The 115,343-nt window shown below is 68.7% G+C and carries 84 protein-coding genes (2 of these 84 only partly in view); 35 read left to right on the forward strand and 49 right to left on the reverse strand.

Annotated elements, in window-relative coordinates; genetic code table 11:
* The 5 genes from AC5592_RS14555 to AC5592_RS14575 form a co-directional block, all read left to right on the forward strand.
* Nucleotides 1-486, forward strand: the 3' portion of a protein-coding gene (locus tag AC5592_RS14555; protein WP_063064486.1) for a DUF8020 domain-containing protein. Its footprint begins 216 nt before the window's first position; only the last 486 of its 702 coding nucleotides appear in the window; the start codon falls outside the window, past its left edge; it ends in the stop codon at nucleotides 484-486.
* A 15-nt stretch (nucleotides 487-501) separates the two neighbouring features.
* Complete coding sequence (locus AC5592_RS14560) at nucleotides 502-1,236, forward strand: DUF8020 domain-containing protein (protein WP_051025038.1); 735 nt, start codon at nucleotides 502-504, stop codon at nucleotides 1,234-1,236.
* Nucleotides 1,237-1,299: 63 nt separating this feature from the next.
* On the forward strand, nucleotides 1,300-2,064 hold the full coding sequence (locus AC5592_RS14565) for an IclR family transcriptional regulator (protein ID WP_063064487.1): 765 nt from the start codon (nucleotides 1,300-1,302) through the stop codon (nucleotides 2,062-2,064).
* A 274-nt stretch (nucleotides 2,065-2,338) separates the two neighbouring features.
* Nucleotides 2,339-2,782 carry an acyl transferase gene (locus AC5592_RS14570; RefSeq protein WP_157121864.1) on the forward strand — a complete coding sequence of 148 codons (444 nt, stop codon included), beginning with the start codon at nucleotides 2,339-2,341 and terminating at the stop codon, nucleotides 2,780-2,782.
* A 41-nt stretch (nucleotides 2,783-2,823) separates the two neighbouring features.
* On the forward strand, nucleotides 2,824-3,516 hold the full coding sequence (locus AC5592_RS14575; RefSeq protein ID WP_036505339.1) for a response regulator transcription factor: 693 nt from the start codon (nucleotides 2,824-2,826) through the stop codon (nucleotides 3,514-3,516).
* Between the two features lies 1 nt (nucleotide 3,517).
* On the opposite strand, the gene AC5592_RS14580 is transcribed toward AC5592_RS14575, so the two are convergent.
* Nucleotides 3,518-4,846 (reverse strand): sensor histidine kinase, encoded by a 1,329-nt coding sequence (locus AC5592_RS14580; RefSeq protein WP_232329354.1) that lies wholly within the window; start codon nucleotides 4,844-4,846, stop codon nucleotides 3,518-3,520.
* A 213-nt stretch (nucleotides 4,847-5,059) separates the two neighbouring features.
* On the opposite strand from AC5592_RS14580, the gene AC5592_RS14585 reads away from it, so the two are divergent.
* Together AC5592_RS14585 and AC5592_RS14590 are read left to right on the forward strand one after the other, a co-directional pair.
* Complete coding sequence (locus tag AC5592_RS14585; RefSeq protein WP_036505340.1) at nucleotides 5,060-5,881, forward strand: COG4705 family protein; 822 nt, start codon at nucleotides 5,060-5,062, stop codon at nucleotides 5,879-5,881.
* 41 nt (nucleotides 5,882-5,922) lie between these two features.
* On the forward strand, nucleotides 5,923-6,789 hold the full coding sequence (locus AC5592_RS14590; protein ID WP_063064488.1) for an NAD-dependent protein deacetylase: 867 nt from the start codon (nucleotides 5,923-5,925) through the stop codon (nucleotides 6,787-6,789).
* Nucleotides 6,790-6,837: 48 nt separating this feature from the next.
* On the opposite strand, the gene AC5592_RS14595 is transcribed toward AC5592_RS14590, so the two are convergent.
* Genes AC5592_RS14595 through AC5592_RS14615 form a run of 5 tightly spaced genes read right to left on the reverse strand, consistent with a single transcriptional unit; the run spans nucleotide 6,838 to nucleotide 9,368 of the window.
* A complete protein-coding gene (locus tag AC5592_RS14595; RefSeq protein ID WP_051025046.1) occupies nucleotides 6,838-7,413 on the reverse strand; it encodes a F0F1 ATP synthase subunit B family protein in 576 nt (191 codons plus the stop codon).
* Nucleotides 7,413-7,913 carry a F0F1 ATP synthase subunit B gene (locus AC5592_RS14600; protein ID WP_036505341.1) on the reverse strand — a complete coding sequence of 167 codons (501 nt, stop codon included), beginning with the start codon at nucleotides 7,911-7,913 and terminating at the stop codon, nucleotides 7,413-7,415. Before AC5592_RS14600 ends, AC5592_RS14595 begins: the two co-directional genes overlap by 1 nt.
* Nucleotides 7,914-7,921: 8 nt before the next feature.
* The gene (locus AC5592_RS14605; protein ID WP_025352811.1) at nucleotides 7,922-8,173 is read right to left on the reverse strand and encodes a F0F1 ATP synthase subunit C; all 252 of its coding nucleotides are present in this window, start codon (nucleotides 8,171-8,173) and stop codon (nucleotides 7,922-7,924) included.
* Nucleotides 8,174-8,229: 56 nt separating this feature from the next.
* The gene (atpB, locus tag AC5592_RS14610; protein WP_174372335.1) at nucleotides 8,230-8,991 is read right to left on the reverse strand and encodes a F0F1 ATP synthase subunit A; all 762 of its coding nucleotides are present in this window, start codon (nucleotides 8,989-8,991) and stop codon (nucleotides 8,230-8,232) included.
* Complete coding sequence (locus AC5592_RS14615; RefSeq protein WP_030515130.1) at nucleotides 8,988-9,368, reverse strand: ATP synthase subunit I; 381 nt, start codon at nucleotides 9,366-9,368, stop codon at nucleotides 8,988-8,990. The genes atpB and AC5592_RS14615 overlap by 4 nt, the downstream gene beginning before the upstream one ends.
* 879 nt (nucleotides 9,369-10,247) lie before the next feature.
* On the opposite strand from AC5592_RS14615, the gene AC5592_RS14620 reads away from it, so the two are divergent.
* Nucleotides 10,248-11,351 (forward strand): glycosyltransferase family 4 protein, encoded by a 1,104-nt coding sequence (locus AC5592_RS14620; RefSeq protein WP_167331998.1) that lies wholly within the window; start codon nucleotides 10,248-10,250, stop codon nucleotides 11,349-11,351.
* 83 nt (nucleotides 11,352-11,434) lie between these two features.
* On the opposite strand, the gene AC5592_RS14625 is transcribed toward AC5592_RS14620, so the two are convergent.
* The 3 genes from AC5592_RS14625 to AC5592_RS14635 form a co-directional block, all read right to left on the reverse strand.
* Entirely contained in the window at nucleotides 11,435-11,986 is a 552-nt protein-coding gene (locus tag AC5592_RS14625; protein ID WP_051025048.1) for a MarR family winged helix-turn-helix transcriptional regulator, read from the reverse strand.
* Complete coding sequence (locus AC5592_RS14630; protein WP_198163835.1) at nucleotides 11,986-13,746, reverse strand: FUSC family protein; 1,761 nt, start codon at nucleotides 13,744-13,746, stop codon at nucleotides 11,986-11,988. The genes AC5592_RS14625 and AC5592_RS14630 overlap by 1 nt, the downstream gene beginning before the upstream one ends.
* A gap of 254 nt (nucleotides 13,747-14,000) precedes the next feature.
* Complete coding sequence (locus AC5592_RS14635; RefSeq protein WP_157121866.1) at nucleotides 14,001-15,038, reverse strand: AraC family transcriptional regulator; 1,038 nt, start codon at nucleotides 15,036-15,038, stop codon at nucleotides 14,001-14,003.
* A gap of 89 nt (nucleotides 15,039-15,127) precedes the next feature.
* Here AC5592_RS14635 and AC5592_RS14640 point away from each other — a divergent pair, with 89 nt between their 5' ends.
* Nucleotides 15,128-15,346: a hypothetical protein gene (locus AC5592_RS14640; RefSeq protein ID WP_036505435.1), complete on the forward strand. Its 219-nt coding sequence runs from the start codon at nucleotides 15,128-15,130 to the stop codon at nucleotides 15,344-15,346.
* Between the two features lie 20 nt (nucleotides 15,347-15,366).
* Here AC5592_RS14640 and AC5592_RS14645 read toward each other — a convergent pair whose 3' ends face one another.
* The 18 genes from AC5592_RS14645 to AC5592_RS14730 all read right to left on the reverse strand — a co-directional run bounded on the left by AC5592_RS14645 (nucleotide 15,367) and on the right by AC5592_RS14730 (nucleotide 47,775).
* The gene (locus AC5592_RS14645) at nucleotides 15,367-15,966 is read right to left on the reverse strand and encodes a TetR/AcrR family transcriptional regulator (RefSeq protein WP_063064490.1); all 600 of its coding nucleotides are present in this window, start codon (nucleotides 15,964-15,966) and stop codon (nucleotides 15,367-15,369) included.
* The gene (locus AC5592_RS14650) at nucleotides 15,956-16,387 is read right to left on the reverse strand and encodes a hypothetical protein (protein WP_063064491.1); all 432 of its coding nucleotides are present in this window, start codon (nucleotides 16,385-16,387) and stop codon (nucleotides 15,956-15,958) included. The genes AC5592_RS14645 and AC5592_RS14650 overlap by 11 nt, the downstream gene beginning before the upstream one ends.
* Entirely contained in the window at nucleotides 16,384-16,692 is a 309-nt protein-coding gene (locus tag AC5592_RS14655) for a hypothetical protein (RefSeq protein ID WP_063064492.1), read from the reverse strand. The genes AC5592_RS14650 and AC5592_RS14655 overlap by 4 nt, the downstream gene beginning before the upstream one ends.
* An 84-nt stretch (nucleotides 16,693-16,776) precedes the next feature.
* On the reverse strand, nucleotides 16,777-18,108 hold the full coding sequence (gene fabD, locus AC5592_RS14660) for an ACP S-malonyltransferase (protein WP_063920308.1): 1,332 nt from the start codon (nucleotides 18,106-18,108) through the stop codon (nucleotides 16,777-16,779).
* 1 nt (nucleotide 18,109) lies between these two features.
* A complete protein-coding gene (locus tag AC5592_RS14665; protein WP_036505441.1) occupies nucleotides 18,110-19,015 on the reverse strand; it encodes a 3-oxoacyl-[acyl-carrier-protein] synthase III C-terminal domain-containing protein in 906 nt (301 codons plus the stop codon).
* The gene (locus tag AC5592_RS14670; protein WP_063064493.1) at nucleotides 19,012-25,293 is read right to left on the reverse strand and encodes a type I polyketide synthase; all 6,282 of its coding nucleotides are present in this window, start codon (nucleotides 25,291-25,293) and stop codon (nucleotides 19,012-19,014) included. Before AC5592_RS14670 ends, AC5592_RS14665 begins: the two co-directional genes overlap by 4 nt.
* Nucleotides 25,290-28,643: a type I polyketide synthase gene (locus AC5592_RS14675; protein ID WP_063064494.1), complete on the reverse strand. Its 3,354-nt coding sequence runs from the start codon at nucleotides 28,641-28,643 to the stop codon at nucleotides 25,290-25,292. Before AC5592_RS14675 ends, AC5592_RS14670 begins: the two co-directional genes overlap by 4 nt.
* A 5-nt stretch (nucleotides 28,644-28,648) precedes the next feature.
* Entirely contained in the window at nucleotides 28,649-36,166 is a 7,518-nt protein-coding gene (locus tag AC5592_RS14680; RefSeq protein WP_063064495.1) for an amino acid adenylation domain-containing protein, read from the reverse strand.
* A 16-nt stretch (nucleotides 36,167-36,182) separates the two neighbouring features.
* Nucleotides 36,183-37,979 (reverse strand): carbamoyltransferase family protein, encoded by a 1,797-nt coding sequence (locus AC5592_RS14685; RefSeq protein WP_063064496.1) that lies wholly within the window; start codon nucleotides 37,977-37,979, stop codon nucleotides 36,183-36,185.
* Nucleotides 37,980-37,988: 9 nt separating this feature from the next.
* Nucleotides 37,989-38,813 carry a class I SAM-dependent methyltransferase gene (locus AC5592_RS14690; protein WP_083871252.1) on the reverse strand — a complete coding sequence of 275 codons (825 nt, stop codon included), beginning with the start codon at nucleotides 38,811-38,813 and terminating at the stop codon, nucleotides 37,989-37,991.
* A gap of 15 nt (nucleotides 38,814-38,828) precedes the next feature.
* A complete protein-coding gene (locus tag AC5592_RS14695; RefSeq protein WP_063064497.1) occupies nucleotides 38,829-39,974 on the reverse strand; it encodes an acyltransferase in 1,146 nt (381 codons plus the stop codon).
* A 2-nt stretch (nucleotides 39,975-39,976) separates the two neighbouring features.
* Nucleotides 39,977-41,635, reverse strand: coding sequence for an AMP-binding protein (locus AC5592_RS14700; protein ID WP_063920309.1), 1,659 nt, complete (start codon nucleotides 41,633-41,635; stop codon nucleotides 39,977-39,979).
* Nucleotides 41,605-41,862, reverse strand: coding sequence for an acyl carrier protein (locus tag AC5592_RS14705; protein WP_036505447.1), 258 nt, complete (start codon nucleotides 41,860-41,862; stop codon nucleotides 41,605-41,607). The genes AC5592_RS14700 and AC5592_RS14705 overlap by 31 nt, the downstream gene beginning before the upstream one ends.
* Before the next feature lie 24 nt (nucleotides 41,863-41,886).
* A complete protein-coding gene (locus AC5592_RS14710) occupies nucleotides 41,887-42,852 on the reverse strand; it encodes a ribonucleotide-diphosphate reductase subunit beta (RefSeq protein ID WP_063064499.1) in 966 nt (321 codons plus the stop codon).
* 498 nt (nucleotides 42,853-43,350) lie between these two features.
* Complete coding sequence (sepX, locus tag AC5592_RS14715; protein ID WP_063064500.1) at nucleotides 43,351-44,610, reverse strand: divisome protein SepX/GlpR; 1,260 nt, start codon at nucleotides 44,608-44,610, stop codon at nucleotides 43,351-43,353.
* Nucleotides 44,611-44,839: 229 nt separating this feature from the next.
* Nucleotides 44,840-45,490, reverse strand: a complete 651-nt coding sequence (locus AC5592_RS14720; protein WP_036505451.1) for a GNAT family N-acetyltransferase — start codon at nucleotides 45,488-45,490, stop codon at nucleotides 44,840-44,842.
* 9 nt (nucleotides 45,491-45,499) lie between these two features.
* The gene (gene glp, locus AC5592_RS14725; protein WP_036505452.1) at nucleotides 45,500-46,753 is read right to left on the reverse strand and encodes a molybdotransferase-like divisome protein Glp; all 1,254 of its coding nucleotides are present in this window, start codon (nucleotides 46,751-46,753) and stop codon (nucleotides 45,500-45,502) included.
* A 68-nt stretch (nucleotides 46,754-46,821) separates the two neighbouring features.
* A complete protein-coding gene (locus tag AC5592_RS14730; protein WP_063006652.1) occupies nucleotides 46,822-47,775 on the reverse strand; it encodes a UTP--glucose-1-phosphate uridylyltransferase in 954 nt (317 codons plus the stop codon).
* A 224-nt stretch (nucleotides 47,776-47,999) separates the two neighbouring features.
* Here AC5592_RS14730 and AC5592_RS14735 point away from each other — a divergent pair, with 224 nt between their 5' ends.
* The 4 genes from AC5592_RS14735 (at nucleotide 48,000) to mscL (ending at nucleotide 50,642) form a co-directional block, all read left to right on the forward strand.
* The gene (locus AC5592_RS14735; RefSeq protein WP_063064501.1) at nucleotides 48,000-48,695 is read left to right on the forward strand and encodes a 5-formyltetrahydrofolate cyclo-ligase; all 696 of its coding nucleotides are present in this window, start codon (nucleotides 48,000-48,002) and stop codon (nucleotides 48,693-48,695) included.
* A 133-nt stretch (nucleotides 48,696-48,828) separates the two neighbouring features.
* On the forward strand, nucleotides 48,829-49,149 hold the full coding sequence (locus AC5592_RS14740) for an FmdB family zinc ribbon protein (protein ID WP_083871254.1): 321 nt from the start codon (nucleotides 48,829-48,831) through the stop codon (nucleotides 49,147-49,149).
* Nucleotides 49,150-49,307: 158 nt separating this feature from the next.
* Nucleotides 49,308-50,042, forward strand: a complete 735-nt coding sequence (gene cpaB / locus AC5592_RS14745) for a Flp pilus assembly protein CpaB (RefSeq protein WP_083871255.1) — start codon at nucleotides 49,308-49,310, stop codon at nucleotides 50,040-50,042.
* 144 nt (nucleotides 50,043-50,186) lie between these two features.
* Nucleotides 50,187-50,642, forward strand: a complete 456-nt coding sequence (gene mscL / locus AC5592_RS14750; RefSeq protein ID WP_036505457.1) for a large conductance mechanosensitive channel protein MscL — start codon at nucleotides 50,187-50,189, stop codon at nucleotides 50,640-50,642.
* Nucleotides 50,643-50,673: 31 nt separating this feature from the next.
* Here mscL and AC5592_RS14755 read toward each other — a convergent pair whose 3' ends face one another.
* The 6 genes from AC5592_RS14755 to AC5592_RS14780 form a co-directional block, all read right to left on the reverse strand.
* Nucleotides 50,674-51,369 (reverse strand): MspA family porin, encoded by a 696-nt coding sequence (locus AC5592_RS14755; RefSeq protein ID WP_063064536.1) that lies wholly within the window; start codon nucleotides 51,367-51,369, stop codon nucleotides 50,674-50,676.
* 209 nt (nucleotides 51,370-51,578) lie between these two features.
* Nucleotides 51,579-51,800, reverse strand: a complete 222-nt coding sequence (locus tag AC5592_RS14760; protein ID WP_036505459.1) for a hypothetical protein — start codon at nucleotides 51,798-51,800, stop codon at nucleotides 51,579-51,581.
* A 7-nt stretch (nucleotides 51,801-51,807) separates the two neighbouring features.
* A complete protein-coding gene (locus AC5592_RS14765; protein WP_081879443.1) occupies nucleotides 51,808-52,302 on the reverse strand; it encodes a MogA/MoaB family molybdenum cofactor biosynthesis protein in 495 nt (164 codons plus the stop codon).
* A gap of 98 nt (nucleotides 52,303-52,400) precedes the next feature.
* A complete protein-coding gene (locus tag AC5592_RS14770) occupies nucleotides 52,401-53,681 on the reverse strand; it encodes a S1C family serine protease (protein ID WP_157121870.1) in 1,281 nt (426 codons plus the stop codon).
* Between the two features lie 635 nt (nucleotides 53,682-54,316).
* Nucleotides 54,317-55,714: a sensor histidine kinase gene (locus AC5592_RS14775; RefSeq protein ID WP_083871259.1), complete on the reverse strand. Its 1,398-nt coding sequence runs from the start codon at nucleotides 55,712-55,714 to the stop codon at nucleotides 54,317-54,319.
* 89 nt (nucleotides 55,715-55,803) lie between these two features.
* Nucleotides 55,804-56,493, reverse strand: coding sequence for a response regulator transcription factor (locus AC5592_RS14780; protein ID WP_036505531.1), 690 nt, complete (start codon nucleotides 56,491-56,493; stop codon nucleotides 55,804-55,806).
* 320 nt (nucleotides 56,494-56,813) lie between these two features.
* Here AC5592_RS14780 and AC5592_RS14785 point away from each other — a divergent pair, with 320 nt between their 5' ends.
* From AC5592_RS14785 to AC5592_RS14805, 5 genes are all read left to right on the forward strand, one after another.
* Nucleotides 56,814-59,753 carry a HAMP domain-containing sensor histidine kinase gene (locus tag AC5592_RS14785; RefSeq protein WP_084506677.1) on the forward strand — a complete coding sequence of 980 codons (2,940 nt, stop codon included), beginning with the start codon at nucleotides 56,814-56,816 and terminating at the stop codon, nucleotides 59,751-59,753.
* The gene (locus AC5592_RS14790) at nucleotides 59,750-60,160 is read left to right on the forward strand and encodes a roadblock/LC7 domain-containing protein (RefSeq protein WP_030515097.1); all 411 of its coding nucleotides are present in this window, start codon (nucleotides 59,750-59,752) and stop codon (nucleotides 60,158-60,160) included. The genes AC5592_RS14785 and AC5592_RS14790 overlap by 4 nt, the downstream gene beginning before the upstream one ends.
* An 8-nt stretch (nucleotides 60,161-60,168) precedes the next feature.
* Complete coding sequence (locus tag AC5592_RS14795; protein WP_051025076.1) at nucleotides 60,169-60,543, forward strand: DUF742 domain-containing protein; 375 nt, start codon at nucleotides 60,169-60,171, stop codon at nucleotides 60,541-60,543.
* Nucleotides 60,544-60,694: 151 nt separating this feature from the next.
* Entirely contained in the window at nucleotides 60,695-61,318 is a 624-nt protein-coding gene (locus tag AC5592_RS14800) for a GTP-binding protein (protein WP_228533681.1), read from the forward strand.
* 23 nt (nucleotides 61,319-61,341) lie between these two features.
* Nucleotides 61,342-62,169 carry an MHYT domain-containing protein gene (locus AC5592_RS14805; protein ID WP_051025078.1) on the forward strand — a complete coding sequence of 276 codons (828 nt, stop codon included), beginning with the start codon at nucleotides 61,342-61,344 and terminating at the stop codon, nucleotides 62,167-62,169.
* Between the two features lie 85 nt (nucleotides 62,170-62,254).
* Here AC5592_RS14805 and AC5592_RS14810 read toward each other — a convergent pair whose 3' ends face one another.
* Nucleotides 62,255-62,905, reverse strand: a complete 651-nt coding sequence (locus AC5592_RS14810) for a DUF8020 domain-containing protein (RefSeq protein WP_036505461.1) — start codon at nucleotides 62,903-62,905, stop codon at nucleotides 62,255-62,257.
* A gap of 391 nt (nucleotides 62,906-63,296) precedes the next feature.
* Between AC5592_RS14810 and AC5592_RS14815 the strand changes: the two genes are divergently transcribed.
* The gene (locus tag AC5592_RS14815; protein ID WP_167331999.1) at nucleotides 63,297-63,722 is read left to right on the forward strand and encodes a hypothetical protein; all 426 of its coding nucleotides are present in this window, start codon (nucleotides 63,297-63,299) and stop codon (nucleotides 63,720-63,722) included.
* 262 nt (nucleotides 63,723-63,984) lie between these two features.
* Here AC5592_RS14815 and rpmF read toward each other — a convergent pair whose 3' ends face one another.
* From rpmF to mrf, 3 genes are read right to left on the reverse strand one after another with little or no spacing between them, the layout of a single operon-like run.
* Nucleotides 63,985-64,158, reverse strand: a complete 174-nt coding sequence (gene rpmF, locus AC5592_RS14820; protein ID WP_063006645.1) for a 50S ribosomal protein L32 — start codon at nucleotides 64,156-64,158, stop codon at nucleotides 63,985-63,987.
* A 1-nt stretch (nucleotide 64,159) separates the two neighbouring features.
* Nucleotides 64,160-64,438 (reverse strand): type B 50S ribosomal protein L31, encoded by a 279-nt coding sequence (locus AC5592_RS14825; protein WP_063064502.1) that lies wholly within the window; start codon nucleotides 64,436-64,438, stop codon nucleotides 64,160-64,162.
* Between the two features lie 4 nt (nucleotides 64,439-64,442).
* Complete coding sequence (gene mrf, locus AC5592_RS14830; protein ID WP_063064503.1) at nucleotides 64,443-65,747, reverse strand: ribosome hibernation factor-recruiting GTPase MRF; 1,305 nt, start codon at nucleotides 65,745-65,747, stop codon at nucleotides 64,443-64,445.
* A gap of 94 nt (nucleotides 65,748-65,841) precedes the next feature.
* On the opposite strand from mrf, the gene rpmB reads away from it, so the two are divergent.
* The 4 genes from rpmB (at nucleotide 65,842) to rpsR (ending at nucleotide 66,902) form a co-directional block, all read left to right on the forward strand.
* Nucleotides 65,842-66,078, forward strand: coding sequence for a 50S ribosomal protein L28 (gene rpmB / locus AC5592_RS14835; protein ID WP_036505470.1), 237 nt, complete (start codon nucleotides 65,842-65,844; stop codon nucleotides 66,076-66,078).
* Nucleotides 66,078-66,245: a 50S ribosomal protein L33 gene (gene rpmG, locus AC5592_RS14840; RefSeq protein ID WP_063064504.1), complete on the forward strand. Its 168-nt coding sequence runs from the start codon at nucleotides 66,078-66,080 to the stop codon at nucleotides 66,243-66,245. Before rpmB ends, rpmG begins: the two co-directional genes overlap by 1 nt.
* Complete coding sequence (gene rpsN / locus AC5592_RS14845) at nucleotides 66,245-66,550, forward strand: 30S ribosomal protein S14 (RefSeq protein ID WP_036505472.1); 306 nt, start codon at nucleotides 66,245-66,247, stop codon at nucleotides 66,548-66,550. The genes rpmG and rpsN overlap by 1 nt, the downstream gene beginning before the upstream one ends.
* 97 nt (nucleotides 66,551-66,647) lie before the next feature.
* Entirely contained in the window at nucleotides 66,648-66,902 is a 255-nt protein-coding gene (rpsR, locus tag AC5592_RS14850; RefSeq protein ID WP_036505473.1) for a 30S ribosomal protein S18, read from the forward strand.
* A 57-nt stretch (nucleotides 66,903-66,959) separates the two neighbouring features.
* Here the strand turns inward: rpsR and AC5592_RS14855 are convergent, their stop codons facing one another.
* Nucleotides 66,960-67,517 carry a LysM peptidoglycan-binding domain-containing protein gene (locus tag AC5592_RS14855; protein WP_036505475.1) on the reverse strand — a complete coding sequence of 186 codons (558 nt, stop codon included), beginning with the start codon at nucleotides 67,515-67,517 and terminating at the stop codon, nucleotides 66,960-66,962.
* 188 nt (nucleotides 67,518-67,705) lie between these two features.
* Here AC5592_RS14855 and AC5592_RS14860 point away from each other — a divergent pair, with 188 nt between their 5' ends.
* A complete protein-coding gene (locus AC5592_RS14860; RefSeq protein ID WP_063064505.1) occupies nucleotides 67,706-68,167 on the forward strand; it encodes a hypothetical protein in 462 nt (153 codons plus the stop codon).
* An 86-nt stretch (nucleotides 68,168-68,253) separates the two neighbouring features.
* On the opposite strand, the gene purH is transcribed toward AC5592_RS14860, so the two are convergent.
* The 6 genes from purH to sucC form a co-directional block, all read right to left on the reverse strand.
* The gene (gene purH, locus AC5592_RS14865) at nucleotides 68,254-69,843 is read right to left on the reverse strand and encodes a bifunctional phosphoribosylaminoimidazolecarboxamide formyltransferase/IMP cyclohydrolase (protein ID WP_036505478.1); all 1,590 of its coding nucleotides are present in this window, start codon (nucleotides 69,841-69,843) and stop codon (nucleotides 68,254-68,256) included.
* Nucleotides 69,836-70,480: a phosphoribosylglycinamide formyltransferase gene (gene purN / locus AC5592_RS14870; protein WP_174372337.1), complete on the reverse strand. Its 645-nt coding sequence runs from the start codon at nucleotides 70,478-70,480 to the stop codon at nucleotides 69,836-69,838. The genes purH and purN overlap by 8 nt, the downstream gene beginning before the upstream one ends.
* Before the next feature lie 65 nt (nucleotides 70,481-70,545).
* Nucleotides 70,546-72,252 (reverse strand): cell division protein PerM, encoded by a 1,707-nt coding sequence (locus AC5592_RS14875; RefSeq protein ID WP_084506679.1) that lies wholly within the window; start codon nucleotides 72,250-72,252, stop codon nucleotides 70,546-70,548.
* A gap of 154 nt (nucleotides 72,253-72,406) precedes the next feature.
* Nucleotides 72,407-73,528, reverse strand: a complete 1,122-nt coding sequence (locus tag AC5592_RS14880) for a DUF5336 domain-containing protein (RefSeq protein WP_036505480.1) — start codon at nucleotides 73,526-73,528, stop codon at nucleotides 72,407-72,409.
* 392 nt (nucleotides 73,529-73,920) lie between these two features.
* A complete protein-coding gene (gene sucD / locus AC5592_RS14885) occupies nucleotides 73,921-74,835 on the reverse strand; it encodes a succinate--CoA ligase subunit alpha (RefSeq protein ID WP_036505482.1) in 915 nt (304 codons plus the stop codon).
* Nucleotides 74,836-74,850: 15 nt separating this feature from the next.
* Entirely contained in the window at nucleotides 74,851-76,017 is a 1,167-nt protein-coding gene (gene sucC / locus AC5592_RS14890; RefSeq protein WP_036505484.1) for an ADP-forming succinate--CoA ligase subunit beta, read from the reverse strand.
* 1,128 nt (nucleotides 76,018-77,145) lie between these two features.
* Here sucC and AC5592_RS14895 point away from each other — a divergent pair.
* Nucleotides 77,146-77,958, forward strand: a complete 813-nt coding sequence (locus AC5592_RS14895) for a M23 family metallopeptidase (RefSeq protein ID WP_232329359.1) — start codon at nucleotides 77,146-77,148, stop codon at nucleotides 77,956-77,958.
* A 95-nt stretch (nucleotides 77,959-78,053) separates the two neighbouring features.
* Entirely contained in the window at nucleotides 78,054-78,572 is a 519-nt protein-coding gene (locus tag AC5592_RS14900) for a GNAT family N-acetyltransferase (protein ID WP_063064506.1), read from the forward strand.
* A 24-nt stretch (nucleotides 78,573-78,596) separates the two neighbouring features.
* Here the strand turns inward: AC5592_RS14900 and pcrA are convergent, their stop codons facing one another.
* Nucleotides 78,597-81,146, reverse strand: a complete 2,550-nt coding sequence (gene pcrA, locus AC5592_RS14905) for a DNA helicase PcrA (protein ID WP_084506681.1) — start codon at nucleotides 81,144-81,146, stop codon at nucleotides 78,597-78,599.
* A gap of 303 nt (nucleotides 81,147-81,449) precedes the next feature.
* On the opposite strand from pcrA, the gene AC5592_RS14910 reads away from it, so the two are divergent.
* Entirely contained in the window at nucleotides 81,450-81,758 is a 309-nt protein-coding gene (locus tag AC5592_RS14910; RefSeq protein ID WP_036505489.1) for a chorismate mutase, read from the forward strand.
* A gap of 159 nt (nucleotides 81,759-81,917) precedes the next feature.
* Here AC5592_RS14910 and AC5592_RS14915 read toward each other — a convergent pair whose 3' ends face one another.
* The gene (locus AC5592_RS14915) at nucleotides 81,918-83,369 is read right to left on the reverse strand and encodes an NAD-dependent succinate-semialdehyde dehydrogenase (RefSeq protein ID WP_063064537.1); all 1,452 of its coding nucleotides are present in this window, start codon (nucleotides 83,367-83,369) and stop codon (nucleotides 81,918-81,920) included.
* A gap of 119 nt (nucleotides 83,370-83,488) precedes the next feature.
* Here AC5592_RS14915 and pgi point away from each other — a divergent pair, with 119 nt between their 5' ends.
* The gene (gene pgi / locus AC5592_RS14920; RefSeq protein ID WP_063064508.1) at nucleotides 83,489-85,141 is read left to right on the forward strand and encodes a glucose-6-phosphate isomerase; all 1,653 of its coding nucleotides are present in this window, start codon (nucleotides 83,489-83,491) and stop codon (nucleotides 85,139-85,141) included.
* 267 nt (nucleotides 85,142-85,408) lie between these two features.
* Entirely contained in the window at nucleotides 85,409-86,179 is a 771-nt protein-coding gene (locus AC5592_RS14925; RefSeq protein ID WP_198163837.1) for an ArsR/SmtB family transcription factor, read from the forward strand.
* Nucleotides 86,180-86,200: 21 nt separating this feature from the next.
* On the opposite strand, the gene AC5592_RS14930 is transcribed toward AC5592_RS14925, so the two are convergent.
* Both AC5592_RS14930 and AC5592_RS14935 read right to left on the reverse strand, forming a co-directional pair.
* On the reverse strand, nucleotides 86,201-87,820 hold the full coding sequence (locus tag AC5592_RS14930) for an acyl-CoA dehydrogenase family protein (protein ID WP_036505493.1): 1,620 nt from the start codon (nucleotides 87,818-87,820) through the stop codon (nucleotides 86,201-86,203).
* Nucleotides 87,821-87,830: 10 nt separating this feature from the next.
* Complete coding sequence (locus tag AC5592_RS14935; RefSeq protein ID WP_036505495.1) at nucleotides 87,831-88,427, reverse strand: TetR/AcrR family transcriptional regulator; 597 nt, start codon at nucleotides 88,425-88,427, stop codon at nucleotides 87,831-87,833.
* 53 nt (nucleotides 88,428-88,480) lie between these two features.
* Between AC5592_RS14935 and AC5592_RS14940 the strand changes: the two genes are divergently transcribed.
* Both AC5592_RS14940 and AC5592_RS14945 read left to right on the forward strand, forming a co-directional pair.
* Nucleotides 88,481-89,254 carry a crotonase/enoyl-CoA hydratase family protein gene (locus AC5592_RS14940; protein ID WP_063064510.1) on the forward strand — a complete coding sequence of 258 codons (774 nt, stop codon included), beginning with the start codon at nucleotides 88,481-88,483 and terminating at the stop codon, nucleotides 89,252-89,254.
* Nucleotides 89,255-89,260: 6 nt separating this feature from the next.
* On the forward strand, nucleotides 89,261-90,487 hold the full coding sequence (locus AC5592_RS14945; RefSeq protein WP_063064511.1) for a hypothetical protein: 1,227 nt from the start codon (nucleotides 89,261-89,263) through the stop codon (nucleotides 90,485-90,487).
* Here AC5592_RS14945 and AC5592_RS14950 read toward each other — a convergent pair.
* Entirely contained in the window at nucleotides 90,474-91,184 is a 711-nt protein-coding gene (locus AC5592_RS14950) for a pyridoxamine 5'-phosphate oxidase family protein (protein WP_036505501.1), read from the reverse strand. The genes AC5592_RS14945 and AC5592_RS14950 overlap by 14 nt on opposite strands.
* Before the next feature lie 90 nt (nucleotides 91,185-91,274).
* Here AC5592_RS14950 and pdxR point away from each other — a divergent pair, with 90 nt between their 5' ends.
* The 4 genes from pdxR to AC5592_RS14970 form a co-directional block, all read left to right on the forward strand.
* Nucleotides 91,275-92,687: a MocR-like pyridoxine biosynthesis transcription factor PdxR gene (pdxR, locus tag AC5592_RS14955; protein WP_063064512.1), complete on the forward strand. Its 1,413-nt coding sequence runs from the start codon at nucleotides 91,275-91,277 to the stop codon at nucleotides 92,685-92,687.
* A 79-nt stretch (nucleotides 92,688-92,766) separates the two neighbouring features.
* Nucleotides 92,767-94,143: a hypothetical protein gene (locus tag AC5592_RS14960; protein ID WP_232329355.1), complete on the forward strand. Its 1,377-nt coding sequence runs from the start codon at nucleotides 92,767-92,769 to the stop codon at nucleotides 94,141-94,143.
* Between the two features lie 16 nt (nucleotides 94,144-94,159).
* On the forward strand, nucleotides 94,160-95,767 hold the full coding sequence (locus tag AC5592_RS14965) for a hypothetical protein (RefSeq protein ID WP_063064513.1): 1,608 nt from the start codon (nucleotides 94,160-94,162) through the stop codon (nucleotides 95,765-95,767).
* Nucleotides 95,768-95,776: 9 nt separating this feature from the next.
* Nucleotides 95,777-115,343 carry the 5' portion of an MFS transporter gene (locus tag AC5592_RS14970; RefSeq protein WP_157121874.1) on the forward strand. 17,969 nt of this gene lie beyond the right edge of the window, so the window shows 19,567 of its 37,536 coding nt (coding positions 1-19,567); the start codon lies at nucleotides 95,777-95,779; the stop codon falls past the right edge of the window.

Below are 115,343 nucleotides of genomic sequence, written 5' to 3' on the forward strand. Positions count from 1 at the left end.
GCCCTGCCGCTGGCCTACGCGATCGGCGACCAGCGCATGCCGATCCGCGAGCAGATCGGCGCGGATGCGACGACTCTCACGCTGACACCGGACACCGCGGGCCTGCGCCGCGCTGCCCTCACCCCGGTCGCCTCCCCGCTGGAGAACCAGCTCGCGATGAACGACCTGGTCAATGCGGTCAGTATCGGCACGTCCGTCGGCGCGCTGATCGGCACGGCGGTGGGCGCGGTCCTCGGCGTCGGGCTCGGAATCGCGCTCGCGGGCGCCTCGTGTGCGGTGCTGAGCGTCGCCTGTGTGGTCGCCGTGCTGCCGATCGTCAGCCTCGCGGGGGCCGCGGGCGGTGTCGCGGGCCTGGTCCTGGGCGGCGGTCCCGCCACCGCAGTTGGGCTCTACCGCTATGTCACGACGCTGCTGGCACCGCCGGGAACCAGCGAATACGCCCCCGATCTGCGTGGCCGGCCCGGCGTGCCGGACACCGGTCGCTGAGGGCGGGAGGCGAAGATGTCCCACCGTACGATCGCCGCGCTCACCGCGGCCACCGCGGCCCTGACCGCGTCCGTCACCGTCGCCACCTCGTCCGCCGAGCCGCCCGGGCCGAGTATCGAAACCGTTTCGGGTGCGGTCGTTCTCAGCGGTTTCGACTCCGGCGCATTCAGCGCGGGTGCCGACGGTTCCGTTCGCGTGACCGTGGACGGCACTCGCGTCGCGACGCTGCCCGCGAGCTTCACCGTGGACGGCGTCGCCCACCCCATCGACATCCGCATCGGCGACGGCGGGCGAACCCTCACGATGACACCGGATATCGCGAAGCGCCCCGCGGCTTCCGCGATGGAGAACCAGTTGGCGCTCAACGATTTCGCGACCATCATGTCGCGCGGGCCGGTGATCGGGACGGTCGTCGGCACCGTGCTGGGCGCCCTCGTCGGCGCCGCGGTCGGAGCGAGTACCTGCCTGGTGGTGGGTCCCGGCTGTCTGGCGACGATTCCGGCGGCCGTCCTGGCATTCGCCGGCGCGGGCGGTGTCGCGGGCACGGTGCTGGTCGGCGGCGGTGCGCTCGCGGCGGGATTGTGGAACTACCTCACGGTGCTGCAGGCGCCACCGGGACAGAGCTCCTACGCCGGGCAGGGCGGAATGCTCGACCCGAACGGCACCGGCGCACCGGACGCACAGCTGCAACTACCCAGCGGATCCGCGAACGGCCTCGGCGCCGGATCGGCGTCCGGATCCGGCGGGTGAGCTCGGCGTACCGAATGGATAACTTGCCCGTCGCGCACCGCGGGCGGCTCCTACCATCGGTACATGTCCGAGGTAGCCGCAGCTCAGCTGCCTCTGACCATGCTCGAGCGCGCCACCCTGGTGATGGACCTGTTCCAGGCGCCGGATCGGCATCTGACGCTCGGTCAGATCGCCGTCCGCACCCGGCTGCCGCGCGCCACCGTGCATCGGATCGTGCGGCAGCTCATCGCACTGGAGTGGCTCACCCACGGCACGGACGGTTACGCGCTGGGCCGGCGCGTCCGCACGTGGAACGCCGATACCGCGCGACTGTCCCGGTTACGTGCCTGCGCGGCGCCGATACTGCACGAATTGCTGCTGGCCACGGCGGCCGTGGTCCATCTCGGGGCATTGGACGGCGGGGAGGTGCTCTACCTGGACAAACTCGGCGGCCACGCGGCGACGGCGGTGCCCACCCGGGTCGGGACCCGGGTGGCGGCCCACCGCAGCAGCCTCGGCCGGGTCGCGCTGGCGCAACTGCCACCCGAAGATGTCGAAGCGCGGGTGACCGATGTCGAGCCCGGATTCGATCTCGCGGCGCTGCATCGCCGTCTACATCGAATAGGTTGTCGCGCAACCGATTACGACGACGACGAATTCGGATCCGGGTTGGCCGCGGTGGCCGTGGCCGTCGATGCGTCGGCTGCGGTGGGTGTCGTCTGTGATCGTCCGGCAGCGCTGCGGCGGATCGCACCGCGGGTGCGGGCCGCGGCCGCCGAGATCCGCGGGGGGCTGACGCCGCGGTCGCGGCAGGTGAGCGATCACCATCGCCCGCGACCGTCACGGTGACGGAGTGGTCTCGATTTGCGCCGACACGCCTCACCGTCGCTAACACCCACCGACCGGGCGCGGATCACACGATGACGGCACCGATCGCATCAGGAGACCGCCCATGCGCTCCCACACCCGACTCCCTCATATCTCCGGCCACCGGCAGCTCCGGGCCACGGAGATACTCCGCGTCGTCACCGTCGCGACCGGGGTCGCAGTCACCGCCACCCTCGTCGCCTGCTCGACCGACTCACCGGCTTCGGAAGGACCGAACACCGTCGGATATCGGTCGATGACGCAAGCGCCCGCCGGGAACACCTCCGGCGAAACCGACGACAGCTCCGGCGGTTTCGAGCGGACACCGGCCGGACCCGCCGAAATACCCTCCGCACCGACGTCCGACCTTCCCGTCGTCTCTCCGGCCAGCCCGGCCGCCGGCGACCGTCCACCCGCCGGCACCGCCTTCCCCGGCGAAGGCATCAGCGGCGACGCGGCCGAACAGTTGCAGCAGTCGGCCGACGCCGGTCACCAGCCGTGGCGGCTGGACGAGGACGCCGTCGCGCGCGCCTTCGTCTCCGGGCGCTTCGGCTGGTCGCGGCCGACGATCACCCACGACGGCGCCTACCTCGCGGTCGCGACCGGGCCGAACGGACAGCGGGTCTCCCTGCAGTTGTCCCAGCCCGCCCGCAAGAACAACGGCGGCGTGTGGGTCGTCGAATCGGGCATCTGGTTGTAGTGCCCGCGCGGCCCTCGATCCGCGTCGGGCATGCTGGGGAGATGCGTGTGCTGGTGGTGGAGGACGAGCCCCGGCTCGCCGCGACCCTGCGGCGCGGCCTGGAACTGGAGGGTTTCGTCGTCCAGCAGGCTCATACCGGGACCGACGGCCTGTGGTGGGCGACCGAGGACGACTTCGACGTCATCGTGCTCGACATCATGCTGCCCGAATTGAGCGGCTACGAGGTGCTGCGCCGGCTGCGGGAACGCGACATCTCCACCCCGGTGCTGATGCTCACCGCCAAGGACGGCGACTACGACCAGGTCGACGCGCTGGATCTGGGCGCCGACGACTATCTCACCAAGCCGTTCTCCTTCGTCGTGCTCACCGCGCGTCTGCGCGCCCTGCTGCGCCGCCGCGCACCACAGCAGCCCGACATTCTGGCCGCCGGTGACCTGCGGCTGGACCCGCGGCGACGCTCGGCCTCCCGCGCCGGTGCCGAATTGGCCCTGACGCCCAGGGAATTCGGGCTGCTCGAATATCTGTTGCGGCACAAGGGCAGCGCCCTCACCAAAACCGAGATCCTGCGCAACGTCTGGGATGCGCACTACGACGGCCCGGAGAATGTCGTCGAGGTCTATATCGGGTATCTGCGCAAGAAGATCGATACGCCGTTCGGCAGCAACAGCATCGAAACCCTGCGCGGAGTCGGCTATCGGCTGATCGACTCGGAGGTCGCGACCGCACCGGAGTGAGTCACCGGTCCGGTGGTCCCGCCGGCGGCAGTTCGACGACGAATCGCGCACCGCCCCAGGGTGATTCGGCCACGTGCACCGCGCCCCCGTGGGCCGCCACGATCTCCGCGACGATCGCCAGCCCGAGGCCCGAACCTCCGGTCGTCCGGGACCGATCGGCCTCGAGTCGCACGAAACGATCGAATACCCGCATGCGGTCCGCCGCGGGAATGCCCGGTCCGTCGTCGTCCACGACGATGCGGGCGGCGGACGCTCCCGGCTCGGAATTCTCCGCGACCGCGATCACAATCCGCGAACGCGCGTGGGCGAGCGCGTTGTCGACGATATTGCGCAGTGCCCGCGCCAACCGCTCCGGATCACCGACGATGCGGGTCGGGCGGATGTCCGTCTCGACCGTCCTCTCCCCGCGCAGGCGAGCGGCGGCGGCCGCGGACTGGGCGATATCGTCGAGATCGACGTCACCCGTGCGTAATTCGAGTCCCTGCTCATCGGCCGCGGCCAGGGTCAGCAGATCGTCGATCAGCCGCCGCATGCGCTCGGCTTCCGGGAGCAGCGTGCCGTCGATCAGTTCCGCGTCCACGATTTCGGGGCGGTGACGCGCCAATTCCAGTGCGGCCGTGACCGTGGCGAGCGGACTGCGCAATTCGTGGGAGGCGTCACCGACGAAGCGGCGCTGGGCCCGGTGCCCGGCCTCGACGCGCGCGAGCATATCGTTCATCGTCTCGGCCAGCCGGGCGATCTCGTCGCGCGGCGCCGGCACCGGCACCCGCTCGGACAGTTCGGTGGCGCCGATCCGGGCCACGCGCTCGCGGATCGCCTCCACCGACCGCAACGACCGGCCGACCAGCAGATACGTTGCCGCGGCGGCGGCCAGCACCACGATCGGCGCCCCCACCGCCAGCAATGCTCCGACCCGGGCGACCGCGCGCTCGACCGATTCGGTGTCGACCGCGACCAGCACCTGATATCGGCCCGACGGTGTCTCGGCGACACGGCTCGCGACCCGCAAGTCCTCGTCGTATCCCGGTGAGGCCGACAGCCCGGCGGCACGTCGCGCTCCCGCCGGTGGCGTGGCGAGTATTCCGTGCGGATCGTCGAATCCCCAGATCACCGTTCCGTCGGGGGCGACGACCTGGGCCGCCGCGATGCGCCCGTCCTCCGCGCGCGTGAGTTCGCGCACCCGAGCCGGGTCGTGTTCGAGCGTCTCCGCGATCTCGGCGGCCCGGGCCTGTGCGGCACCGTCGAGTTCGTCGATCAGCGAACGGTGCAGCAACCAGACCATCGCGCCCGCTGCGACGAGCAACACGACACCGACCGCCAGGGCCGACACGAGGGCAGACCGGATCCGCACCCCCCACCGCGACGGATGTGTCCAACGCCGGAACCGATGCACCCACTCATCATCGACCACGACGGCCCATCATCGACCACGACGGCGGCGAGCCCGTCACGATCTCAGCGTCGTCTCAGCGACGGGCGGGCAGAATGCCGCCGTCCCTGTGTCGAGACGGTCGCCGGCTCGCGGCCCGGAAAGGACTACCACGTGACCAACCCGGCACCGGCCCGGACCGGATATAAGCTCCCCCAGGTCACGGCATTGTTCTGGGTTCTGAAGATCGCCGCGACCACCCTGGGCGAGACCGGCGGCGATCTGCTGGCGCAGACCCTGAAGCTGGGCTACGCGACGGCATCGCTGCTGTTTCTCGCCATCTTCGTGGTCAGCCTCGTCGCTCAGTTGCGCGCGCGCCGCTTCCATCCCGCCCTGTATTGGACGGTGATCGCCGCGACCAGCACGGCCGGCACCACCATGTCCGATCTGATCAACCGCGGCCCGGGTTCGGACACCTCGACCGACGGCGGACTCGGCTACGGCGCGGGTGCGGCCTTGCTGATCAGCGGCCTGGCGATCGTCTTCGTGATCTGGCGGTTCAGCGGGCAGACCTACGACGTCTCGAATATCCGGACGCTGCGCGGCGAAATGCTGTACTGGGCGGCGATCCTGCTGTCGAACACCCTCGGCACCTCGCTCGGCGACTACCTGTCCGACAGCTCCGGCCTCGGTTACGGCGGTGGAGCGGCACTGATCGGCACGATCATGGTGGTCATCCTGCTGGCGCACTACTTCACGCCGATCTCGGGTGTCGTCCTGTTCTGGATGGCCTTCATCCTCACCCGGCCGCTCGGCGCCACCGCGGGTGATCTGCTGTCCAAATCGCACAGCAGCGGCGGACTGGGGTTCGGCACCTACGGCACCTCGGCGGTCCTGTTGGCCATTCTGGTCGCGGGCATCGCCTACAGCCATGCGAAGGCCGCCCGGACCGCACCGGAGCAGGCCGACGACGATCTGGTCCGGGTCATCGAATAAGCCCTGGGAGAACATCGCGTCCAGGCTCGTAACCTGGATTCATGCCCGAGCTCGCGACCCTGCCGACGACAACCGGCCTCGATCGTGCGGTGGAGGTGCTGGCGGGCCGGCGGATCGTGGTGCTGACCGGGGCCGGCATGTCCACCGACAGCGGTATCCCCGACTATCGCGGACCGGATTCGCCGCCCCGCAATCCGATGACCTATCAGCAGTTCGTCGGAGATCCGGTGTTCCGGCAGCGCTACTGGGCGCGCAATCACGTCGGCTGGCGGCGGATGGACGCCGCGCGGCCCAATCTCGGCCATCGCGCGCTGGCCCGGCTCGAACGTGCGGGCGTGGTCGGCGGGCTGATCACGCAGAACGTGGACATGCTGCACACCAAGGCCGGGCATCGCGCCGTCATCGATCTGCACGGCACCTATGCGCGGGTGCGCTGTCTGTCGTGCCACGGCCTGATCTCGCGTATGACGCTCGCCGACCGGCTGGAGGCGGCCAATCCCGGCTTCGCCGAACTGGCGACGGCGACGGGTATCGAGGTGGCGCCGGACGCCGATGCCGTGGTCCGCGAGACCGACAGCTTCCGCATGGTCGACTGTGGCCACTGTGGCGGGATGTTGAAGCCCGATATCGTCTACTTCGGCGAGAACGTCCCGAAAGACCGTGTGGCCGAAGCATTCTCGATGGTCGACGCGGCCGATGCGATGATGGTCGCGGGTTCCTCGCTGACGGTCATGTCGGGGCTGCGATTCGTCCGCCGCGCGGCGAAATCCGGTAAGCCGGTCGTGATCGTGAACCGCGGCGCCACGCGAGGTGACGAATCGGCCATCGTCCGCATCGATTCCGGCTGCTCGCCCACCCTCGCGGCGCTCGCCGACGCGCTGATCCCGCCCGACGGCGTCTCCGTATGACACGAGTAGCCGGTGGACCGTGGTCCACCGGCTACTCGCACACGATGTTCAGTTCCAGCCCGGTTGGGCCTGCCGTTTGACCGACGACGAGTTCGCCAGGATCTCCAGGTCCTCGAGGAACCGTTCGATACTGTCCGACTTCGCCTCGGGGGTGGCCACCTGGTCGCGCACCTTCTCCTCGGTGATCGCCAGCATCGCGGCCGCCAGATCCGTTTCCAGATCGCGCACCATCTGGCGACGCAGCTGGGCGACCTGATCGCGGCCCTGCCGTCGCACCCGTTCGACCTCCGCCGCGGCCGCTTCTCGCATCTGCGCCACGATGTACTCGGCGTCGGCGCGCGCGTCGGCGCGAATCTGCTCGAGTTCGGTGTGCGCTTCGGTGAGGGCGTTCGCGTAGGAGCGCTTGGCCTCCTCCAACTGCTGTGCCGCGTGATCGCTTTCGGTGAGCTGCTTGGCGATCGCGTCCTGGCTCTTGGCCATCAACCTCTTCACCGGCGGGACGACCCATTTCCAGATGATGTAGATGATGACGGCGAAGCCGAACAGCTGACTGAAGAAGACCGGCCAGTCGAAGGTGATCTGGTATCCGCCTGCGGCAAGCACACCGCCGCTGGTGTCAATCATTACGAATCCCTGCCCCTCCTACGACCGGCGGTGCCGGCGTGGCGACTGTCACCGATCACCTGATCGGCGAGCGATTGGGCCAGCGGCTCGACCTCGAGTCGCAGCTCGGACTTGACGCGGTCGGCCTCGGCGCGCAGATGGGCAGCGGATTCGGCGACGATGCCGTCGACCTCCTGCTGTGCCTGCGTCCGCAGGTCGTCCATGATCGCCCGGCCCTGGGCCCGTGCCTCGTTGCGGATGTCGGCCGCCTCGGTACGGGCCTGTTCCAGCGCCGTCTCATATTTCGCCTGGGCGTCGGCGAAGACCTGTTTCGCCTCTTTGGCGTTGGCGGCGGTCGCCTCCACCCGCTCCTCGCGTTCGGTCAGCACCTTGCGGATCGGCGGAACGACGAAGAACCAGATGACTCCGAGCACGATCAGGAAAATGATCAGCTCGACGAAGAAGGTGCCGTTGGGGATGAGGAAGTTCCCCTCGGCCACCACATCGGTTCGCGCGGACATCTCGCCGATTACTTACCGGGAGTTGCGAATACGAACAGCGCCATGAACGCGAGGTTGATGAAGTACGCGGCCTCGACCAGACCGACGGTCAGGAAGAAGTTACCGCGCAACCGGCCCTCGGCCTCGGGCTGCCGGGTGACGCCGTTGATCAGTGCCGAACCGGCCAGACCGTCACCGATACCCGCGCCGATGGCGCCACCGGCCATGATGAGGCCACCGCCGATGAGGGCACCCTGGACGATTGCTGGATCTGCTGCCATTTTCTCTTCCTGTTCTCCAACGTTGACCGATCGGTGGGGCCGATCGGGACTGCCGTTCAGTGGTTTTCGTGCTCCAGCGTCATGGATTGGCTGAAGTAGAGGACGGTCAAAAGCGCGAAGATGAACGCCTGAATGGCGCCGACGAACAAGTCGAACAACTTCCAAATGGCGTTGGGGCCCCACGCGATCCAGTACGGGAACAGTGCGATCACCGCGACCATGACGCCGCCGGCGAACATATTTCCGAACAATCGCAGCGACAGCGACAACGGCTTGGCGATCTCTTCGATGATGTTGATCAACACCATCGGCCCCCACCCCGTGTGGCCCTTCAGCAACTGTTTCACGTGCGTCACCGGACCGCGGCGTCTGACACCCGCGGCGTGGTAGAAGACGAAGACGAACAATGCCAGGGCGTAGACGAAATTGACATCGGAGGCCGGGGGGAAGATGAATTCGCCGCGGCCGTACTGCATCGGCAGCACCGATATCCAGTTCGACAGCAGGATGAAGGTGAAAAGCGTTACCGCCAACGGCAATACGAAGGGCGCGATACGCATGCCGATCGCGGACTCCACCTGCCCACGCATCTGCACGGTGACGGTTTCGAAGAACAACTGGACGCCGTTCGGTACGCCCGAGGTGATCTTCATGCGAAGGAAGAGAGCCAAGGCGATGACGATCACCGCGGCGACCGCCGTCGAGAGGATGGTGTCGACGTTGAACGTCAATCCCCAGAGTTCGGTGGTGGCGTGGTGACCTACTTCGATCTTCGGCTCTTCATCGGCCAGGATCATCGTCGCGATAGTGCTGCTCATGACTGCTGACGGAGCCCTCTCCACTCGGGCACGACGGTATGCAAGACGAGGATCACCTGGAACAACGCGAGTCCGAAGAAGATGCCCACACCGTTCGGGCGCGTCAGGAACGCCACGATGATCGCCAGCACGGTGACGATGATCAGCCGCGCGGCCGTCGACAAGGCCAGCGCCTGCTTATTCGGCGATTCCGAGCGGGTGATGCCGGTGACCGATCGCAATGTCAATTGCGCGTTCAGCCATCCCAGCCCCAGCCCGATACAGATGAAAACACCCAACATCAACCGATCCAGCGGACCGGTCACCACCAAAGCCAGCACACCGAATGCGGCTACCATGTAGCTCGCACGGCGCAGCCGGAGTTTGTCGATACTCACTGCGACACCACCATCGCCGCCATCCCACCTCGTAGTAGGTCGTGATCGAGGTCAGCTTACACAGACCAACCTTCTTGCGTAGCAACATTTTTGATCTTCATATACTTGATCTTGAATTTTGCGCCGGACGCTCCGGGCGAATAGGCTCAGTCATCGACCGGCTATCGTCTTCTACGCCGTACGACCTGCAAATGAGGGCGTTTTCCGGGACATTCGGACGCCGCTCGCAGCGGTGCGGCAATGGTAAATCAACGGTCAATACTCTGCCGTGAAACGGTAAAATCATCGGCGCGTCGCAATTGCAATTTGTCTATATTGCCCGAATTGTCGAGATTTCGGTTCGTCGATTCATCTATGCCTTATATATGTGCGCCCCGGGCGTCCGAGGGCGGTGCCGCCGAAGCCCGCCGCCGGCCCCGGACACCCCGGCAGGGGCGGCGACACGGTCCGCCGCGATGTCCTACGGCTCGGCAATCCCACCCGTCGGCCCAGGTCAGGTCGCACAAATTTCGTGTTCTACCAGGCATTCCCGGACAATTTACTGTCGAGGGGTTACCGTGACGTCTGCTGGGTACATCACCCACCGGGTCGCTCCGGCCCGCCCGATGAGGGAAACCGAAGTCCCGAGAGACGCCTGGTGGTTTCTGGTCTCTCGCCATGCTTGGTCGCAGCTTCACACGTTGAGGAGGCAGTACCATGAGCAGTAACCCGTCAGGCTCGGATTCCTCGGGTCCGTCCGGCTCCAGTCCCGTCGAGTACGACGACTCCTTGCACTACCCGGAATCGGCGTACTCGGCCTCGTTGGAGGACGCTTCACTGGCGGACTCGGAATCCTTGATCTACCGGCTCCACGAATCCGGCGCGCCCTTGCACATCGTGATGGTCGCACCGCCGTACTTCGAAGTGCCGCCTGCCGGTTACGGCGGCGTCGAAGCCGTGGTGGCTCAACTGGCGGACGCACTGGTAGCACGTGGGCACAAGGTGACCCTGCTGGGCGCCGGCCGCTCCGGGACTACCGCCCGGTTCATCCGGGTATGGGACGACATCCTCGCCGATCGCCTCGGCGATCCGTTCCCGGAGGTTCTCAACGCGCTCAAGGTTCGGCGCATCATCACCGAACTGGCGCAGACCGAACGGATCGATGTCGTCCACGACCACACCTTCGCGGGGCCGCTCAACGCTCCGATGTACACCGCCCTCGGCATTCCGACCGTGGTCACGGTGCACGGTCCGGTCGACGGGGAAGCGCAGGAGTACTACACCTCGCTGACCGATACCGCGCAGTTCGTCGCGATCAGCGATCGGCAGCGCTCACTCGCGGAGAATCTCAACTGGGTCGGCCGCGTCTACAACACGGTCCGCCCGGCCGAATGGCCGTTCCAGACCCGCAAACAGGACTTCGGCCTGTTTCTGGGGCGCTATGCCCCGTACAAGGGTCCCGATCTGGCCCTGCACGCCGCGCACGAGGCGGGGATCCCGCTGGTGCTGGCGGCGAAGATGAACGAGCCCCCGGAGAAGGCCTACTTCGAGAACGCGGTGCGGCCGCTGCTGCGCGACACCGATTTCGTCTTCGGCGAGGCCGATCAGATCGCGAAACGGCTGCTGCTCGCCTCGGCGCGCTGCCTGCTGTTCCCGATCCGCTGGGAGGAGCCGTTCGGCATCGTGATGATCGAGGCGATGGCCTGCGGCACCCCGGTGGTGGCTCTGCGTGGCGGCGCGGTCGAAGAAGTCGTCGACCACGGGGTCACGGGCATCATCTGCGACGATCCCGCCGAACTGCCCGCGGCCATCGCCGCGGCCGACGAGATCGACCCGGCCGCCTGCCGGCGCCGGGTGGTGGAGAAGTTCTCCGTCGACCAATTGGGCGCCGGATACGAATCCGCCTATTACGCGGCGATCGACAAACTCGCCGGTGTCCCGGTACCCGTCGCATCCGACGGCGTTCCCCTGATCCGCCCGCTCTCGGCCGTCGGAAACGGCTGATTCGCAGGCGAATCCACCCGCATCCGGTCCGCGTCTCGCACGACCGGATGCGGGCGTCCTCGCCGATCGAGTCGCCGCGGGCATCAGCGGGGCAAGCCGCCGAAGCGCCCTTCCCACCGCACCAGCACATCGGCCAGGATGCGGGCGAGTTCGCGCTGGTCGTCGTCCGGTAGTCCGGACAGCAATCCCGCCTCGTAGGCCAGCTGGCGCGGCATCAGCCGATCGATCAGCGCACGGCCGTCCGCGCTCAGCGCGATATGGGAGACCCGCCGGTCCCTGGTATCGGCCCGCCGGCCGACGAGCCCGCGCTCTTCCAGTCCCCGCAGCCGTTTGGTGACGGCGGCGGGCGAGGCGAACGTTTCGCGTGCCAGCCGGCCCGGCGTGAGCTCACCGCCGACGCGCCGCAGCGCCAGCAGAATGTCGAATTCCGGTCGCGCCAAGTCCTCGTCGCCGAGCGGTGCGTCGGCGACCTGTTGCAGCAGCGCCGCACAGCGAGTGATGCGGCCGATCACCGCGATCGGACTCAGATCGAGCTCGGGCGCGGCCCGCGCCCACTGCCGCATCACCTCGGCGACGGCATCGTCGGCGGTGTCGGCGACGGCGCCGCGCGTTCCGGCCGGAGTCCGCGCGGTCATCACGACACCGCCGCGAGGGTACGGACCGGCAACCGATCCAGCAGCTGATGTCCGGTGCGTTCCGCGGCGACGATGCGTTCGTCGGGAAGCGGCGCGCTCCACCACTCCCCCGCGGCGGTGTCGGCACAGGTGCGCACCTCGATCAGGGCGGCCGCGAGCCGAGCCCGGTCGGCGGGACCGCCGGTACCGGAGTCCACCACCAGGCGGGCGCGGCCGATCGCGGCATCGAGTTCGCCCAGCGCCGCCGTCACCCGGTCGGTGACCCGGCGATTGGGTACGGCGAAACAGATCAGGACGGCGATCACCGCACCCACGCAGGTGTCGAGCCAGCGATCGAGTCCGAGTTCGGAGGCCGGGCGCGGAGTGGCGAACTCCACCATCGCGAGAGCCATCGGTGTGATGAACACCGAAGCGACCCAATAGTTCCGGGAGATGGTGGCCTCGACGATCACCTGACAGACCAGAGCCATCACCACCAGCGCGACGGCGCTGTGCGCCCACGGCGCCACCGCCGTGAACAGCGCGACACCCACCAGATTGCCCAGCACGCGTTGCACAGTACGCTGCCACGACTGCGCGGTGTTGGCGACGATCAGAACGGCGGCGGTCATCACCGCCCAGTACGGGCGATTCACGCCCAGCGCCAACGAGATCCAGCCCGCGGCCGCGGAACCGAGGGCGACGCGGGTGGCGAGCGGCAGTCCGGCGGCACCGGGCAGGAAGGCACGGCCCACGCGCCGCAACGCCGCACCGCGGACGCCTCCGGTTCGGCCGAGGCCCATCCCGCGAATCTCCGACTCTTCGGCTGCGGCGCAATGGATCCGGGGGATGTCGCGGCCGCGGCGCAGGGTGCGCGCGTACTGCTCGAGGGTGTCGGCGTCGATTCGGGTTCGCTCCCGGATTGCCGTGAAATCCGTTTCCGCCCCGGCACTTCCGGCATCGGAGGGATACCGGGCCAACTCGGAATCGGCGGGCCGGGTGGTGGCGGCGAGGGTTTCGGCGCGGGCCAGCAGACCGGCCAGCGCGGTGCGTTGTGCCGCGGTGCGGGCGGTCGCGGGCACCCGGACCAGCGCGGTCCATCCGGCCTGCACGGCGACCGCGGCGTCGTGCCGGGCACGCGGCACTCCGGCATCGTCGAGCGGCACTCGCAGCAGCCGGGCGGTCGATTCGAGGGCGCGCGCCACGGCGAGCCGCTGCGGTCCGTGCGGGCGGATCAGTGCCGGGGCCATACATACACACCACGCCAGGACGCCGCCCAGCAGGATCAGGGCGAGGTGGCCGGGGAGTTGCTCGGTGCGCTGCGGGATGAAGGCCGCGCTGGAGACCACGAAGGTGAAGATGATGTTGCCGGGCGGGCCCATCCGGGAGGCATCGCAGACCAGCTTGTACAGCCCGGCGAGCACCGCGATCACCAGGACCCGCACCGCCGCGGATTCGATCAGCGCCGACGCGGTCAACGCGACCGCGGTGCCGGCGAACATCCCGAGCACCACCCAGGCCAGCGTGCGGCCGCGGGCGGCATACGGCAGGCCGTGCCCGTACAGGGCGCACAGACCGCCGGCGCTGGTGTAGAAGGCCAGCTGCACCTGTCCGGTGGCCAGCAGCACGACCTCCGGCCCGCCGATGGCGATCACCGCGCACAGCGCCGCCTGATACCAGGTGTCGGCGACCGGTCGCATTCGGAACACGCCTCGCAGCGACAGCATCCGCAGGGTGGTACGGAAACCGGCAGCTGGGGAGGAGGGGGCACGATGCGACACCCGAGAAGATTAACAGGTATTTTACTAGGAAACTATATGACGGGCAGCACTCGCTTCCGACAGGGCGGGCGGCGGAGCGGCCACCCACTCCGCTCGGCGCAATTTTTCGGCATTCGGTCGCCATATTGCGAATGCAGAATGCGGGCTGCGAAATAGGCCGCAGTGAGTTATCCGGGACACCGTGCCACACATTGTTTCGGGCACCGGAAATCACGGATTCGGCGAAATCCGAATACGGGTCAGGACACGATTCGCTATCGATTTCGAGTCAGCGACTGGCGGTATGCCCGCGGCGACATCCCCATCCACCGCGTGAAGGCATGAGTGAAATTAGCCGTTTCCGCATATCCGAGCCGGCGGGCCACATCCTCGACCGTCGACCCGGCGCGCAGCAGTTCTGCCGCGGTGCTCTCCCGCACGGTGTTGAGCAGGCCGCGGAAACTGGCGCCCTCGGCGGCGAGCTGCCGGCGCAGCGTACGGACGTTGATGTGCAGCTCCGCGGCCACTTCGGCCATCGACGGCACCGAACCCGGTTCGCGCAGCAGCCGCTCGCGGACCAGCGTCGACAACTTCCAGCCGCCGTCCAGCAGCACCTGCAGCGCCTCGCGGCACTGCCGTTCGATCAGGTTCGCGGTATGCGAATCGGCATGTGGCATGCGCAGATCCAGGAACGAGCGCGGCAGTACCAGCGCGGTCCGCGGACAGTCGCTGAGGATGTTGTCGATCGAGGCGAACTCGGCCAGTGCGGCAGCCCGATCGGCACCCAGCTCCAGTTCCAGGCGCACGGCGGGGATGGTCACATCGAGCGCCCGCTCGGCGACGAAGATCAGCGCCACCTCGCGTTCGACGAAGTATCCACGCAGGTCCGCGGGTATTCCCGAGCCGTCGGCCACCAGTGCGACCTCGTCGCCGCCGGACTCCTCCAGGTGATAGCGCGCCGAGACCGAGACCAGATCCTGGTAGCGGACCGCGATGTTGAGCACATCGCGCATGGTCGCGCTGGCCAGGGCCGCGAGGCCGACCAGACCGGCCTTGCCGAGGGAGGCCTGCGCGGCGGTCTGCACGCCGAGGCCGGGCCGGTCGCCGAGCGCGCGAATCAGATTGCGCGCGACAGCGAATTCTTGATCCGGCCAAATTCGCAGCTGTTCATCGGCCAGATCCGCGGGCTCGATTCCGGTGCCCGCCAATAACAGCGGTTCGTCCAATCCATGCGCGAGCCCGACACTGACCATCATTCGCACACTGACGCTGCCGTGCGGCAACACATCGGACGGCGTACCGATCCCAACCACAGTCCGAAATTACCAATATTCGGTCCGTTCGGCACATTCCGGCCCCCGAAAGTGGGGGCATAACCTCGACAGACCGACATCGGCACGGGATGGCCGATGGGCAGGCAGGGATCGAGGAGGGCGACTACACCGTGGATATGTTCAGCACCTGTTGGATGGAACCGCTCGACCTCACCCCGCAGAAGGCGCATCAGATCATGCAGATGCACCGGGGCTGCCGGACCGACGAATGCCCGCGCCGGCGCGCCGCGCTGCGAGTGCTGGTCGAGGAAGGCCGGCTGATTCCGGATTCCTCACGGGTGCACTGACAACGCACCAGCGGTCGCCGCTAGCCCGCCCAGCGACCGGTCCAGCTACGCGCGATCCGGCGCGCCCGGGCAGGCGGCATGCGATCGGGTTCGGTGAGGACCGCGAGCGTCAGCCCGTCGAGCAGCGCCACCAGTTCCGCTGCGGCATCACCGGATTCGGCGGTCCGCTCCGGATTCACGGCGACCAGCGCCCGGGCGATCAGATCCTCCGTGCGCTGCCACTGAGCACGATGCAGCGCCGCGATCTCGGGGTCGTGGGCGGCACGCGCGACCAGCGCGAACCACACCCGGGCGAGGCGATCCTCACTGTCGGGAGCGATGAGCAGGTCGACGAGACGGGACAAACGCTGGGCCGGCGGGAGTCGCGCCACCGCCGCCGCATCGAAACGGTGGGCGGCCTCGTCCCGCACATACTCCCAAACCCGATGGAGGAGTTCGTTTTTCGTCGAGAAGTAGTACTGCACCGTACCGATCGACACCTCGGCGCGCGCGGCCAGCGTGCGGATGCTGACGCCCTCGATACCGTCCTCGGCGATGACATCGGCCAGCCGGTCGAGCAGGTGGCCACGACGGTCCGTCGCGGTTGCGTCCGCCGCTACCCCGGTCCGCTCAACGCCCACCGCGTCGACTCCTCTCCCGCTGATCGCGAGCCCGATAGTAGCGCCATGCCTGTGCCCCCACTCGACGCGCCAGTGCCACGGGTTCCCGGCGGCCGTCGCCTCGGGAGGTCCGCTCCACGACGGCCGCGAAGAACAGCAGCAGCACCCCGGCACCGCCCAGACCGAAGTAGACGGTGTCGCCGAGCAGGGTGACGAGCAAGCGAGCCGATTCGTGGTCCGGCCCCGGCAAGGCGGGCAGGACCGCTTCGAGTTGCAGCAGGCGTACGCCCTCGGCAACCAGCCACAGCACCGCCGCCGCGGCCAGCGACCACCCGGCGATGCGATAGCTGCGCGCCAATCGCGTCGCGGCCACCAGCGAGACCCCCGCCAGTACCACCACCGCCAGTTCACCGGCGCCGAACACCACCTGCGCGCCGCTCATCGCACCTGCTCCGGTCGCGCCGGACGGCGCAGGATGGCGACCAGCAGCAGCGCCCAGGCCAGCACCAGCAGGAGATTGCGGACGCCGGCGCCGAACTCCATGCGATGCGTCATGCCCTCGGCGCCACCGGATCCGAGCCACATCGCCCGGCTCGTGACCAGCCCGGCCACCGAACCGATCATTGCCACCACCGCGGCGAGTACCGCACTGCCGAAGGCGCGCCCCAGCCGCCGGCGGTAGTACAGCACGAGCGCCGCTCCCAGCAGCGGCGCGCACAGGCCGAGCAGTTCCACGAGACGAAACATCGGCGCCCACCCCTTTCATACGTTCGTATGAGACCTACCATACGAACGTATGAGGCTTCGGTCAATACGACCGTATGAGAGCGATCAGGGCACAGCGAAGCTCCACTCGTCGCCATCGGGCCAGATGACGCGGGAGCCGTCGCGGCGGCGCATGGTCCCGGACGGGTCGACGATCCAGTCCGCCGGGTCGAAGCCGTCACCGCCGGTGGCCGGGTGCTCGACGGCGGTGTGGTCGCGGCGCACATAGGCCCCGTCCTCGCGCGGCGTCCAGACGGCCGGATCGTAGGTGCGCAGCGCGTTGTCCGCCGTGATCACCGCCATCGGGCCGTAGCGACGCAGCCGCGAGCCGTCCGAACGGGTGGTCCAGGCCGCGTCGGTCATCGGCTCGGCTTCGTCGGTACCGGCCCAGACGATCTCCGAGCTACCGGGCGCGTACAGGTCGCCGCGGTCACCATGCTGCCAGTATCCGGGCTCGTGCCGCAGCCACGGCCGGTCACCGACGAGAGCGACGACGGCGTCGAGATCCTGCGGCTCACCGAAATGCGCTGTGCCGATGCCCTTTTCCGATCGGCGCAGCATGGATGTAAGACGTGCGCCGGGCCCGGCTTCGATCACATATCGAACACCGCGGGCCGCCAGTCCGGCCATCACCACATCCCAGCGCACCGGTGCGCAGATCTGCGCGGACAGCGAGTCGACCGGGTCGGCGTCGGTACGCCACCGCCCGGATGTGCCCTCCACCACCGGAATTCGCGGCGGCATGAATTCGGCGCGGGCGAGTTCGGATCGGAACGCGGCGGCGGCCGGTGCCATGAGTGCGCAGTGGAACGGCGCACTGACGTCGAGCGCACGGGTGATCGCCCCGTGTTCCTCGGCGAGTTGCCGGGCTCTGCCGACGGCGCCGGTGTGCCCGGAGATCACCACCTGACTCGCGCCGTTGTAGTTGGCGACCGCGACGACCTCGGATTGCGCCGCGGCGGTGCAGATCCGGTCGACCTCGTCGGCGCCGAGACCCATAACCGCCACCATCGCGCCCGCCCCCGGCGGCACCGCTTCCTGCATCAGGGCGCCCCGGCGACGCACCAGACGCACCGCGGTCTCGACGTCGAGGGCGCCTGCGCAGACGTGGGCGGTGATCTCACCGAGGCTGTGCCCGGCCACGACCGTCGGATGAATGCCGGTCTCCGACACCAGCACTCGATAGGCCGCCACACTGGTGGCCAGGATCGCGGGCTGGGCGTACTCGGTCCGGGCCAGCTCCGCCGGGTCGCCGGCGAAGCACAGCTCGCTCAGGCCGAAGTCGATCGCCGCGTCGGCACGGTCGAATATCTCGCGCGCGACCGGGTAGGTGCCGGCCAGCGCCTTGCCCATACCGGGGAACTGCGCGCCCTGACCGGGGAATACGAATGCGAGCATGTCAGGCGATCCTCAACAGTGCGACGCCCCAGGTGCCGAACCCGTGGCTGATGGTCATGACGATCTCCCCCGGCGCGACGCCGTCCTCCAGATACGTCTGCAGATTGATCAGGTTGTCGGCCGAATGCACGTGCGCGTAGTCGGCGATGTTGTCCAGGTAGCACAGGTCGTGGTCGAGTCCGGCCGAATCGGCCATGAATCGCACGGCCTCCTCGTTGACGTTGTTGGCGATGATGCGCCGCACGTCGCCGCGGTCCAGGCCGGCGCGGTCGAGCATATCGGCGACGGCGCGGGACAGGCCCCGCTTGGTCAGCCCGGCCAGGGCCGGCATCTTCGCCACCCGGATCAGCTGGTTGGTGCCCTGGTTCGAGCCGAGCACCTCGATCCGCGACGGTTCGGCGGAGGTGATCAGACAGGCGGCGGCGCCGTCGCTCAGTACCGAGAGCGCGTCGCGCAGAATGCGGGCGTGCGGGTCCGGGCACGCGTCGGAGGTGACCACCAGGACGTTGCGGGCCGATCCGGCGGCGACCAGGCTGTGCGCGATGCGCAGGGCACTGCCGAAATTCGCGCATTCGGCCAGCGTGACACCGATCGGAGTGGCGCGGGTGAGGCCGAAACGCTCACAGAAGCGCAGGAAGTCACCACCGGCCAGGGCGCCGGTTTCGGGGCTCGACGACGCGTAGACCAGCAGGTCGATCTCGGCGGCATCGACCGGGATCCGGTCGAGGGTGCTCGCGACCACTTCCGCGGCCAGTTGCAGCGGCGTCTGTTCGGTGCGGCAGTAGTGGTACAGGCCGAGGCCGTGCATATCGCGCAGCATGGCCGGATCGTCCCGCAGCGGTTCGAGGCCGGCGATCGGCTCGCGGGCGCCGACCGCGTAGGAGATCCCGTGCAGATAGACGCTCATCGGGACTCCTCCTCGCGTAAGCGGGCGGACAGATAGCGGTGCATCGCCCGTACGGTCGGATGTTCCCAGTGCACCGCGCCGGGCAGGTCGATGCCCAGGGCGGCCGACAGTCCGTTCTTGAATTCGAGCAGCGCCAACGAACTCATGCCGAGCTCCAGAAACGATGTGGCCGGGTCGATTTCGTCGGTGTCGATGCGCAGAACCGCCGCCGTCCTGCCCAGCAGCAGCTCCCACAGCGCGGCCTCGCGCTCCTCGGCCGGGAGGCGGCGCAACTCCTCCGCCAAGGCCGAGGTGGCGCCGGAACCCATGGCGCGCAACGGTTCGTACAGCGGTACGGTACGCGCGAAGGGGTGCGCGCCGAGCCAGGCGTCGGCATCGAGACCGATGATCGCCGCGCGGGGGCGGCCGTCGTCGAGCAGCGTCTCCAGCAGTGTGTACCCCGCCGCCGGTGTCAGCGAGCGGATTCCGCGGCCCGCCAGAAACTCCTCCGTCGCGGTGCTACGCGCGGCGAGCCCGGTATCGCGGAAGGGACCCCACGCCACCGCGGTGGCCGCCAGCCCCTGGGCGCGCCGGTAGTGGGCCAGGCCGTCGAGAAACGCGTTGGCGGCGGCATAGTTCAATTGACCGCCCGAGGGCAGCACCGTCGCGGTGGAGGAATACATCACGAAGTACTCGACGGGATCACCCGCCACGGCGCGGTGGACATTCCACGCTCCCAACGCCTTCGGGCGCAGCACCGGATCGAACTGGGCCCAGCTCTGATTGGTCAGTACGCCGTCACGCAGAACGGCCGCGAGATGGAACACACCGCGCACGGGACCGACCCGGGAGCGCAGCCGCGCGACGGCGGCGCCGACCTCGGCCGCGTCGGCGACGTCGGCGTGCTCCACCCGGACCCGTTCGCCCCCGGCATTGAGTTCGTCGATGATCGCGCGTTCCTCGGCATTCGGTTCGCGGCGGGCCAGCAGCCCGATCTGCGCGCCGCCGCGTTCGACCAGGGTGCGGGCCAGGTCGAGACCGAGCCCGCCCAGGCCGCCGGTGATCAGGATGCAGCCGGGTTCGGCCAGCCCCTGGGCGGCGCCGCGCACGATGTCGGTGGTGGCCGCGTCGTCGGTCACCAGCACCAGTTTCCCGGTGTGCGCGCCGGTGCTCATGAGACGAAAGACCTCGGGCGCCGCGGCGATCGGATAGGTCCGCACCGGAAGCGGTGTCAGTTCGCCGGAGACGACGCGGTCGAGGGTGTGGTGCAGCAGTTCGGCGAAGACGGCGGGACGTTCGCGATGCAGTCCGGCCATATCGACGGCGGTGTAGGTGATGCGGCGTTTGAAATGTTCCAGTGGGAGCCGCCCCGAGCCGTAGATATCGCGTTTGCCGAGCTCGAGGAAGATTCCGTCGGCGGCGACCGTGCGCAGACTCGCCTCGGCGGCCGCGCCGGTGAGGGAGTTGAGCACGATGTCCACGCCCGCACCGGCGGTGACGTCGAGCACCTGTTGCTCGAATTCCGTAGTGCGCGAATCGAAGACGTGCTCGATGCCCAGCTCGCGCAGGTAGCGGCGCTTGTCCTCGGTACCCGCGGTGGCGATGATCTCCAGTCCGTGTCGCCGTGCCATGGCGATGGCCGCCGAACCCGTTCCCCCCGTGCCCGAGTGGATCAGGATGCGCATGCCCGCGCGCACCCGGGCGAGATGTTCCAGCGCGTAGCACGCGGTCGTGTAGGCGGTGGGCAGCGCCGCGGCGTCGGTGAGCGGGAACGTCTCCGGCAGCCGATGGACCAGCGCCGCGTCGGCGACGGCATGGGTGGCCAGGCTGTTCAGTGCCACCGCCACCACTCGATCGCCCACGCGCACCGTATCGACCTCGGCGCCCACGGCGACGACGGTGCCGGCGCATTCCGATCCGAGTGGCACCTCGTCGAGATCGGAGAAGAAGCCCATGGCCCACATGACGTCGGCGAAGTTGAGACCGGCCGCGGCCACGGCGATGACGACCTCGCGCGGGCCCGGTCGCGGCAGGCCGCGTCCGCGCAGCGTCAGCGTCTGCAATCGGCCCGGCTCGTCGATATCCACCCCGAACCCGCGGGTTCCGGCTGCGACGACGGGCGGATCCGGATTCAGCCGGACCCGGTCGAGGCGCGCGACCCAGCGCATTCCGGCGCGCAGCGCGATATGTCGCTCACTGCCGTCGGCGAGTTCCGCGACCAGGTCGGCCGCGTCGTCGCCGTCCACGCCCGCATCGGCGGCGAGGTCGATGAGCGTGGTTCGCAATTCGGGGTGTTCGGCGGCCAGGGCCGTGCCGAAACCCCACAGACCGGCCTGCCACGGGTCGACGCATTCTCGCGCCACCGCCTGTCCGCCGCGCGTGACCACCCACAGGCGCGGCGCGGAGGGCATCCGCACGAGGGCGCGCGCGAGGCCGAGCAGGGCGGCGAGATCGGCGAATGCCGTTGCGCCGTCCTCGGTTCCGGCGAGGTAGAGGATGTGGTCCGCGGGTTCGTCGAAGGTCGCGGCCTCCGATTCGCTCTCGTCGGCGCTCGGCGCGACGGCTGCGGTGGCGGTCTCGGCGCCCGCTGCGACGAGCGCCCGGATCAGCGTCGCGGATCCCAGCGGTGCGTCGTCGTCCGCGTCCCCGCCGACGACCACCCAGCGCCCCGAGAGCCGGCCGGTGGTGCGCGGGCGCTGCTGCCAATCGACCGCGAGGACGGCGGCCTCGGCGGTATCCGCGCCGTCGACGCGGGTCGCGGTCAACTCGCGCACCGTGGCGACGAGGGCGCCGTCGTCGGCGTAGATGTCGAGATCGGCGGTCTGCAGGCGTCCCGCACGGGAGTAGCGGCGCACATGGGCGTGGACCTGCGGCGGAATGTGATCGGCGACGGACAGGGCGCCGATCGCGGACGGCAGGAACAGTTCGTCCCCGGCCAGGGCGCCGACCACCTGGAAACATCCGTCCAGCACCGCGGCCGCCGTCACCCCCTGCTCGGGATCACGCGCGCCGGTGACCGCGCTCACCCGGCCGAGCGCCTCGCCGTCGCCGACCGACAATTCCGTCACGGTGCGGAACGCGGGCCCGTAGCGGGTGCCGTTGCGGGTGTAGGCCGCGTAGAGATCCTGCGGGTCGACCGCGGTGCGGCAGCGCCGCTGTGCCGCGCTCAGGCCCGGCGCCTCGGGAAGGTGCTCGCCCGCGACGATCCGTCCGCGAGCGTGCTCGGTCCACACCGTGGCCGCGCCGCCCGACTCGGCCGAACGGGCGCTGATCCGAAATTCGTTGTCGCGCAACACCACCTGGACTCGGCGGCCGGGCTCGGACAAGGTCAGCACCCGTTCGAACCGGATATCGGCGAAATGGCATCCCGGTCCGAACCCGTGCTGCAAGCGTGCCGCGGCGGCGAGATTGACCAACCAGGCACCGGCGGCGACGGGGGTGTCGCCCACGGCGTGGTCGAGCAGCCAGGGCGAGCGGGCGGGATCGACCACCCGCTGCAGAAGGCGTTCGCCGCTGACGGACGATTCGACCACCGCCTGGCCGCCGTGCTGTTCGGCGGCCACGTCCCAATCGGAGCGCGCCCAGAACCGCTTGTGCTGCCACGGATACGACGGCAGGTCGACGATCCGGCCGCGCACCCCGGCTGCCGCCCAGTCCACGGGGAGTCCGTGCACGTACAACCGGGCGATCAGCTCCAGGATGTCGCGGCGCGCGTAGCCGTTGCGTTTCAGCGAACCGGCCACCGCGCCCCGGTCGTTCGAGGCGTCGATGCGGGCGCGGATACCGTCGACCAGAACAGGATTCGGCCCGATCTCGACGAAGGTCGCCGGACCCTCCGCGAGCACCCGCTCGACCGTCTCGTCGAGCCGGACCGTGCTGCGCAGATTGCGGGCCCAGTAGTCGGCGGTCAGCGCACCGGTGGGGACGTAATCGGACTCGACGGTGGACAGGAATGCGGCCCGGCCACCCGGGATCGCGGTGATGCCGGCGATCCGCTCGGCGAAGGCGTCCAGGTGCGGATCCAGCTGGCGACTGTGCGCGGCCGACTCGATCTTCACCCGGCGCGGGTCGTAACCCGCTGCGGCGAGAGCCTTTTCGAGCCGGTCGAGATCGGCGACCGAGCCGGAGACGACGACCTGCGCGGGACCGTTCACCGCGGCGAGGTCGAATTCGCCTTCGATCCGTTCCAGCCATCCGTCGAGCTCGCCGACGCTCATCGGCACCGACAGCATGCCGCCGGTTCCCTCGATCGCGCGCAGCACCCGGTTGCGGTGGACGATGACCGCGGCCGCGTCGGCGAGGCTCAGTGCCCCCGCGACCCGGGCGGCCGCGATCTCACCGACACTGTGGCCGATGACGGCATCGGGGCGGAATCCGTTCGCCGTGAGCAACTCCGCCAATCCGATCTGCACGGCGAAGGACATGGGCTGGGCGAGATCGATACGGCCGCCGTCGGATTCGCCGGCGGCCAGCAGTTCCGCGATATCGATGCCCAGATGGGGTTCGAACGCGGCCGCGCATCGCCGCGCCGCCTCCGCGAAGACCGGATGTTCGGCCATGAGCTGGGCGCCCATCCCGGGCCAGTGCCCACCGAATCCGGCGAAGACGAAGACCAGCGCGCCCGGTTCGCCGCGGCGGCCCCGAATCACGCCCGCGCGGTCACGGTCCTCGGCGATGGCGGTAAGGCCGCGTTGCAGCGCGGCGGCGGTTTCGCCGATCACCACGGCACGATGGTCGAGGGCGGCGCGGCGGGACGCGGTGAAGCACAGGTCACGCGCCGGCGTACCGGCTCCCAATTCGTCGCGCAGGCGAAGTGCCGTCTCTCGCAGCGCCTGCCCGGTTGCCGCCGACAGCGGCAGGACCAGCAGTTCCCGCGCCGGTTCGGCGGCTTCCTCGGGTGCCGGCCCGGTTACGGGGGCCGCGGTGATGATCGTATGGGCGTTGGTCCCGCTGAATCCGAACGCGCTGACCCCGGCGTAGACCGGTTCGGCGCCGGGGATCTCCTGCGCCTCCGCTGGGATCACGATCGGCGTGGCATCCCAGTCGATCAGCGGATTCGGCGCGTCGAAATGCAGTGTGGGCGGGACGATCCGGTCGCGGACGACCGTGATGGCCTTGAGCAGCCCGGCGATCCCGGCGGCCGGTTCCAGATGCCCCAGGTTGCCCTTGGCCGATCCGACGAGCAGCGGACGGTCGCGTTCGGCGCCGAAAACCGCCGAGAGCGCGCGTAATTCGATCGGATCGCCGAGCGGGGTGCCGGTGCCGTGTGCCTCGATGTAGTCGATGCGGCCGGCTTCCACCTTGGCCTCGCGCAGCGCATCCCGCAGCACCTGTTCCTGCGCGCGGCCGTTGGGGGCGGTGAGGCCGTTGCTGCGACCGTCCTGATCGACGGCGGTAGCCACGATCGAGGCCAGTACGCGGTCGCCGGCGGCGTGAGCGGCGGATTCGCGCTTCAGCACGACCACGCCGCAGCCCTCGCCGCGTACCAGTCCGTCGGCGGCCGCGGAGAAGGGTGCGCAGCGATTGCTCGGCGAGGGCGCCCGCAGTTTCGACATCGAGATCATCGACTGCGGGGAGACGATCAGATTTACTCCGGCCACCAGGGCCAGATCGCACTCGCCCGAACGCAGGCTCTGTACCGCCAGATGCAGCGCGACCAGCGCGGACGAGCATGCGGTGTCGACGACCAGGGCGGGGCCCTGCAGTCCGAGGTGATAGGCGATCCGCCCGGCCGCCACCGACGGCGCCAGACCGGTCGCGGAGTAGATGTCGATCGCCGCCGGGTCGGTGGCCGCGGCACCGTAATCGTTGGGGCACATGCCGACGAAGACGCCGGTTCGGCTCTCACGCAGGGTTTCCGGTGCGACAGCGGCGTGTTCGAGCGCCTCCCACGTGACCTCGAGCAGCAGCCGCTGCTGCGGGTCCATGGCCTCGGCCTCGCGCGGTGAGATACCGAAGAAGGCGGCATCGAAATCGCCGATATCGGTGAGGGCGCCCATCTTCGCGATGAAGGATCGGCCGGGTGCGTCGGCATCGGCGTCGTAGTAGTGCTCGACGTCCCAGCGGTCGGACGGAATGTCGACCACACCGTCGCCGCCCGCACGCAGGAATTCGGCGAATCCGTCCAGCGAATCGACCCCGCCGGGCAGGCGGCAGCCCGCACCGATCACGGCGACCGGCTCACTGCGCTGGGCCAACGCCCCACGGGCGGTGCGCAAGGCGGCGATGGCGCCGCGTAAGGCCTCGCTGCTGTCGCCGCCCTCGGGCAGCGCACTCGGATTCGTCGCGGTCGGGGTCAACGCAGCACCTCTTCCAGGGCGGCCACTTCCGCGCGAGCCAGCGCGATGAGATCGGATTCGCTCAGCCCGTCGAGCGGCGTGCGGGTCGTGCTGACGGGGATGTCGAACGGCGCGGGGTGCGGGTCCGCCGCGGTCGCCGGTTCCGCAACCGGTTCGGGCGGAATCGTCGGCGCGACGGCCAACCGAGCGGTGAGTTCGGTGATTTGCGCTGTCGCCGTGGGGAATTCGAAGGCGAACGCCGCCTCGATCGGCAGTGCGAGCGCACGGCCCAGGACGGTGCGCAGTTCGATCGCCATCAACGAGTCGAAACCGAGTTCCTGCAACGGGGTGTGCAGATCGACGGGATCGGACTCCGGCATCTGGAACACCTGCCGGATACTCGCCACGACGACCACGCTCACCCGGCGGCGCAGGAGAAACAGGTCCGCGTCCGACCGCGCGGGTGCGACGTCCGCGATCGCCGGGGCGTTCGGCACGGTCGCACCGGCTCCGGTGCGCGCGGGCGATTCGGGGACGGTGGAATCGGCGGCAGCTCCCCGGACTTCGCCCGATGCGGTCGTGGCCGGACGCGACGCGTCGGCCGCGTCGAGTCCGGCCGTCCGGGCGGCGTCGCGGGCGTCCACGCCGAGCGCTTCGGCATGCGGTGGGAGCGCCGTCGCGGCCGGTGCACTCGGTTCACCGTGGGTCGAGCCGGGTGCTTCCACCCAGAACCGGCGGCGTTGGAATGGATAGGTGGGCAGCGTGATCCGGGGGTAGTGGGCGCCGTGCAGGTCACGCAGGTCGTCGACGGCTCCGGCCGCGAACAGTCCGGCCGTGCACCGGGTCAGCTCGCCGCGGGTGGTACCCGTGGTGAGCCGGCGGTTCTCGGATTCGGTCAGGCGGGTGCCGCCGAGGTCGGTCAGCGTCGCCCCCGCGACTTCGGCGACGACGGTGCAGTCGAGTTCCCGCAGGGTGTCGAAGGCTCGGTCCAGGTGTGCGGGCCACAGCGGGCGGGCCGACCAGTAGGCGGGATCGGCTGCTTCGCGGCCGAGGCGCGTCCCGGTGTGCGCGGAGACGACGGTGAGTTCCGGCTCGCCCGGCTGCCCCAGGTCGGGCACGGCCGTTCCCAGGTGGTCGCGCAGTTCGGCGTGGGTCGTGGCGGCGATACCGGCGGCGCGCAGGCGGTGCAGCAGCGGCTCGCGGCCGCCGGGACCGGCCTCCAGCAGGTAGCGGTTGCCGGTGTGACCGCACAGGCGCGCACCGGTTTCGCGGACCACCGCGTCGAGCAGCTCACCGTCGTCGGTGCGTGCCACCGCACGCTCACCGAGCAGGGCCGCCGTCGACACCGAGGCGCGCAGTGCCACAGCGGGTTCCAGAATTCCGGCGATCGCGGCGACGACGTACTCCCCCACCCCGACGCCCAGGACGGCCGCCGGGCCCAGTCCGAATGCCAGCAGTTGGCGAGTGAGGGCGTAGCGGTGTACGAAGGCCAGCGCATCCGCCAGGCCGGGTACCCGCTGCGCCTGATGGGGTGCGAGCCCCGCGAACAGGGCGGTACGAAAACTCTCCCGGGACGAGGTCGCGTCCAGGCATTCGTCGACCGCGGCGCGGAAAACGCCGGAGCCGGTGTAGTTCTCGCGATCGAGCGGCTCCACACCGGGTTCGCGATGGCCGATCAACAGGGCGGTGCGCACGGCGCGACCGCGCGGCACATGGCCGGTCACGACCGCCGGCTGCCACTGCCCGGCGGAGTGGGCGTCCAAGGCGGCCGCCATCGCGGTCGTACTCCCGGCCACGACGGCGAGCCGATGTTCGAACGTATTCCGGCCTAGATTCGCTGTCGCACAAATAGATTCGAGCTGTGTGGGCTCGGCGGTGCGCAGCGCCAGCGCGAAGCGCCGCGACTGCGCCCGCAACGCTTCGTCGGTCCGCGCGGACAGCGTCAGCAGACCCGAGGGCACGGCGGTGCCGGGTGCAGCGGCCACCGGCGGCTGTTCGACCACCACGTGCGCGTTGGTCCCGCTGAACCCGAACGAACTGACACCCGCGATCCGCGATCCCGCCGGCCACGGTGTGGTCTCGGTGACCACCCGCGCCGAGCCGGACGCCCAATCGATGCGCGGATTCGGTTCCCGCACATGCAGGGTCGGCGGCACCACACCGCGTTGTACGGCCAGGGCCGCCTTGATCAGGCCGGCGATCCCCGCAGCCGTCTCGGCGTGCCCGAAATTCGATTTGATCGACCCGACCCACAGCGGCGCCCGGGCGGCGCCGAAGACGGAATTCAGCGCGCCGATTTCGATCGGATCGCCCAGGGCGGTGCCCGTGCCGTGCGCCTCGATGTAGTTCACCTGCGCCGGTTCGACATTCGCCGTCCGCAGCGCGGCCCGCACCACCGCCTCCTGGGCACGGGCGCTCGGCACGGTGAGCCCGCCGGTCCGGCCGTCGTGGTTGACCGCGGAGCCGCGGATCACCGCGTAGATCCGGTCGCCGTCGCGCTGGGCCTGCGACAACCGCTTGAGCACCACCAGACCGGCCCCCTCGGCGCGGCCGTACCCGTCGGCGGAGGCATCGAAGGTCTTGCAGCGGCCGTCCGGCGAGAGCGCGCGTATGCGGCAGCAGAACATCGTCGAGAACGGCGAGAGGATCAGATTCACGCCACCGGCCAGCGCGGTCGAACAGTCGCCGTTGCGCAGGCTCTGCACCGCCTGATGCACCGCCACCAGCGACGACGAGCACGCGGTGTCGACCAGCGACACCGGTCCGTGCAGATCGAGGGTGTACGCCACCCGGCCCACCGCGATACTCGGTGTATTGCCCAGTCCCGCATAGGCGTTCATGGCCTCGGGGATATCGGCGACGGCGACGCGGTCGTAGTCGCGCCAGCTCAATCCGACGAACAGCCCGGTATCGGATCCGCGCAGCCGCTGGGGCGCGATACCCGCGTTCTCCACCGCCTCCCACGCGATTTCCAGCAGCAGCCGCTGCTGCGGATCCATCGCGTGCGCTTCGCGCGGGGAGATGCCGAAGAAGTCGGCGTCGAACATGTCCACGGCGTCGAGGAATCCGCCGCGGGTGGTGTAGATGGTGCCGGGCTTGTCCGGGTCCGGATCGTAGAACCGCTGCACATCCCATCGATCGCCGGGCTGTTCGTCGGTGGCGTCGACACCGCCGGCGACGATGTCCCACAGGCTGTCCGGATCGGTGATGCCGCCGGGGAACCGGCAGCCGATGCCGACGATCGCGACGGGTTCCGCCGGGCGGGGTTCGGCCAGCCGCTCGCGGGCCGCACGCAGGGCCGCGGCGATGCGCTGTTCGCGGTCGGGTGTCGCACCGCCGGTGCCGGCGGATTCGGAAGGTGCTGCGGACATATCCCTCACCACTGTGCGTCGCTGTGTAATGCCGCCTCCAGCAGAGCCAGCTCGGCGGCGATCGGGTCCTCCGGCGGTGGTGCCGCGGGCCGGGCCGACGGGGCCGGTGGCGACTCGGCCGAAGCCGACGCGGCCGCACCCGAGACAGGCGGAGTTGTCCCGGCCAAGGTCGGTTCACTCGAAGCCGTTGCGTCCGAATACGACTCGGTCGGCGCGTCCGGCGCGTCCGCTTCCCCGGAACCGATTGCGGCCGAAAGATATTCGGCCGCTTTCTCGACGGTCGGATAGTCGAATCCGAAGGTCGCGGGCAACGCGAGTCCGAAACCGTCCTGCAGGCGCGAGCGCAGTTCGACGACCGCGAGGGAGTCCATGCCGAGCTCGGTGAAACCCTCCTCCGGGTCGATCAGATGCCCGTCGTCGAGTCCCAGCACCGCCTTCACCTCGGTGGCCGTCAGATCACGGACGAGGGCCGGCCGGTCGGTCCGGGCAGCGGCCAGGACCCGTTCCCGCAGCGAGGCGGCCGGTCCGGCAGCGGCGGGGGTGGCGGCGATACTTCCGTACCACGGGTCACCGCCCGCGGCCGCGGCCAGTTTCGGCCAGTCCAGATCCGCGGCGACGACGGTCGGTCCGGCTGCGACCAGATTGCCGGCGAGCAACCGCAGCCCCTGTTCCGGTGAGAGCGGGCGATAACCGCGCAGCCGGGCCCGCTCGCGCTCCTCGGCGTCGAGACGGGCCGCCATCCCGATCTCCCCCCACGGACCCCACGCGATGCTGGTGGCGGGAATGCCCTGGGCCCGCAGCACGGACGCGTACCCGTCCAGATAGGCATTGGCCGCAGCGTAGTTGGCTTGCCCGCCCGCACCCACGGTCGCCGTCAGAGACGAGAAGCACACCACGAAATCGGTTTCCGCGCCGATGATGTCGCGCAGCGAACGAATCCCGCCGACCTTGGGCGCGAGGACCTTTTCGAACCGGCCGGCGTCCAGCCCGGCGATCGTCGCATCGTCCAGCACACCGGCCGCGTGCACGATCCCGCCGAGCGGATGCGGCGCGGCGGCGACCACGCCGGCGAGCGACTCGGCGCCGATATCGGCGGTATGCACGGTGACCGGGCAACCACCGTCGCGGATCTCGTCCAGCAACTGCGCGGTCTCCGGATCGGGGGCGGCGCGGCCGACGAGTACGAGGTGGCCCGCGCCCTGTTCGGCCAGCAGCTGCGCCACGCGCGGGCCGATGCCCCGCAGACCACCCGTGACGAGATAACTGCGATCGGATTGGATCCGCACATCCGTCCCCGGATGTGCACGGCGAAGGCGCGCGACGTAGCGATCCTGCCCGCGATGCGCGATCCGCATCTCCGGCGACCACCGGTGGATCTCTTCTGCCAGACGCGCCAGCGAAGAATCGGAGTCGTCGTCCAGATCGACTGTGCTGCACTGCAATTCCGTATACTCGCGACGCACGACCGTGGCGATACCCCACAGCATGGTCGCGGCCGGATCGGTGACGTCGGCGTCGCCGGTCACCGGCTGAGCGCCACGAGTCGGCCACCATACGCGGACGCGTTCGGACGCCAGCGCCGGTAGCGGTCGCACGGCCGCGGCACACCGCTGGGCGGCCTCGCCGACGAACTGCGCGCTCTCACCGTCCGTCGCGGACAGGCCGCGTAGGTCGACGAAGCCGCGACGATCCGCCGCGGCGAATTCCGCCGGCCACGAACCTATTCCGGCATCGGACGTGATGTGGCGGGTGATGCCCGCTCCCGGCGGTACCTCCGTGCCGATCAGCACGGTCACGGCCGGAATCGCCCGCTCGCGCAGCACCCGCGCGAACCGGCTCAACCGGTCGGGTTCGTCGTCGACCACCAGCAGCGACACCGGCTCGGCGCCCGTCCCGGCCGCCACGGTGCGCTGCCAGTGCTGTTCGTGGGTGATATCGGCCGTCTTGTGGGCGAGCGCCCGCTCCACCTGCGCGCGGCTGATGCGCCGCGATTCGAATCCGTCCACGGCGACCACCAATTCGCCGGTGACGTCGTACATCCGGATATGCGCGGTGAACGCCTCGTCCCCCGCGCCGTGCCCGCCCGCCAATCGGGCGTGGATCCACAGCGGGCCCTCGGTGCGGCGACCGGAGAAGTAGTAGCGGTCGATACTGAACGGAACGTAGATGTTCTCCTGTGCCCGCAGCAGCGCGTTGTCGTATTTCCAGCAGCTGTTGAGCACCTGGAACGCGGCTTCGACCAGCCCCGCGTGCAACGGTTCCGGTCCGATCTCCACACCCTCGGGGCGGGTGGTCAGGCACAGTGCCTCGTTGTCGCCGCGCCAGATGGTCTCGATCCAGTGGAAGGAGTTCCCGGTGTCGAGCCCCGGCACCCAGACGTCCCGATAGAACTCGAGTCCGGACAGCTCCTGTGGACAGCGGGCGAGAACATCGCCGCGATCGGCAGCACCGAAGGTCGAATCCGATTCGGCGGGAGCGCTGTCCAGTGCGGTGCGGAACAGCGCCGGCCAGGCCGCGCCCGCACCGGATTCCTCCTCCGCCACGAGGGTCACGTCCCAGCCCGAACCGTTCGGGCGCAGCACCAACTGCGCACGGCGGCTCCCGCCGTCGGACACGGCGAACGGATTGAGGAACAACGTGTCCCGCAGCGCGTACGGCCCGTCGATGTGGTGGGCCGCCGCGGCCAGCACCATCGCGATATGCGAGGCACCGGGCACGACCGCGGTGCCGAACAGCCGGTGATCGGTCACATACGACGGGGAGTCGCAGGCGAAACGTCGTTCGTAGCGGATCTCCTCCGAAAGCGGCAGATCCACCGCACGGCCGGGCAACCCGGCGTCCTCGGCGGCGCCGACGGTACGGCGGAGCGCACGTTCCGGTTCGACCCAGAAGCGGCCGCGCTGGAAGGCATAGGTGGGCAGCGGGATTCGGCGCCCCAGGGCGAACGGGCCCCACGGCGTCGGGCAGATGTCCATACCGCCCGCGTAGAGTTTCGCCGCAGCGATCAGCAGCGTCCGCTGGAAATCGTGCGGCCCGTCGGCCGCGAGCACGGTCTGCACCCCGTGCCGATCGGCGGCCAGCCGCACCCGGGCGCGTTCATCGCTGCGCCGGCCCAGTACCAGCATCCGATCGCAACCCGCGGCCGTCACACACGACTCGACGTCCGATGCTTGCGAGACGAGCCACAGCTCGCGGCGATCACCACCCGTCGTCAGCGGTGTCGCGGCGGCGGCGTGTCGCATCGCGGTCGTCAGATCCACGACACCGGATATCACCGCTGCCACGTATTCGCCTGTGCCGTAACCGATCACCGCGTCCCACCGCAGACCGCACGCCCGCCACACCTGCACCAGGACGTACAGCCGGGCCAGATCCGCTTGTACTCCGGTGGGTTCGGCGCCGCCGAGCGCGGCGGTCACCTCCGCCCGCGCCGTCCGCACCACCGCATCGTCGGCGTACAGGTCGAGGAATGTGTCGACGCCGGCTTCGGGAGCGTCGCCCAGGACCAGGCTCAGCCGCCGGTCCGCATGCTGTTCCGCCCAGGTGAACAATGCCGCTGCTGGTTCCCCACGCAGGTAGGCCGCCAGCGCCGCCCGCAACTCGGGCAGCGAGGAGATCACCGCGGCTACTCGACGCTCGTGCTGCTCGCGACCGAAACCTGTTGTGTAGCAGATATCTTCGACGGCGGTATCGTCGGTCAGCCGATCGAGGTAGCGTTGCGCCAGGTCGCGCAGGGCCGCATCGGAACGCGCCGACAACCGGAACAGACCGGTCCAGCCCGCGGGTAGGTCGGTGGCGGCGCGCGGCGGTGCGGCCTCGAGCACCGCGTGCGCGTTGGTGCCGCCGATGCCGAACGCCGACACGGTGGCGATCCGCGGCCGATCCGACGGCCACGCCCGCGACCGCGGCGAAACCTGGAACGGCGTCTCGGACCACGGGATCCGGCTACTGGGCCGCTCCAGATTCGCCAGTCCCGGCAGAACCGCGTGATCCACTGCCAGCACGGCTTTGACGAATCCCGCTATTCCGGCGGCGGTATCGAGATGGCCGATATTGGCCTTCACCGAACCGACGTCGCACCGATCCTCGCGCGGGCCCCCGAAAGCTTCGGTGAGCGCGGCGATCTCCATCGGATCGCCCATCGGAGTGGCCGTTCCGTGTGCCTCGACGTATCCGATCTGCGCGGGCACGATCCCGGCCACCCGGTGGGCCCGGCGGATGACCTCGACCTGCCCGTCGACACTCGGCGCGGTGAAGCCGACCTTCGCCGCGCCGTCGTTGTTGATCGCGGTGCCGCGCACCACGGCGAAGATCCGGTCACCGTCGCGCACCGCGTCGTCGAGACGTTTGAGGACGACCACGCCCGCACCGTTGCCGAAGATGGTGCCGCCGGCCTGTTCGTCGAAGGCGCGGCAGTGCCCGTCGGGCGAGGCGACCATCCCCTCCTGATGCAGGTACCCGACCCGATCCGGCACGCGCACGGCGACGCCACCGGCCACTGCGATCTCACATTCGCCGCGGCCGATGGATTGGCAGGCCAGATGGACCGCGACCAGCGAGGTCGAACACGCGCTCTGCACGGTGACGGCAGGTCCGTGCAGGTCGAGACGGTAGGCGATCGAGGTGGGCAGGAAGTCCGGTTCGTTGCCCACCTTGATCTGATAGTGCTGGGTAGAGGGCAGCCGGGTGAAGTCGTCGGCGAAATAGCGATGGAAGTAGCTGCTGGGCAGTCCGCCCACGAACACCCCGGTGCGCGGCCGCTGCGGCGCACCACCGTAGCCCGCGTGTTCGAGCGCCTCGACGGCGCATTCGAGCAGCAGCCGGTGCTGCGGATCGGTGAGCTGCGCCTCGCGGGCGGTGAAGCCGAAGTAGTCGGCGTCGAATCCGGCGACATCGTCCAGGACCGCCGCGGTGCGCACGTAATTCGGCGCGGCCATGCGCTCGGCCGATTCGCCCGCGGCCCGGAGTTGCTCGTCGTCGAGTTCGGTCATCGTCGTGCGCGCCCCCGCGATGACATCCCAGAATTCGTCGAGATCGGCCGCGCCCGGCACGCGCACGGCCATCCCGATCACCGCGAACGGGCCGCTGTGGTCGGCGGCCTCGTCGGCCACGTCTCGGGCGGCCACCGAGCCGGCGAGGGCAGCGGCCAGGGAGGCCACGGTCGGATAGCGGAAAAGGTCCGTGCGCGCGATCGAGATGCCGAGTGCCTCTTCCAAGGCCAGGTGCACCCGGGCGACGAGCAGTGAATTGCCGCCGAGATCGAAGAAATTCGCGGTGGCGGGGACCGAGTCGCATTCGAGCACTCGCGCCCACACCGCCGCTATCGCGTCGGAGAGTTCGTTCGCTGACGCCGTGGTTGCGCCGGGCACCGTCGTGACGGGTGCGGGCAAACTCCTGCGGTCGATCTTCCCGGCGGCATTACGCGGAAACTCCTCGAGCACAACGAATCTCGACGGAACCATATAGGCAGGCAGCAGCGCACGGGCATGTTCACGCAACACATCGGCGTCGACCTCCGCGTCGTGCGCGGAGCTCACGTAGCCGACCAGTTCGCTGCGCTGCGGATCATCGCCGAAGACCGTGACCACGGCCTCGCGCACCCCGTCGGCGGTGCGCAACACCGCCTCGACTTCACCGGCCTCGATGCGCAGGCCACGCAATTTCAGCTGATGGTCGGCCCGGCCGAGGTATTCCAGGCGTCCGTCCGGCAGCCGCCGCACCCGATCGCCGGTGGCGTACAGCCGTTCTCCGGTCCGCCGATCGGCGACGTAGCGGCCGATCTCGTCGGCGGGATCGACGTAGCCGCGCGCCAGGCAGACTCCGGCCAGATGCAGCTGCCCCGGAACTCCCACGGGTACAAGGTGTCCCGCCGCGTCCAGGACGACGGCGCGCACGTTCTCGATCGGCCGGCCGAGGGTGACCGCCGATCCCGGAAGTATCTGTTCCCAGGTGACGTCGACGGCCGCTTCGGTCGGTCCGTAATAGTTGCAGAGCGCGGTATCCGGCAGCAGCCGATGGAATTCGGCGGCCACATCCGCGGGCAGCGCCTCACCGCTGGTGGTCACATAGCGCAGCGAGGTGCACGCCTCGACTCCCGGCTCGGCCAGCCACGTGCGCAACATCGAGGGCACGAAGTGAGCGACGGTGATCCTCTGCGCGCGAATGGTTTCCAGCAGGTAGCGCGAATCCCGGTGTCCCTCCGCATCGCACAGCACCGACTGCGCGCCGTGCACCAGCGGATAGAACAGATCCCACACCGAGACGTCGAAGGTCAGCGGTGTCTTCTGCAGCACCCGATCCGATTCGTCGATGCGAATCGCGTCGTGCAGCAGGCGATTACAGATCGCCGCGTGTTCGATCAGCACACCTTTGGGCCGGCCGGTCGAGCCGGAGGTGTAGATGACGTAGGCCAGATCCGTCGGCGCGCCGACCCGCGCGGGCGCGGGCTCGACCTGTTCCAGGTCGTCCCATACCGCATCCAGATCGATCGCCGTGACGCCCTCGACCGATAAGCGTCCGGCGATGTCGGCGTCGTCGCACAGCACCACCGACGCACCGGAATCCGCGAGGATCGTCGCCAGCCGCGCATCCGGATCCGCGGGATCCAGCGGCAGATAGGCCGCACCGGCCTTCATGACGCCCAGCGCCAGCACCGGTACCCGGGGCGAGCGCCGCAGGCACAGCGCGACGATCTGCCGGGGCCGCACACCCACGGCGCTCAGATATCCGGCCGCCCGCGCGGCGCGGTCGTCGAGTTCGCCGTAACTCAGCGTGCCCGCCTCGGAAATCACCGCGGGCCTGTCCGGCCGGCGCGCCGCTCGTTCGGCGATCAGTGCGTGCAGGGTGGTCGCGGGGCGGGCCACCAGCGGCCCGGTCGACCACTCGTCGAGGGCCGCCCGGTCGTCGTCCGGCAGCATCGGCAGGGCCGCGAGCGCGGTATCCGGATGGGCGGTGAACGCGTCGATCAGCAGCGCCCACTGCGCAAGGAGCCGGCACACCGTCTGCGGCTCGAATAGTTCGGCGTCGTATTCGCAGCGCAGTTCATTGGCGCCGCGATCGTCGACGAAGACCAGATCGCAGCCGACGACGGCCTCGAGCGCATCCTCCACCGCGTCCGGATCGTGGTCGCCGGTGACCTCGCAGTAGGCGATCTGGAACAGCGGATGACGATCGAAGATCGGTGTGGGGCAGAGTTTCCCGATCAACTCGTCGATGTCGAAGCCGGCGCGTGCGGCCACCAGCCGCGACCGGGCGTCGTCGACCTCGACGGCCAGCGCTTCCGCCGGGCGATCCGGTTCGACGGCGATCCGCAGCGGAATCGGTGAATCATCCTCTGGCGCAATCACACCGAGTGTGACCTCGGCGTGTCCGGAATACCTGTGGATCAGGGCGACCAGCGCCGCCACCGCCGGACCCGGCGCGCCGGGACGATACTCCTCCCGGGCACGCAGATATCGCTGCACCGGTGCGCGGCGGAAATCGGTGGCGATGGCGAGGACGCCGGGAAGAAAGTCGGCTTGCACAGTAACTCGATCCCACTTATCCGGCGCGAACCGGCTCTACCAGGTAATTGCCGATGGCCAGCACGTCCAGTCCGGCGGTGACGAAGGTGTCGAGGCCCTCGCCCGGCGTGCACACGATCGGCTGGCCCTTCACGTTGAACGAGGTGTTCAGCAGGATCGGCGTACCGGTTTCGCGCCGGAAGGCGTCGATCACCGTCCAGAACCGTTCGTTGCGGTCCCGCGACACCGTCTGTACCCGGGCCGATCCGTCGACATGGGTGACCGCCGGCAACCCCTCGCGGAATTCCGGCCGCACCGAGGTGATGAACAACATCCAGGCGTAGGTGTCGATCTCGGTGTCCTTGATGTCGAAATACGTGGTCGCGTACTCGTCGAGGACCGCGGGAGCGAAGGGCCGGAAGCCCTCCCGCTTCTTCACCTTCGCGTTGATGATGTCGCGCATCCGCGGATGGCGCGGGTCACCGAGAATGCTGCGATTGCCCAGGGCTCGCGGACCGTACTCCAGGCGCCCCTGGAACAGTGCCCCGATCTGCCCGGCGGCCAACCGGCGGCCCAGTTCCCCGGCCAGCGCCGCGAAGTCGTCGAATCGCGTTGCGGTGCAATCGGTCCGACTCGCCAGCGCCGCCGCGATCTCGTCGTCGGAATATTCCGGGCCGTTCAGCGGGGTCTCGATGCCCGCGATCGGGGCGGCCTGCTCACGCTGATGGTGAACGTACAGCGCGGCACCCAGCGCGGTGCCGTCGTCACCGGCCGCGGACTGGATGAACATGCGCTTGAACTGGCGGCTGCGCAGAATCACGCCGTTCGCCGTGCAGTTGAGCGCGACCCCGCCGGCCATGCACAGATTCTTCGCACCGGTCTGTTTGCGGAAGTGGCGCAGCGTATGCAGCAGCGTCGCCTCGAGCGCCGCCTGCAGGGCGGCCGCGATATCGCGGTGGTGGTCGGTCAGTTCGTCCTCGGGGCCGCGGGCCGGTCCGAAGATCTCCTCGACGGCTTTCAGTGTGCCGCGGTAGGTTTCCCGGTCCAGATCGGTTTCGTTGCGGTACAGGATGGGAATCGTGAAGGTACCGTCCGGCCGCAGATGAATGAGATCCATCATCGCCGCGAAGTGTTTGCGGTGGTCACCGTAGGGCGCCAGCCCCATGATCTTGTATTCGTCGAGGCCGAACGCGAAGCCCAGATAGTAGGTGAAGACGCCGTAGAGAATTCCCAGGGAATTCAGCTCCGAGACCGTCGCGATCGGTTCGATGCCCGCATCCGTTCCGAGCGCGACGGTCGCGCTGTGCTGCTCTCCCATGCCGTCGGCCACCAGGATCAGCGCCGAATCGAATCCGCTCGGATAGAACGTGCTGGCCGCGTGGGCCAGGTGATGCGGTACCTGCACCAGCCGGTCGTCCCAGTCACCGCCGAAGGTTTCCGCGAGTGTGTCCAGCAGCACCTGGCGGGCGAAGACCTCACGGAAGCGCGCGCGCCCGAGTTCACTGTGGTCGAATTCGGCGCGCAGCGGCTCGTAGGAGAAACCGTGCGCCAGGACGTCGAGCGCATCGACCGAGATCCCGGCCCGCTCACAGCCGAAACGGATGGCGTGTTCGGGAAAGGCGCCGGTCGCCTTCTCGCCGGTGAACCGCTCCTCGGCGACCGCGCTGACCAGCTCGCCCTCGTGCAACAGCGCCGCCGCGGAATCGAAGCCCTGGGTGATGCGATAGTCCCGCCAGTCCAGTCCCGGGAAGCGGGCCTGCTTGAACGGCACACTGTTGTGCAGACCGCTGATCCCCATGATCGACTTCGGTTGCGCGGCTGGTGTTCTCACCATGGCGAAGGCTCACAATCTTCGTGCCCGCGGACGTTTGCGGGCGAAATACTGGCTGGTCGCATACAGTTCGACGGCGATGTCGGTATCCGGGACGACGCGCCGCAGGAAGGCGCGATGGGCATCGATGGCCGCCGGGTCGGCGCCGGCGTGTTCCAGGTAGGCGGGCACGCACTGCTCGAAACCCAAGGCGTGCAACATCTTCGCCTCCGGCATCGCCGATACCGGCTGGAAGCGGTCACGGCGCGCGATGATGAAGCCGGCCTCGGTGAGCAGCTGCGGAGTGCGGTCGTAGATGTCGTGTGCGGCGCCGCGCGCCCGGCCGAGGGCGAACCACCACTGCCGCCACAGATCCGCGGCCGGATCGTCGGCGGGGACGAATCGCAGTGCCCCGACGTCGGACATCTCGAGCAGCAGCGCACCGTCGTCGGCGAGCATGCGCTCCATCGCGGTGAGCGCGGCGGCGGCGTCCGCCACGTGCATCAGCAGGAAGCGGCTGTACACCCAGTCGACCGAGCCGGGTTCCAGCGGTGCGTCCTCGATGCGCGCGTGCACGTAACGCACCTGCGGCAGATCCCCGACCAGCCGGCGGGCGATCTCGAGTTGTTCGGCGGAGGCGTCGACGGCGTAGACGATGCCGTCCGGCCCGACCCGCTCGGCCAGCCAGGCCGTCATCGCGCCGTGCCCGCAGCCGATATCGGCCACCGTCGCACCGGCACAGACTCCCACCGACTCGAGGAAAGCCCGGGAACTCGGGTTGTAATGCTGATCCAGCAGGGCCAGGCGCGCCGCGTCGCGATCGCCGACGGCCATGCTGTAGGTCATCGCTGCAGCCATATCGGATTCGTCTCTCTACGAACGCGCGGCCGGTTCGTGCTCGAGGGTGGAGGCCCACTGCAGGCTGTGTGCCCGCTCCGGATCGGGCAGCAGATAGGCCCCGTCCTGGCGCGGCCGGCGGCCCGGTGTCACCAGACCGACCGGCGGCCCGGCGCCGAAATCCAGCCAGGAGGCGGGGATCCGGGACAGATTGCTGACCAGGAAGCCCGACCGCGGCGGATATCCCCACACCCGATCGAGCCCAGCGATACCGTGCACCTGCAGGAACGCCTCGAGTTCGGCGATCGCGTCGTCGATGCGCTCCGGCGCGGAGGCGACCGCGTCCCGCACCCAGCCGGCGATCTCCGGAACCGAGGCGTTGCGCACCCGCTCGGTGTCGACATCGACCAGCACCTGCACGAACGCGTTACCGAAATACGTGGGGCCCAGCTCGCGGACGAAGCGACGGATGTCGACCGGGCAGGCCAGGGTCACCCGCTCGGTGTCCTTGGTCGCCGCGTAGTCGCGAAACAGGCCCGCCGCCACCAGATCCGCGGTCGACAGCCCCGAGACCTCCGCCTGCGCCTCACATTCGGTGAGATCGAGCCGGCCGGTGTGGACGTCGAGTTCGGGCAGTTCCAGATCCGGCTCGACGATGACGAAACCCGCCCGGCGCAACGCATCCGGATCGACGCTGTCGCGTCCGCGGGCCTGTGGCCGCGTCAGCACCTCGCGGTCACAGCGCGGCGACAGGAACCGAGCACCGCGTGCCCGGGCCGCCCAGGCCGCCAGGAAGAAGAACATGCCGTAGCCGTCGGCCAGGCCGTGCGACATCGACAGCCCGACGGCCGTGCGATCGCCGCGGGTCACCACCCGGCCGCGTGCGAGCACATTGCCCACTCCGATCTCGACCGGGTCGAGGCATTCGCTCAGTGGCACTGTGGATTCGGCGACCGTGGCCCGGATCGCGGGGCGCGGGTCGTCGACGTCGAGTGCCAGGGTGCGCTCGTCGAGTTGCACCAGTGCCGCGTCCGCACCGACGAATTCGCGCGCGGTCTCGACATAGGCCTCGACGATCCGATCGGCGTCGAGCACCTCGCCGAACTCCACCACGAACTGCAGCGGCCCGGCCATATTCGCCGTCCACATGTGGTCGACGGTCGACAGTGGTACCGGCGCCATCGTCAACTCCTCTCCAGGGCGTCGAATTCGCCCTGCAGCAACTGGTTCCACATCACCCGACGCCGCGGTTTACCGCTGGTGGTGCGCGCGATGAGTCCCCGGTCGCCGATGAACAACCGCAGCGACGTCTCCGCTCCGAGCTGCCCGGCCAGGACCTGCCGCAGTCGCACGGCCTCCACCGGCTTGTCCTCGACCAGCACGGCGACGCGCGCGGCGCCGAAGGCGTTGCCGGCCAGCGCGACCACCCGATTGGCGGACACGCCGAACGCCTCCACCACGGCCGCCTCGATGTCCTCGGCATAGACCGTGCGCCCACGCACCTTCACCGCATCGCCGACCCGGCCGATCGGATACAGCTGCCCGCCCACCAGCAGGCCCGCGTCACCGGTCGCCAGAGCGCCGTCCTCGGCACGCGACAGGTCGCGAGTGCCCTCGGCCGTCTGGTACTCCCGAGCGACGCTCGGACCACCGACGATCAATTCGCCCGGTGCTCCGGCATATTCGTCGGTCGACGCGGTCCGCACCGTCACCCCGTCCAGCGGTGCGCCGCAACCGACCAGCCAGCGCCGGCCGTCCTCGAGCGGGGCGGCCATCAGGTCGAACGGACCGTCCACGGCGCCGGTGTCGGGTGTCACCGCGGCGGCCTGCACCGGCTCCGAGGGCCGCAGACCGGATACCGCGAGCGTGCCCTCGGCGAGCCCGTAGGCGGGACACGGTGTGCGCGAATCGAATCCGTAGGGCGCCAGCCGCTCGGCGAAGCCGCGCAGAATCGCCGGATCGATCCGTTCGGCGCCCACGATCATCACCCGCCAGGGATCGAAATCCATTCCGGCCAACGCTTCGTCGGTCATCTTTCGCAGCAGATACGCCAGCGCGAAGTTCGGTGTCGCCGTGATCGTCGCACCGTCGCGGCCGAAACAGGACAGCCACGACAGCGGATCTCGAATGAAATCGATCGGCGTCATGGCCTGAATGTCCAGATTCAGAATGGTCGGCGTGATGATGCAGCCGATCAGCCCCATATCGTGATACGGCGGCAGCCAGGTGGCGATCCGGTCCGTCGGCCGAAACTCCAGCCACCGGTCGATCGCGGCGCAATTGGCCTCCAGATTCGCCACCGATACCCGCACCGCTTTGGGCGAACCGCTACTGCCGGAGGTGAATTGGAGCAACCCGATCCGGTCGGGCTCGCAACCCGGCAGTTCCGTCACGGCGGGAGTCTCATTCGACGTCCCGACAATCGTGACTTCGCCCAGGGATTCGAGCACCGGATGAACCACCGCGGCGAGTTCCTCGGCCACGATGATCGCCGACGGTGCGGCCGCGGCCAGCAATGCCGACAGTTGCTGCCGATACGCCGACTCGTTCTGCAGCGGTAGCGGCGGCGCCAGCGGATTCGGTGTCGCCCCCGCGGCCAGCACGCCGAAGAAATTCGTCATGAATCGTTCCGGGGCCGATTCCACGATGGAAACCACCGCACCCGGACGCACCCCGGCGTCGAGACAGGCCGCGGCCACCCGCCGCACCTGCTCACTCAGCCGGGGGTAGCCGACGCGCCGCCATTCGCCCTCGTCGGCGATGGTCCAGCCCCGGTCCTCGCCGTCGTAGGCCAGCCAGTCGAGCAGGCCCGTCACGGCTGTTTCGCCCGCAGCGCGTCGCATACCATCTGCTCGATATCGCCGACGGTCACCACATTCGTCGCACCGGAGTCACCGCCGGCGTCGATTCCGAAACGCACCTGCAGCCCGAGCGCGAGTTCGATCAGGGCCAGCGAGTCGTAACCCAACTGTTCGGCCAGCACATCATCGGAGGCCAATTCCGCCGAAGGCTGGGGGGCGTGCCGACGGACCAGTTCCCGTACCTGGTCGCGCACTTCACTTTCGTCCACGAAATGCTCCCGAATTGTTTGTGTTCACCGCACGAGGTACGTGATCGGATGTGGTTCGCCGTGTATGTCGGCATATTCTCCGGCGGCCGCGGCGCAGGATTCCCGCCAATTTTCCGTGAGTTCCGAGATAGTGTCGCTCGGTATTCCGATCGACGTCATTCTCCGGCCGAGTGAATTCTCCGCGAATTCCCATTGTTCGTGAAGTATCTCGGCGCGTTTCTGCAAAACCGGAACCAATCGCGGAAACGGGTCCCGGGTTTCCGGATCGACCAGAGTCCGGGCCGCCGCCGGAAGATGTCCGCGAATCATCTCGACAATATGTTCGCGATATCCGCAGCGGACTCCGTTGCGCAATGCCAGCACACCGAAGGAAATATGCCGCGATTCGTCACGAGCGACATTCGTGATGCCGGTCCGCAGGATGTCGAAGCGCGGCAGCGCCCGCACGGTGCCCAGGACGGTGTGCAGACCGGTCATCGCCACCGCACCCTCGACCAGCAGGTGGTAGACCACCACCCCCTCGTACCAGGCGGCGGTGTCGGCCGGGTCCTCCCGCACCCGCTCGACCGCGTCCACGAGCGCCTTCTCGAACAGGTCACCCACCCGATCGACGCCGCTGACCTGCGATAACTCCTCGTTGCCGAGGGTTTCGGAGAGGAAGGACAGGTAGCGCCGGAAGAAGACGGTGTGGCGCGCCTCGTCGGCCAGCTGCGTGGCCAGATACATCTTGTAGTCGACCTCGGGCGCGGCGTAGGCCAGCGGCGCCAAGGTCTCGGTGACGGTCGTCTCGCCGATCAGGAAGCGGGCGAGGGTGGCCAGCAGCGGCAACCGCGCGAAGGCCGGCAGCTGGGTCCACCCCTCGGCATCGCGCTCGTATTCCAGGCTCTGCGCCTGCCATTGCTGCATTTCCCAGCGGCGATAGAGATCGAGCGCGGTCACCCGTTCGGCAAGATCGATCTCGATCTCGTCGATGACCGTTGAATTGTTCATCGCGATTTCTCGATCTGTTACGACGGCAGGCCGGTGAAAATCGATAGCAGAGTGCTTTCATACACGTCGATCAACCCTTCCAACCGCCCAGCTACCCCACGCGCAGCGTCCTCACCTGCTGCGGCGTGTCAATACCCGTGACCACGCATCCGTACCGGAAGGATTAAATCCTTCGATCTTGTGGACAGCGATTCTGCACGGTGCCCGAGCTTACTCCCGAAATAGCCCGCGAGCCACTCGTAACGGGCAGATCACAACGGCAAAAGGTTATCTATGAATTAGCCGCCTTCTCGACACTCCCGGTGAGTGGACACGGGCGTTTCACATTCCGGCTGACAGCTCACCACGCCCCACCCCCCAAGTGGGATGCGGAAAGTTAGCCACAGATGCCGATTCGCCCCCTCGCAGCGGCGAAAAATCGCCCCAGCACGCCGAAACGGCCGCCGCTCGCAGCTCCTGGCTACGATGCGGCGGCCGTCGTCGACCGGCTGTCGGCTCCTATTCGCCTGCGGCGCGGCGGATTTCGCCACCCGCCGCCCGGTTCCGGGTGGCCCGGGCAGCGGCGGCGTCGAAATGCTCCAGATGGTCGAACAGCGGGTCCTCGTCGTCGACGTCGAGCACCACCGCACGGCGGCGCAGGGCACGAGCGGCGTCGCGGTCCATACCCGGGCGCCGCTCGGCCCGGACCTGGTCCTGCGCAACGGGTTCGGCGTTGGCGGCCGGGCGCTGCCGCGCCCCGGGCAGCCGCGCCGCGCGTCGCCGGCGGATGTCCTCCTCGAACCGCACCTGCCGCCGCAGATACGCCAGATAGGCCCCGAACGCCACCACCGAGAGCGCACACCCCCACCACAGGGTCGCGCTCACGACGATCGCGAAGGCGCCGAAAAGCAGTGTGCTCAGGATCAATCCGAGTGCGGTGCGCTGCCGGAAGCGATACCGGGCCGCGCGCGCGATCGCGTCGGCCTCCGGATCGAACCCGCCGCGGCCACGCCGGGACGGGACGAAATCGCGTGCGGTCGACCCGGGTTCGTCGCCAGCGCGGTCGTCGATGTCGCCGGAGTCGTCGAGGTCGTCATCGAGGTCGTCATCGAGGTCGTCATCGAGGTCGTCATCGAGGTCGTCGTCGGGAGCCACGTCGCCGCGCCGGGCGGGAACGGCCGCGCTGGGCGCGGGTGGGATACGGGCCATACTCGTCTGCGGGCGATCCTCGGTCTCGGCGGCGGCCGCTACGTCGTCGGCCTCCTCACGATCCTCGGCATCGTCCGGATCACTGGTGTGGGCGTCTCCGGCGAGGTCACGGTCGCCCTCGCCTTCGGCTGTGCCGTCGACGTCGCCGCCCGGCTCGGCATCGGCGGCGTCGACGGGGGTTTCGGGTGCGTGTTCCTCGGCCGCGACGGCGCGACCGGGCGGATCACCGGCACTCCGGCGGGCCCGCGTCACCTCCGATTCGGCGCGCTCGGGTGCGTTCCGGTCGTCCTCGATGACGGGCTCATCGGCCGATGTCGTCATCCGGTCCTCCGCATCATCGCCGTGGGAAAGCCTTTTCTGCCGAGGGGCCGGCACCCAGTCCGGATCGGTCTCATGTCCGGTGGCCGGCCCTTTCTTCGCACGTCGTCTGGTACCGCCTCGATGCAGCACCCGGGTTGCCAGGGCCACGTCCGTGGTGCGGCGGATCCGCGGATGCCGATCCGCGAGCATCGGGAACAGCACGAAGACCCAGAGCACGACCAGCGCGATCCACAAGATCGAATTCGGCATCGCGCTCCCACCTCCGTCCCCGCCTGACCACTGTCCCTTCTCGACCACTGGGCAGGTTCTCGCCACCTGTTCCGTCCTGGCACCGGACGCACCACCGACGTCCGTAGGTTAATCCGGCGTCACAGGAATATCGCGCAGGCGCGCCGCCCACACCCGTCCCACCCGTCACAAGCCGGTCATCACCCGGCCCGGGCGCGTCGACGCGGGACACGCCGCGTGACCGGGCCACTCACGGCGGCGTGGCACGACCGGAGCGGATGAGGCGATCGACGACCGTGCCGGATACCTCCTCGGCGGTCATCGCGACCAGCAGATGGTCCCGCCACGCGCCGTCGACGTCCAGATAGCGCCGCAATGTGCCCTCCTCGCGGAAGCCCACATTGCGCAGGACCGCCTGGCTGGGCAGATTCTCCGGACGTACCGTCGCCTCCACCCGATGCAGGCCCACGGGCCCGAAACAGTGGTCCAGGCCCATCGCCAGCGCGGCGGTGGCCACCCCTTGGCCGCCGACGTCCTTGGCGACCCAGTAGCCGATCCACGCCGAGCGCAGCGCCCCGCGCACGATGTTGCCGATGGTCAGCTGGCCGCCGAAGGATCCGTCGACCTCGATCACCAACGGCACCATCGCACCCCGCCGCGCCTCGGCCTTCAGACTCGACCACAGCGCGGGCCAGTTGGAGGCGTGATTGCGCGCCTCCCAGCTACCCCGGCCGGTCGGTTCCCACGGCTCCAGATGTTCGCGGTCGCGCAAGCGGATACGCGACCACGCGGCCGCGTCGCGCAGCCGGATCGGGCGCAGGGTCACCCGTCCGCCCGCGACCCGAACCGGACCGAGATGGGCGGGCCAGCCGGGATGCTGGGCGGCCCGGAATACGTTCATGTCCACAGATCACCCGCGCTGTGCGAGAAATGCGACCTGGACCTCGTCACCGGTGCGAATATCGGTGACCTCCGGGTCGATGACGATCAGGCTGTTGGCCTCGGCCAGGGTCGAGAGCAGATGCGACGAGCCGTTGACCCCCAGCGGCTGGACCAGGTACTCGCCGGTCTGCTCGTCGCGCATCAACTGGGCGCGCAGATAGCCGCGGCGGCCCTCCATCGAGGTGATCGGCATGATCGTGCGGGCCCGCACCACGCGGCGCATCGGATGCCGGCGCCCCAGCGCGATCCGGATCAGCGGCCGCACCATGATCTCGAAAACCACCAGTGCGCCAACGGGATTCGACGGCAGGAGGAACGTCGGGACCTCGTCGCGGCCGAGCCGGCCGAAACCCTGCACGGAACCGGGATGCATGGCGACCCGATCGATGGTCAGTTCGCCCAGCCCCTCCAGGGCCTCGCGGATCTGATCGGAGGCCCAGCCGCCGACCGCGCCCGCGATCACGACCACCTCCGAACGCACCAGCTGTCCCTCGACCACATCGCGCAGGCGCTTGGGATCGGCACTGACGATGCCGACCCGATTCACATCGGCGCCGGCGTCGCGGGCGGCGGCGGCCAGGGCGTAGGAGTTCACGTCGTAGACCTGCCCCGGACCGGGCGTGCGGTCGATGTCGACCAGTTCGCCACCGATCGAGATGACCGACAGCCGCGGCCGCGGATGCACCAGCACCTTGTCCCGCCCGACCGCCGCCAGCAGACCGACCTGCGCCGCGCCGATGATGGTGCCCGCCCGGACCGCGATATCGCCGGGCTGCACATCGTCACCGATGCGCCGCACGTAATCGCCGGACCGGACCGGCTCGTAGATCTTGATCCGGGCCCGGCCGCCGTCGGTGAAATCCAGCGGCAGCACCGCATCCGCCAGCGTGGGCAGCGGCGCACCGGTGTCGATCCGCACCGATTGCCGCGGCTGCAACCGGATCGGCTGGCGCGAACCGGCGGCGACCTCACCGACCACCGGCAGCGTCAGATCGATCGGATCGCCGTCCTCGGTGCGGATATCGGCACCGGCGCCCTGCACATCCACACTGCGCACGGCATATCCGTCGATGGCGGCCTGATCGAATCCGGGCAGCGGACGCTCGGTGACCACATCCTCGGCGCACAGCAGACCCTGGGCCTCGGAAATCGCGACCCGGACCGGCCGCGGGGCGACGGCCGCCGCGGTCACCTTGATCTGCTGGTCCTCAACCGAGCGCATGCCGCCCTTCCCCTTTACTCCGACTGATCACCCGGTCCCGCGGTGACGAGACCCGGCCGACCCCGCCGTCACGACGAGATCAGCTGCGGGTTCCAATCCGGAGCAAGCCGACGCTGCAACCACTCGCGCAAGGCGGGGCCGTATTCGTCTCGCTCCAAAGCGAAATCGACCGCAGCACGAAGATAACCGCCAGGGTTGCCGAGGTCGTGGCGCGACCCACGGTGGACGACGACATGAACCGGATGTCCCTCAGCGATCAGCAGCGATACGGCGTCGGTGAGCTGGAGTTCACCGCCCGCACCCGGCTCGATGCGGCGCAGCGCGTCGAAGATCGCGCGATCGAGCAGATACCGGCCCGCGGCGGTGAAGGTCGACGGCGCCTCCTCGAGCGCCGGCTTCTCCACCATGCCGACCACGCGCAGCACGTCGGGGTTCGTGCTGTCGGTCACCGGCTCCACGTCGAAGACGCCGTAGGCGCCGACCTCCTGCTTCGGGACGTCGATCGCGCAGAGCACCGTGCCGCCGCGTTTGCGCCGGACGCGGCTCATCACGTCGAGGACGCCGCAGGGCAGCACCAGGTCGTCGGGCAGCAATACCGCGATGGCGTCCTCGTCGGGATCGAGCGCCTGCTCGGCCTGGGCGACGGCGTGGCCCAGCCCGAGCGGCTCGTCCTGTACGACCGAGGTCACATCGAGCAGGCCGGGAGCCTTGCGCACCTTTTCCAGCAGCTGGAATTTCCCGCGTTCGGCGAGCGTGCTCTCCAGCACCAGATCCTCGACGAAGTGCGCGACGACCCCGTCCTTTCCGGGCGAGGTCACGATGACCAGCCGCTGGGCGCCCGAGCCGGCGGCCTCGGCGGCCACCAACTCGATACCGGGTGTGTCCACCACCGGCAGCAGCTCTTTCGGCACGGTCTTGGTCGCGGGCAGGAACCGTGTCCCGAGTCCGGCCGCGGGAACCACCGCGGTGCGGAAGCAGGAACTCACGGCCTGCGTCGCGTCCGATCCGGCGTCAGCTGTCATAAGTGCACACCCTATCCATCGCTCTTGTCGTCGGACCGGCTCAACACCGGCCCGGCATCTGGGAAGCCTAGGCGGCCGCGGCGGCGCCGTCGCACCGAAACGGTGCGGCAGCAACCCTCACCAGCGAGTTCGCGGTACCGCGTCGGGTCAGCGATTCCCCGCCGAGGGCACCCGGAAACACGGGAGCGGGCAAACTCACCGTTCGCCCACCTAGGGTGAGCCCTGTGGAGATCGCCGGTCAGCGGGACAAGGGGCGGTGGCGAGCGGAATTGCTGGCCGCCCGGGCGGCGGTGCCGCCGGAGACCAGGGCCGCGGAGGCCGAGGCGCTGAGCCGATCGGTGGCGCGGGTACTGGACATCGACCGGCCGCGAGGCGCTGGGCCGCACAGCGACGATCGCCGCCCGGCGGGAGGATCCGGCTCGGAGGCTCCCGGCTCGCGGTGGGTGGCGGGGTATATCCCGGTCGCGGGTGAGCCCGGTTCGGTCGCGATGCTCGACGCGCTGCGGGTCGCGGGGGCTCGAGTGATGGTCCCCGTGACGGGACCGCCCGGTCCGCTGGGGTGGGCGGAATACACGGGAATCGAGAGGCTCCGGCGCGCCCGCTACGGACTGCTCGAGCCCGACGGGCCGCCGTTGGGCGTGGCGGCGATCGAATGGCCGGAGGTGATCGTGATCCCGGCACTCGCGGTCGATCGGCGCGGTGTGCGGCTGGGGCGAGGCGCCGGGTATTACGACCGGACGCTGCCCGCGGCGCGACCGGACGCACGTCTGGTGGCGGTCGTTCGAGACCCGGAACTGCTGGATGCGCTGCCGGAGGAACCCCATGATCGCCGGATGGGGTGGGCATTGCTGCCGGAGGCCGGGCTGTGCAGGCTCGATGCCGGCGATCGCGAGATCGGCGGTCGATACTCGAGCGTATGAAGCGGGCACCGGGCGCCCGGACTCGGTGGCGCCGGTGCGACCTCACGAGCACCATGGGAATCAAGACCGGATTGGCACTGTTGGCACTGTCGGCTGTAGAGTGCTAAAAGACGAAAACCGTGGAGGTTCGCAGGTGCCTACTTACTCGTATCAGTGCACGCAGTGTGGCGACAAGTTCGACATCGTGCAGTCGTTCTCCGATGACGCCCTGACCACCTGCGAGAAGTGCAACGGCAAGCTGCGCAAGCTGTTCAACTCGGTCGGCATCGTCTTCAAGGGCAGCGGCTTCTACCGCACCGACAGCCGCAACGGCTCGTCGTCGGCCAGTGAGCCCGCCGCGAAGTCGAGCGAATCCAAGTCGAGCGATTCGGCCGGCTCCAGCAGTTCGTCCAGCTCGTCGAGCAGCTCGGGTTCGTCGTCGACCTCCTCGTCGACCAGCACCGCCGTCGCCTGACCCATCGCCGCACCGGGCGGCCACGCACCGCCCGGCCGGTCACGCCCCTCCGGCCGTGCCGTCCTCAGTTGTCCACAGCCTTTCCGTTATCCACAGAAAAGTTCTGACCTGCTCTTTTCCTGGATGACAGTCCTGCCGTGGACCCTACGGTGGCCGGTATGCGGACCTTGCGATTCGATCGGCTACGCGCCGGCGATACCGATCTCGGCCATGCTCGTGGCACCGAATTCCTGTCCCGGATACGGCCACCCTGGCTGGACCTGACCCTGATCCGCCGGCTGGCCGCCGTCGGACTGGCCGCCACGGCAGCCGTCGTCGCCCTGCGCGGCGATCCAGCGGGGCACCGCACACCGGTGGTGGTCGCGGCACGGGACGTCCAACCCGGACAGGTGCTGGTTCCCGCGGATCTGCGGTACGCGGACCTGCCACCGGACGCGGTACCGGAAGGCGCCGTCACCGATCCCGCGACAGTGCTCGGCGCGACCTCGACCGGGGCTGTGCACGCCGGGGAGATACTCACCGACCTCCGGATCGTCGGCCCACGCCTGGCAGCCGCGGCGGCCGGCACGCCGAATGCCCGAATCGTGCCGATGCGTCTGGCGGACAACGCGATTGCCGACATTCTGCGCCCCGGCGACCGCGTGGACGTGGTCGCCGCGGAGGACACCGGCGCGCACGGCGATCCGGAGGCGATTGCGCCACGGGAGCGTTCACCGTCCGCACATACCCTCGCCACCGATGCCGCGGTCGTCCTCATTTCCGGTGCGGCCGACACCGGTTCCCGGACCCGCGCGTCCCCCGAACGAATCGTGCTGCTGGCCCTCGATCCGGGGCATGCGACCACCGTCGCGGCCGCCTCGTTGCACACCGCCCTGACCGTGGTGTTTCACTGACGTTCGCTGTGTTCGCCAAGCATTTGCCACAACTGTCCGTTAGCATCCCGAGTACCTCATTCGATAGCGGAAAGCAATCGCATCGGATGCCACGACCAGACCGAACGGCGAGGCCCGGGCACGCCGGATGAGACAGGAGCCGCAATGCTGAAAGGTTTCAGGGATTTCCTGCTCCGCGGGAACGTGATCGATCTGGCGGTCGCGGTCGTCATCGGTACCGCGTTCACCGCGGTCGTTACCGCCATCGTGACCGGAATCGTCAATCCCCTCTTGGATGTGTTCGGTGGCGCGAACGAACACGGCTGGGGCTTCTATCTGGATTCCAGTAAACCGTCCACATTCATCGCACTCGGCCCCATCGTCACCGCCGTGGTCAACTTCATCCTCATCGCGGCGATCCTGTACTTCATTCTGGTGCTACCGGCGGGCCGGCTGATGAAGCGCTACGGCACCGAGAAGGAAGCCGTGATGACCGAGGTCGCACTGCTCACCGAGATCCGTGATCTGCTCTCGGAGGGCAGCAAGAGCGCCGGCGGCCGGCACGAGTTCGCCGACGTCGATTCCCTACGCCGACAGGGAGATACGCAGCGGAGCCGGTGACGGCGCCGGCCCTGCCGCATATCCGGACAGCTCAGCCCAGGCTGAACGCCTTGCCCCACAGCGTCACCCAGGCGATGACGTTGTCGGTCTCGACCTCGACGCTGACGAATGCGCGCGCCTGCGCGTAACCGGCACATCCGGTCAGGCCGATGGTCTCGTCGGACCAGCCCACCGAACCGTCGGCACCCTGGAACTTGTTGCGGGTCTTGTGCACGTCCTGTCCGAAGTCGTCCTTCTCCTCGGTGTCGAGGACGTAGAACGACTTCGCCTGGCCCGGACCGAGAGTCAGGTTGCCGCCGATATTTCCGCCGGCATCCGGCTTGGCGTTCTCGCCGTCGCTCCAGTCCATGCTCGCGCCGGGACCGCCGTCGACGCCGCCGCCGGAGATGTCGACCTGGCAGCCCACGGTGTATCCGGGGTAGATGCTGCCGCCCACGACGGTGGTGTCGCCGGACAGTTCGACATGGGCGTTGCCGGAGACCCGCGCATTGCGGTGCACCGGCGTCGCGCCGAGCGACGGATCGATATTCGCGGATTCGCCGTCCAGCCAGACGTGCACCACGGTGCCGTCGGACAGCGTCTTGGACAGATCGCCGCCGGGCAGCGCGACGAAGGTGTCGGCGTCGGCGGCGCCGGTGGAGAACAGGCCGAGCGCCACGGCCGCGGCGGCGCCGAGGCCGGCGACGCGCGCACCCCACTGCCGGCCGTTCGCACGGTTCGTATTCATATGTCCCCTCATCAGGTTCTTGCGGGCGGCCTCGAACTCCACCGGGGGGGCGCGACGCGCGCCTATCCGGAGCCCTCGAGAACCGCAGGTGAAGCAGCCCGAACGGGACAATAAACGGCACGCCTCACCGCCGCCAACATCGGACGGTGAAATGCCTCATGATCTGGGACACAGCCGATAACCGCAGATATCGGCATCAACGTCGCGGGTTATCCGTGATGAGGGGGCACCTGCGCGCGCAGCCAATCGTCCGAGGAGCTGGGGAGCTCACCGTCTGGGGCGCGCTCGTCGCTGCTGGTGCGCGGCAGCGTCTCGCCGAAGACCCGCGCCAGGCGCGCGGCCTCCGCGGCCGACCGGGCGCGGCCCTTCGCCGGGCGATCCGCGGAGTGCGAATCGCCCGGGGGTTGCGCCCTTGCCGGCCGGTCGGTCATACCGTGATTATTCCGCCAAGCCGGACAGTTCGTCGACGACCCGGCTCACCAGCGGGCCGAGCGTCGCCATACCGTCGCGCACGGCATCGCGGGTGCCGGGCAGATTGACCACCAGGGTGCTGCCCGAGACCCCGGCCAGACCACGCGACAGACCGGCGTCGAGCGAACCGGCCGCGAGTCCGGAGGCACGCAGCGCCTCGCTGATGCCGGGCAATTCGCGATCGAGCACCTCGAGGGTCGCCTCCGGGGTGACATCGCGCGGCGACATACCGGTGCCGCCCACGGAGATCACCAGGTCGACCCCGCCGATCACGGCGGTGTTGAGGGCGTTGCGAATCTCGATCTCGTCGCCGGCCACCGACACCGTGGCGTCGACGAGGAAGCCGAATTCGGTGAGCAGTTCGGTCACCAGTGGCCCCAGCGAGTCCACCCCGCCATGCGCGGTTCGATCGTCCACGACCACAACAAGTGCCCGGCCCGCAACGGGAGCATCGATTTCCATGTTGCTCACCGTAGCGTCCGTGGGCGACAACCACTCCGGTCCCCCGGGCTCGTCGGCGTCGGGTGTCGGGAGCACTGTCAAAGGACGCGGTTCACGGATCATCGGCCACCCTCCGCCGGTGCGGCGCCGAGGGTCACCTCGACGGTTTTCGGATTCTGTCCCTGTGGATCGGTGTAGGTGACCTTCACCTTGTCACCCGGTTGGTGCGACCGCACGGCGGCGATCAGCGAATTGCCCGAGTCGATGACCTGATCGTCGACCCGGGTGACGATCGCACCCGACGGAATGCCCGCCTTGGCGGCCGGACCGTCCGGTGTCACGTCCAGGACCCGGGCGCCGTTGACGTCGTCCTGCGCGCGCACCGAGATCCCGATCTGAGCATAGGTGGCGTGGCCGGACTTGGTCAGCTCATCGGCGACGCGACGGGCCTGATCGACCGGAATCGCGAAGCCCAGGCCGATCGAACCGCTCTGTGAACCGGGCATCTCCGAGGCGCCGAGGGTGGCGATCGCGGTGTTGATGCCGATCAGCTTGCCGTTCGTATCGACCAGCGCGCCACCGGAATTGCCGGGGTTGATCGCGGCATCGGTCTGGATCGCGGAGATGACCGTGCCCTGCGAGCCCGCCTCGCCACTGGTCGACACGGGGCGGCTGAGCGCCGACACGATGCCGGTGGTGACGGTTCCGGCCAGGCCCAGCGGCGAGCCGACCGCCACCACGGGCTGGCCCACCATCAGGTTGCGCGAGGTGCCGAGTTCGATCGGCGTCAGGTTGGTCTTACCGGCCGCCTTGATGACGGCCAGATCCGAGACCGGGTCGACGCCGACGACCGAGGCGTTGGCGGTCGTGCCGTCCTGGAACGCGACCTCCATCTTGGCGTTGGGGCCGGCACCGCTGGCGACGTGATTGTTGGTCAGGATCAGCCCGTCCGAGGACAGCACCACACCCGATCCCTCACCCTCCGCCTTGGCGCCCGCGACGCGGATCATCACGACGCTGGGCAGGACCTTCTGCGCGACCGCGGGCACGGATCCGGGCGGTGCGCTCGCCGAGGCGGGATCGACCGGCGCGGGCGCGTTCAGGGCATTGTTGACCGGAGCGTTGTTGTCGTCCGAGCGCGTGGCGAGGGTGCCGACCGCACCGCCGATACCACCCGCGACGAGCGCCAGGACGACGGCGCCGGCCAGCAACCCCGCGCGGCCGCGGCGGCGCGGAGTCCCGGCGTAGGCACCGGTGGAATCGGCGCCCGGACCGGCGGGATACGGTTCACCGGCGCGGTGCTGGCCGGTGGCGTAGGGCGTGCCGGAGGGGTACGAGCCCGGCTGCTGATAGCCCTGGCCCGAGGCGTGTCCCGCGGCGTACGGGTTGTACGGCGGCATCGGCGCGGTGTGACCGGCCGCGGGATCGGCGGCGAACCCCGGATGTTGTCCCGGTCCGTACCCTTGCCCCGGTCGGTCGGGCCCGCCCTGTCCGGGATTCGTGAACTGCTCGGTCCGATGCTCGCCGGATGCTTGCTCGCCGGGCTGCCCCTGCGGGCCCCCACTCGAACCGGCCGGTCCCGATCCCGGCGACTGCGCACCCGTGTCGGCCCCACCGGCCTGCGACGACGGCCCTGCCCACTGCGACGGTTGCCCCCACCCGCGCGAAGCGGTCTCACCGGCCCCCGACTGCGAAGCGGTCTCACCGGCCCCCGACTGCGAAGCGGTCTCACCAGCCCCCGACTGCGAAGCGGTTCCGGAACCTGTCGACGGCGGAGTCGGCTCGGCCCCGCCCGACTGGGGAGTCGAACCGGTCGGCTCGCCGCGCCTGTCCCTCGAATCCTCGGTCATATTTCTCGTTTCTCCTCGAGTCTGTCGCCCAGCCTGGTGACAGCGACTGAGAGCGGACTGAGACCGTGCTTTCAGTTCTCCGTGACTCCGTGCCGTATCCGGGTTTCCGCGGGAGCGGGACGCCGCACGGGTCACAGTTTATGGGGCGCCCCGGCGCGCGCCCGGCGATTCCGGATCGCCGGTGATCACGCCCGGCGCTCTCCGGCGACCGGCGGTTCGCCGGGAAGGACGATGCGCACCAGCGTGCCGCCGCGCTCGGAGGTGTCCACGGTGATCGTGCCGCCGTGTTTGGACACCACCTGTTTCACGATCGCCAGACCCAGCCCGGATCCCGGCATCGATCGCGACGCCGTGGTGCGGTAGAAGCGTTCGAAGACCAGTTCCCGTTCCTCCGGCGGAATACCCGGCCCGGCATCGTCGATGGCGATTTCCATGAGCCCGGGCCCGGTTTCGCGCATGGTCAGGATGACCTGCGCCTCCGGCGGACTCCACTTCGCGGCATTGTCGAGCACGTTCAGGATGGCCCGCTCCAGTCCGGCGTCGTGGCCGTAGACGAACCACGGCCGCAGCTGCGCCGAGAATTGGACGTCCACGCGCCGCCGCCGCACCCGTTCCAGTGCGCGCTCGGCGACCTCGCCGAGATCGACCCGCTCGTAGACGGTTTCGGGCGCGTCCTCACGGGCCAGGTCCACGAGGTCTCCCACCAGCGTGGACAGCTCCTCGATCTGGGCGATCACATCCGCGCGCAGCCCGGCCATGTCCTCCTCGGGAATCGGCGGCGCGTCCGGTCGCGAGGAGGCGATGAGCAGTTCCATATTGGTGCGCAGCGAGGTCAGCGGGGTGCGCAGTTCGTGTCCGGCGTCGGCCACCAGTCGCCGCTGCCGATCGCGAGATTCGGCCAGCGCCCGCAACATCAGATTGAAACTCTCGGTGAGCCGCGCCAGTTCGTCGTCACCGGTGACCGGTATCGGCGCCAGATCGTCGGTGCGCGCGACGCGTTCGGTGGCCGCGGTCAATCGCGCGATGGGCCGCAGCCCCGTTCGCCCGACCGTGGCACCGGCGGCTCCGGCGACCAGCACGCCGCAGCCGCCGATCGTGAACAGCAGCCACGCGAGCCGGTCGAGCACTTCACGGGTGGGTTCCAGCGACCGCGAGATAACCAGCGTGGCACCGGATTTCGTGCGCCGGGCGAGCACGCGCTGATTGTTCGCCGTCCGCAGCGAGACATCCGCCTTACCGTGCGCCACCGCCATCTCGGCCGGGCCGATCGGCGGATCCATCGGCTGCGGCGGGGCATAGGGCACATCGACGTCGGGATAGATCAGAGCGATGCCGATATCGTTGGAGTACAGGCTGCTGAACATGATGATCGCCTGAAATCCCTGCAGGTCGATGTTGTTCTTGACCATCACCTCCGAGCGGCTGCGCAACTGACTGTCCACATCGGCGTACAGGGCGCGGGCGACCAGCGCGTAGGCGGCGATCGAGGTCACCGCGACGGCGATGGCCACCACCGAGGCGGCCAGCAGCGTCACCCGCCAGCGCAGCGACACCGATCGGGTCAGCGGCATCGGCGGGCGCATTTCGTGCGGATCGGGACGCGGCCCCAGCCGGGCCACGCGATCGGGACGGCCACCGTGCCCCGGATGAGCTCTCGCCACGACGACCCGGCCTACGGAGGAGTCTCGCGCAGCACGTAACCCACCCCGCGCACGGTGTGGATCAATCGTGGCTCCCCCTCGGCCTCGGTTTTGCGGCGCAGATAGCCGATATAGACCTCGAGCGCATTACCGGAGGTCGGAAAGTCGTAGCCCCAGACCTCTTCCAGAATGCGGCTGCGCGTCAACACCCGGCGCGGATTGGCCATCAGCATTTCCAGCAGCGAGAATTCGGTGCGGGTCAGGCTGATGGCGCGCTCGCCGCGCGATACCTCGCGCGTCACCGGATCCAGGGACAGATCCGCGAAACGCATCGTCTCCGAGGAATCGGCGGCCGGGTCGGCGGTGGTGCGGCGCAACAGCGCGCGCAAACGCGCCAGCAATTCCTCGAGCGCGAACGGTTTGGGCAGATAGTCGTCGGCGCCGGCGTCGAGCCCGGCCACTCGCTCCGACACCGAATCCCGGGCGGTGAGTACGAGAATCGGCAGATCATCACCGGTGCTGCGCAGGCGGCGGCATACCTCCAGACCGTCCAGCCTCGGCATCATCACATCGAGCACCAATGCATCGGGCCGGGACGCGCTGACCTTCTCCAAGGCGTCGACGCCGTCGACCGCCAGCTCGACGGAATATCCATTGAAGGTGAGCGACCGGCGCAGCGACTCGCGCACCGCGCGATCATCGTCGACTACCAGAATGCGCATGGCCTCCAGTTTGACCGGATCGACTGAGAGCCGACTGAGAACCGACCATTCGACACGCCGCACATCCACAACAGGTGACCTGCGGAATCATCGAAAATAGTTCCGAGAAGTATGTGTCGCACACGAAAGTTGTTGCGCCGAGCCGATTTAGACCGTTGTCGCTGGACCCCTCCAAATTGCCGCGAACGTGTTCTCGCGGTATGTTGCCTGCGGTAAAAGTAAACCTCTAGTTGGTTCTCAACCCGTTGGACCCGAACGGCCAGACGCGGGCGGCGGCCGGAACCCGGGGCACGTGCGCGAGCGGAGGCGACGGAAGCGGGATGGGCACTGCACCGCGGCCATGGCAGAGGAGTCTGTCCAACCTGTCCGTGACCAGCAAGGTCGGCATCGTGCTACTGCTGCCGGTCGTGCTGGCATCGGCATTCGCCGTTCTTCGAATCAAGGACGAACTCGGCACCATCTCACAGCTGAACACGGCCAGTGAGCAGGCGCGGATCATTCGGCCGACCCTCGACTTCGGTTCGGCGGCCAACAATCTCGCCGTCACCCTCGGCAACGGCGACCACGTTCCGCAGTCGGCGCTGGACCAGGCCGCGGCCCGGTTCGACCAGGCCGCGGCGGATCTGCAGACGGCGCTGCAGAATTCGGCGGCCGACAAGCGGGTAGCCACCGAACTCACCGAGGCGCTGGCGGCCGGGCGCACCCTACGCAACAGCCTGCACGGCGGTGCGCCGCAAGAGGTGGTCAAACAGGCGAGCGAGGTGAACGGCCACGTCAGCAACGCCGTCTCGTCGCTGGCGACGCCGAAGGAAACCACCCTCGAGCGCTATTACGTGCAGATGGGTGTCATCGCGATCGCCCGCCAGATGTTCACCCAGCAGCAGCTGGCACTGGAGAGCGGCGAGATCGGCAACAACCCGGCGGTGCTGGCCCAGGTCCTGACGGCCACCGGCGCCGAGCTGACCATGATCAACCAGTACGCGGTCGTGCAGCCGGAATCGGCGCTGAAGCCGGATGTGCTGCTGGGCGCGCTGCAGACGCGTATCGCGGCGATGAGTCAGAACGCGGTCGAGCCGATCAACGTGCCCGGCGTCGTGCAGTCGCTGCAGACCAGCACCGACACCTACAACGAGGCCACCAACCATCTGGTCGACCTGATCGACTCCGGACTGTCGGACCGCTCCGTCGACGCGCGCGGCACGGTCCTGCGCGATGTGGCGCTGGTGGTCGTGACCCTGCTGGCCGGTCTGGCCCTCGCGCTGGCGGTCGCCCGCTCGCTGGTCGTCCCGATTCGCCGCCTGCGCCGCGATTCGCTGCAGGTCGCGCATACCGACCTGCCCGCCGAACTCGCGGTCGTGCGCGGCGGCGGCGCGACCCCGGAGATCGTCCCGGTCGACGTGCAGACCACCGAGGAGATCGGCCAGCTGGCCCGAGCGGTCGACGACATGCACCGCCAGGCGTTGTTCCTCGCCGCCGAACAGGCCCGCCTGCGCCTGCAGATCAGCAATATGTTCGAGACGCTCTCGCGGCGCAGCCAATCACTGGTCGAACAGCAGCTGTCGCTGATCGAGGATCTGGAACGCGACGAGGACGACTCCAATCGGCTGCAGAGCCTGTTCCGCCTCGACCACCTCGCCACCCGCATGCGCCGCAACGGCGACAACCTGCTGGTGCTCGCCGGCACCGCGCTGCGCCGCGGACATCTGCCGCCGGTGCCGCTGTCGGACATGCTGTGGAGTGCGGTCTCCCAGGTCGAGGATTATCAGCGCGTCGAAATCGGTTCGGTGCCCGACGGTATCGTCGCCGGTGAGCCCGCCGTCGACATCGAACACCTGCTGGCCGAGCTGATCGACAACTCGTTGCGCTACTCGCCGCCGAATACGCCGGTGGCGGTCTCGGTGTCGCGCGCGGTGGACGGCGGATATCTGATCGAGATCACCGACCGCGGACTCGGCATGTCCGCCGACGATATGCGCGCGATCAACGAGCGGCTGGCCTCCGGTGGTGAGGTCACCATCGAAACCGCTCGCCGCATGGGTCTTTTCGTGGTCGGCCGCCTGGCGGCACGACACACCATCACGGTCAGCCTGCGCCGCACCTCCACCATGGCACAGCAGCCGGGCATCACGGCCAGTGTGCATCTACCGGGTGCGCTGGTCTCGCCCACCGAGGCCGTCGTCCCGCCGGCCATCTCGACGTTCACCACACCGGCCGCGGACTTCCCCTCCCCGGTCACCGAATTCCCCGCTCCCGGCCGCACACTCACCGCGGTGCCCAATCCGCCGGAGCGGTTCGGGGAGACTTCGGAGCCGGCCCGATTCACCAGCGCCGGACTGCCGCAGCGCCGCCCGGCCGGCCAGTCGGATTCCGAATCCGCGGCCCCGGTCACCCGGCTCACCCCGCTGCCGGACGTCGCCGAGAGCGACAACCGCGCGCCGGAACCGCTCGACGACGGCGTGCTGCGCGGTGCCGACACCGGACGCGAGAACGCCTTCCACGACGAACGCGCCGAAGAGAATCACCGCGACGAACGCGCCGAGGCCGAGGAGGCCGAAAACGCGAGTCGCGGCGAGAATTTCACCCCGCCCTCCGATCCGTGGAACCCGGTGACCGACCGCGATCTGGAACAGATCGTGCCGCCCCGGCGTCCCGCCCCGGCCGACCCGCGGCCGCAGCCCCAGCCGCAGCCCCAGCCGCAGCCCATCGATATCTGGGCCGAAACGGCGATCATGGCCCCGGCACAGCGCACTCCGGACCGCGAACCGGCGCCGCTGTCCCGCCACGGCGCGACTCTCGCGCCGCCCCGGCCCGATGCCTATCAGCACGATGCTCCTCAGCAGGATGCTCAGGCGCCGGCCAAACCGGAATCCCCCACGCCGATCTATCAGCGCATGGTGTCCGAATGGCTGGTCGAACCGTCCTCGAACGCGCCGACCGGCGCCTGGTCGTCTCCCGCCGACGAGGGCTGGGCGGCGGCCGCGGACGCCAGCACCCCGACCGCGACCACCCGTACCACGGGTGGCCTGCCCATCCGCCGTCCCGGTGCGCAGCTGGTGCCCGGCGGAGTGACGCAGGACGATGCCGTCGAGGCCCGGGATCCGGAGGAAATCCGCAACAACTTGTCCAGGCATTTGAGCGGCGTCCGTAGCGGACGCGTCAGCGTCCGAGACAACACGGCCCAGTACGACCCTGCCGATGCGGCCGGGTACGACCAGGCCGGGCGGAACAACGCTCAGCAGAACGACGGAGGCTTTGCATGACCGACACTGCGCAGAACAGTACGGACGAGAATTTGAACTGGCTCGTCACCCGCTTCACCAGAGAGGTGCCTGGAGTCTCGCACGCGGTGCTCGTCTCGGCCGACGGCCTGCTCCAGGCGACCAGCCCGCACCTCCCGTCCGATCGGGCCGAACAGCTCTCCGCGGTGACCGCCGGTCTGGCGAGTCTGTCGGCGGGGGCGGCGCAATTGTTCAACGGCGGCAAGGTGATGCAGTCGATCGTCGACATGCAGCGCGGCTACCTGCTGGTGATGAGCGTCGGCAACGGCTCGCATCTGGCGGTACTGGCCAACAAGCAGCACGACATCGGCCGCATCGGTTACGAGATGGCCCTGCTCGTCGATCGAGTCGGATCGGTCGTGCAAGCCACGGCCCGTTCGGCGGTCTGACGATTGCGATGTCCAGTTCGTTCGGGGCCGGGTCCGGCCGGCCAACCACTCGCGTCCGTCCTTATGCGCTGACCGCTGGGCGCACCGAACCCGCGGTCGAACTGCCTCTCGAGGCGGTCGTGGAGACACTGCCCTACGCCAATCAATTCGATTGGCCCGCAGGCGATATTCGAACAGATATTCTGCGCCTGGGCGCGGGGCGGCTCTCGGTCGCCGAAATCGCCGCCCATCTGCAACGTCCCCTGGGCATGATCCGGGTGGTGATCGGCGACCTGGTGGTGGCCGGCACACTGCGGGTGCACACCACGCTCAGCGAGGACGCCACATTCGACGAGCGGCGATCCCTGATGGAGAGGACCCTGCGTGGACTCCGTGCCCTTTGACACCGCGGCACCGCCCCTGCACACCGGAGCGCCCTCGACGGCCGAGCGGTATCCGCCCGCGCCGCAGACCGATTCCGCGCAGATCGGACCGCTCGGACCCAATTCCCCGGGCTCGCACCCGCAACCGCCGCTTCCATACCAGAATCCCCCCATGCACTTTCAGAACTCGACGGCTCCGATGCCGCCCCACCCGGAGCTCGACAGCCGCACCGCCTCGACCAAGATCGTGGTCGCGGGCGGGTTCGGCGCCGGGAAGACCACCTTCGTCGGTGCGGTCTCGGAGATCGTGCCGCTGCGCACCGAGGCCATGGTGACCGGCGTATCCGACGGCATCGACGACCTGTCCGCCACCCCGGGCAAGGAAACCACCACGGTGGCCATGGATTTCGGCCGCATCATCCTGCCCGGCAACCTGACGCTGTATCTGTTCGGCACGCCCGGGCAGCGCCGGTTCTGGTTCATGTGGGACGACCTGATCCGCGGTGCGATCGGCGCCGTCGTGCTGGTCGACACACGCCGGATCGAGGACAGCTTCGCCGCGGTCGACTTCTTCGAGGCGCGCGGGCTGCCATTCCTGGTGGCGGTCAACAGGTTTCCGAGCGCACCGCGTTTCCCGGTCGCCGAACTGCGGGAGGCGCTGTCGATCCGCGAGGGCGTGCCGGTGGTCGATATCGACGCCCGGGACGCCGGGGAGGTTCGGCGGGCGCTCGCCGCGGTCACCGAATACGCGATTGCGCGGTTGACCGCCACCCACGCGACGGTGGGACAGAGCTGAGCGGTGCGAGCTGAGGGGAAGCGATGAACTACTTCACCATGGGGTACTGGGTGCTGGGCCTGGCACTCGGGGTTTCCGCGGCCGGCGCGGTCGTCGGACTGGCCTGTGTTCGCCAGTCGACGCTCTCGGTCACCGCGCGGTTCCGGATGGTGTGGCTCACCGCGGCGGCAGTGTCCATCGGCGGCGTCGGCACCTGGCTGGCGGTGTACGTCACCATGCTCGGCGTCGGGGTGTCGTCCGGTGAGATCCGCTACGACATCGCCCGGATGGTCGTGGCGACGGGCGTCGCGGTGGCGGGGGTCCTGGCGGGTCTGGTGATCACGGGCAAGGTGAGCACGCTGGTGCGGGTGATCGGCGGCGGCGTGGTGATGGGCCTCGGCATCGGGATCATGCACCTGCTCGCGATGGGCGCGATCCGAGTGCAGGGATCGGTCGACGTGAACATCTGGATGTCGCTGAGCGCGGGGGCGCTGGCCGTCGCGGCCTCGATCGGTCTGCTGTGGGCCACCACCCGTTTCCACGCGATGCTGCCGTTGGCCGGGGCGGCCGCACTGTATGCGCTGGCGGTCACGGCGATCCACTACCTCGGCCAGGCCGGGGTGCACGTACATCTCGACACCGCGGTCGGCCAGCCCGACGGCGACGATCTGTTCACCCTCTTCGTGCCGGTGTTCGTGATGGGGACGCTGTCGTTGGCGGTCCCGATCACCGCGGTGCTGGTCGCCCCCGACCGCACCGGAACCACCCGCTCGCGGCAGTTGGCACAGGCGGCGAATTCCCCTGCCGGACAGACCGCTTCGCCGGCCGGCAAGGCGCGACCGGCGGTTCGGGCACCGCAGCCGGTGAGCTGAACGAAGTCGCGGCGGCCGGGCCGCGCACAGACGAGAATCGGGGCGGGCCGTACGGCCCGCCCCGATCGCGTTGCGCTACTGGTGATTACCCTTCGGCGGGCGCGTTGATCCGGTTGAAGTACTCGATCGCGACGAGCACGCCGGAGATGCCGCCGACGCCGACCAGACCGGCCGCGGCACCCAGCGGGGCGCCCAGGGCGGCACCGGTCAGGCAGCCGCCGATCCAGCCCGGGACGACCAGGAACGGGGTGCCGAGGACGGCACCGAGCGCACAACCGCCGGCCAGGCCGATCGCGGTGCCGACGAGGGTGCCGATGCTGGTGGCGATACCGAGCTCGTTGATCGCACTCTGGTTGGCCGCGTCGAGATCCGAACGGCTGGCCACATCGTGCAGCATCGGCGCCGGGTGGGCGGCGGCGCGGTCGGTGCTCGGCACCAGGGTGGCCTGGTTACCGTCGATCTGCGCGGCGATCGGGAACTCCAGACCGTCGTGCTGATAGCTCAGCGGAAATCCGGCTACCACCGTGCCCTGGTTGTCGCGGACCTGGAACTCGTTGCCTTCGGTCGTCAGCGACCCCGCGTCGGTCTTCACCACGACGGATTTGTCGACAACGTTTGCCGTGTAATGAATATCGGGGTTGGCGGCCGGAGCCGGAGCTGCGAATGCGGTGCCGGTGGAGATCCCAAGAGCAGCGATGACCAGAGCCGATGTTGCGGCGAACTTCCTGAGCTTCATTCCCTCATACACTTTCTTCAGCAGTTTGCGGCGCCGATACCCTGGCGCCTGAGCTCGAAATCGAAACCCTTAGACAGGCTGTCGTGCACCCATTACGAACACGTAACAAAGGCCGTTAATAAGCCGCCAAGAAGATGCCAGGAATGTTAATAAACTGAAAATTCGGACATTTTCCGGTCGATGAGCGCGGGTCGGCAAACGCTCAGCCGCCCGCGCACCGACGTCTCGGGCCCCCGATATGCGGCACCCGCCGGCCGACCGGCAGCTGTACGGAAACCGCTTCGCCGGGCGTCACCGCGCCGATCTCGGCGCACACCGGAGGAGCTCCGCGAATTACAGTGTGGAGCAGGCATTTCGGCCCGCGGCGGGAGCGATGAGGAAGGTACCGGATGTGACTCCGGAGCAGGAAGCGATATTGCGCGATGTACAGGTGCAGCTGCGCGGTCCGGATTTGGCGGGCTGGCCCCAGCTGGGCGACGACGACGGCACGGACGGCGGCGCCATATCGGAACGGACGGTCGTCGAGGCGCTGGGCGCCGCCCTGCGGCAGATCGCCGAGCTGCGCACCGAGATCGCCGATCTGGAGACGACCGTGCTGGAACTGAGTCGGCAGGCGCCGCCGGCGACCGAACTGCCGTGGCCGCTGTCGCTGGTGGCCGCCCTGCTGGAGAACCCGGCGGCGGTGATCGGCGAGCAGATCGCACGCTGGGAGTCATTGCTCGAGGCGTTGCGGCCGAAGCCGGATGATGCGCCGCAGCCCGGACAGCGAGCGCTGGAAGCGCCGTCACCTCCGCGCGATATGAGTGAACGGCCCTGAAAGTGGCGATGAGCGGGTTCTCCTGTTGCCAGGAGAACCCGCCCTCAGCCACGAGGGTACCGGGGCCGCCTCAGGAAAACAGCGTTTCCGCTGGACTTTTTCCGGCGCCAAAAACCAACCAGCAGTTGGCAATTCACATCACAGCTACCGCCTCGCTAGCGCGATGACACCGATATCCCTGCTGACTCCGATTTATTCGATAACCAATTGGTCGCTCGATTCAGGCAAACGCCACATATTTTCAGCGCCCGAAACCCGTGTCCTACAGCCGGGTCGGGTCGATCAGGCCACGCCGGACGGCGGTGACCAGTCGGCGCGGGATCTTGTGGACGACGCCCCCGACGCTGACCGGCACCAGGTCGGGGGGAGTCGCCTTCCAGTTCGAACGCCGGCTGTGGGTGTTGGCGCGCGACAGTCGTCGCTTCGGCACCGCCATCTCAGTTCTCCCCTCGCGACAAACCGGGACGCGGTGTGCGCCTGCCGTATTTGCGTTCGAATTTCTCCACCCGGCCCTGAGTGTCGAGGACGCGGTGCGCCCCGGTCCAGAACGGGTGGGAGTCCGCGGTGACGTCGACGGTGATCAGCGGATAGCTGTTGCCGTCGGACCATTCGACGGTGCGGGTGCTCGTCGCCGTCGATCGGGTGAGGAAGCGTTTGCCCGTGCTCACATCCTCGAAGACCACCGGGTGGTACTCCGGATGGATCCCTGATTTCATCGCCCTACCTTTCGTTCGGCCGGGATTCGACGCCGCGGCCGCCTGAGTTGTCGGATTCGGTTGTGTCGCAGGGGTCCTCGTGGAACTCGCCGAACGGATCGTCCCAGTGCGCGACCAGATCCGGCGCGTTGCGCAGCAGGATCATCTCGGCCTCGTCGAGCAGCGCCCAGTGCAGCGCGGTGCGGATGTCGTCCGGATTCGCGCCGCAGGTGAGGATCACCAGCGAGATGTCGCGATCACCGAAATCCTCGTCCCAGCGCAGCGCCGCCAGCGCCCGCCGATCGGGGTCGACCGAATCCCGTTCCGCGGGACTCGTGGCCGCCAGCCAAGTTCCGGCATCGCCGACCCGCACTCCGCCGCCGGCGGATTCCAGCCACACCACGCGCTCGGGCTGAGTCGCCAGCCAGATGCGTCCGCGCGCGGTGACCACGCCGTCGAACAGCACATCCATCGCCTCGTGCAGGCGGGTCGGATGGAATGGGCGATCGGTGGCGAATTCGATCAACGCCACACCGTTCTCCTCCGTCAGCGGTGGCCGGCCGCGCAACAACGGTGCGTGCGCGTCGAAGATGCGGCCGCGCCGGGAATCGGCGGGAATGCGGTCGAGCAGCATCTCGATGCGCGCCGCGGCGATATCCCGCCCGTCACCGACCCAGATCGACGGAGCCCGGGGCACCAGCCGATCCACGACCGCCCGCAGTACGTCGCGCTCACCGTCGCCCACCTGGTCCGTACCGAACACCACGAGCGCGTCGGCGAATTCGACCTGCCCGACGGCGAGCTGCGCCACCGTCCGGTCGTCGTCACCGGGGCCGCCCGCCCGTTCGTCGATGGTCTCGTCGCTCAGCGCGTCCGGCAGCCAGCTGCGGGCGTCGAGGCCGGTCACGACCGCTTCGATACGCACATCGCGGGCGGCGGGACCGTCGACGCGACCCACCAGGTCGACCACGGGCACGTTGCCGATCGCATGACACACGGCTTCCGCCTCGAAGGCCGGGTCGAGCGCGATCACGATGCGGTGCACCGAATCTCGTGCCGCCAACCGGCACAGCAGCGGCAGCAGATCGGCGCGCAGCGTGCAGGAGACACAGCCGTGCGCGAGTTCGTGCGCGCTCGCCGTCTCCCGGCCGTCGAGGTGCACCCGGCGGCGCACCACACCCTCGGGCAGTGAGCTCAGATCGTGTCGCACGACGACGGTGCCGGGCGCCGCGCCCAGCAGTCGCGCGAGGTGATCCATACCGTCCGCGACCGGCCCCTGGAAGCCCGCCAGCAGCACGACGGGCGTGCGGCGGTCGGGATGTGACAGCACCGGAACCCCTTTCGATAATGATTTTCATTTGCTCCAGCCACACGGTACAGTCTGCGGCGACCGTTGTCGAAAATGATTTTCAGAAAGGAGCCCCATGTCGGCCCACTGCCAGGTCACCGGTCGCAAGCCGGGCTTCGGTAAGTCCGTCTCGCACTCCCACGTCCGGACCAACCGGCGCTGGGACCCGAACATCCAGCGCAAGACCTACTTCCTGCCCAGCGAGGGCCGCCGCGTCACGCTGCGCGTCTCGGCCAAGGGCATCAAGACCATCGACCGCGACGGGATCGAAGCGGTCGTGGCTCGTATCCGTGCGCGCGGGGACAAGATCTGATGGCGCGCAGCAACGAGATTCGCCCCGTCGTGAAACTGCGGTCGACGGCCGGCACCGGCTACACCTACGTCACCCGCAAGAACCGCCGCAACGACCCCGACCGCATGGTGCTGCGCAAATACGATCCGCTGTTGCGCCGGCACGTCGACTTCCGCGAGGAGCGGTGATGGCGAAGAAATCCAAGATCGCACGCGACGAGCAACGCCGCGCCGTCGTGGCCCGCTACGCCGAACGCCGGGCCGAGCTCAAAGAGTTGATCCGCGATCCGGCCACCGCCGACGATCGCCGGGCGGCAGCACAGCTCGCGCTGCAGCGACTGCCACGTGACGCCAGTCCGGTACGATTGCGCAATCGGGACGCCACCGATGGCCGCCCCCGCGGTCATCTCCGCAAGTTCGGACTATCCCGGGTACGTGTGCGCGAGCTGGCCCACCGAGGGGAGCTGCCCGGTGTACACAAATCGAGTTGGTAGACCATCGCAGATCTCGTCGGAAGGAACCGGCAGGAGCGGTCGGGGCGCCCGCGCGACAGCGTAGGACCAGAGCTCACGCCGAGAAAGGATGGCCCACATGGCAGTCAAGCGAGCACCGTCGAAGCGCATCCGCGCCGAACAGGCCCGGCGGCCCAAGAAGAATCCGCTGATCGCGGCCGGCGTCGAAATCGTCGACTACAAGGATGTGAACCTGCTGCGCACGTTCATCTCCGACCGCGGCAAGATCCGCAGCCGCCGCGTCACCGGGCTCACCCCGCAGCAGCAGCGGCAGGTGGCGGTCGCGGTGAAGAACGCGCGCGAGATGGCGCTGCTGCCGTTCACCAGTAGGTAGCGAACGAACAACGAACGCCCCCGGTGCCGCGGCACCGGGGGCGTTCGCCGTTTCCGGTCACGGAATGGTCAGCAGCTGACCCTCGTTGATGACATCCGGGTTCTCGATGCCGCTCGCCCCGGCGATTTCCAGGTAGCGGTTGCCGTCACCGTAGAACCGTTCCGCGATGGCCCACAGCGTGTCACCGGACTCCACGGTGTAGGTGCGGGGTTCCGGCGCCGGCGGCGGCGGCACCTGCTCGGCCGCGGGTGCGGCGACCGGCTCCTCGACCACGATCGGGTTGTCGGTATTGGTGCCCGACGCCCACAGCGAGGCACCGTCCCGGCCGTACAGGACGAGGTTGCGGTCCGGTTGCACGATCAGATGATCGGCGGCCTGTCCGTTGGTGTCGGTGGCCCATACGGGCCCACTGCCGGAGTACAGCACGAAGTTGCCGTCCTCCTGCAGGACGGCGCGCTCGACGCCACGCTCATGCGTCATGGTCGCCCACACCACGGTGCCGTCGGGCTCGGAAAGCACCAAGTTGCCATCGTTTTGGAGAGTCAGCGTGTACGCGCCGCCCTGAAGGGCCTGACCCAGGCCCAGTTCCTCGCCTACCTGCAACGTGTCGCCCACGCGGTGGATCCTTTCGAGAAGAGGTCGTGTAGATCGGTGATTCGATGGCGCAGAACCGTATTCGCTCATCGTTTGCGAACCCTACTTGTCCCGCCGCGGATTTCGCAGCTGTTACGCGCCGACGTTCGCAGAATGTTCACTGGGACGTGCATCACAGCCGCCGCGCCCCCGCAGATAGGGTGAGGTCCATGGACTCCATCCCCGGACGACGCCGCATCACAGCGGCGGCAATCGCGCTACTCGCACTACCGGCGCTGCTGGTCACCGCATGCGGGAACTCCGACAACGGTGGGGCACAAGCGAATACGACCACGGCCGCGGTCAGCACGCCGACCGAGCAGAACCCGCCGCAACCCGGCCGGATGTTCACCGCCAACTCGGCGATCACCAATCCGCACCCGCTGCCGTTCGACAGCTGGAGCCGGGTGGCCCCGGACCGGATCGCGGTGAACTTCCAGATCGGCTCGCCGGAGTGTTACGGCGTGGACGCGTCCACCACCGAAACCGACACCGCCGTCACCGTCGCCCTGAAGGCCGGCACGCTGCCCGAGGCGGCCGGGCGCATGTGCACCATGATCGCCGTCTTCGGCACCCTGGAGATCCCGCTGAAGAAGCCCCTCGGCGATCGGAAAGTGTTGAGCGCGAACTGATTCGCCGGGCCTGCGGACCGAACGTGTAGAACGACGTCGCCGCCCGCCGGAGGCACCGGCGGGCGGCGACGTTCGTGGTTACTCGATCAGTGCGCGAAGTGGCGCGCCCCGGTGAGATACATCGTGACCCCGGCCTCCCGGCAGGCGTCGATGGTCAGCTGGTCGCGCACCGAACCACCCGGCTGCACAATGGCTTTCACGCCCGCGGCGATCAGCTGCTGCGGACCGTCGGGGAACGGGAAGTAGGCGTCGGAGGCGGCCACCGACCCCTTGGCGCGGTCACCGGCGCGCAGCACCGCCAGATGTACGGCGTCGACGCGGTTGACCTGCCCCATGCCGACACCCACCGAGGCGCCGTCGTGGGCCAGCAGAATCGCATTCGATTTCACGGCACGGCAGGCGCGCCAGGCGAATTCGAGATCGGCGAGGGTTTCGGCATCGGCCGGCTCGCCGGTGGCGAGCGTCCAGTGGGCGGGATCGTCACCGTCCGCGTCGACGATATCGGTCTGCTGCAGCAGCGCCCCACCGCTGATCGGCCGCAGTTCGACGCCACCGCGCCGGGGTTCGTCGGCGATCAGGATGCGCACGTTCTTCTTGCGCTGCAGCACCTCCACCGCGCCGTCGGCATAGCCGGGGGCCACGATGACCTCGGTGAAGATCTCGGCCACCTGTTCGGCCATCTCGACGGTGACCTCGCGGTTGGCCGCGATCACGCCACCGAACGCGCTCACCGGATCACAGGCGTGCGCCTTGCGGTGCGCCTCGGCGATATCGGCGCCGACCGCGATGCCGCACGGATTGGCGTGCTTCACGATGGCCACCGCGGGTTCGGCGTGGTCCCACGCGGCCCGCCAGGCGGCATCGGCATCGGTGTAGTTGTTGTACGACATCTCCTTGCCGTGCACCTGCTTCGCCTGCGCCAGCCCGGCCGGGCCGGAGTCGTTGCGATACAGCGCGGCGGCCTGATGCGGATTCTCGCCGTAGCGCAGCACCGCGTCGCGGGTCCACACACCGCCCATCCACGACGGGAACCGACCGCCCGCAGCCGAATCCGCGGCGTCCTCGGCCGTCAGCACGTTGGTCATCCAGCTCGCGACCGCGACGTCGTAGCTCGCGGTGTGCTGGAAAGCCTTGGCGGCCAGCGTGGTTCGCTCGGCGAGGGTGAAGCCGCCACCGCGCACCGCGGCCAGCACGTCGTCGTAGTCACCGGTGTCGACCACGACCGCGACCGAGGGGTGGTTCTTCGCCGCGGCGCGCACCATCGACGGGCCGCCGATATCGATCTGCTCGACGCATTCGTCGGGGGTGGCGCCGCCGGCGACGGTCTGCGTGAACGGATACAGGTTCACCACCACCAGCTGGAATGCCTCGACGCCCAGCTCCACCAGCTGATCGAGGTGCTCCTGCTTGCGGGTGTCGGCGAGGATGCCGGCGTGCACGCGGGGGTGCAGCGTCTTCACCCGGCCGTCGAGAGTTTCCGGGAAACCGGTGAGGTCTTCGACCTTCGTCACCGGAATTCCGGCGTCGGCGATGCGGGCGGCGGTAGAACCGGTCGACACCAGCTCGACACCGGCGTCGTTCAGTCCGGTGGCCAGCTCGATGAGCCCGGTTTTGTCATAGACGCTCACCAACGCCCTGCGGATCGCCCTGCGTGCACTAACCGGGGCCTCACTCATCTGGGATTACTGCCTTTCGTCCGTCGCAGACAATGCCTCGCGTGGCGACGGCGGCGACGGTGTCCGCCAGCAGCCGACGCTCCACAACTTTGATGCGCTCGTGCAAGCTCGCCTCGTCGTCACCGGGCAGCACCGCGACCGGCTCCTGCGCGAGGATCGGTCCGGTGTCGACACCCGCGTCGACCAGATGCACAGTGGAACCCGTCACCCGCACGCCGTAGGCCAGCGCGTCGCGCACCCCGTGCGCGCCCGGGAACGCCGGCAGCAGCGCGGGATGGGTGTTGATGATCCGGCCCTCGAATCGCTCCAGGAATTTCGGGCCGAACAGGCGCATGAATCCGGCCGACACCACCAGGTCGGGCGCGTAGGCCGCGACGGCGTCGGTGAGCGCGATATCCCAGGCGGACCGATCGGGATGGTCGGCGGGGGCTACCCGGAAGTCCGGGATGCCGGCCCGGGTCGCATGCTCGGTCGCCGCGCAGATCCGGTCCACGCCCACGGCCGCGATCCGCGCCGGATAGTCCGGGCGCTCGGTGGCCGCGATCAGCGATTGCAGCAGTGATCCCGTGCCCGAGGCGAGAACGACGAGGGTCGCAGGCGCGGTCGGAGGGACCAGCTGGGCGGGCGGGGTGGTCAGCGCTCTACTCCCTGTGCGTCGGGGCTGCCGGAGGGCGGCGAACCCGAGGTCCGCCGGGTTAGAGCCTAACGACCGCCCCTGCCGGGGCTCTCCGGCAGGTCACCCTCTACCACTTCGGCGTCGACGATGTCGGAGTTTCCGGCGTCGAATTCGGCGTCCGGATCGGCGTGCGCGGGCGCGAGGTCGTCGTCGAGCAGTTCGCCGTCGACCTCCACGACCTCGGTGGAGACGGTGCGGCGGTAGGCCGGCTGTGGATAGTCGTCCTCGACGGCGACATCGTCCTCGAATTCGTATTCGACGTAGCGCGGGTCGTCGTACAGCTGGTCGATGTAGCCCGGTTCGGCGCGGTCGTCGTAGTAGTCGTCGCGATCGGCGGCGGGGTCGGGGTCGTAGCCGTGATCCCGGTACTCGTCCCGGTCGTCCTCGTCGTCCTCGTCGTGCGAGTAGTCGGTGGGAAGGTACCGGCCGCGCGGCCCGCCGAGATCCACCTCGACCACGGCGGGCGGAATTCCGAGAAACCTTCGCCCACACAGCAATCCGAGGTATCCGGCGACGGTCAGCCAGGCGAAGGTGAGCCCCGCGGTGACCAGCACACCCGGTCCGATCTCCCCGAACGATCCGACCGTGCCACCGGCGAACAGGCCCAGCAGCAACAGCGCGAGCGCGGCGAGCGCCGCCGAGAACACCGTCGCCCACGGGCTGCGCACCTCGTCGGCGGACTCGCGCGCGCAGTCCAGGCCGCCCCGCACGCCGACAGCCGCCGGCACCAGCAGCAACACCGGCCACCAGCCCGCCGCGGGTCCGCTCGGCACCGCCGCGAGCACCGGCAGCGCGGGCACCGGCGCGCCGGCGACCGAGAACACGCTCAGCGCCCCACCGCCGATGTGCACGTCCGCGCCGATCAGCACGCTGGTCGCCGCGATCACGACATTCGGCAGATAGGCCAGCGACAGCACGGTCAGACCGAGGAAACCCGCGATATTGCCCGCGGCCGCGTAGGTGTCACCGATCACCGACCAGTGCAGCACGAACGACACCAGCGTGAGGATCGCCCCGCCGAGCAGCAGGCGCCACAGCGCCCGCACCGCCGCCCGCGCCCCGGCGAAAACCCAGTCCGGCAGCGAGGAGGCGATCCGATCGCGCAGCGCATTGGGCCGGGTGGCGATCCCGGTGACCGCCGCGAGCAGGTGCAGACCCCCCACACAGCAGAAGGCGGTGAGCGTATCGGGCGACTGCAGCGGCACCGCTGTCGCGGCATCCTCGGCCACCGCCAGGCAGACGGCTGTGACCAGCAGCGGGCCCGCGAGCGCGGCGCCGACGATCCAGCCCAGATCGGCGCGTGAGGAGCGCGGCGAGACGGCATGCGCACAGTCGCGCATGGTCAGCCACAACACTCCCGCGGTCGGCAGCAGCGGCAGCAGCCCGAGCGAGGTCTTGCCGACCACGACCGGCACCTGATGCACGGCCAGCCAGCCGGCCGCGATCGCACCGGACGCGCCGGTCATACCGCTACCCGCGGCCAACAGCGTGATCAGTACGAGCGCCACGATGGCGACGACGGTGAAACTCGACGCCCGAGCGGCGATGACGAGCAGCACCTTGGCCCGCTCGGGGCTCAGGGACAGGAATACCGGATCCTCGGGTCCGCCGGCGCCCCTGCCGCCGTGACCGCTTCGCGGCTGGGACGCATCCGCGTTCGGGCGAGCCTGCGCCGGTCTCGTGCCGGCCCGCTGTTCGCGAAGGTCGGCCCATCGGACCAGTGCGGACTTCATAGAACTACCTCGCGGGATCCTGGTTGACTCGTCCGGTTGACTCGCCGAAGCACGACACGACCACCGACATGACAGGGTCTCAGCTGGAAACGGATCGGCGAGTCAGGCGCGCCGTGAAAAGCGCCTGACTCGCCGATCGTCGCGTCGAGCGGATCTACTTCTGGTCGTCCTCGGGACGGAAGGCCTTGGTGGCGTCGGCGGCCGGGTTACCGGTCTGCTCGCCACCGAACGGCTGCGCGCCGGGCTGGCCGGGCTGACCGGTCTGCCCCTGCTGGCCCTGCTGACCGAAGTTCAGCGAACCGTACTGCTGACCGGACTGGCCGGGCTGCTGGCCCGCGGCGCCGAAGTGCTGGGTCGCGGCCTCGTCACCACCGGTCTGCGGGCGCTGACCGTAGGGCGACTGCGCACCCTGCGCGCCGTAACCCTGCTGCGCCTGCTGACCCTGTTGGCCGTAGGGCTGCTGTCCGTACGCGGAGGGCTGCTGACCGTACTGGCCCTGGCCGTACTGCTGACCGTACTGGCCGTAGGCGGCCTGCTGCTGTCCCTGCTGCTGGGCCTGACCCTGTGCCTGGCCGTACTGCTGGCCGTACTGGCCGTAGGCGGCCTGCTGACCGGCCTGGGCCTGACCGTAGGACTGCTGCTGACCCGGCTGGCTCTGGCCGTAGGAGGACTGACCGTAGGCGCTCGCACCGCCGGCAGCCGGGGCGGCGGCCGCCGCGGGCTTCGGCTCGGGCGCGGAGAGGATTCCGCTCTCGAACAGCAGCGCGACCACGGCCGCGGCGAGCTGCACCAGCGCCAGGAAGACCAGGACCCAGGCGGTTCCCGCGGTCTTGTACAGGGTCGGCGTCACGAACGCCTGGAACAGGACACCGAGGAAGCCGGCCGCCGAGGCCGCCGCGACCACCGCGTTCCTGGCCTCCTGCTTGGGCAGCAGCGCGATACCGGCCACCAGACCCGCGAACAGCAGGAGCAGCAGCGGCGCCGTGCCGCCTTCCTGGAACAGGCTCATGCCCTTGTCGGGCTCCTTGGAGCTGTTCATCGCGCCCTCGTCGAAGGTCGAGAAATCGAGGAAGCCCAGGAAGAAGTTGATCACGCCCAGCGCGGCGATTCCAACGGTCAGGTAGAAAGTCAGCCCCTTGGCGCTCAACGCCGAAAGCCCCGAACCGCCGCCGGTACTACCTGTCGGCTGCTGGCCGAAGCTGGGCGCGGACGAGGGTGTGGGCGAGGGCGTCTGATTGGGCGCGTTGTACCCGGATCCCCCGGTCGGGTAGGACATGTGGTCGTCTCCTATCGAGTCCTTCATCGGCTTCAGGCTGAATGCCCTTGACGCTACTGCACTCGAGCGCACCGGTCACGGCCACGACGCCACTGGGGGCAAGCTCGAGAATTCACTATGAACCGCATACCCGGATCGTTCGTGTTGTCACCGAAGACGATCGGAGGTATCGGATGGACGTTTCGGAAATGTTCTGCACGGTGGTGCGGGCGCTGGGCCTGTGCCACCTGTTCCCGGCACCCTGAACGACGGTTGTCCCCTGCCCGGGACAACCGCTGCCGACCCTGCCCGGCAGCACGTCGTTCACCTGCCGAGTGAAAAACGAAGGCCGCCTTGCCGTTACGACAAGGCGGCCTTCGCGCTGTGTCCCGCTGCCGCACGGCAGCGAACGATCAAGCGGTGATCGAAGCCTTCTCCAGGATCTCGCGCGCCAGGGCGGCGGTCTCGGACGGGGTCTTGCCGACCTTCACGCCCGCGGCCTCGAGGGCCTCCTTCTTGGCGGCGGCGGTGCCCGAGGAGCCGGAGACGATGGCGCCGGCGTGGCCCATGGTCTTACCCTCCGGGGCGGTGAAGCCCGCGACGTAGCCGACGACCGGCTTGGTGACGTTGGCCTGGATGTAGGCCGCCGCCCGCTCCTCGGCGTCGCCGCCGATCTCGCCGATCATGACGATGAGCTTGGTCTCCGGGTCCTTCTCGAACGCCTCGATGGCGTCGATGTGGGTGGTGCCGATGACCGGGTCGCCACCGATGCCGATGGAGGTCGAGAAGCCGAAGTCACGCAGCTCGTACATCATCTGGTAGGTCAGGGTGCCCGACTTCGACACCAGGCCGATCGGGCCCTTGCCGGTGATGTTGGCCGGGGTGATGCCCACCAGCGACTCACCCGGGGTGATGATGCCGGGGCAGTTGGGGCCGATGATCCGGGTCTTGTTGCCCTTCTCCACGTTGTAGGCCCACGCGTAGGCGGTGTCCTGCACCGGGATGCCCTCGGTGATGACCACGAGCAGCGGGATCTCCGCGTCGATGGCCTCGATGATGGCGTCCTTGGCGAACTTCGGCGGCACGAAGGCGATCGACACGTCGGCGCCGGTCTCCTTGATGGCCTCGGCGACGGTGCCGAACACCGGCAGCTCGACGTCCGAGCCGTCCTTGGCGGTGTGCGAGACGGTGGTGCCGGCCTTGCGGGCGTTGACGCCACCGACGACCTGGGTGCCCGCCTTCAGCATCAGCGCGGTGTGCTTGGTGCCCTCACCGCCGGTGATGCCCTGGACGATGACCTTGGAGTCCTTGTTCAGGAAGATAGACATGTTGTTTTTCGTCCTTTACTTGGCCGCAGCCAGTTCAGCGGCCTTGTCGGCGCCTTCGTCCATGGTCTGGGCGAGGGTGACCAGCGGGTGGTTGGCATCGACGAGGATCTGGCGACCCTCCTCGACCTTGTTGCCGTCGAGGCGGACGACCAGCGGCTTGTTCGCCTCCGACCCCAGGATCTCCAGGGCCTTGACGATGCCGTTGGCTACCGCGTCACACGCGGTGATGCCGCCGAACACGTTCACGAACACGCTCTTGACCTGCGCGTCGTTGAGGATCACGTCGAGACCGTTGGCCATCACCTCGGCCGAGGCGCCACCACCGATGTCGAGGAAGTTGGCCGGCTTCACGCCGTTGTGCTTCTCACCCGCGTAGGCGACGACGTCCAGGGTCGACATGACCAGGCCGGCGCCGTTGCCGATGATGCCGACCTCACCGTCGAGCTTGACGTAGTTGAGGTCGTTCTCCTTGGCCTTGAGCTCCAGCGGATCGGTGGCGTCACGATCGGCGAACTCGGCGTGGTCGGGGTGGCGGAAGTCGGCGTTCTCGTCCAGGGTGACCTTGCCGTCCAGCGCCAGGATCTCGTTCTCCGGCGTGCGGACCAGCGGGTTCACCTCGACCAGCGTCGCGTCTTCGGCGACGAAGACCTCCCACAGCTTCTGAATGGTCACCGCGGCGGCGTCCAGCACGTCGGCGGGCAGGTGGCCCTGCTCGGCGATCGAACGCGCGAAGGCCAGGTCCACGCCCTTGACGGCGTCGACCGGCACCTTGGCCAGGCGGTCGGGCTTGGTGGCGGCGACCTCTTCGATCTCCATACCGCCCTCGACCGAGCACATGGCCAGGTAGGTGCGGTTGGCGCGATCGAGCAGGAAGGAGATGTAGTACTCCTCCGCGATGTCCTTCGCCTCGGCGACCAGGATCTTCTTGGTGACGTGGCCCTTGATGTCCAGGCCCAGGATGTTGTTCGCGTGGGTGAAGGCGTCGTCCGGGGTGGCGGCGTACTTCACGCCACCGGCCTTACCGCGGCCACCGACCTTGACCTGCGACTTGATCATCACAGGCTTGCCGATTTCGGTCGCGATGGCACGGGCGTCCTCGGCCGAGTCCGTGACGCGGCCCTCCGACGAAGGCACTCCGTGCTTCACGAAGAGTTCCTTCGCCTGATATTCGAAGAGATCCATGTACTCACCGTCTCGTCTGCGTTGTTGTGACAACGACTTTGTTGGCGGCCCGTCGTCGGAAGCGGGTCGAGTCGGACTCTAATCAGTTCGATGTCGCCGAAATCAGCCGCATACAGCCTAAGTGGCGCAGGTCACGAGCGGGCATCCGCCCGGGCAAAACCGCTGGCCAAGGCTACTGGCGAGTAGCTTGCTGACACGCCGCCAGGTAGGGCGGACGATGATCCGAATTGCCACATTGGCTACTACATAGTGTAGTTGTCTGTTCTCACTCGCGTGCCCAGCAGAACGTGAGATATTCCGCGCTCCAGACGTGATCAATGTCACAACTACCCCCTTATCGAGCGGAGCGCTTGCCCACCTGCAATCGTTTCGTTACCGTCGATGCGGTCGATGTCACAGCCAGATCACAGGCGTAACGGGAATACTCGTCACTCGGTCGCCAGGCGCAGCTGGTAGAACACATCGACAGACCCACCCGGATGAGGCCGCGTACACCGCACCGATCAGGAGGACGGCAGGCTTGTTGCAGCACAGTGCTCCGCAGGTAGCGAGCCGTTCTACCGGCGCACCGCGTCCCGCGTCTTCCGGATCCCCCGCGTTACCCGGTCTCGGAGTCCGCCGATGAGCCACGGTCGCCTACAACCTGGGCATCGGCCACAGTCCGCCCGCCGTTACCGCGGCGACGGAGAATCCCTCGACCAACATCCGTACTTCGGTGGTAACCAATCCTTCGGCGGTTACACCGGTTCCCGTTCCGAGGAGCCCGCGGCTCCGCCCGTGCGCAGTATGCCGGGACGTGCCGACAGCTGGATGTCCGCCGGCGCCGGTGCGGCGGGCGCGACCGTCGTCGGCCTCACCGCGACCACCGGGAATTCCACCGAGAACGCCTGGGGCGCAACCGGTTCGGAAGATTCCGGGCAGTGGCAGCCCTGGGGAGCCCAGGCGCGGCCCGACGGTGACTGGACCGCCGATCCGCAGTGGCCACGAACCGACGAATGGGCCGCCGCCGACCCCGGTTTCGATGACGGCCGCGGTGTGCACTACCCCGAGGGCCCCGCCGACTACGACGCCGCCCATTACGACGCCGCCGACGAATACGACGAACCCGCCGGCAGCGAACCGTTCAACCTGGCCCGGCTGCGCAGCTCCTGGAAGCGTGACAGCGCCGACGCCGATGAGGCCGACGCCGACGCGGAAGGCCCCCGCCGCTTCAGCGGTGCGCACCGCGTGCCGACCCCGCCCGCCGCGCTCAAGGGCCGCGCCGCCGTGGTGGCGGTCGCGGCCGGCGCGGTGGTCGCCGCCGGACAGGCCGGAATGGAGTCCGGCAGTCAGCACCACACCGCGACCGCCGACTACGACGCCGCCGGTCAGGTCCACGAAATCGCGGCCCAGGCGGTCAGCACCCAGGCGGGTAATCCGCAGTCGCCGCAGGTTCTCAATGTCGCGCCCGTCGCGGATCTCAGTCAGTTCCAGGACATCCTGCAGCACGGTCAGGAATTCGCCGCCGGACTCGCGGCCCAGGAATCGGCGAAACTGCGCCCCCTGTTCTCCAAATTCGCCAACGGCACCTTCACCTCGGGCTTCGGTAGCCGCTGGGGTGTGCAGCACCTGGGTGTCGACATCGCGGCCCCCATCGGCACCCCGATCTACGCGGTCGAGGACGGCGAAGTGATCAGCGCCGGCCCGGCCTCCGGATTCGGCATGTGGGTCCGCCTGCGGCACGCCGACGGCACCATCACGGTCTACGGTCACGTCGACACCGCTACCGTCTCCGAAGGCCAGCACGTGATGGCCGGCGATCAGATCGCCACCGTCGGCAACCGCGGCTTCTCCACCGGTCCGCACTGCCATTTCGAGGTGTGGCTCAACGGCCAAGACAAGATCGACCCCCTCCCCTGGCTCGCCTCCCGCGGCATCTCCCTCGGCCCCGAGCGCGACTGACGCGTTCCGCCGGGTGTCACCCGCACTCTCTGCCGCCGGGCGGCTGCCTGAGAAAGCCGTTGCCGGTCGATGGGCGCAGCGGTCAATCTTGCGGCATGATCGAAATTCGTGTGGTCGGCGCGGACGACTGGCGGTTGTGGCGGCGGGCTCGACTAGCGGCGCTGGCGGGGGCGCCGGATGCGTTTCGGACGCGGCTGGCGGACTGGCAGGGCGACGGAGACCGGGAAGACCGCTGGCGTGCGCGGTTGAGTATTCCCGGGGCGCACGATCTGCTGGCGTTTCGTCACGGCGAACCGGTGGGAATCGCGAGTGGGGTGCCGGAGCCCGATCATGGTGCGGCCCGGGTGATCTCGATATGGGTCGACCGGTCCGCGCGCGGCCTGGGGGTGGGTGATCTGCTGCTCGGTCGTGTCGAGCGTTGGGCTGCCGAGAACCGATACACCACCCTCCGGCTCGATGTCTTCGCCGACAACGAGCATGCCGTCGCGCTCTACCGCCGCAACGGATTCGAGTTCGAGGCGGAATGTCAGCGCACCGAACAGCTCGCCGTTCTCGATGCGGGCGACCGGGTGGAACGGATCATGGTGAAAGGCATCGTCCCGGCGGGCCGTTGAGCGCGAGGCCGCCGGGACGGCGCCTCAGAGCTTTACCAGGGTCCGGCTGTACTGCGGGATCAGGCGGATCTTGCCGGCGGTGCCGAAATCGATGGTGACCGTGGCGAGGGCGCCGAAACCTTCGGCGGCGACCACGCGGCCGAGACCGTACTTGTCGTCGCTGACACGGTCGCCCACGGCGAGCACCAGGCCGGAGTTGTTGTGCTTGGCGGCGGGCCGGGCGGGACTGCGATCGCGCAGGCCGGGGCGCTGCTGGGACCAGCCGTCACCGCGGGTCCAGTCGCGTTCCAGGCCGTCGTCCTCGCCGCGGCGGCGGAAGCCACGTCCGCCCGACGGCGGAGTCGGTTCCAGCCGTTGCCAATCCATCAGATGCCCCGGAATCTCCTGCAGGAAGCGGGACTCCGGATTCGACACCGCCTGTCCCCAGCCGGAGCGCACCACCGCGCGGCTCAGGTACAGCCGTTTCCGGGCGCGGGTGATGCCGACGTAGGCCAGGCGGCGTTCCTCGGCCAGTTCGGCCGGATCGCCCAGCGCGCGCATGTGCGGGAACTGGCCGTCCTCCCAGCCGGTCACGAACACCACCGGAAACTCCAGGCCCTTCGCGGTGTGCAGGGTCATCAGGGTGACCACGCCGGAACCCTCGTCCGGGATCTGATCGGTATCGGCCACCAGCGAGACCCGTTCCAGGAACGCCGCCAGGGAACCGGGGTCCGGCTCGCCGTCGGCCGCCTCGGGCAGCAGGCCCTCCTCGCGGGCGGCCTCCACATTGTTGCGCGCCTCGGAACTGAATTCCCTTGCCACGCTGACCAATTCGTTGAGGTTGTCCAGCCGGGCGCCGTCCTGCGGATCGTCGGAGGCCTCCAGCTCGGCGCGGTAGCCGGTCTTGTCCAGGACCGCCTCGACGACATTGCCCACATCGGGGAATTCGCTGTCCGCGGTGACGCCGGCGGCGCGGATCTCGTCGAGCAGATCGAGGAAGCCGGCGATCGCACGCTGCGCGCGGGTGATCAACAGCGCCACCTTGCCGTCGGCGGCGTCGCGCAGCGCGGCCGCGAAGCCGATATCGCGCTGTTCGGCGTGCACCGCGACACAGGCTTCGGCGCGGTCACCGATCCCCCGGCGCGGCGTGTTGAGAATGCGGCGCAGGCTCACCGCGTCGTCAGGATTCTCGAGCACGCGCAGGTAGGCGACCACATCGCGGACCTCCTTGCGCTCGTAGAACCGGACGCCGCCGACCACCTTGTAGGGCAGCCCCATGCGGATGAAGATCTCTTCCAGCGCCCGCGAGTTGTTGTTGGTGCGATAGAACACCGCGACATCGCCGTAGTTGTAGTCGCCCTGTTCGACCAGCCGGTCGATCTCGCGCGCGACGAACGACGCCTCGTCGTGTTCGTTGTCGGCGACGTAGCCGACGATCAGATCGCCCTCACCGGAATCGGTCCACAACTTCTTGTCGCGCCGATTCTCGTTGCGGGAGATGAGCGCGTTGGCGGCCGAGAGGATGTGCTGGGTGGAGCGGTAGTTCTGTTCCAGCAGAATCGTTTCCGCGTCCGGGAAATCGCGCTCGAATTCCTCGATGTTGCGGATGGTCGCCCCGCGGAACGCGTAGATGGACTGGTCGGCGTCACCGACCACACACAGCTCGCTGGGCGGCACCGCATCGCCGCGGCGTGCCGGGCTGAATTCCGGATCGGCCGCCTCGGCCCCCGCGTCGGCGTCGGCGAGCTCGTCGGCCGCCGGTCGCACATGATGGCCCACCAGTTCGCGCACCAGCACGTACTGGGCGTGGTTGGTGTCCTGGTACTCGTCGACCAGCACATGCCGGAAGCGACGGCGGTAGTACTCGGCGACCTGCGGGTGGCTCTGCAGGAGCGCGACCGTCTCGCCGATCAGATCGTCGAAGTCGAAGGCGTTGGCCGCGCGCAGCCGCCGCTGATATTCGGTGTAGACCCGGGCGACGATGCCGGGCAGTTCCGTCTCGTCCGATTCCGCGTCCGCCGTGGCCGTTTCGGGGTCGATCAGCTCGTTCTTGAGATTGGAGATGGCGGTCGCGAGCAGTCGCGGCGAATACTTCTTCGGATCCAGATTCTGGTCGCGAATGATCATCGCCAGCAGGCGGCGCGAGTCGTCGGCGTCGTAGATGGAGAAGTTGGAGTTCAACGCGCCGGGCAGCAGATTCGCCTGCATCCGCAGGATGCGCACACAGGAGGAGTGGAAGGTCGACACCCACATGGCGGCGGCGCGCGGACCCACCAGGTCCGTCACGCGCTCGCGCATCTCCGCCGCGGCCTTGTTGGTGAACGTGATGGCCAGGATCTGCCCGGGCGTGACGCCGCGTTCGGCCAGCAGATAGGCGATGCGCCGGGTGAGTACGGCGGTCTTCCCGGAGCCGGCGCCGGCCACGATCAGCAGGGGCGAACCCGCGTGCACAACCGCCGCCCGCTGCTGCGGGTTCAGGCCCTCGAGCAGGCGCTGCGCCTGCTGATCGGCCTGCGCGGACCTGTCCGCACCTCGCGTTGCCGCCGTACCCACCGTTGCCGTCCCCGCCGCTGTTCCCGCCACCGTCGTCTCCATCGTCCATCCACGCTACCGGCGGCCACCGACATGCTGTAGTCCGGCGCGATCTCAGCGCATTCTCACCGACGAGAACTTTGCCTCACTTGCCCCACGTGGCAGACTGGCCACATGACCAGCGCGCTCACGACCTCTGCTGTTCAGGCGTACGAAGGTATTCGTGGTCGCCGATTTCGCACGTGAGCGCATACTCGACGGGGGACAATTCAAGGCCGAACAGGTCTGTTTCACGGTGGAGGAATCACATCGGTAACGGGGCAGGGCCGCACGCCGATCGAAGTTCTGACACGAGGAGAAGAAAGTATGAGCACCTCTACTGAGCCGATTGATCAGCCAGCGACCGGTTCCGATGCGACGTTGCCGAGTAGTGAGGCGGAGATCGAGAAGCTCCGCAAGGAGATCGATCGCCTCGACGCCGAGATTCTCGCAGCCATCAAGCGGCGCACCGAGGTCTCGCGCATCATCGGCCGCACCCGCATGGCCAACGGTGGCCCGCGCCTGGTGCACTCCCGCGAGATGAAGGTGCTGGAACGCTTCAGCGAACTGGGTCAGGAAGGTCACACGCTGGCCATGCTGCTGCTCCGCCTCGGCCGCGGCCGCCTCGGCCACTGAGTTACCGCCGCCTCGGCCACTGAGTTACCGCCGCCTCGGCCACCGAGCTACACAACCCACCGAGACCACGCGGCGATCGTCTCGACGAACTCCGCGACCCCAGGCCGCCCCGGGTGCCGATCCCCCGGGGCGGTCGTTTCGTATCCGGGGACTGCCGGGTCAGGGCAGGGCGATGTACTTCGTCGACAGATACTCCTCGATCCCCTCGAAGCCGCCCTCGCGGCCGAATCCGGAGGCCTTGACCCCGCCGAACGGCGCCGCCGGATCGGAGATGACGCCGCGGTTGATGCCGACCATGCCGCTCTCCAGCCCCTCCGCGATACGCAGCGCACGATCCAGATCGCGGGTGTAAACGTAAGCGACCAAACCGAATTCGGTGTCGTTGGCGGCGGCGAGGCCCTGCTCCTCGGTATCGAATCCGACGATCGGCGCGACCGGTCCGAACACCTCTTCGCTGAGGATCCGGGCCTGCTCGGGCACCTCGCACAGCACGGTCGCCGGATAGTAGTACCCGGTCCCGCCGGGCGCCTTCCCGCCGATGCGTACCTCGGCGCCGCGCTCGACCGCGTCCTCCACCAGTTCGCTGACGGTGTCGAGCTGATCCTGGTTGATCAGCGGGCCGAGGGTGGTCGACGGGTCGTCACCGGGGCCGAGTTTCACCTCCTGCATGGCGGCGACCAGTTTGTCGGTGAACTCGGCGCGCACCGAGTTGTGCACGTGGAACCGGTTGGCGGCGGTGCACGCCTCGCCTCCGTTGCGCAGCTTCGCCAGCATCGCGCCCTGCACCGCGGCATCGATGTCGGCGTCGTCGAAGACCACGAACGGGGCATTGCCGCCCAGTTCCATCGAGGTGCGCAGCAGGCCGTTCGCGGACTTCTCCACCAGTTTCTTGCCGACGCCGGTCGAGCCGGTGAAGGTGAGTTTGCGCAGCCGCGGATCGTTGATCAGCGGTTCGGTCACCGCACCGGAGTGGCTGGAGGTGATGACCGACAGCACCCCGTCCGGCAGCCCGGCCTCACTGCACAGCTTCGCCAGCAGCAGCATGGTCAGCGGTGTGGCCGAGGCGGGCTTGACGATCATCGTGCAGCCCGCGGCCAGGGCCGGGCCGATCTTGCGGGTGCCCATCGCGAGCGGGAAATTCCAGGGCGTGATGGCCAGGCACGGCCCGACCGGCTGTTTGTGGACGACGATGCGGCCCGTCCCGGTGGGCGCGGTCTGGTAGCGGCCGTGCACCCGGACCGCTTCCTCGCTGAACCAGCGGAAGAATTCGGCGCCGTAGCGCACCTCGTTGCGGCTCTCGGGCAGCGCCTTACCCATTTCCAGGGTCATCAGCAGGGCGAAGTCCTCGGTGCGCTCGACGATCCGCTCGTAGACCGCGCGCAGGATCTCGCCGCGTTCGCGGGCCGGGGTGGCGGCCCAGCTGTCCTGCGCGGCCACGGCCGCGTCGAGGGCGCGCACGGCGTCCTCCGGCGTGGCGTCGGCGACGTGTACGAGGGGCTCTCCGGTCGCCGGATTCTCGACCGCGAAGGTGGCGCCACCGGTGGCATCCACCGGCCCGCCGATCCAGAGTTGAGTGGGGACGGATTCGAGTAACTCGGTTTGCGACACCATGTGCTCAGGGTAGGCCGCGGTGGACGCGAGCGCGGGCAACTGCCAGGTGGGCTGTGACTACCTGCGCGTAGCGAAACGACTACCTGCGCGTAGCGGAACTGGTCTGTAATCTCGCGGGGGTGAGCAGCGACATCACCGCGACGGCGGCCTGGCGGAAACTGCACGATCACTATTCGGCCGTGGCCGACCGGCATCTGCGCGAGTTCTTCGCCGAGGATCCGGAGCGGGGACGCGAGCTGACCGTCGAGGTCGGCGATCTGCACATCGACTACAGCAAGCACCGCATCACCCGCGAAACCCTGGATCTGCTGCTCGATCTGGCGGAGACGGCGGGGGTGGCGCGGCGCCGGGACGCGATGTTCGCGGGCGAGCACATCAATACCTCCGAGGACCGCGCGGTGGGCCATGTCGCCCTGCGCCTGCCGGCCGGCGCCTCGATGACGATCGACGGCGCCGACGCGGGTGCGCAGGTGCACGAAGTGCTGCGCCGGATGGGCGAATTCACCGATGCGGTGCGCTCGGGGCAGTGGCGCGGCGCGAGCGGTGAACGCATCACCACGGTGGTGAACATCGGCATCGGCGGCTCGGATCTGGGACCCGCCATGCTGTATCAAGCCTTGCGGCACTACGCGGATGCCGGTATTTCGGCGCGATTCGTCTCCAATATCGACCCGGCGGATCTGATCGCGAAGCTCGACGGCCTCGACCCGGCACACACCCTGTTCGTCGTTGCCTCCAAGACGTTTTCGACGCTGGAGACGCTCACCAATGCCACCGCGGCGCGGCGCTGGCTGGTGGCGGCGCTCGGCGAGGACGCGGTCGCCAAACATTTCGTGGCGGTGTCCACCCATGCGCAGCGGGTGGCCGACTTCGGCATCGACACCGCGAACATGTTCGAGTTCTGGGATTGGGTCGGCGGCCGCTACTCGGTGGATTCCGCGATCGGGCTGTCGATGATGGCGGTGATCGGCAAGGAACGTTTCGCCGAATTCCTGGCCGGAATGCACAGTGTCGACGAACATTTCGTTTCCGCGCCGCCGGAGCGCAATGCGCCGGTCCTGCTCGGCCTGCTCGGGGTCTGGTACTCGAATTTCTTCGGCGCCCAGTCGCGCGCGGTGCTGCCGTACTCCAACGATCTGGCGCGCTTCCCGGCCTATCTGCAGCAGCTGACCATGGAGTCGAACGGTAAATCGGTGCGCCTGGACGGCAGTCCGGTGACGACCTCGACCGGCGAGATCTTCTGGGGCGAACCCGGAACGAACGGACAGCACGCCTTCTACCAGTTGCTGCATCAGGGCACCCGGCTGGTGCCGGCCGATTTCATCGGATTCGCCCGTCCCACCGATGATCTCGCGACGCGCGACGGCTCCGGCAGCATGCACGACATCCTGATGAGCAATCTGTTCGCGCAGACGAAGGTGCTGGCCTTCGGCCGCACCGCGGCGGAGATCGAAGCCGAGGACGGCGGCACTCCGGATTTCGATCCGGCCCTCGTGCCGCATCGCGTGATGCCCGGTAACCGGCCTTCCACCGCGATCCTGGCCCCGCAGCTCACCCCGTCGGTGGTCGGACAGTTGATCGCGCTCTACGAGCACCAGGTTTTCGTCGAGGGCACCATCTGGGGCATCGACAGTTTCGACCAGTGGGGCGTGGAGCTGGGCAAACAGCAGGCGCTCGCGCTGGAGCCGCTGCTCACCTCCACCGAAGATCCGGCACCGCAATCGGATTCGTCGACCGATGCGCTGATCCGGTGGTATCGCGGCCACCGCTGATCCCGCCACCACGGAAATACCTCGCCCGGATGCGTCATTGATCTCATGCCGGGAATGTGAGCACGGCGCTGCCACGGGCCGGCGCGCAGTTGTCACGTCCGGAATATGACCTCGGTTGCACAACATCTGCTGTGCGCTGGCCTGATCGGCCTGGCCCTCGCCGCCGCCCCGTGAGATCCCAACCGCACAGCGCACCACCCGGACCTGTTGACTTATGCAGGTAAATACCTGCATAATTTTCCCGTGCAACCCGAACCGGATATGGACGTGGTCTTCAAGGCGTTGGCCGACCCGACACGGCGACTGCTACTGGACCGGCTTCGTGAGCAGAACGGGCAGACCCTGCGCGAACTGTGCGAGCGGGTGGAGATGGCGCGCCAGTCACTGACGCAGCATCTCGACATCCTGGTCCGAGCCGGACTGGTCACCGTGCTGCGACGCGGGCGGGAACGGGTGCACTACATCAATCCGGCACCAATCCACGACATCGAACAACGATGGATCTCCGTCTTCGACAGGCCGCGACTGGATGCGATCCGGGCCATCAGAAACCAGGCTGAGGAGTACGCCATGAGCACGACCGTGCCCACCTACGTCTACGTCACCTACATTCACGCCAGTGCCGAACAGGTCTGGAAGGCACTGACCGACGCCGATCTCACCGCCCGCTACTGGGGACATGCGAATGTCTCCGACTGGCAACCGGGTTCGAGCTGGGAACACCGCCGCGTCGACGGCTCGGGTGCGGTCGACGTCGTCGGCGAGGTCATCGAATCGGATCCGCCGCACCGCCTCGTGGTGACCTTCGAGGACATGCCGGATGCCGACCGGTCGCCGTCGCTGGTCACCTTCCTCGTCGAACCGCACCGCGATATCGTCCGGCTCACCGTCACCCATGAGAATCTGCCGAATCAGGATATGCTGCAGGGTATTTCGAGCGGTTGGCCCGCCGTGCTGGCCAACCTCAAATCCCTCCTCGAGACCGGCGACGTACTGCCGCAGGCCCCGTGGGAGATGTCGAGCGAACCGGTGAGCTGAGCCGGATCGTGCGAAACCGGATCAGACGAAGGCGCGCTGCAGGATCGCCTCGGTATCCACCCCCACCGGGAGGGTGCCGAAGGCGATCCCCCAGTCACCACCGAATCGGCTGGCACAGAACGCATCCGCGACCGCGGCGTGACCGTGGCGCACCAACTGCGCGCCCTGCAGCACCAACGCCATCAGTTCGACCACGCGCCGGGCGCGGAACTCGATATCGCTGAGGTCGGTGAGCTCCTTGCCGATCCGGTCGATCGCGTCGTCGAGGTGGTGGTTGGCGCCGCGGGCCAGCGACACCTCGTTGAAGTAGGCCTCGACCGTCTCCGGCTGACGGCCCATGGCGCGCAGGGCGTCCAGCGCCGCAACATTGCCCGAGCCCTCCCAGATCGACATCAGCGGCGCCTCCCGGTACAGCCGCGGCATACCCGACTCCTCGACGTAGCCGTTGCCGCCGAAGCATTCCAGCGCCTCGGCCGCGTGCGCCGGGGCCCGCTTGCAGACCCAATATTTGGTGACCGCCAACGCGATTCGGCGCAGTGCCGCCTCGGCGGGGTCGGTCGCGGCGCGGTCGGTGGCACCGGCCAGCCGCATCATCACCGTCGTCGCGGCGTCCGATTCGATCACCAGATCGGCCAGCACATTGCGCATGGCGGCCTGGTCGATCAGCTTGGCGCCGAACGCTTCCCGATGCCGCGCGTGGTGCGCGGCGTAGACCACACCGGTGCGCATGCCGGTCGCCGAACCGATCACACAGTCGAGCCGGGTCATGTTCACCATCTCGATGATGGTCTTCACACCCGCACCCTCGGCGCCGACCAGCCAGCCGGTCGCGTTCTCGTACTCGATCTCCGAGGACGCGTTGGACTTGTTGCCCAGCTTGTCCTTCAGGCGCTGCAGCCGCAGCGCGTTGCGGGTGCCGTCGGGCAGCACCCGCGGCAGCAGGAAGCAGGACAGGCCGCCCGGCGCTTGGGCCAGCGTCAGGAACATGTCCGACATCGGCGCGGAGGTGAACCACTTGTGCCCGACGACGCGGTAGGTACCGTCGGATTGCGGTGTGGCCGTGGTGGTATTGGCCCGGACGTCGGAGCCGCCCTGCTTCTCCGTCATCGACATCCCGGCGATCAGGCCGGCCTTCGACGAGGGTTCGCGCAGGCCGAAATCGTAGGTGCGCGAACCGAGTAGCGGCTCGAAGCGGGCGGCCAGTTCGGGGTTGTGGCGCAATGCCGGAACCGCGGCGTAGGTCATCGAGATGGGGCACATGTGTCCGGCGTCGGCGATGCCCCACGTGTAGAACTTCGCGGCGCGGGCGACGTGCGCGCCGGGCCGGTCGTCGAGCCAGGGGCTGCCGTGCAGGCCGTGCCGTACCGCGACGTCCATCAGGTTGTGCCAGTAGGGGTGGAACTCCACCTCGTCCACCCGATTGCCGTAGCGATCGTGAGTGTGCAGCACCGGCGGGTACTCGTTGGCCAGCCGGCCCCACTCCTGCGCCTCGAAACTACCTGCCAGCGCGCCCAATTCACGCACCTCGGCCTCCGCCCAGCCGGCGCCCTCGCGGTGCAGGCCCTCGATCAGGGCCGGGTTGCGGGAGAAGTCGAACGGGGTGATCGGCGGGACCTGGTTGAACACTTCGTGGGTGGCCATATGAGTTCTCCTATTCGTGCGCGCCGAGGGCCCGCAGGGCGAAGGCGACGAGTTCGGGCACCACGGATTCGCTCTGCAACTGCTCGGCCAGCGGTCCGACCAGCACCTCACCGATGGCGCCGACCAGGGCGGTGGCGGTGGTGCGCGGGTCCTGCGGCGGCAACTGCCCGGCGCCGACACCGTCGGCGATCGCGGTCTCGAAGGTTTCGGCGAACGCCCGGCGGAAGCGCAGGCGTTCGGTGTCGACGCTCGCGTCCACGGGTTCGGCGAGCAGGACGTAGGCGAGTTTGGGATTCTTCAGCGCGCGCCCGGCGAAGGTCTCCACCGCGGCGGTGACCCGCTCGACCACACCGCCCTCCGCCCCGGCCTGCGCGACCGCGGCGACCTCCCGGGTGACGACGTCCCGGAACACGGCGGTGACCAGTTCGGACTTACCGCTGAAGCTCTTGTAGACGGTTCCGGTGGCGACCCCCGCCTCCGCGGCGACGGTGGCCATCGACAGCCCGCCGAAGCCCTGCTCCGAGAGCACCTTCATGGCCGCGTGCACGATGGCGCGCGACTGGGCGTCCAGTCGGGCCTGCACGGCGGGGGTTCTGCGGTACGCCACGCAAGAAGTGAATCACATATTCATTTCTTGACGCAAGGGCCGGGGCGGGCCGTATGGTCGAATTCGTGAGCGTACGAATCGAGCGCAGCGGGCCGGTCTTCACGGTGATCCTGGATCGCCCCGAGGCGCGCAATGCCGTCGACGGACCGACCGCGCAGGCGCTGGCGGCGGCGTTCCGCGAATTCGATACCGACGACACGGTGGCGGTCGCGGTGCTCTGGGGCGCGGGCGGCACCTTCTGCGCCGGGGCGGATCTGAAATCGCTGGGCACCGAGAAGTCCAATCGGGCGGCCGAGGACGGCGACGGGCCGATGGGCCCCACCCGCATGACGCTGACCAAACCGGTGATCGCCGCGGTCTCCGGCTATGCCGTAGCCGGTGGACTGGAACTGGCGCTGTGGTGCGATCTGCGAATCGCCGAGCAGGACAGCACATTCGGCGTGTTCTGCCGGCGCTGGGGCGTCCCGCTGATCGACGGTGGCACCGTGCGACTGCCGCGCATCGTCGGCCACGGCCGGGCGATGGACATGATCCTGACCGGCCGTGCGGTCGCCGCACCCGAGGCACTGCAGATCGGACTGGTCAACCAGGTCGTGGCCCCCGGCGAATCGCGCGCCGCCGCGGAGCGGCTCGCCACCGAACTGGCCGCGCTGCCGCAGACCTGCCTGCGGTCGGATCGGATGTCGGCGCTGGAGCAGTGGGGGCTCGACGAATCGGAGGCGATGACGCGCGAGTTCCGCTACGGCTTCACCGCGCTGGCCGACGGCGCGCTCGAGGGTGCGCAACGGTTCGCCGGTGGCGCGGGCCGGCACGGATCGTCGGCCTGAGCGGCGATGGGCCGGCTCACCGTCGTCGACGAGATCTTCCTGCGCGCCCATCGCGGTCTGGGCACTCCCAGTGCGCTGCAAGGATTGTGGCGCACCGCCGACCCCATCGACCGCCGGCTGCTGGAACAGATCCACGCCGCCCTGCGCGTCGGCCCGCTCGGCCGCCGGGTCGTCCGGCCACGGGTGCCGGGTGCGCGGCCGTACTGGCGGCGCAACAACGGCGCTCATCCGTTGCGTATCGCCGGCGGCGGCATCACCACCGCTGATCTGCTGAGCTGGGCCGGCGAACAGGGTTACGAGCTGGATCCGGAATTCGGACCGGGATGGCGGCTGTCCGCGGCGGCGTTGCGTGAGGGCGGTTCGGTGGTGGCGCTGACATGTTCCCACGCCCTCGCCGACGGTCGCGGCCTGGCACTGGCCGTCGACCACGCGCTGTCCGGCACGCCGGTCACGGATTACGCCGCCCCCCAGTCGGATTGGGCCGATGCCGCCCGGCAGTGGTCCACCGTGGTGTCCGGCACCGCACGCGCCCTGCGCCACGGAGTTCCACGGGAATCCGGTGACGGCACGGGTCGCAGTGCCGAGACGGCGACGACCTCCGATGTGATACTTCAATTTCCGGCGGCCGATTGGGAGCTGGCCGCGGCGGGACGGGGTGGAACAGCCAATAGCCTGTTCCTCCATATCGTCGCGAAAATACTGTGGGACAGCGGCTTTCCCGATCCGACCATCACCGCCGCCGTGCCCGTCGACACCCGCGACGATCGCCGCGTCAACAACGACATGGCTATGACCGAAGTGGTGGTCGAACGCATCGACACACCCGCCATCCTCCGCGAGAAGTGCCGTGCGGCATACGAATACCGGATGTCCGGTCCGCCGGGCATGCCCGCGGAACTATTGCAGGTGCTGCCCGCGCGCGTGGCCCATCGGCTCTCGCGCGGTGCGGGCGAACGTGACATCCTGTGCTCGAATATCGGCACCCTCCCCGCCTCGCTGGCGCAGCTGGGTCCCCATCGCTGCACCGGCGTCGCCGCCCGGGCCATCCATCCCGGACTGCAACCGACGGCGCTGCCCCGCACGCGTCTCGCGGCCTATCTGTGCCGGATCGGGCACACGTACACCCTCGCACTGGTCGGCCTGGATCAGGAACACCTCCGATCCCCCGCTGCGCTGATCGATGTCGCGCGCAAGACGATCGAGCGGCTCGAGGTGCCGGTCACCGTCTGGTGAACCGGTGTCGACGGCCGGCAGCTTCGCCGGTTCCGGTACGCGCCGTCACGTGGTCCGGGGCAGCCACCGGGCGCACCAGGTCGGGCGCCGGGACCGGCGTGCCGAAGACCTGGCGGACCGGGAGCAAGCCCGCCCAGGCGTCGCTGTCGAGGTCTGCGGGATCGTCGGAGGGATCGCCGGTGCGGGTCTTCACCGAGGCTTCGGTGAGGTCGAGGGCCAGGACCAGGGTGGCCGCCAACTCCTTCTTGTCGGGCGCGCGCACGGTGTCCCAGGCGCCCGGGGCGGAATGTTCGACGATGGCGCGCAACGCGCGCAGCCGCTCCTCGGGATCGGTGACCTCGACCGGACGCCCGTGGATGACGGCGGAGCGGTAGTTCATCGAAAAGTGCATGGCCGCACGGGCGTACACGATCGCATCGACCAACGTCACCGCCACCGAGATCTCGCCGGTGAGGGCGGCGCGCATATTGCCCGCACCGGTCGATCCGTGCAGATACAGCGTGTCGTTCACCCGTCCGTAGATGGTCGGCAGCACGACCGGCGCGCCGTGCAGTAGCACGCCGATATGGCAGATCAGGCCGGCGTCGAGAACGTCGTCCAAGGCCGCGCGGTCGGTCGCCGCGCGGTCCCGGTAGCGAGTGACGGTACTGCGGCGGGTGGGAGAAAGCGCAGGTCCGGGAACTGATGTGGCGGTCATGGGAACAGCATCGCGCGGCGAATGGCATTATGAAATGGCCAATACACAGGCTTTCGAGAAGTCCACTTCGGAGCGGATCGGAGAACAACCGTGGACGAGCTGCCGCTCGCGGTCGATCGATCGGACCGGCGTCCGCTGTCGGTACAGGTCGCCGACGAGCTGCGCAAGGCCGCGACCGACGGACGACTGCGCGGCGGTGACCGTATGCCCTCCTCGCGAGCCCTCGCCGCCCGGCTCGGCGTCAGCCGCACCGTGGTCACCGCCGCCTACGACCAACTACATGCCGAGGGCTGGATCTCCGGGCGGCACGGATCGGGGACCTACCTCACCGCGGCACCCGTTCCGGCCTCGAACCACTCAGCCGCCCAGGCGGATTCGGATTCCGCCGGGGAACTGCTGGACCTCGCGCCCGGCGCCCCCTGCGCGGAGGCGATGGACAGCGCCGCATGGCGGCGGGCCTGGCGGGCGGCCGGCGATCGTGGCCCGTCGGTGCGCAAGGAGCGCGCCGGCGATCCCGGCTATCGGGCCATGGTCGCCGAACATCTGCTGCGCCATCGCGGGCTGCGCGTCGATCAACCGGCACGCATCATCGCGACAGCCGGAACCAGTTGCGCCGTAGCCGAATTCGCTCGTGCGGTACTGCGGCCGGGCGATGCCGTCGCCATCGAAGATCCCGGATATCTGCGCGCGGTCGGCGCCTTTCGCTCCGCCGGAGTCGAGGTGGTGCCGGTGCCGATGGACCGCGACGGGATCCTGGTCGCATCGATTCCCGCTCATGTCCGCGCGGTGTATTGCACTCCGGCACATCAATTTCCACTCGGCGTACGGATGCCCGCCGGCCGCCGGGTCGAGCTCGTGGACTTCGCGCGGCGCACCGGCGCGGTGATCGTCGAAGACGACTACGACGGGGAACTGCGCTACGACAGCGCACCGCTGCCCTTGCTCGCCGGGCTCGCGCCCGACCTGGTCGTCCACCTCGGCACCACCTCGAAGATCCTTTCGCCCACACTGGGCGTCGGATGGCTGGTCGCCGCCCCATGGATCGTGGCGGCCGTATTGGCGCACCGCGAATCGACCGGCGCTTGGCCGGCGCCGGCCGGTCAGTTGGTGCTGGCCGAACTCGCCCGCCACGGCGATCTTGCCCGCCATCTGCGCCGATTGCGCCGGGAAGTACCGCCCCGGCGCACGCTCACCGTCGCGGAACTACGCCGCCACGGCCTCGATATCCGCGGTGACGACGCCGGTTCCCACCTGGTGGTTCCCCTCCCCGATGCGGCGGCCGAAGGCCGTGCGATCGAGCTCGCGCGCCGCCGCGGTGTTCTCCTCGACGGGCTGGCCCGCCACCACGCCGGACCCCGGCAGACATTCGGCATCGCGCTGGGATACACCGCGGTGCCCCGCGACGAACTCCCCCGCGCCCTCCGGGTCGCCGCCGAATGCCTCGCGGCCGCCGCGCGCGAGACGAACACCGATGTGCGCGCCACTTTCCAGGGGTGGCAATAGCAGCCCGGTTGCATGCGGGCCTCGGTTACGAAATTCTCGATCCGTATGCGGCCCTGACGAGCGATAGATCGAGGCGGTGGTGGGAATTGAAGATCTCGCGGACTCGGCGGACCGGATCATCGCGGGCTTGCGCGAGCTCGCACCGCCCGGATGGCAACGGCTGGAGGCATCGTTCGCGGTGACCGTTGTCACCGAGTCGGCGTTGTTCCTGGTCGACGACGGTAACGGGCCGATCAGGTGTCAGGTGTCGGACGAGGTGTGGGCGTCGGTGCGCCGGCACCGGCAGCTCTCGGCCGAGCTGCAGAGCGAGCCGTGGTGGCGGATAGTGGTGCGGGCCGACACGGAAGAGGCCGAGGTCGTCGTCGATCACGGGGCCGAGCCGTTTCCCGGGGAGCAGTTGTTCGCGCCGCAGGCGTACCTGGCCGACCTGGAACATCATCCGCGCGGTCGGCTGCCGGTGTGGTTGGCGGCGTACATCGGGCGCGGTGAATCCCAGTCGAGGCCACCGCGCGCCGCCTGGGACGGAATGCGGGCGGACCGGAGCGCGGGCGTGCGGGCGGTGCCGGTCACCGGTGAGTTGCCGGACCTGCGAATACTGTGGGCACGGTGGGCGGTGCTGGCCGCGGCCTTCGTGGCGGTCGGCTCGGAACGGGGGCCACGCATCGGTCCGTCCGTGGGCATCTTCGAAAGCGCGGCCCACAGCGGCTCGACGTTGACGTTGCTTCCCGGAGATCGGGCGGTGCTGTCGGGTGGCGTATGGGAGGCCCCCGCCTTGGACGTCGCCTACAACGGGGGTGGCGCGATGCCGAATGTGTTTGCGGGAGCGCCGGACTGGGTGGCGGACCCGGTGCTCAATCCGCGGGTGCTGACCGGCATGCTGTCGTTTTGTTTCTGGTGGGAGGAGGGGCAGTGGTACCGGGGCGAATCCGCTCCGGTGTCGGAATGCGCGGCGGCGCTGCCCGCGGTGTGGACCACCGACACGGTGGCGCGAGTCGTCGCCGAGGTCGTTGAGAATCCGTCACCGGATGCCGCCGAGTTGCTGGTATCGGCCGCGCAAGCCGCCGCGGTGACACGTGAGGCGATCGTGCAGGTGGTCGGTGACGACACCGGTGTCGACGTCGCCGGTGCGCTGTTCCAGTTCGTCCTCGCGGATCTGGTTGCCGGAGAGGTCGCAGGGATCGGCGAGACGGAGGCGTTGGCACTGGTCCGCGATCACATCCGCGAGCGCGGGTACGACACCGCGGACTACCCCCCGTCGTCCTTGCGCGCCGACCGGGTCAGCGTGGGCTGGATGGTGCGATCGCCGGTGCCGGACAACGACATCGCGCTCGACCGCGCGGTCTTCTACGTCGCCGACGACGGAGTCGTGGAGCGCTCGAGTTCGTCGGTGCCGCTGTCGGTTTTCGTGACCGACTTCGAGCGACGACTCCGCCTGCGGGTCGGCGGCCGGAGCTGACGGTTCGAGGCGGGATATGAGCGGCGAACTTCGACTGGATCTGGCCGGTCTACGCGAACGGGGTGCACGGCTGACCGAACTCGCCGACCGGGTCGGGCAGACCTATGCGGGATTGCGCGATTGCCTGGATCAGGCTCGCGGTAGCTGGGGCGACGACTATATGGGCCGTCAGTTCGCCGAGCAGTTCACACCGCATGCCGATCAGATGCTGGCCAATGTGCGGGCGATGGAGCAGGGGCTGCACAGCACGGCGTCCGGAATCGTCGGTGTCGCAGACGAATTCGACGCCCAGGATGCCGATAACGCCGCCCGCCTGGCCGACGCGGCGGATGATCGGACTTCGGGAAGCGGGAGTTCGCCCACGCTTCGACCGGATGCCGCGGCCACCCTGCCGTCGCCGGTCGATACCGGTGCACAGGTCCCGTACGACCCCGCCGCGTCCTCCCCGGCGCGCAACTCCGCGCTCGCCGACGGTCCGGCGCAGCGCGCCGGCGGGACGCCGCGCGCCGAACAACCTGCGGCCGGTGGCTCGCAGTCACCGAACGGTTCTCCGGCGCGCACCGGCCCACAGGATGGGGCGCAGTCGCGCTCGCCGTGGAATCAGGATCGGCCGACGTCCGATCCGTCCGGGCACGACGGGCGACAGCCGGGCGGTGACTCCGGTCGCCGGTCCTCCTCCGTTTCGGCGCCGCCGTCCTCGTCGGCACCGCCTCCTGCCGACCGCCGCGCCGCGCCCCGAGCCACGGATGCCTCGTCCGGCGGCCGAGCGGCACCGACGAGACGGGGCGATACCCCGTGGGCAGGGCAGCCGCCTCGCCCTTCCGGCACACCGGGAAGGACCGAATCCCACGGAAAGACCGGATCTCCCGGCCGGCCGGACTCGAATCCCCGGCACGGTTCCCCACCCCGATCCGACCGTTCGTCGCGCGACAAGGCGCGTGCGGATGATCGGCGCCGCTCTCGCGAGCAGCGGGCGTCCGACCCGATGATCGGTTGGCTGGCGCGAACAGTGGCCGAGCGCCACGGCGTACAGGTCACCGGGTTCGACACACCTGGCCTCCAGCTGCCGCCCGTACGTGACTTTCTGTCAGCGGTGGACCGGGTGCTCACCGATTACCCGATGATCCAGCTGAATTCGGTCGCGGTAGCGGAGCTCGATGGTGAACACGGCACGGTGCGATGGAGTCGTGAACCGGGCGACGAGGGCTCCACCGGCTCGATGACGCTCGACCTGCGCACCGCGCAAGAACCGGCGGCCGCCCCGACCACGGAATCCGGCGGCGAGCCGGCGCGATCGGACATCTATCCGGCGACGCTCCACGAGTTCGGCCGGGCCCTCGACGACGCCGGTGGCGGCGCGGCGCGCAAGCAGGCGCAGCGGGTCCTGATCGGGGAATACCTGCGCCGGGAGCCGCAGCCGGATCGCACACTCGCCGAAGTGGTGAGCGGTTACCGGGACTGGCGAGCCGGTGTGGCCGGGAAGTCCGTGGCCCCAGGCGAATTCGATGTGGGCCACGCGCTCGGAATCGCGTTCGCCGAGGTGGTGCAGCACGGTGCCGAGGCGGGCATCCAGGCGAGATTGCTGCATGCGGTGCTGGTCGCCGCGGCATCTCGACCGGTGTAGGTGGTGCCGGTGGACGGTTCGTTACTCAGCCCCGTCGTCGAGCTGCGCAACACCTTCGAAAGTCTGCCCGACATGCTGCGGCGACCGATCGAGATGGTGGTGTTCGGCGGAGAACTCCCGCGCGCCGACATCTCCGAGATGCGCCGCATGGCCGCCGAGCTCCGGGCACGCGGTGAGGAGCTGGACGGACACTCGAGGGAAATCAAAGCCGTTCTCGCGCAGGAAGACTCGGTGGGCGAGCTGGCCGACCGGCTGCGCGAGGCCTTGCATTCGTACGGGAAGGGCGCGGCCCAGCTCGGTAACGACGCCGCTACCCTGGCCGACCAGGCGCAGGCCGCCGCCAACGACGCGGAGAAGTGGCTGTGCGTGATGTTCACGTTCGGTATCCACTTGGCGTGGCGCATCTTCGGTGTGGTGAGCAGCGCCGCGGCGGCGGGTCCGGCCGGCACCGCCGCCGCCGCGCCCACCGTGGATGCCATGCTGGTCGAGGGGCGCGGCGAAGTAACGGCGATGCGGGCGAGCCTGGAACGGGCGATCCAGGCCGGTGCGGCGAAGGCGGCTACCCGGCTGGCCGCGGCGGGACCGTTGCAGTTCGCCACCATGCTGGCCAAGGCGGCCGCGCTGCCCGTGGGCGTGGACGCGGGAGTGCAGGCGCTGCAGGTCGCCACCGGCGATCGCACCGCCGACATCATCGGATCGGACGGCACGAATCCGACCGGGATCGATCTGAAGTCGATCGAAGTCGCGGCCCTGGCGGGGATGGGTGGAGCGGCGGGCGGCATGCTCGCCGGAAAGTTCGCGCCGATGGTCTTCCCCAGAATCGGCAGCAGTCGTTTGGCCATGGGCCTGGTGCACGGCACCGCCGGCGCGATATCGGGTCTGGGTGCGGCATCGATGGTGGCCGGTTGGCCGCAGCATTACGATCAGGTGCTCGCGCCGCTGCTCAACGGAGCGTTCGCCGGGGGCGTGTATTCCCGCGGCGGCGCCCCCGCGAGGACCGTCGACGGCGGCGGGGCCTTCACACCACCCGACGCGTTCTCGGCAGGGCACGACGGGAAGGCCGCGCCGCCTCGGCGGCCCGTCGAGGTGTCGGCGGAATCGAAACGGGCGTGGCAGGACGCGCAGAAGGCTTGGGGACCGGCCGCGGAGACCACGAAGACCGCAGGCGAGCGCGGTGCGGCTCGCGCCGAGGTCAAAGAGGAGACCGCGGTTGCGAAACCACCCTCACGCGGCGAACAGGGTGCATCGATCGCAGCCGACGGCCGCCAGTCCGGACAACACGCCCGTCCCGCGTCCGCCGACGCCGCCGCGGCACGGTCGGGCACGCATGCCGAGACGGCCGCTCCGGGCGAGCGGCCACCGGCCGAGAAACCGGTCGCTGCCGGGAAGGCGACCGCGCCCAGATCGGTCGAGGCGGTGGGCGAAACCGCGCCGCCGCCGAAGCTCTCGGCGAGCGGCACGCCACGCCCGGCCGGAGAACACACCGCGGTCGCGGACGGCGCCGGCAACAAGACGTCGGCACGGCCCCATCCGGTCGCCGAGGGCGAAGCCGGTTCGCCGCCGGGCGCTCGCGACGAGCACGGATCCTCGAATGGCGGAGAGCGTCCGGCCCCGCAGCGGGATGCGACCGCCGTGCAGTCCGGCCCGGAAAGTCCCGAGCACTCGGGCCGGACCGAGGCGGACGGTGCCGAAACGCCCGTCGCTGAGCAACATTCGTCATCGGCGCACGACGAGCAGAGCGGTCCGGGCACCGATCACGACAGTCTGGCCGATGGTGCCGGTCTGCCACGCAGCGACCGCGACCGGGCGGTCGATCTACTGATCGACTTCCACGCGGCTTCCGCCGACCATGTTCCGGAAAGCCAACGCCTGCACAACCTGCCGGATGACGTGCTGATGGCCGGCCTGCACAGTGGCGATGAGCACCAGTCGTTGCTGGCGACGATGGAGATCATCCGGCGCGGCACGATCAGCGAGAAGGTGCCCGGCGGCATGGTGCTGCGGGTCGAACAGGCCGAAGCCGTCTACGCGATGAAATGGCGCCCGGTGGAAATGAAACCGGGCCAGGGCAAATCGCTGGTATTCATGGCCGCCGCAATGCAACGGGCGGTGCAGCACAAATCGGTTCTGCTCGTCACCACGACCGATGGGCTGGCCAATCGCGAAGTCGACACATATCGGAAGTTGCTGACCGACGATCGAGAAGTCGCCGATGTGCGGAAACTGTTGGGCGACTTCGGGATCGACGTGTTCCGGGCCGATCAGCAGAACGGCTTCGGCCCGATCACGGAGGGGCGGCCGGCGATCGTGGTCGCGACCGGTGAGACGGTCGGGCATCTGTGTAATGCCGGTATCAAGCCACCGCGACATGTGCTGATCGACGAGATGGACGGCATCATCGACCGGGGTGAGCGGCAGTTCCTCCGGTCGGAAGGTGCCGAGCGGGCGGCGCCGCAGGCCACGGCCGAGCAGGTATTCGATGCCCACGATTTCCTCACCGACGCATTGGCGAAAGGGGCTCTGTCACACGAGGATTTCGGCCTCCGGCGCATCTCGGAGGAAATAGGAGAGCATGCCGACGGGACACCGGAGGTCATGCACTGGTACGACGGTCAGCCCGAACTCACGCCCGAGGGCCGGGCGAAGGTCGGGGCACTGCCCGGCGGAAAAGACTGGCTGGACGGAATGGGCGCCTCCCGGCTGGAGACCGCGGCCCACGCCGAATTCCTCGTCCGTGAAGGCGTCCACTACGAAATGGACGCGGGCAAGATCGTCATCATCGACCAAGCCGAACACGGTCTGCAACGAAACCCGAAGACCTCGAGCGAATCACGGTGGAGCGCGGAGCCGGGTAAGGCGAGCCTCGCGCAGGCCATCGAGGCCAAGGAGATCCGCGCGGCCGAGACCCGCGGGGAGAGCGCCGAGGAGCATCGGATCGTCGTGCGCGCGGATGCGGAGTCCGCCAAACGCATCGATTCGGTCGAAATCTACCGTGTCGGAAGCGAATCCTTCTTCGATGAGGTGACCGGTGCATCCGGCACCCTCACCGACCTGAACCCCGTACTGAACAAGATCTACGGTCTGCAGGAGGCCCACGAGATCGGACGGTCGCAGGCGCATCGGCTGGTGGAGGGCCAGCATGATGTGGTCGAGAGCACCCATGCCAAACTGCGCACGATTGCCGAATACGCGAACGAGATGCGGGCCGGAGGCGAGGGCCGGTTTCAGGAGATCCTCTGTCACCGCAACGATTTGGTCGCCCGGCAGGTCGAGGCACTGGTGCGCGCGGGTGTGCCCCGAGAGGCGATCGAAGCGGTGGACGCCAAACGGATCATCGGCTGGGGTGCGGACTGGGAAGCCCAGTTGCAGAAGGTTTTCGACGAGGCCGGTGAGCGGGGCAAGATCCTGGTGATCAACCGGCAGGGTCAGCGCGGTGTCGACATCTCGGTCTCGGACGCGGTGAAGGCCAAGGGCGGCATGCATGTCTGGATGACCGAGGCGCCGGAGCACTCCTACATCTACGAGCAGGCCAAGAACCGCACCGCACGCAACGGTGAGCGCGGCAGTTCGCAGGTGGTGATGTCGACGCAGGACGCGCTGATCCGCAATGCCATGCACCTACGCGGCGTCCGTGAGGCGGTTGTCGTCTACGAGCAGGCCGTGGCCGCACACCAGGCCGATCCGACGCCCCAGACCCACGACGCGGTCGTCGCGGCGAGCCATGCCGTCCGGGAGATGGCACCGGAACTGCAGCAGCGTGCGTTGCGGCATTCCACCGCGGAGTTCATCCGCCATCACGCGAGCTCCACATACCTTCCCGGCCTCACCGTCGCCCAGGCCGAGACCGGGCACTACCGCGACGACACCGACTTCGGCCGCCCGGACGGGCCGGCGGACCGGACGGCCCGCTTGGCCGGGCTGCTGGGCATACCCGCCCCGGTCGTCGCCGATCAGCTGACCGTTCTCGAACGCGACGGTGTCGCCGATCCGTTGCGAGAGCTGCTGGAGCAGAACGGAATTCCGTCCGCAGCGGTGGAGGCCCTACGTCAACACGTCGATGCGACCGCGCCCGCGACGGTCCTGCAACGCGCCTTGTTCACCGACGAACAAGCGCTGAATCACCTGACGCCCCTCCGGGATCGGCTCGCCGTCGCGCTCGGCATGCGAATCGCCGGTATCGACGGCGCCGAAGGTATGCGCATCCTCGATCCCGCGCTGACCGACGCCAGGGACGTCCTGGCGGAGGCACTGGGGTACCCGGCCTCCGCGATCACCCCCACCATCGCCCGGGACATCCTCGGCGAGGCGGTCGACGACCACCTGACTGCCGCGAATAGCGGACGATCCGCCGCCCGGGACGATATCGCCCCGGCTGCGGCGGATTCCGGGCCTGTCGATTCCGGGGCGGTGGATGCCGGATCGGCGGATTCCGGGTCGGTGGACCTGGACGCTCGGGATCCGGAGGCCGAGTCGCCGCGAGCCGACGATCGGACGGCCGCCGACATCGTCGCCGCCGCGTCGCAGTATCTGGCCACCGCTGCCCTGCTCGATCTGGTCGTGCAGATCCACCGCCGCAGCCCCAACAGTTGCGTCAACAATGCCGTGACCGGCATGCGAGTGTTGTGCCCCGGCAACGCCCGCCGTTTCGAGATGCCCGCCGCCACACTGCGGGGCCACGGACGCGATGTGGTGCGCAAGGTGTTCGGCGCCGGGCTCGAGAAGGCCGAATCCCTGGAGCAGGTGGCCGAATCGTTGAAGTCCCGGCCGGGTGGGATCAGTGTCCTGGTCTACAAATGGAAGGACACCCGGGCGACCGGCAGCACCGACGCCGACGACCATATGGTCTTGCTGGTCAACGACAGCGACTCGATCGACGAACCGAACCTGGTCGTCGTCGACCTGGCGGTCTCGCGGGACGGTGACACCGCGAACGACTACGGTCCGCGGGACCTGCGAAACCGCCGGGCGTTGCTGAACAAAGCCGTCGGATTCGATGAATGGCGCCGCGAGCAGAAAAAGTTCATCGATCGGATGCCGGTGGAAAAGCGGCTGTTCGAAAGCATCGAGTTCGACCGCGACGGCAACCTCGTCGCCGATCCGCGCCGGGGCGCCCCGACCGCCGAGAACCTCCCGCCATCCCAGCAAGTCGACGCTCCCGCCGCCATGGTGGACGAAATAAATGCGATCAGCGCGGGGCTACCGGACCTGGACATGGCCATGCCGGCCCGACCGGGTGCCGCCCGAGACGTGTCGAACGACCCACGCCGAGACGAACGCTCACCGGTCGGCAGCAGGCCGTCGGAGAACGCGACGGATCCGCCGTCACCGAGCACTCGCAAGCAGTACACGGTGCGGGCGGCCGGCGTGGCAGTGGGCCCGACCGGCAGGGAAGGCGAAAGAACTCGCACCAACGATGTCGCCACGGAACGCCGCCGCCTGGAGGCGTTGCTGAGGGAATCCTTCGGCTGGCTGGACTCCGACGGGGTCGACATCGCGATCATCCTCATGTCGGAACTGATGGCGAACTCCCTCGCCGACACCGACGGCAAGGTCGAGGTCGTCATTACCCAGACCGACACCGAGGCCGGCCGAAAACTGCGTTTCGAAGTTCTCGACGAGAGCACCTTCGCGCCCGAAATCGGCGATATGCCCGACGAATTCGCCGAACGTGGCCGTGGCCTGCCGATGATGGCGGCCGCCGCCGACGAATCGGGCATAACCGTGTTCGACGACGGCTCGGGTAAATCTTCCTGGTTCGAACTTCACCGGCCGCTACCGGCGGGTGGTGATCGCCTGCAGAATCCGACAACGCTGCAACGAGCACAGCGCGGTGACGCTGCGGCATTCCGGGAACTGCGGGAGCGGTACGGCGAGCAGGCATTTCGACGCGTGCTCGATGCTCTGATGCCGGGCACCAAACCTTCGGCCGGCCCTGAAGCCGCTCGTCTGCGGACCGTGGCTCGGTACATCAACGGGGCGGTCTTTCGAATCGCCGAGACCCGGCGCTGGCCGGTCGCTGCGGAGGAGGACATCGGAACCTGGATCAGCGACGTTGCGCAGCTTGCCGCGAGGGCATGGTCCGGCCTGACCTCAACACAGCGCCGGATCATCACCGAAGCGATCACCTCACCGCGACAAGACCGCACACCGCTGCAGCGCGGGGCCTTCGGGGCGTTCGTACGGTCCGTGCAGGCGCTACTGCCGGGCGAGCTGGGCCCTGAAGCGCCGGCGCACGACCTGACCGATCATGAGCTCCAGCTGATCCGGATGGTCGCCGCCGGGTTGTCGAATGACGCCATCGCACGTCGGCTGGATCGCTCGGAGAGCCGAGTCAAGTTCTACCTGAAGCAGATCGGCGACAAGCTCGGAGACCACGGCCGGGTCGGCATAGTATCGGCCGCGCGAGAGCTGGGGCTGCTCGCGGACGACGACATCGCGGAGTCGCTCGGAAAACCGTCGAACCTCGAAGTGACCGCGCGAGAAGTATCGATCCTCGCAAGCGTTGCCGACGGCATGTCGAACAAGGCGGTCGCGGCGCGACTCGGATTGTCACCGCTCACGGTGAAGGCCCATCTCGCGCGCATCGGCGGCAAACTCGGCATCAGTGATCGCGCCGGGATGGTGGCGCGGGCCTTTCACGCCGGCCTTATCCCCGCAATCGACAGCGGCCCGGGCATCGAATGGTCCGATGTGGAACGCGAGGTACTGGGGCTGGTTGCCGAAGGGATGAGCAACAAAGAGATTGCCGTCCTTCTCGGTCTGTCACCCGATCAGGTGAAGAGTCGGCTGAACCGGCTCGGCGTCAAGCTCGGCATTCGGGATCGGGCGGGAATGGTGGGCAAGGCGCTGCGCACCGGTGGCCTCGCACTTCCGTCCGATGCGGCGGATACCGGTTCCCGGGTGTTCCAGGGCAAGGATTCGTTGTCCGAGACCGAAGCCGTGATTCTCGGACTCGTCAAACAGGGCAAGACGAACAAGCAAATCGCGGCGGCGCAAGGGATCTCACCCACAACCGTCAATGCCTACCTGATCCGTATCGGCCTCAAGCTGCGCACGAGCGGACGAGCGGCTGCGGTGGAGGAGGCAGAGAACCGCGGCATCGACTTGACGGGTGAGCTGCCCGGCGCCCGGTCTACGCCCGATTACCCCGCATCCGGGGACGCCATCGGGAGTCGCCCGATCGGTAGGCCCCACGATGCGGAGGACGCCGACGCGAACGAGTCGAGCGATTTCCGTTCCGCGACAACAGCACCCGACGGTTTCCGCAGTGCCCTGACAGCAAAGCTGTGGGGGCCGGGCTCGTTCACCGACTCCACCGGTGCGGTGGCGTCCGATTCGGAACCGGGGTACGAGGACCCGCCGTCCAGCGGCCCGGAAGGCCGGATCGGCAGCGCGCCCCACAGCCCGCGCACAACCGGTTTCCCGGCCCTTCTCATCGAAGGCCTCGACGCCGGTGTGGTGCGCCGGGAACCGCTGCCGGGCGCCCCGGGAGTCAGCGTCGAGCGGGTCACGTTCGGTAACGGCTACCAGAGCCTCCAGGAGGTCTACGACGACGCCGACGATGCGGCGAAGCAGTGGCACATATCGCTGATCGGTGGTGCGATGGGCGCACCGGTCGCCGCTACCCACCCCGCAAGCGACGACCATAGGGTGCTGTACCGGGAAATCGTGCCCGGAGGCGCTGCGAATACCGTTCTGCCGCAGGGAATGTCACGGGCTTACGATCTGGGATTGGTCGGCGGTGATCCGGCGAGCGAAGGATTCGCGTCCGGTCCGGTCGATCGCGGCTATCTGGATTCGGCTTCCGGGGAGCTGCTCGGCCTGCTGGATGCGGTAACCGGGACTCGGCGCAACACACGGCATTGGAATATCGGCCCGGACGGCGAGGTGACCGGCGGGCGGACCGCACTCGACTCCGAGCAGGCCGTGCCGAGCCCATTCGCCACCAAGTTCACCCGGTATGTCGACGGTCGCCCGGTGTGGCAGGGCCACGGCTTCGCCCGCGCCGACATCACCGAGATGCGGGAGCAGGTGTCCTACCTCGAGGGCCGGCTGCGGGACTTCTCGAGTGCGCAGGAAGCCATGTTGCTCGACATGCACTCGCGAGTGATGGCCGAATTCGGCCGAGCCGAGCGGTATGCGGCGCACACCCCGGAAGAAACCGCGCACATCGGCGGTGTGAGCGCCGACGCCCAGGCCAAAGCCCGGCTGGTCGAGGAGTTCAACCTCAGCCATCCCTACTTCGTCATCGCCGGATTCGACCATCCCCGCGTCCCTGTCGACGCGGTGCGAGAAATTCTCCAGACACTGGACGACCTGCTCACCCGATACCGGCACGCCCCGGATCTGGTTGCGCACATGAGCAATATCCGCGAACTGCGCATCGACTTCCTGGCGGATCCCGGGGTCAACGCCGAGACTTTCAACCGGGGCACCCGGAACACGTGGATGACGCTGAACCTGTCCCGGGTGGCCGACCGAGCCCAAGCGCTCGAGGACGATCTGTACGACCGCTCGACCGGGTTCCACCCGGCCAGCGGACGGTCCTACCACGACGATGTCATCCATGAATTCGGGCACGCGATCGACAACGCCGCGGGCAACCGGCTCAGTAAGGAAATCGCGGCCGTGCTGCGGCGCGCATGGAGGGCGCTGCGAATCACCGGCCTGATCGCCGAATCGTACGAAGAATGGCTCCAGCGCCTTCCGGAGGCGGCCTTCACCGACGAAACGAAAACCACGCTCAGGCCGGCGGAGGCGGTCGCGGTGGGGTTCGCCGCTGTGGAGATCGACGGCCCCGACGTCGGCAGTCCGGAATGGGTGATCCATCACTATGTCACCACCCTGCGCCTACCGGAGATCTCACCGGACCTGGTGGTGAATCTTCCTCCCGGCGAAGCGAAATCGGGAACCGCCACCACAGCGGATCAGCCGGGATTCGGACCAGACGACGTCATCGGCAGTAGGCCCTCGGAGAACGAGGCAAACCCGCGATTCGACCCGATCGGCGCGCGATCGGCCGAAGGGCCGGCATACGAGCGTTATCGGCACCGGCTCGGTGAGCAATACCGTGCCTTGGCCGGACAATTCGGTGCGGTGGCGGGCGGACCGCTGTCGCCGGACCTGCGGCCGGAGTTGCGGCCGGTGCTCGATCGCGCCGTCGATATGAACGGGGACCCGAGTGGGCCGGCCGACGCCGATCGGCTCGTCCGGCTCGCCTGGCGTCTGCAATGCCTCGACGAGCTGGCGGGGCGCGTGTGGGCCGAGACGCGGGGACGGTCCGTCGCGGGCGCCGAGAGCCTGCCGGTGCCGATGCACCGCGTGGAATCGCTGACCGCGGCGCTACTCGCCCACAGCGATGCATCGGCCGCGTACGATAGCGAAACCTCCACGCTCACAGCACAACTGGACGACGAGCTGGCACGGCTCTTCGGTGCGCCGCCCGGCTCACTGACGGCGAGCTTCCCGCACGACGCCACCGTCCGGGATATCGATGGAATCGATATCCGCAGTGTGTCCGGCGTCCTGCCGCCGGATGCGGGCGCACTGATCAGGCATGTCGACGCGACCGGTGTCGAACGGTTTCTGATGGTCAGGGAATCTCCCCGTCCCAGTGGTTCGCCCGCCGACTGGCGGTCGCCGACCGTGCCGGAGGCGGTGGCATTGAATGTGCGGGCGACGGGTTCGGTGACATTCACCGATGCCGGAGTGGCGGTGATGGAAGCCGCCGTACGCTTCGCGGCGGGTAGGGGCGAGGGCCGGATCACCGACGCCCGGTGGCTGACGGCCGATGAGCTCGAGGTGGAAAAGACCGCAGACCGGTTGCACTCATGGTTCGTGGATACCTTCCCGGCCGCGCAGGAAGCGTGCGACGAGGTGCCACCACCGATCGATGCGGCCGGCCGCGTCGCGCGATCCGCCTCCCGATTGTCGTTGAGCACGAACGACATCGAACGCCTGGCCCTCGAGGTAGCCGCGCGGCCGGTGACCGAGCACGCCGATATCGTCGAGTTCTTCGATCAGCTCGTCGAGCGGGTCGAGGAGATCAGGATGGCCGACGCCTCCGCGGCGATCGGCGATGCCGAACTGTTCGACAGCTTGCACAAACACCGAATGTGCATCACTCTCGCCACCCATCCCGACATCCTGGACGCGCTGTCAACGCCGATAGGCTACGAGGCAGTGCTCGATTTCGTGCACACTCCGGGTTGGGGCATCGGCGGGATCGCTGCCCGAGTGGAATTCCTGGCGGGGAGCGAGATCCGTGCGGCTCTGCGGCGGGCCGATGCGAACAATCCGGATTTCGCGCCCGTTGTGCGCGGAAGTTTGGGTCTGCCATGGGCGGACGATCTCGGCAGGATCGGCCGGGAGCTGCGTCGCATGGCTGAAATACCGGCGGGGGCTCTGGATCAGGCTCTGCTGAGAACGATCCGCCAGTTCGTGTCGAAGACCGCAGACCCTGACGCTCCGGAAAAAACCGATCTGCGCAGCGCGGCGATGGCTGCCGATTATCGAGTCTGGAGTTATCTAGCCGCCCTCGACGACTATTCTCCGCGCGCAATCCGACAAAGCATCGCCAACGATTATCTGCATTCGGGCCGGATCGGAGAGTTTTCCAAGGAAATTCTCGGTGACGTCGTGTTCACCGAGCAGCAGCTGCGCGCGGTCGAGGACCTCTACATCGACCACGCGGACAGTTTCACTTTTTCCAGATATTCCACTCTGGCCGCTGCGCTGCCACCGAGCCGCCGGCCGCCGACGATTCGCGCGGCCACGGAGTTGGTCGCTGACGTACCAGTGGAACTCGCCCGGTCTGTCCGCGCTGTCATGGCCGATGACGAGCGAGGCAGAGAGCACACAGTACTCGGCTTGCGGGGCACCGGGGCGGCAGTGCTGCCCGAATTGAAGGCAGTTGTGCGGGCCTTCGTGACCGAGGTGAAGTCAGCGCATCTCTCGCGGGAAAGCTTGGCGAAAGTGCGGTCGTCGGATCTTCTCGCCGGCGTGCTGATGGCCGTGACGAGATTTTCGACGTCGGAGTGGCACCGCGGCGATACCGCGTCGTTGCGGGAGTTGCTCGCGTATTTCGACCGGGCCACGACCGACGGGCGTATCGCGGCGATGCCCACGGAATACCAGCCGAGTGGTGTGGTGGAGGTCGCCAAGCTGCGCGCCGGGTCCGGGCCGCAGTGGACCGAGGACCTGCTGGCGCGTTTCGCGCGGCTGGCGGCAAATCTGCGTGCCGCGCATTCGGCGATGACCGGTGCCCGGCGTCCGATCACCCAACTACTCGGGGAACTCGGGCGCGGCATCGTCGAGCACATCTCTGCATTGGAGCGTTCGCTTACGTCGGGCCGGCACGCCAACGGCGCCGTGATGAACGATGTGGCGCGTCGGAAAATGAGAGCTCTCGCAGAGGAGCTGCGGAAACTCACAGCATCGGAGCCCGGTGGTGCGAATCCTTTTCCGGCGTTGCGTTCACTCGAGGATTTCGAGAACAATTTCCAGTTGTTGGCCGGAGTCGGGGACTTGCACGACCACTTGCGAACGATTTGTTTTGCGTGGGCGATGCAGCAATATCCGGAATGGATCGACCGGTTGCGGGATATCGGTGCGGGAGAGCCGACGCTCGACGAGATCGTCCTCGTCCGGGAATTTGTGGATCACATTACGAACCAGGAGGTGTTCTCACACTATTTCTCCAGCCGCAACGGCGCCCGCACTTTCCGTCGAATGACCAGCGCTATCGCGCTCGAGGAGGCGATAGCGCGCGCTCAGGGGGTCGGTGTCGCGAGCGAGACGACTCCGCTGCGGTTCATTCCGACACGTGGGCCGTTGCTCGAGCTGTCCGGGCATATCGCCAGCGCCTGTTGGGCGGGCAAGTATCGCTCGGTCGCCGAAGCGATGCCGAATATGACGGCCGCTGTCATCGTCCGCAATCCGGACGACCCGGACCGCGCCAGGCTGGAGGGCGCCGGCCTGCTCATCGAAACCACCAGCACATCCGGTGTGCCCCTGCTGCTCATTCGCGGTCTCAACCCGCAGGAGACCTATATCAACCATGTGTCAGTCGATGATTTTTATCGCACATTCATCGACTGGGCACAGGGTATTGCCGCAGCTCGCGGCCGTCACCTCGCAATCGTCATCGACGGCGCCAGCGGCCGAGCCGCGACCAACCGCCCCGCCCTGTTCCGGTATCTCGACGACATCCGCCCGACGCTGACTCCGGTCCAGGTGGATCCGGCCGACACGACCTTCAACGACTACGACGTCGGCCGATCGGCCTACCTTGTCGAGCCCGCCAACGCCGGCCGGCAGGGGCTGCCGCAGCCCGACGATCGCATCGGCAGCAGGCCGACGGAGGAACTCGGATCGCCCGACGATGCTCTGCGGTCGTTGTCGGAGCCCGAAGCGGTTCTCGGGTGGGTCCGTTCGGCAATGCCCGCTGCGGACAACGGGAACTCCGGCCGCCGCGCGCTGATCGATCACCTGCGCGACCGCGCCGCCTTCGCCCATCCCACCACCGGGCTCCGGCCACCGGACGGGTGGCTCGCGGACAACCGGGACATGCGTCGCGGCCACGCCGCGAAGGCACGGGAAATCGCCGACCGATTGGAGTCCGATCCGTCCTACGGGCCGGCCGAAGCTCATCACGATGCCCGGTTGCACGCGTCTGAGATGCGCGAGGAGTACAGCGGTTTTCGCTGGCAACTGGCCGTATCGGGCGCTGACGTATCGAATCCGGGGGCCTTGGCCGCCGCCGTCGCGGCTCGACTGCCCGAAGAGGACTCGAAGCCGGCGCACCGGGACGTCATCGCCGCGGCGGCACGCCTGGCGGAACTCGCCCGGACCACTGCCAGGGACGACGCCGCATTCGTTGTCACGTCGTCCCAGGACCCCGATGGCCGACACCGCTTGGTCGCCCAACTGGATTACACCCGAAGCGATCCCACCGATTCCGATCCCGGGCTGACCGTCGAGGAGTTACGTCGCGGACTGTCCGATATGGACGGCCGCATCGATCTCGACACGGCCGATCCCCTGCCGGAGGGGCAGGTCTGGCATCGGGTTCGGCTCGACCTCACCAGACAGCGAATTCTGGTGTGCTGCGCTCTGTGGGGACGGGGCCGGACGGGTATGGGCACGTTGAACCTGGCGCTCTGCGAGGGCCTGGTGGCGGCCGGGCACGAAGTGACTGTCCTACCGGGACAGGTCGATTCCGAGTTCCGGGTTCCGGGTGTGCAGGTCTACCTCCGCGAGGAGTGGATGCGGGATCTGCATCCCGAGCACGTGAGAAGTTTGCCCGACTCGGTCGATATGGTGATCGTGCACGTCGAAGCCGGTGGCCTCCGGGCCGCGGTGAATGCCGAGGAGGTCTATCCCGCAGCAAAAATCGTCGCTGTCCATCATCTGATTCCGATGCTGTGGGAGAGCCTCACGAGCGATCCTGCGCAGGGTCGCGGCAGCGTCGCGGCGGGCATCTATCTTTCGCGGCGGGCGCATCTGGTGACGGGCTTGGGCCCGGCATTGGCGACAGACGCACTGTTGCAGGCCGCCCTGGCGGGCCACAGTTCGGTGCACGAACTGCAGCCGGTCCTGGACATGGCCGAACAGCCGCCGCAGCCCGCGCCCGGCAGTCCGGTACGGGTTCTGCTCTTCGGCCGTGTGGACGACGCGTTGAAAGGTGGCGCGGAGATCGCCGAGGTGGTGTCGCGGCTGCGCGCGCACGGCCACGATGTCCGATTGGTGGTCCGGGGTTTCGAGAACGACCTCAGGGCGGCCCACACCGAATTGGCGCAGATCGTCGGTGACCCCGATGTGGTCGAGGTGCTGCCACACACGAGGGATCCTGCTGAGATCCGGGCGGACATTCGCGCGGCTACCGTGGTCGTGATGCCTTCGCGGGCGGAGGGTTTCGGCAGCGTCGCTACCGAGGCGACCGAACAGGGGGTGCCGGTCGTCGTGCCGTCGACGAGCGGGGCGGGTAGATACCTCGCCGCACTTGCCGGGCACCGCGCCGCGGTGGAACGATTCAACCTGGTGAAGCAGGACCAGGGTGCACCGGTGCCGATCGACGACTGGGTGGCCAAGCTGCAGGTCGTCATCGACGATGTGCCCGGCGCATGGGCGGCGGCGCGTCGATTGCAGGAGCTCATGCGGCCCCTGACACGTGAGAACAGCGCCAGGATGCTCGTGCATGCCACGGTGAACACCGAACCCCACGCTCGTCCCGAGATCCGGCCGTCGCGGACGCGCGTGTCGTTGGTGCAGGGGCGAGTCGTGGCCCGTGGGGAGGAAGAAGACTACCTGCGGATACTCGCCGTGGCCGACGCGATGGAAACCGATCCCGCCGTGCGCAGTGCGATCATCGGTCGCAAGGGCATCGAATTCGCGCCGTCCTGGGAGCCACTGTCGATCCGCCTCGCCACGGCGGATCCTGACGAGTGGTTGTTCGCGCCTTGGACAAGACCTGCGCGGCACGATGATTCGCGGGCCCGCATCCTGGGGGCAACGGTGGCGACGGTAGCCGAGCAGGGATTCGCCGCGACGACAGTCGACGAAATCTGCCGCCGCGCGGAAGTCGCTCCGGAGGAGTTCGACGAAAACTTTCCGCGCACCTACGACGCATTCGCCGCGGCGCACAAGGCGGCGCTGGAGGATCTGCGGCAACTGATCGTCGACGAAGTGAGTTTCGCGCGGGCGCCCGACCACACCGCCCGTATAGCGACCGTGGCGCACACCTATGTGAGTGCCCTGACCGCTCGACCGGGCACCGCACGGGTCGTACTGGTAGAAAGATCCGGCCTCGACCTGGTTCAGCGCGCTGCGCGCGCCATGACCGCCACGAAATCGATTGCCGCCACTCTGGCCGAGGTACTCGACGAGCCGACCATGTCCGCCGAGAATCTGCGCGCTCTGGCGGCTGCGATCCAAGGCCTGCTGGCGAATTGGGCCGTTACCGGAGACAGGGCTGTGGTAACGCGCCTACGGCGTGATCTCGCCGACCTCCTCCGTATCGGTACCGCGTCGCCGGAGGTGAGGCCCGTCGCCGTCACGCGACCGCAGTCGCCATCGGCGGAAAGCGGCACGATCGAGGCGGCGAAACCTGTCGAGCGAGAACGGATGTTGACCGAAATGATCTCGGTCGCCGCGCGTTATGGCTACGCCAGGATGTCGCTGGACATGGTTCAGCAGCGCGCCGGCGTGGTCCCCGGGGCATTTCAGGAGCTGTTCTCCGACAAGGAGACCGGTTTCGAGGCCGCCTGCGCTGCGGCTATCGAGCGCCTGCGAACCTCTCTTCGAGCGGCGGTGCCGGACAGGGGCGATGATGAACTGCGACCGCGGCTGGAGGCCGCATTGGGTACCTGTCTCACCGTTCTTGCTGCGCACGGGGACGAGACGCGAGTGCTGCACTTGGAATTGCCCGCGACCGGGCCGCTGCGCGAACGGTTCCACGCGATTATCGCTGAGCATCTCGCCCAGGCCGTCGACGAAATAGATGCCGATACCGGCCGCCTCCTCGCAACCGCCGTCACGGGCGTCGTCGCCGACCGGATCGCCGCACGGCAGTACGCCAGATTTCACGATCTGCCGTCGGCCGACGTCGATGCCGGAGCGATGACCCCGCTGCCCGGAGACGTTCCGATCGTGACGGCCTGGGCGCACGCACTACTCACCGACGCCGCTTCACCAACCGACGGGCCGATCGGCTCGCGCCCCGGGCGTCCCGCTCGAAAGCCTGCGCCGCAACAGGGTTCCGGCACCGATCGGGCACCCGGCTCACCGTGGCGCCGCGGCGGTAACTCCCACCCCGGGACCGATCCGGCCGCCGTCGACTTCGGCGAAAACAGCGATGCCACGGCGATCGGGGCCACCCCGTGGCAGCGCAAAGACGCGACGCCGGCCACTACGCCGTGGGCGTCGGTCACTGAAACAGGCAGCGGTACAGCGCGTTCCGATTCGGCGCGGCTCCTCGAACGGATCAGGGCGCACATCGATGAGGGGGCGCAAGATCGAGCGGCCGCACTCGTCCGCGCGGAGTTCGATACCGAACTTCGCACAGTCTCCACACGTTTCGGACTGCAGGCCATACCCGGCGTGTTCGACGAGATCTGCGCCGCTGTTGTCGGCCGGATCGCCCAGATCGAAGATCGAAGCCTGGCCGCGTGGGTGGAGCTCGTCGCCAACAACGTGCTGTCGCAACAACGCGGATTCGCCCACATGTGGTGGCGCATCCGGGAACTGCTCGTCAACGGCGCGCGTCTGACGGAATCGGATCCGATGGTGCAGGCGTGGAACGACGTGCGGTTGACCGATGTACGGCGGGCGCTCGACACATTGCCGCCCCATCGCCGCGATCGCCTCATCGCCGCCTTCACCTCTGGCCGCCGCGGCGGTGGGCAGGCGCATGCCGATCCTCTTGCCGCCGCCCCACAGGCGCTGTGGTCGGCTGCCCGCCATCTTGGATCGGCGATCGCGGCCGCCCGCGGTGTACAGGCCGAACTTCCGGCCGAGCCCCGGACACAAGTGGACGACGTCGACGCGGACGAGGTCGCGGTGCGGCGGATCCCGTCCGGACTCCGCGACCGCAGCGACACCGAGGCTGTGCCGATGACTCCCGGCGCGCTCGATCGCCCACCGGTGGAAACACCGGCACCGGCGCCGACACCGGCCCGGAAACGCGCATCGAAGTCCGCCGCCGAAGCGGAGCCGATCTATATCGTCAATCCCGGGCGAATCACCGAGGCGCTTCGAGGGCTCCCCGGGCTCGAACGGGAGTTCACCCGAGCGAGTTTGGCGGATCCACGTAGCGAATTCGCTGCGGTCGGTGCGGATTATCTGCGCACCTTGATCACGATCGCCGCGTACGAGCTCTCGCTCGGCCAATCCACGACCGCACGCGCACGCCTTTCGGCCGCATTCGACGCCGGTATAGCCCTGCTCAACCGGTTCACCGCGGACACGGAGATCAAACCCATCCTGGCGCCACTGCATCGGCTGCGGCGCACGCTCATCGAAGACCCGACGTCGGCCGTGACACTGGCCGACGAACTCGCGGACGACAGCCCCACCCGCCGGATTCTCGACCGGACCGTGTCGCATCTGCAGGCCATCGGCCGAACGGAGTCGGCGGTCGGGTCGAAGCCCGTTGCCGGACAAGCGCTTCGGGGGGTGCCGAACGATCCCGAGAAGAACGTGGCCGGAGGTCCGATCGGACACCGGCCGTCCGACGCCGCACCGACTCCGCTCGACGTCGATCAGGTGCTGCAATGGATCCTCGACAGCCGGTCGACACCGGTGCACTGGCAGCCGGTCGATCAGGTGCCGGACGACGTGCTGCTCGCGTCTGCCGCCGATACGGAGATCGACCTCGAGACCATTCGCCGGAGGTGGGGCGCGATCGCGGAAGATTGTGTCCGCTCGGGCTGGCGCGCCGGCGGGGGGCTGTTGTTCCGGGGCGACACGCGGCCCTTGTCCGTTCCGTCGGCGGACGGATTCGTCCCGCTCTCCCAGCGCGATGGCAAGGTCGTCTACACGACGGTGCGGGTGAATCGAGCCGGCGACTACGGCGAGTCGGTGATGATGGACGCCGCGACCTCGCAGTGGACCGTCGTCCACCGGATCTACGTCATCGACGCGCCCGGTGGGTTCGGAGTGGTGGACGAGAACGGCGACGTCGTCTCCGTGCACTGGCCGGGAGGCCTGCGCAGCGACCGCGTCGTGGGCTGCTTCGAGATTCCCGCCGAAATCTGGCAGCGCGATTTCGCGGCCCAGGCGGGCCGATTGCGGCAGTTCTGGCGCCCCAACCCCACCTACCGCCGACTCGACGCGACCGCGTCCGAAATTTCTGCCACCGAGGACGAATCAGCCGAGGACACTCCGGCGCAATCGTGGGCACAGGACGGTCGGAACGATCCACAACCGGTCCAACCGGAGAATCCCGAGGGGCGACCGGACGAGGCCGCGTCAACCCTTCGCACCGTCGACCGATCGACGGCGTCGGCGGCTCGGCATGTTCTGGCCGAATTGCTCTCGGCGCCGGTGCATGTCGTGCTGGCGGGAGCGGTGCGCTCGGCCGTGGATGCCATCCGACAGCGCATCGCCGAAGCGTCCGACGACGTTCTGGCGGCGGTGGACACCTCCGAACTGATCGCCTGGATCTCGGAGGCGCTCGACCTGCACCGCCGAGCCGAGGCGGCGACCAGGAAGTCCGCGACCACCGATGTGCTGTCGCCGGACCAGCAGGACCGACTCGAAGAACTTCGGCGGGCGTTCGTCACGAAAGCCGACGCGCTGTCTCGGCGCCTGGACCGGATGTTCGGATCCGACCCCACGGCACCGCTCGCGATCCCGGATGCCGACGATCCCCTGCGTGAATTGCGACGATTGGCCCACGTGTCGAACTCGGCGCATGCCGCCGCCCTCGTCGATGCGCTGACGCACTACTTCGCGACCGCCCGCTTCGGCGACTCCCGTGCCGGCGAACTCGCGAATCCGGAATTGGCCGCTGCCGCTGCCCGATACCGCGACCTGCAAGCAGCGGGATTCACCGGAAAAGCGGCTCAGAAAGACGTCGCGAAGGTCGCCGGAACCTCGCAGTCGAAGGTCAGTCAGGTACTGCGCCGACCGGCCGCCGATATCACCGCCGATCAACGAATCATCCTCATCGCCGCACGCTGGCTCGACTACCCGATGCCGGAGGATCTGGTGCGCGCCGCCGCGCAGTACGAATCGGAGATGCGCGGCGATGCCGATGGGACACAGCCCGACACGGCAGCGGCGATTCGGGCAGCGGAAACCAGCCGATTGCGCGACGAACTCGCCACCGCGTACCGAGAACTCGAGCATGGCGAAGACTCGGACCCGCTCGCCGAATCAATCTCTCGTGCCACACCATCACAGTTCGACGAGCAATTCCGCGCGCTGAGCCCGATTCAGCGGCGCGTCCTGAAGCTGCGGTACGAAGAGGGTTTGGCGCCCACCGAAACAGCGGAGGAGTTGAACGCGCGGGGCTGGGAGGCCTCGACGGTGACGCCCCACATCGTGCGGGCGGCGGAGGCCGGTGCCCTTCGTCGGCTGGCCGGATTACTGGCCCCGAACCAGACTTCGGCGGTAAGCGATCACTGGCGCGAACGGCAACAGACGCTCCTGAGGCTGACCGCCCGTGGCGTGTCATGGTCGGGAGTCCTCGAACAGACCGGCTGGTCGCGAGAAACGGGGCGCAGAACCTACTCAAAGCTCCTGCGGACCCTCGACGTGCCGAAGCGCGTGTCGATGGTGCCCGAGGCGGTCCGCCGCGGATTGCTGGATATCCCCGAACTTCCGGCACTACCCGCGCGGACTCCCCCCGTATCCCCCGACGAGCGCACCTTGCTGTTCCTCGTAGCCACCGGATTGTCGAACCGCGCGATCGCCGAGACGCTCACCGCCCTACGCGGTGTGCCCGTGGGAAAGGACGCGGTGACCAAGCGCGTACGGGCCCTCGGGCGCAGGATCGGAATCGGCGACCGCGCCGGGATGGTGGCCGCCGCCATTCGCGCGGGATGGCTGGATGTCAATGCCGACGACTGGCCCT

This window comes from Nocardia violaceofusca NBRC 14427 (assembly GCF_963869435.1).
GTDB lineage: Bacteria > Actinomycetota > Actinomycetes > Mycobacteriales > Mycobacteriaceae > Nocardia > Nocardia aobensis.

Coding starts and splice junctions, on each gene's coding strand:
- AC5592_RS14685 (WP_063064496.1), bottom strand. CDS start 37,979: ATGGTGAGAACACCAGCCGCGCAACCGAAGTCGATCATGGGGATCAGC.
- AC5592_RS14560 (WP_051025038.1), top strand. CDS start 502: ATGTCCCACCGTACGATCGCCGCGCTCACCGCGGCCACCGCGGCCCTG.
- AC5592_RS14575 (WP_036505339.1), top strand. CDS start 2,824: ATGCGTGTGCTGGTGGTGGAGGACGAGCCCCGGCTCGCCGCGACCCTG.
- AC5592_RS14590 (WP_063064488.1), top strand. CDS start 5,923: ATGCCCGAGCTCGCGACCCTGCCGACGACAACCGGCCTCGATCGTGCG.
- AC5592_RS14940 (WP_063064510.1), top strand. CDS start 88,481: ATGGTCGAATTCGTGAGCGTACGAATCGAGCGCAGCGGGCCGGTCTTC.
- AC5592_RS14770 (WP_157121870.1), bottom strand. CDS start 53,681: ATGCCGCCGTACAACCCGTACGCCGCGGGACACGCCTCGGGCCAGGGC.
- AC5592_RS14600 (WP_036505341.1), bottom strand. CDS start 7,913: ATGTCCGCGCGAACCGATGTGGTGGCCGAGGGGAACTTCCTCATCCCC.
- AC5592_RS14595 (WP_051025046.1), bottom strand. CDS start 7,413: ATGATTGACACCAGCGGCGGTGTGCTTGCCGCAGGCGGATACCAGATC.
- AC5592_RS14795 (WP_051025076.1), top strand. CDS start 60,169: ATGTCCAGTTCGTTCGGGGCCGGGTCCGGCCGGCCAACCACTCGCGTC.
- fabD (WP_063920308.1), bottom strand. CDS start 18,108: ATGCTCGCATTCGTATTCCCCGGTCAGGGCGCGCAGTTCCCCGGTATG.
- AC5592_RS14965 (WP_063064513.1), top strand. CDS start 94,160: ATGAGCGGCGAACTTCGACTGGATCTGGCCGGTCTACGCGAACGGGGT.
- AC5592_RS14700 (WP_063920309.1), bottom strand. CDS start 41,635: ATGCGACGCGCTGCGGGCGAAACAGCCGTGACGGGCCTGCTCGACTGG.
- glp (WP_036505452.1), bottom strand. CDS start 46,753: ATGCGCTCGGTTGAGGACCAGCAGATCAAGGTGACCGCGGCGGCCGTC.
- rpsR (WP_036505473.1), top strand. CDS start 66,648: ATGGCAGTCAAGCGAGCACCGTCGAAGCGCATCCGCGCCGAACAGGCC.
- AC5592_RS14805 (WP_051025078.1), top strand. CDS start 61,342: ATGAACTACTTCACCATGGGGTACTGGGTGCTGGGCCTGGCACTCGGG.
- sepX (WP_063064500.1), bottom strand. CDS start 44,610: ATGCCGAATTCGATCTTGTGGATCGCGCTGGTCGTGCTCTGGGTCTTC.
- AC5592_RS14860 (WP_063064505.1), top strand. CDS start 67,706: ATGGACTCCATCCCCGGACGACGCCGCATCACAGCGGCGGCAATCGCG.
- AC5592_RS14900 (WP_063064506.1), top strand. CDS start 78,054: ATGATCGAAATTCGTGTGGTCGGCGCGGACGACTGGCGGTTGTGGCGG.
- AC5592_RS14720 (WP_036505451.1), bottom strand. CDS start 45,490: ATGAACGTATTCCGGGCCGCCCAGCATCCCGGCTGGCCCGCCCATCTC.
- cpaB (WP_083871255.1), top strand. CDS start 49,308: ATGCGGACCTTGCGATTCGATCGGCTACGCGCCGGCGATACCGATCTC.
- sucC (WP_036505484.1), bottom strand. CDS start 76,017: ATGGATCTCTTCGAATATCAGGCGAAGGAACTCTTCGTGAAGCACGGA.
- AC5592_RS14775 (WP_083871259.1), bottom strand. CDS start 55,714: ATGCGCCCGCCGATGCCGCTGACCCGATCGGTGTCGCTGCGCTGGCGG.
- AC5592_RS14620 (WP_167331998.1), top strand. CDS start 10,248: ATGGTCGCACCGCCGTACTTCGAAGTGCCGCCTGCCGGTTACGGCGGC.
- AC5592_RS14950 (WP_036505501.1), bottom strand. CDS start 91,184: ATGACCGCCACATCAGTTCCCGGACCTGCGCTTTCTCCCACCCGCCGC.
- AC5592_RS14930 (WP_036505493.1), bottom strand. CDS start 87,820: ATGGCCACCCACGAAGTGTTCAACCAGGTCCCGCCGATCACCCCGTTC.
- AC5592_RS14945 (WP_063064511.1), top strand. CDS start 89,261: ATGGGCCGGCTCACCGTCGTCGACGAGATCTTCCTGCGCGCCCATCGC.
- rpmG (WP_063064504.1), top strand. CDS start 66,078: ATGGCGCGCAGCAACGAGATTCGCCCCGTCGTGAAACTGCGGTCGACG.
- purH (WP_036505478.1), bottom strand. CDS start 69,843: ATGAGTGAGGCCCCGGTTAGTGCACGCAGGGCGATCCGCAGGGCGTTG.
- AC5592_RS14880 (WP_036505480.1), bottom strand. CDS start 73,528: ATGTCCTACCCGACCGGGGGATCCGGGTACAACGCGCCCAATCAGACG.
- AC5592_RS14730 (WP_063006652.1), bottom strand. CDS start 47,775: ATGACAGCTGACGCCGGATCGGACGCGACGCAGGCCGTGAGTTCCTGC.
- AC5592_RS14695 (WP_063064497.1), bottom strand. CDS start 39,974: ATGGCGCCGGTACCACTGTCGACCGTCGACCACATGTGGACGGCGAAT.
- AC5592_RS14785 (WP_084506677.1), top strand. CDS start 56,814: ATGGGCACTGCACCGCGGCCATGGCAGAGGAGTCTGTCCAACCTGTCC.
- AC5592_RS14765 (WP_081879443.1), bottom strand. CDS start 52,302: ATGGAAATCGATGCTCCCGTTGCGGGCCGGGCACTTGTTGTGGTCGTG.
- AC5592_RS14915 (WP_063064537.1), bottom strand. CDS start 83,369: ATGGTGTCGCAAACCGAGTTACTCGAATCCGTCCCCACTCAACTCTGG.
- AC5592_RS14800 (WP_228533681.1), top strand. CDS start 60,695: ATGCACTTTCAGAACTCGACGGCTCCGATGCCGCCCCACCCGGAGCTC.
- pcrA (WP_084506681.1), bottom strand. CDS start 81,146: ATGGAGACGACGGTGGCGGGAACAGCGGCGGGGACGGCAACGGTGGGT.
- AC5592_RS14790 (WP_030515097.1), top strand. CDS start 59,750: ATGACCGACACTGCGCAGAACAGTACGGACGAGAATTTGAACTGGCTC.
- AC5592_RS14625 (WP_051025048.1), bottom strand. CDS start 11,986: ATGACCGCGCGGACTCCGGCCGGAACGCGCGGCGCCGTCGCCGACACC.
- rpsN (WP_036505472.1), top strand. CDS start 66,245: ATGGCGAAGAAATCCAAGATCGCACGCGACGAGCAACGCCGCGCCGTC.
- AC5592_RS14565 (WP_063064487.1), top strand. CDS start 1,300: ATGTCCGAGGTAGCCGCAGCTCAGCTGCCTCTGACCATGCTCGAGCGC.
- AC5592_RS14910 (WP_036505489.1), top strand. CDS start 81,450: ATGAGCACCTCTACTGAGCCGATTGATCAGCCAGCGACCGGTTCCGAT.
- AC5592_RS14655 (WP_063064492.1), bottom strand. CDS start 16,692: ATGTTTCGTCTCGTGGAACTGCTCGGCCTGTGCGCGCCGCTGCTGGGA.
- rpmF (WP_063006645.1), bottom strand. CDS start 64,158: ATGGCGGTGCCGAAGCGACGACTGTCGCGCGCCAACACCCACAGCCGG.
- AC5592_RS14875 (WP_084506679.1), bottom strand. CDS start 72,252: ATGAAGTCCGCACTGGTCCGATGGGCCGACCTTCGCGAACAGCGGGCC.
- AC5592_RS14570 (WP_157121864.1), top strand. CDS start 2,339: ATGACGCAAGCGCCCGCCGGGAACACCTCCGGCGAAACCGACGACAGC.
- sucD (WP_036505482.1), bottom strand. CDS start 74,835: ATGTCTATCTTCCTGAACAAGGACTCCAAGGTCATCGTCCAGGGCATC.
- AC5592_RS14810 (WP_036505461.1), bottom strand. CDS start 62,905: ATGAAGCTCAGGAAGTTCGCCGCAACATCGGCTCTGGTCATCGCTGCT.
- AC5592_RS14690 (WP_083871252.1), bottom strand. CDS start 38,813: ATGGCTGCAGCGATGACCTACAGCATGGCCGTCGGCGATCGCGACGCG.
- AC5592_RS14755 (WP_063064536.1), bottom strand. CDS start 51,369: ATGAATACGAACCGTGCGAACGGCCGGCAGTGGGGTGCGCGCGTCGCC.
- AC5592_RS14665 (WP_036505441.1), bottom strand. CDS start 19,015: ATGAGCGTCTATCTGCACGGGATCTCCTACGCGGTCGGCGCCCGCGAG.
- AC5592_RS14760 (WP_036505459.1), bottom strand. CDS start 51,800: ATGACCGACCGGCCGGCAAGGGCGCAACCCCCGGGCGATTCGCACTCC.
- mscL (WP_036505457.1), top strand. CDS start 50,187: ATGCTGAAAGGTTTCAGGGATTTCCTGCTCCGCGGGAACGTGATCGAT.
- AC5592_RS14640 (WP_036505435.1), top strand. CDS start 15,128: ATGGCCGATGGGCAGGCAGGGATCGAGGAGGGCGACTACACCGTGGAT.
- AC5592_RS14825 (WP_063064502.1), bottom strand. CDS start 64,438: ATGAAATCAGGGATCCATCCGGAGTACCACCCGGTGGTCTTCGAGGAT.
- atpB (WP_174372335.1), bottom strand. CDS start 8,991: ATGAGCAGCACTATCGCGACGATGATCCTGGCCGATGAAGAGCCGAAG.
- rpmB (WP_036505470.1), top strand. CDS start 65,842: ATGTCGGCCCACTGCCAGGTCACCGGTCGCAAGCCGGGCTTCGGTAAG.
- AC5592_RS14710 (WP_063064499.1), bottom strand. CDS start 42,852: ATGAACAATTCAACGGTCATCGACGAGATCGAGATCGATCTTGCCGAA.
- AC5592_RS14605 (WP_025352811.1), bottom strand. CDS start 8,173: ATGGCAGCAGATCCAGCAATCGTCCAGGGTGCCCTCATCGGCGGTGGC.
- AC5592_RS14675 (WP_063064494.1), bottom strand. CDS start 28,643: ATGTCCGCAGCACCTTCCGAATCCGCCGGCACCGGCGGTGCGACACCC.
- AC5592_RS14650 (WP_063064491.1), bottom strand. CDS start 16,387: ATGAGCGGCGCGCAGGTGGTGTTCGGCGCCGGTGAACTGGCGGTGGTG.
- AC5592_RS14780 (WP_036505531.1), bottom strand. CDS start 56,493: ATGCGCATTCTGGTAGTCGACGATGATCGCGCGGTGCGCGAGTCGCTG.